The sequence below is a fragment of the Streptomyces luteolifulvus genome, assembly GCF_008806595.1.
In the GTDB taxonomy this organism is placed as follows: domain Bacteria; phylum Actinomycetota; class Actinomycetes; order Streptomycetales; family Streptomycetaceae; genus Streptomyces; species Streptomyces luteolifulvus.
The window spans coordinates 261,507-360,192 of sequence record NZ_VZRB01000005.1 but is presented as its reverse complement, the minus strand read 5'-3'; the positions used below and the strand labels follow the sequence as shown (position 1 = coordinate 360,192).

Here is a 98,686-nt window from a genome sequence, read left to right as displayed (position 1 = left end):
GCTGGTACCCGCACACCAACCAGGTCGGCCAGACCGGCAAGTCCGTCTCCCCGCAGCTGTACATCGCCTCCGGCATCTCCGGCGCGATCCAGCACCGGGCCGGCATGCAGACCTCCAAGGCCATCGTGGCCATCAACAAGGACCCCGAGGCCCCGATCTTCGACCTGGTCGACTACGGCATCGTCGGCGACCTCTTCGACGTCGTCCCCCAGCTCACCCAGGAGATCAACACCCGCAAGGGCTGACCACCCCACCGCAGTCCCAGGCCCCGTGACCGCACCAACGGTCACGGGGCCTCTGCTCGTCCCAGCGTGAGCGACGCCTGCACGGGCAGATGGTCGCTCGGGTACTGCCCGTCCCGCGAGAACGTGTTCACCCGCGTGCGGTGCGCCGTCACCCCGGGCGTGGCCAGGATCCAGTCGATGCGGTCGCCGTCGGGCACGAGCGGCCGGTAGCCGTGGAAGGTCCCGTACAGCGGACCGCGTTCGGCCGCGATGTCCCACGTGTCGACCAGGCCGGCGCCCAGAAGCGTGTCGTAGACCGGGTCGGCGTGTGCGTAGACGTTGAAGTCGCCGGCCAGCACGACCGGCAGCGAGGGGCCGAGGGCCCTGATCCGCTCGGCGATCAAGGTGGCGGCACGCGTGCGTGCGTACCGGCTCTTGTGGTCGAGGTGGGTGTTGAGGACGTGGAACTCCCGTCCCGCGCGCAGGCGATCGCTGAAGCGGACCCGGGTCACCAGACGGGGATACGCCGAGCCCCAGGTGTTGGAGCCGGGCACCTCGGGCGTGTCGGAGAGCCAGAACGTGGTGTGCTCCACCGCGGCGAGCCGGCGGGTGTCGTAGAAGACGGCCACCGACTCCTCGCTGTCGCCTCCGGGAGTGCCGACCCAGTCGAAGTGCGGGCCGAGGTCGGCCTCGATGTCGAGCAGTTGGAGGAGCTGGCCCTCCTGGGTGCCGATGACATGCGGCGCCGCCCCGCGCAGCAGCGTGCGCATCACCGGACGGCGGAGCGTCCAGCTGTTGGGCTCCTCGGTGCCGGCGACCCGGAGGTTGAACGTCATGACCTCCAGCGGGGGAGTGGACGCGGGCCTCCCGCGCGGAGGGCTCTCGTGCCGAGGGCTCTCCTGCGGAGGTCTCCCGTGCAGGGCGGCGGACGCCCCTACCGTCCCGAGCAGGGGAACGGCGACGGCGGCGGCCATCATGGTTCTCAGCCCCGCCCGCCTGGTGGGTCCCCCGCTGCTGCCGGTCATGTGTCCCCCTCCCCTTGTGAGCCAGGATGAAGGTGTGCACCGCTGTGCGGAAGCGGGTGTCGCCCTGTATGGGAGCACGCCGTGGACAGGGTGTTGACCCGCTGGAAGCTCCACGGATAGCTTCATTCAACGGATTGTTGATTCCGTAGAGCGGAAAACAGGAGGAAGTGGCATGGGCCAGGGACGGCAGGAGAAGGTGGCGACGAGCCTCGAGGGCGCCGTCAGCAAGGAGATCAGCGCCTCCCTCGCCCCGGTCGACGCCGAGCTGGAGCGCCGCTACCCCGGAGACCCCGGCACCCGCCAGCCCGTGCACACCGTCTACGTCCCCGGAGATGTCTTCGCGGCCGGCACCGTCCGCTCCTGGGGCGACCAGGCCCTCGCCGCCCTCGACGAACACGCCCCGGACGCCGCCTCCCTCGCCGCGGTCCTCGGCCTGTCCGCCGGACTCGCGGAGCCCGTCCACGACCGTGTGCGGGCCAAGCTGGAGCGCGAGCCGATCGAGGACCTGCGCGTCGACTTCGAGGACGGCTACGGCAACCGGCCCGATGCCGAGGAGGACGAGGCGGCTGCGCGCGCGGCCCGGCTGCTCGCCGCGGCGTACCGGAACGGGACGGCGACCCCGTACATGGGCATCCGGATGAAGTGCATGGAGGCGCCGGTACGCGACCGGGGCATCCGTACCCTCGACATCTTCCTCACCGGCCTCATGGAGGCCGGCGGGCTGCCCGCCGGGCTGGTCCTCACGTTGCCGAAGGTGACGTACGCCGAGCAGGTCACCGCCATGGTCCGGCTCCTGGAGGCGTTCGAGACGGCGCGCGGGCTCGAACCCGGCCGGATCGGCTTCGAGATCCAGATCGAGACCAGCCAGTCCATCCTGGCCACCGACGGCACCGCGACCGTCGCCCGTATGATCCAGGCCGCCGGGGGCCGGGCCACCGGGCTGCACTACGGCACCTTCGACTACAGCGCCTGTCTCGGGGTCTCCGCCGCCTACCAGGCCGGCGACCACCCGGCCGCCGACCATGCCAAGGCGATCATGCAGGTGGCGGCCGCGGGCACCGGCGTCCGTGTCTCGGACGGCTCCACCAATGTCCTGCCGGTCGGCCCGACCGAGCGGGTCCACGACGCCTGGCGGCTGCACTACGGTCTCACCCGGCGCGCCCTCGCCCGTGCCTACTACCAGGGCTGGGACATGCACCCCGGGCACCTCCCGACCCGCTATGCGGCCGTCTTCGCCTTCTACCGCGAAGGCCTCGAACAGGCCGCCGCCCGTCTCGCCCGCTACGCCGCCCGGGCCACCGGCGACGTGATGGACGAGCCCGCCACCGCCAAGGCCCTCGCCGGCTATCTGCTGCGCGGACTGGACTGCGGCGCCCTCGACATCGCCGAGGTGGCCCGGCTGACCGGCCTGACCCGGGCGGACCTGGAGGGCTTCGCGTCGCCGCGGCGTGCCGATCCGACCGTCTGAGCGCAGTGGCCGACGGCACGATACGGCGCCTATGGAAGCGACGGCGGCGCGCCGGTCCCCTGCACCGTCACGTACTCCTCCAGTCCGGAGGCCGTCACCAGCTTCTCCTCGGCGAACAGCCGGGTGCCCTGCTCGCACAGCCGCCGGTCGGCACGGGCCCGGGCGCAGAACTCCTCGGGCGTGACTCCGAACAGCCTCCTCAACCGGGCCGATCCCAGGAGGAGTTCGGTCAGCAGCCGCCGCTGGCCCGGGTGGGTGCGCGGCTCGCTGCCGCCGTTGTGCAGGACGCCTCGGCGATTGACGTACGCGTACACGCCCGGAAGCGTCACGCCGTCCGCCAGCTCGATCCGCACCTCGGGCGCGGGCAGCCACGCGCGCCGGAAATTGCCGAGGGGCAGCGGTACGCCCTCGCTCGCGTCGATCACGGCGAGCTGCTCGGCGTCCAGCCACAGCACGAACAGCTCCCGCACGTCCGCGGGCGCGTTGAACGGGGACGCGGACACGTACCCCAGGCGGCTCACATGGGCGGAGACGCCGATCCCGATGCCCGTCACCCGGGTTCTCACCATCGGCAATGGGGAGGCGATCCTGGACTCGGCCATCTTCTTGCGCAGTTGGGCGGGGCTGGCGTTGGAGCCGACCGCGAGGACCGGGGAGCGGTCGGTGTGCACCAGACGGTCCAGAGGCAGCAGCCGGTCCCCGTCCAGGAGCCCGGATTCCCGGGGCCAGGCTCCGGGGTAGAGCAGCGGATGGTCGCGCGGTGCCTCGGCCAGGCCCAGGGTTTCGAGGGTCCGCTCGGTCATGGGCCGCTCAATCCGCCGGGGGCAGTTCGCCCGAGCCGCGGCTGATCAGCCGGGTAGGCAGCTCGATCCGCTCCGGGTCGGACAGGGTGCCGTCCAACTGGCCGAAGAGCCGCTCGGCGGCGGTCCGGCCGAGGGCCGCCGCGTCCTGCGCGACCACGGTGACTCCCGGCTGGAGCAGATCGGCGAGCTCGATGTCGTCGAAGCCCACGAGGGCGACACGCCGGGACTGTTCGGCGAGGACGCGGATCACGGTGACCGTCACCCGGTTGTTGCCGGAGAACACGGCCGTGACGGGGGAGGGCCCGGAGAGCATCACCTCGGCCGCCCTGCGCACCCGCTCGGGATCGGTGGCGCCGAGCGACATCCAGGAGTCCTCGACAGCTATGCCCGCGTCCTCCATGGCGGCCCGGTAGCCGCGCAGCCGTTCGGCGGCCGTGTGGATACGGGGCATGTCACCGATGAAGCCGATCCGGCGGTGCCCGTGGGCGATGAGATGGGCAACCCCGTCGCGGGCGCCGCCGAAGTTGTCCGACAGCACGACATGGGCGTCGATCCGGCCGGCCGGACGGTCCACGAACACCGTCGCCACACCCGCTTTGAGCTCCGGTTCCAGATACCGGTGGTCGTCACCGGCCGGAATGACCACCAGTCCGTCCACCCGCCGCGCGCACAGGGCCAGCACCAGCTCCTGCTCGCGCTCCGGGTCCTCCGCGCTCGAGCCGTTGATCAGCAGGGCACCATGGGCGCGGGCCACTTCCTCCACCGCCCGGCTGAGCGGGCCGTAGAACGGGTCGGCGAGGTCCTCCAGGACGAGGCCGATGCTTGCGGTGCGGCCCTTGCGCAGTACTCGGGCGCTGTCGTTGCGGCGGAAGCCCAGCGCGTCGATGGCCTCCTGGACCCGGCGCTCCGTCTCCGGGGTGACGCCCGGCTCCCCGTTGACCACACGGGAGACCGTCTTGAGCCCGACCCCCGCGCGGGCCGCCACGTCCTTCATGGTCGGACGAGTGCCATAGCGGGTCCCGGCGAAACGGTCTGCGCGGCTGTGGGTCTCGGGCACGGTGCGGCGTCCTGTCCTGTCGTCGACGGGGGTGCGGCGGTCCATGATTTTGTATGAGGATGTGGCGTCGAGCATAGAGCCTGGACAACGTTGTCAGATGCGGGAGACACTGTCCACCGCAATCTCCGGCCCGCGTCCCCACCGCGACCGGCCGCCCGCTGTCCCGGCTGATGGGGAGATCCGACACTGATGCACACCGACCTCGTGGCCGCGCTCGACATCGGCGGTACCAAGATCGCCGGAGCCCTGGTCGACGGCCAGGGCCGGATCCTGGTCCGCACACAGCGCGCCACGCCCGCTCAGGAGGACGGCGAGACGGTGATGCGGGCGGTCGAGGCGGTCCTCGGCGAGCTGGCCGCCGGGCCGCTGTGGGGACGTGCCACAGCCCTCGGCATCGGCAGCGCCGGGCCGGTGGACGCCTCGGCGGGCACGGTGAGCCCGGTCAATGTGCCCGGCTGGCGCGACTACCCGCTCGTCCGGCGGGTCCGGGCCGTCACCGGAGGGCTGCCCGTGGAGCTGATCGGCGACGGTGTGGCCATCACGGCCGCCGAACACTGGCAGGGGGCGGCCCGCGGGCACGACAACGCGCTGTGCATGGTCGTCTCGACGGGCGTCGGTGGCGGTCTGGTCCTGAACGGCCGGCTGCACCCCGGCCCGACCGGCAACGCGGGCCATATCGGACACATCAGCGTCGATCTCGACGGCGACCCGTGTCCGTGCGGCGGGCGCGGCTGTGTGGAGCGCCTCGCGAGCGGTCCGAACATTGCCCGGCGCGCGATCGAGGCAGGCTGGCTGCCGGGCCCGGACGGCGACACCTCGGCCGAGGCGGTGGCCGCAGCGGCCCGCGCGGGCGATCCGGTGGCCGTGGCCTCCTTCGAACGCGCGGCCCAGGCCCTGGCCGCAGGTATCGCCGCCACCGCGAACCTCGTCGAGATCGACATCGCCGTCGTCGGCGGGGGAGTGGCCAAGGCGGGCGACGTGCTGTTCACCCCTCTGCACAAGGCCCTGGGCGACTACGCGACCCTGTCCTTCGTCCAGCGCCTGACGGTCACGCCGGCCCAGATGGGGACGGACGCGGGACTGGTGGGCGCAGCCGCCGCGGCGCTGGCCCGGCGGCCGGACGCGACGGCGGCCGGGGTCTGACGAACGGCACCGCGGCGGAGACCGGGCGCGCCTGAATGTCCGGCTTCCGTCGAGGATCCGGACGCGGCTCGGGTTCGTCGTCCTCCCGTCGGGCGGCGGCCCCGCCGTTCGCCCACGGGGCCGAGGGCCCCGGCTTCCGACCGGTCAGTGGGTCATCGGCTCAGCAGCCGATCCGGGCGTCCGCCCAGTCCGCGTGGTCCGGGAGCGCACCGCCGCACAGCACGACGATCGATCTGGAGAGCGGAACGGCGGTGATCCGCGTGACTCCCGGCGACCTGAGTAGTTGGACGGGGCATGAAGAAGCGCAGCATGCTCGCCATCGCCTCCCTCGCCACCGGTTTCGTCGTCGCGGCGATCACCCCGTCCCACTCCGCGGGGGACGACACGGGTGATCTCGACGTGGGTGAGACGGTCAGCACCGTCGACCACTCCGTCACCGCCGACGGCCTGGCCGTGGACGTGAGCGCCCTCGGGCAGAAGGGCTGACGGACACGGATGCGCGACCGTGGCGCCGGTGCCCCCGGGAGGGACGCCGGCGCCGCGGCGCGTGCGCCCTCAACTGGGGCTGGTTTCCGTGGCAGGGTGGAGCGGGCAAGCCACAGGGGGCCAACAGAAGAGGGGGAAACGTGACCGTCGTTTGGATCAACGGCGCGTTCGGTGCGGGGAAGACCGCCACCGCACGGGAACTGATCGACCTGATCCCGAACAGCACGCTCTTCGACCCCGAGGTCATCGGCGGAGCGCTGACGCACCTGCTGCCGCCCAAGCACCTCGCCGAGGTCGGCGATTTCCAGGACCTGCCGATCTGGCGCCGTCTCGTGATCGACACGGTGGCCGCGATGCTCACCGAGCTCGGCGGAACCCTCGTCGTCCCGATGACCCTCCTGCGCCAGGAGTACCGCGACGAGATCTTCGGCGGTCTCGCCGCACGCCGGATCACCGTCCGGCACATCCTGCTCGCCCCGGCCGAAACGATCCTGCGCGAGCGGATAGCCGGGCGGGAGGTCCCGCCGGCCCCCGACGGCGAGATACGGACACGGCAATGGTCGGACGACCACATCGAGCCGTACCGCCACGCCCTTGCCTCCTGGCTCACCGCCGACGCGCACCCGGTCGACAACAGCGTGCTCACCCCGTACGAGACCGCCGCACGCATCGCCGAGGCCGTCAGCGCCGGAGCCGTGGCCGTCTGCGACATCGTGCAGACCCCGGAGCCCACCGCGGAGACGGTCGCCGCCGGAGTGCTCCTGTTCGACGAGGAGGACCGGGTACTGCTCGTCGACCCCACCTACAAGGCCGGCTGGGAGTTCCCCGGCGGTGTCGTCGAGCCGGGCGAGGCGCCCGCGCGGGCCGGCATGCGCGAGGTCGCCGAGGAGACCGGGATCCGCCTGAACGACGTACCACGGCTTCTCGTCGTCGACTGGGAGGCACCCGCGCCTCCCGCGTTCGGGGGCCTGCGGCTCCTCTTCGACGGTGGCCGGCTCGACGCCGCCGAGGCGGGCCGGCTGCTGCTGCCGGGCCCCGAGCTGCGCGACTGGCGCTTCGCCGGCGAACAGGAGGCGGCACAGCTGCTCCCGCCGGTCCGCTACGAGCGGCTGCGCTGGGCACTGCGGGCGCGGGAGCGCGGTGCGGCGCTGTATCTGGAGGCGGGCGTCCCCGTCGGCTGAACGTCCGGGAGCCGGGCGCGCCGGTCGCCGCCCCCGCCGTAGGACCTTGGAAGGGACCCCCGTCGCACCACGGGGGTCCTCCCTGTCGGCGGAGCCGACCCGGCGGGCTCAGCCCCTCGCGTAGTTGCGCAGGAAGAGGGCCTCCGCCACCGACAGGCGCTCCAGCTCCTCGGGGGACACGCTCTCGTTCACCGCGTGGATCTGGGCCTCCGGCTCGCTCAGGCCGATGAGGAGGATCTCGGCGTGCGGGTAGAGGGCGGCAAGGGTGTTGCACAGCGGGATCGAGCCGCCCTGGCCGGCGTACTGCATCTCCTGGCCCGGGTAGGCCACCGCCATGGCCTCGGCCATCGCCGCGTACGCCGGGCTGGTCGTGTCCGCGCTGAACGGCTGCCCCTGGCCGGTCTGCTCGGTGCTCACCCGGGCGCCCCACGGGGTGTGCGCCTCCAGGTGGGCCTGCAGCAGCTTGGTCGCCTCCGCCGCGTCCACGCCCGGCGGCACCCGCAGGCTCACCAGCGCGCGGGCGCTCGCCTGCACGGAGGGGGTGGCGCCGACGACCGGCGGGCAGTCGATGCCCAGGACCGTGACCGCGGGGCGCGCCCAGATACGGTCGGCGATCGTGCCGGAGCCGATCAGCCCGACGCCGTCGAGCACCTTGGCGTCCGTGCGGAACTGCGCGTCGTCGTACTGCAGCCCCTCCCACCGGGTTTCGGGGGCGAGCCCGTCGACCGTCGTCGAGCCGTCCTCCGCGCGCAGCGAGTCCAGTACGCGGATCAGCGCGGCGAGCGCGTCGGGTGCCGCGCCACCGAACTGGCCCGAGTGCAGATTGCCTTCGAGCGTGTCGATCCGCACGCGGACGAGGGTCATGCCGCGCAGGGTGGAGGTGACCGTCGGCAGGCCGACGCGGAAGTTGCCCGCGTCGCCGATGACGATGGTGTCGGCCTCCAGGAGGCCGGGGTGCTCCTCGGCGTACCGCTCCAGGCCTCCGGTGCCCATCTCCTCCGAGCCCTCGGCGATCACCTTGATGTGGACCGGCACCCCGCCGTCGGCCTTCAGGGCGCGCAGCGCCAGCAGGTGCATGATCACGCCGCCCTTGCAGTCGGCGGCGCCGCGCCCGTACCAGCGGCCGTCGCGCTCGGTCAGCTCGAAGGGCGGCGAGGTCCAGGCGGCCTCGTCCAGCGGGGGCTGCACGTCGTAGTGGGCGTAGAGGAGGACGGTCTTCGCCCCCTCGGGGCCGGGCAGGTGGCCGTACACGGACTGCGTGCCGTCGGGGGTGTCGAGCAGGGCCACGTCCTCGAAGCCCTCGGCGCGCAGGGCGTCGGCGACCCACCCTGCGGCGCCCTCGCTCTCGCTCCTCGGGAACTGGTCGAAGTCCGCCACCGACTTGAAGGCCACCAGCTCGGCGAGCTCCGCCTTCGCCCGGGGCATCAGCGAGGCGACGGTCTCGGCGACCGGATGCGACGACATGGGCACGCTCCTTGTGGGTGCGACGTTGAACCTCTGCGTGCCTCAGATCCTCGCACAGCGGTCTGCGGCAGCCTCCGCCGTAGGATGCGGGGGACAGGGTGCGGCAGCGGCGTGATCGGGAGCAGCAGACCATCGTGAGCAGCGAGAACTCTTCGGCGGACGACGTGCAGCGGGTGTGGGACGTCGTCGTGGTGGGCGCGGGACCCGCGGGGGCCTCGGCCGCCTACGCGGCGGCGGTCGCGGGACGGCGCGTGCTGCTGCTGGAGAAGTCCGAGCTGCCCCGCTACAAGACCTGCGGCGGCGGCATCATCGGCCCCTCGCGTGACGCGCTCCCGCCCGGCTTCGAGCTGCCGCTCAGGGACCGGGTGCACGCGGTGACGTTCTCGAACAACGGCCGCTTCACCCGGACCCGCCGCTCCCGGCAGATGCTGTTCGGGCTGATCAACCGTCCCGAGTTCGACCAGCGGCTGGTCGAGCACGCGCAGAAGGCGGGCGCGGAGCTGCGTACGGGCCTCACCGTGACGCGGGTCGAGCAGCACGGCTCGGCCGTGCCGGACCGGCGCTCGGTCGCCGTCGTCCTGCAGAGCGGTGAGACACTGCTCGCCCGCGCGGTCGTGGGCGCCGACGGCAGCGCCGGCCGGATAGGAGCACATGTCGGGGTCAAGCTCGACCAGGTGGATCTCGGGCTGGAGGCGGAGATCCCGGTGCCGGAGACGGTCGCCGAGGACTGGAAGGGGCGGGTGCTCATCGACTGGGGCCCGATGCCCGGCAGCTACGGCTGGGTCTTCCCCAAGGGCGACACCCTCACCGTCGGCGTGATCTCGGCCCGCGGCGAAGGCGCCGCGACCAAGCGCTATCTGGAGGACTTCGTCGCCCGCCTGGGGCTCGCGGGCTTCGAACCCAGCATCTCCTCGGGTCACTTGACCCGCTGCCGGGCCGACGATTCGCCGCTGTCGCGCGGGCGGGTGCTGGTGTGCGGGGACGCGGCGGGGCTGCTGGAGCCGTGGACCCGCGAGGGCATCTCGTTCGCCCTGCGGTCGGGCCGGCTCGCGGGGGAGTGGGCGGTGCGCATCGCCGAGGCGCACGACGCCGTGGACACCCGGCGTCAGGCCCTCAACTACGCGTTCGCCGTCAAGGCGGGGCTCGGTGTCGAGATGAGCGTCGGGAAAAGTCTGCTGTCGGCGTTCGAGCGCCGTCCCGGCCTGTTCCACGCGGCCCTCACCGGCTTCCGCCCGGCCTGGAACGCGTTCCGGGACATTACGCGGGGCTCGACGTCGCTGGCCGAGATCGTCCGCACCCATCCGATGGCCCAGCGGGCCCTGCTCGCGATGGGGCCCCGGCCCGGTGCCCCGGCCGCCGGAGAGGTCAGCTCCTGACGGAGATCTCGAAGACCGGGTGGTCGGGGGCGATACGGCGCAGCTCCTCGTCGGAGGAGCCGGGACCGACCCCGTTGAAGAAGATCCCGACCTCCGCCTTCCAGCGCTTGAGGTAGGCGCGCAGCAGCGGAGCCTTGTCGTCGTCGGCGACCTCGGTGGCGGTGAAGACGTCGGTGTTCCCCCCGAGGCGCAGCTCGCCGCCGCCTGCCGCGCGCATGTTGTGCGTCCACTGGACGTGGCCGCGAGGAGCGACGAGGTACTGCCGGCCGTCCACGGTCAGCAGGTTCACGGGGGTGGTCCGCCACTCGCCGCTCTTGCGGCCGCGGACCGCGAGGACCCGTGAGCCCCAGATGCTGATGCCGCGGCGGGTCATCCAGGACACGGCGCGGTTGAAGACGTTGACGGTGAACCAGCCGGGCTTTTGCACGTGTGTCGACATGGGTGACCTCTGGTGTGTGGAGCGTCGCTCTCTTTTGTGAGCACTGCTCTCGCTCGGTGTCCAGTCTGCATCGGGTCGGCGATCCAATGCAAGAGCACTGCTCTCGAATGTGTTCGCCGCTCTTTGTTGTGTGCACTGCTCTGCATTCATGGGACACTGTCCTCCATGAGCAGCGCAGCACAGGGCGCCCGTGCCCGGGCCAGGATCGAGGTCACCGCGGCCATCAAGGACGAGGCACGCAGACAGCTCGCGGCGGAGGGTGCCGCGAAGCTCTCGCTGCGGGCCGTGGCCCGCGAACTCGGCATGGTCTCCTCCGCGCTGTACCGCTACTTCCCCAGCCGGGACGACCTGCTGACCGCTCTCATCATCGACGCCTACGACTCCCTCGGCGAGGCCGCCGAGGCGGCGCACGACGCCGTCGCCGACGCCGCGCCGGCGCGGCGCTGGTCCGCGGTGTGCGAGGCGGCCCGCGTGTGGGCACTCGGGCACCCGCACGAGTACGCGCTGATCTACGGTTCGCCGGTGCCCGGCTACAAAGCGCCGCAGACCACCATCCCGGCGGCCGCACGCGTGGGCCTCCTCCTCATCCGCATCGTGCGTGACGCCCATCAGGGGCAGGGCCTGACCGCGCCCCCGCTGCCCGCCGAGCTGCGGGCCGAGGCGGAGCGGATGACCACGGCCCTGGCGCCCGATCTCCCGCCCGAGGTCGTCGCCGCGCTCGTCGCCTCCTGGGCCGAGCTGTACGGGCTGATCGGGTTCGAGCTGTTCGGGCAGTTCCGCCGGGTGGTGGAGGACCGCGAGCCGTTCTTCCGGCACGCGGTGACCCGACTGGCCGGCGGGGTGGGCCTCGTCTAGACACCCGGACCCCGGTCGTCGTACTTCCCGGGGAGTACGTGTGATCACCACGCCCGGCTGACGCTCCGCGCGCCGTACGGCGTCTAGCGTGGCGGTCATGGACGAGCAGCGCGCGCACCGGGGCGGCCCGCCCCAGTGGCGGGGGCACGGACCCCCGTGGCTGAACCGCTGGGACGGTGAGGATCAGGGGCCCCGGTGGCCCTGGCGTTCCACCGTGCTGATCACCGCGTTCGTGCTCGTCGGCTCGAACTTCGCGGCTCATCAGCAGGAGGGCGAACGGGCCGCGCTCGACGTCTTCGCGCGCGTGCTGCTGATTGCGGGCTCCGCCCTGCTGCTGTGGCGCAGACGGCACCCGGTGCTTGTCCTGTTCGGCACGTCGGCGACCGCCATGGTCTACCTCGGCGCCGGATACGCGTACGGGCCGGTGTTCCTGACCGTCGCCGTGGCCTGCTTCGCCGCCGTGGTCACCGGGCACCGATGGGCCGCCTGGACGGCCCTCGGAATGCTCTGGGCCGGACATGTGCTGGTGGCCCACTGGCTGTACCGGTGGCTGCCCCCCTCCCACGACTCGTCCGTCTCCTGGACGCAGGAGATCGTGATCGCCACCTGGGTGGTGGCGATCGTGGCGCTGTCGGAACTGGCCCGGGCGAAGCGCGAGCAATGGGCCCGCGAGCGTGCCGAGCGCGCGCAGGCGGCCCGGCGGCGCGCGGACGAGGAGCGGCTGCGGATCGCCCGCGAGCTGCACGACGTCCTGGCACACAGCATCTCCGTCATCAACGTCCAGGCGGGCGTCGGTCTCGCCCTCCTCGACAGCGACCCGGAGCAGGCGCGCAAGGCGCTCACCACCATCAAGTCGGCGAGCAAGGAGGCGCTCGGCGAGGTGCGCCAGGTGCTCGACAGGCTCCGTACGCCCGGTGACGCGCCGCGCGCTCCGGCTCCCGGACTCGACCGGCTGCCCGAGCTGGTGGAGCAGGCGGCGAGCGCGGGACTCACGGTCGAGGTGGAGGGGGAGCCGCCCGACCTCCCGCCCGGCGCGGGCCTTGCGGCCTTCCGTATCGTCCAGGAGGCGCTCACCAATGTCGTACGGCACTCGGGATCGCGTCACGCGTGCGTGCACCTCGACCAGGTGGGCCGGACGCTGCGGCTGCGCATCGACGATGACGGTCCCGCGACCGGCGCCGACGCGGGCGGCAGCGGCAACGGCCTGGCCGGAATGCGGGAGCGGGCCGCCGCGCTGGGTGGCACGATCGAGGCGGGACCGCGCCCCGACGGCGGCTTCACCGTGCTCGCCGTACTGCCGTTGAAGGTCAAGGAGGACCGGTGATCCGCGTACTGCTCGCCGACGACCAGGCGCTGGTGCGGGCCGGTTTCCGGGCGCTGCTCGACGCCCAGCCGGACATCGAGGTGGCCGGGGAGGCCTCCGACGGCGAGGAGGCGCTGCGCGAGGTGCGCGAACTGCGCCCCGACGTCGTCCTGATGGACATCCGTATGCCCGTCCTCGACGGGCTCGCCGCGACCCGCCGTATCACCGGCGACACCGGCCTGAAGGATGTCAGGGTCGTCATGCTCACCACCTTCGAGCTCGACGAGTACGTCTTCGAGGCGATCCGCTCGGGTGCCTCCGGCTTCCTGGTCAAGGACACCGAACCGGACGAACTCCTGCGTGCCGTGAGGGCGGTGGTGGAGGGCAACGCCCTGCTCTCCCCGGGGGTGACCCGCCGGCTGATCGCCGAGTTCGCCGCCCGCTCCAAGGAACCGGCGGCCGAAGGCGCCCTCGCCGGGCTCACCGAACGCGAGCGGGAGGTGATGGCCCTGGTCGGCATCGGCCTGTCCAACGAGGAGATCGCCCGCCGCCTGGTCGTCAGCCCGCTCACGGCCAAGACCCACGTCAGCCGCACGATGGTGAAGCTCGGTGCCCGGGACCGCGCCCAACTGGTCGTGCTGGCCTACGAGTCGGGGCTGGTGCGACCGGGCTGGCTGGGCTGAGGGGACGGAGGGGCCCGGTGGAACCGGACCAGCACGCTGATCGTACGGGCGAGGAACAGGACGGGTGCGAGGATTTGGCCCGCACACAGCAGCAAGGGGCTCACGATGCCGGGCAGTTCGAACAGCAACGCCGGACCGGCCACGGCTCCGAAGAGGACGGCGGCCGCGAACGCGGCACTGCACAGCGCGTATCCGATCTCGACGGTGATCGCGTCCCGCTCGGCCTGACCGCGCCGTCCCCCGTAGCTCGTCACCGTGCGAGTCTCACAGCCGTGCGCCCGGCGGGGCAAGCAGCCCCCGCCGGGCGCACGCGTAGGAGGCGGTGTCCCCCTGGGCCCTGCCGTTACGGCGAGACCTCGTCGCGTACCGAGACGCGCTCCGCCTCCAGGGAGGTGGACCTGGCGACCACGACGGACCGCTGCGTACGGCGGGTGCGCAGTCCGGTGAGCGTGATCAACAGCCCGGCGACGGCGATGCCCGTCACCACCACGAGGCCGGGCCGGTAGCTGTCGAGGACTGCCTGTGGGGTGGCGTTCTCGGGGGCGCCCGCGGTCACCACCGCCGTGACGACGGCCAGGAAGATCGCGCCGCCGACCTGGACGGAGGTGTTGAGCAGACCGGAGACCATGCCCTGCTCGTGGTCCGCGACGCCGTTGGTGGCCTGGATGTTGAGCGACGGGAACACGAGGGCGCAGGCGGCGCCGATCAGCAGCATCGACGGCAGGATGACCGCGGCGTAGCCGGGATCGAGGCTGACGCGCAGGAACAGCGCGTACCCGACGACCATGAGGGCGAAGCCCACCGCGATCAGCCGCTCGGTACCGAACCGGTCGACGATCGAGCCGACCTTCGTCGAGGACACCGCCACCAGCGCGCCCGCGGGCAGGAAGGCGAGCGCCGTGTGCAGCGCCGACCAGCCGAGCAGCGACTGCATGTACAGCGTGACCAGGAACTGGAAGCCGACGTACGACCCGAAGAAGGCCATCGCGCCGAGCTGGGCCCGGACTTGGCTGCCGGAGCGCAGTACCCCGAGCCGGATGAGCGGCCCCGCCGAGCGACGCTCGACCAGGACGAACACCGTCACCAGCGCGGCGACGGCCAGGAAGGACAGCAGCGTACGGGCCGATCCCCAGCCGGCCTCCGGTGCCTGGACGACGGTGAAGACGAGCAGCAGCATCGAGGCGGTGCCGATGACGGCGCCGGGGATGTCGTATCCGTTGTGCCCCTTCTCGCGTTCGCTGCGCGGCAGCAGCTTCAGACCGGCCAGCAGCGCGAACAGGGCGATGGGCGCGGGAAGCAGCATGGTCAGGCGCCAACTGGCCTCGGTGAGCAGGCCGGACAGCACTAGGCCCATCGAGAACCCGGTGGCCGCGCAGGTGGTGTAGAGGGAGAGCGCGCGGTTGCGCAGCGGGCCCTCGGCGAAGGTCGTGGTGATGATCGACAGGCCGGCGGGCGCGGTGAAGGCCGCGCTCAGGCCCTTGACGAAGCGGCTGGCGATCAGCAGCGGACCCGAGTCGACGAGCCCGCCGAGCAGCGAGGCCAGGGCGAAGACGGCGAGGGCGCCCAGGAAGACCTGGCGTCGGCCGAGGAGGTCGGCGGTACGTCCGCCGAGGAGGAGCAGGCCGCCGTAGCCCAGGATGTAGCCGCTGACGATCCATTGCAGCGTCGAGGTGGACAGGCCGAGATCGGAGCCGATGGACGGCAGTGCGACGCCGACCATCGAGACGTCGAGCGCGTCCAGGAACATCGCGGCGCAGAGCACCAGCAGGGTGCCCCACAGCCGGGGAGTCCAGCGAACCGCCGAGGACGGGGCCGCGGGGGTGGTGAGCGGAGAGGTCATACCGAGGAGACTACATGCGCATGCATCAAATGCAAACGCATTTAATTCCAATGCAATTATTGTCTTTCTCTGCTACGGTGCGCGCATGGCGGCGAAGAAGGCCGAGCAGGCGCTCGTTGAGCAGTGGCGGGACATCCTGGCGCTGCACGCGCGCACGCAGTGCGAACTCGACCGCGCCCTGCATCAACACGGCCTGTGCGCCAGTGACTTCGAGGTCCTCGATGTCCTCGCCCAGGGCCGCGCGGCGGACGGCACCTGCTCGTACCGCGTCCAGGAGATCTCCGACCGGGTCCACCTCAGCCAGAGCGCGCTCTCACGGCTCGTCGCCCGTCTGGAGAAGGACGGCCTCGTCGAGCGCAGGCTGTGCCCGGAGGACCGGCGGGGTGTCCGCGTGGCGCTCACGGAGAAGGGGCGCGGGCTGCACGGCGAGGTGCTGCCCCTGCAGCGCGCGGTGCTGACCAGGATGCTGGCGGGCTGACGGCGCCCGCGCCGTCCCGTTCGGGCTCAGCTCCAGGTCACGGCGGACTTCTCCCGCCACAGCGCGGCGACGGACGCGTCACCGGTCACGCCCGGGAAGGGCGCCCGGTTCCACAGCGACAGGTACAACTGCGCGGCGGACCCGGCCACTTCGCAGTCGGCGGCGCCCGTTTCACCGCGCTCGGCGACCGGCGGCTCCAGCGACAGCCGTACGGTCCACACGGCGTCGCCGGTGTCCGTCGCCCGCACCCTCAGCACCCGGGGCTCGTCGCTGCGGACCCTGCTCCTGCGCCGGGCGTGGAAACCGCGCAGCAACTCGTCGATGCCGTCGGCCGCGAAGCCCGGGGCGATGTCACCGATGCCACCGCCGCGCGCGGACTCCGCGTCGACCCGGTGCACCGTCGTCTCGTGCGCCTGCCGTCGCGCCCAGAACGCCAGCGGCGACGGCGCGGGCAGGAAGTACCAGCACTGCACGTCGGGCGCGGCGGAGCGGAGAGTGTCGACGAGATGCCAGTGCCCCTCCCGGAACCAGGCCAGGAGTTCGGCTCCGTCGAGTTCGGGCTCGCCCCCGCCGGGGCGCGGGGAGGTGTGCCCCTCGGCCACGAACCCCGCCGCCCAGCGATGCACCATCCCGGTGTGCCGCAGCAGGTCCCGCACCTGCCAGTCCGGACAGGTCGGCACTTCGGCCCCGGTCCCTGCGGCCTCGGCGGCCAGGGCCAGCGACCGGCCCTCCCGGTCCAGGATCTCGATGAGCTCGGAGGTGTCCATGGGGGGAGTGTGCCGGATGGAGCCTGGTCAATGGGATGCCGGGCCGCCGATGTTCATGGAAGTGCTGCCAACTCTCCCGACAGAACCATCGATTGGCCATCGATTGGCATGGACCTGCTCATGATCAGCGGCTAGGATCGGCTGCGTCACATTGCTGAGAGCGCTCTCAGATATCGGCTGTTCCACCCCACCCAGTTGGAACGACGAAGGGCAATCTCCATGAGACGCACCAGATGCACACGCGTGGGCTTGGCCGCGCTGCTCATGCTCGGCTCCGTTGTCGCCGCGGGCACTGTGCCCGCCTCCGCCGACGACACCCCGCCGGCCGCGGCGCCCGCCTCCGACGGGCTTCTCTCGGCCATGCAGCGCGACCTCCGGCTGTCGAAGCAGGAGGCCGAGGCGAGGCTCGCCGCCGAACGGCGGGCCACGGCCGTGGAGCCCAAGGCCCGCCGTGCCGCCGGAGCATCCTTCGGCGGCTCCTGGTTCGACGCCTCCAGCGGCACGCTGAGCGTGGGCGTCACCCCGGACACGTCCGCCGCCGCCGTCCGGCAGATCCGGGCCATGGGCGTGACCGTCACCACCGTCGCGCACGGTGCTCGGGAGCTCGCCGCCACCCAGGCGCGGATCGACAAGCTCTCCGCGCCGTCCGGCGTCAGCAGCTGGCACGTCGACCCCAAGGCCGGCACGGTGGTCGTGAGCATCGTCAGCGGCAAGCAGCGTGACAACGATGTCCGGCAATTCGTCGCCCGCGCCCGCCGGGCGGGCCCCGTCACCGTGCAGCGGGTGCCCGCCGCACCGACCACCCTCGCCGCCGGAACCGTCGGCGGCGACCCCTACTACACCGGCAACGTCCGCTGCTCCATCGGCTTCTCCGTGTACGGCGGCTTCGTCACCGCCGGGCACTGCGGACGGGCCGGCGCCGGTGTCCGGGGCTGGGACGGCAGCTACATCGGCAACTTCCAGGGCTCGTCGTTCCCGGACAACGACTACGCCTGGGTCAACGTGGGCAGCGGCTGGTGGACGGTTCCGGTCGTGCTCGGCTGGGGCACCATCCCGGACCGGCTCGTGCGCGGCTCGGCCGCGGCGCCGGTCGGTACCTCCGTCTGCCGGTCGGGATCGACGACGCACTGGCACTGTGGCACGGTTCTCGCCAAGAACGAGACCGTCAACTACAGCCAGGGCGCGGTGCATCAGATGACCAAGACCAGCGTCTGCGCCGAACCCGGTGACTCGGGAGGCTCGTACATCAGCGGCGACCAGGCCCAGGGCGTCACCTCCGGCGGCTGGGGCAACTGCAGCAGCGGCGGCGAGACCTGGTTCCAGCCCGTCAACGAGATCCTCAACCGGTACGGCCTGACCCTCCACACCGCCTGATCCCCCGGCACACGAGTGTGGCCCGGCCGCTCGGCCGGGCCACACCCCTGTCACTGCGGCAGACCGGCCGGGTCGGTCGCCCACCGGGTGTTCGGCTGCTCGGCGAGCCGGAAGGCAAGGGTGCCTCCCGAGCGGATCAGACCGGCATCCGTCCAGGACTTCTCGTACGGCCGCCCGTCTGCAGCAGGGACGCGCTGCCCGGGGTCTGCGGAGCCAAGGGGCGTGGATACCGGGCTCATTGGTCGGGTTGTAGCGCAGCGGGTCGCCACCGAGGACCGACCAGGAGCCGTCCGCCTTGTGGAAGAAGCCGTCCAGCCGGGATGCGGCCACCTCCCGGCCGCCCATCGCTTCCGCCAGCCCCGGGACGTCCTGCGGCACCATCCAGGTGCAGGCGGCTGCTGGTGCACATGACGGACAGTCAGCGAGGCTAGGGGGGCGGCACGGAGGGAGGAAAGTGGCCTGCTCGTCCTCGCGGTGAACGGGGGCGTGAACCCGCGGGCCGAGTACGCGCTCGCCCGTGCGGTCGGCCCCGCCGCACGGGCCGGGTACCCGCTCGCCCACGCAGTCGGCCCCGCCGCGTCCGCATGTGGCGGACCTGCGCCTTGTGCGGGTGAACGACGCGGTGGAACGCTTCCTGTCCGTCGGGCGGACGGGAACAGGGGCGTGGACGGATGGAGCTGGAGCTTCGGCATCTGCGTGTGCTGTGCGCGATCGCCGATGCGGGGAGCGTGGGCCGGGCCGCGTCGGAGCTGGGGTACTCGCAGCCGGCCATGAGCACCCAACTCCGGCGGATCGAGCGCTACTTCGGTGAGTCGCTGTTCGACCGCGGGACGACGGGCGTGAGTCTGACGCCGTACGGCATCGAGGTCGTCGCCCAGGCGCGCGACGTCCTGGCCCGTGCCGCGGCGATCGGGTACCGTCCGGCCGCCGAAGCCGCACGAAGCCGTCGGACCCTGCGCCTGGCCGCGACCAACTCCCCTGTCCTGTCGGGCATGGTCTCCCGGATGCGTGCCCGGCTGCCGGACGTTTCCCTGTCGGTGAGCAGTGTGTACGCCTCCTCGCGGATCGTGGAACTCCTGGAGGAGGGCGCAGTCGACGCGGCCGTCGCCGCGGACTACCCGGGAATGGAGCTGAGGCACTCCGACGCGGTGGCCCATCGCGGGATCGTCACCGAGCCCACGTTCGTGGCCCTGCCGTCCCGCCATCGGCTCGGACACCGCACTCAGGTCCCGCTCGCCGGCCTGGCCGAGGACGCCTGGTTCCTGACGCCGGACGACGGGGCGGGCTGGCCCGGAGTCTTCTACGCCGCCTGTGAGGCGGCCGGGTTCTCGCCGGTCGCCGTGCATGAATTCCTCGGTGACCAGGCGCAGTTGCAGCGGATGATCGCCGACGGCCTCGGGGTCTCCGTCGTACAGCCGACGCTCCGGCCGATCCCGGATGTGGTGATCAGGCCCCTGATCGGTACGCCGCTGTGGTGCCGTTACGTACTGGCCTGGCGGCGTGACACGGTCGCCGCGGAGGTGGTGGAGACGCTGTTCCACTCCGCCGCGGCCGCGTATCGCCAACTCGTCGGGCAGTCACCGCACTTGAGGAAGTGGGCCGCGGGGACGTGGAGCGGGGCCGGGGCGTAGGCGACCTGTCCGGCTCGGCCGGGCCGTCCCCACGCATCCCCGCAGTTCCCGGTGTTATGGCTCGTTAGTGCAATGTGCTATGTCACACGCCATTGTTGGGCCGGGTCGGCGTTGAGATGGTGCCTCACACGCCTCAACTCCCCTATCGAGGCGCATCCATCCGTGGAGGAGTCCAGATGCGCTACCCCTTCGCGCTGCCCGGACGCGTGGCCGGTGCCCTCGCCGTCTGCGTCACCCTTGCCGGCCTGTTGTCGGCACCGGCGCTCGCGGCATCCCCCGCCCAGCGCGGCACCACCCCCATGACCGCGTCCCGGCACGCAACCCCACCCCCACCCCCGTCGCCGACCGGCTCGACCGTCGGTGCCGCCGAACGTCCCGCCGTACAGGGCCGACGGCTCACCGCGGCCCAGCTGCCTCCGTTGACGCCGGAACGCTCCCGGCCCCGACCCGACACGGGAACCGGAACGCAGGCCACCCCGAACGCGGCCTCCTGCACCCCGGCCGACTTCGCCGGCCGGACCGGCAGCGCTCTCGTCGCGTTCGTCAAAGCCTCGACCACGGGCTGTGTCAACACCCTGTTCGCCGTCGCCGGAACCGACGCCGGCGGCGTGTTCCGCCAGTCCCGGATGGTCACGGTGGCGAAGGCCTTCACGCAGGAGGCGCAGCGCTACCGGGGCGACAACGCGTCCGGGGTGTGGCAGCTCGTCCTGTTCCTGCGTGCCGGCTACTACGTCCAGTTCAACCACCCGGACGACGTCGGACCCTACGGTGCGCCCCTGGCCCGGGCCACCACACGCGGCCTGGACGCCTTCTTCGCCAACCGGCGCTCCAGGGACGTCACTTCGGCGAACGGTGACGTACTGGGCGAGGTCGTCATCCTCACCGACAGCGCCGACCAGCAGGCCCGCTATCTCAAGGTCTACCGGCGGATGCTCAACGGCTACGACAGCTCGTACGACGCCTTGCCCAGCATGCTCGCGGCCGTCAACGACGTCTACACCCCGCTCTGGCGCGGCAACTGGAACACGGACTACGTCGAGGCGGTCACCGCGGACCCGGGCGTGGTCCGGACCCTCCACAGGTTCGCGCTGCGGCACCTGGACCTGCTCGGGACCGACCGCGCGTATCTGGACTCCAACGCCGGGATGAACCTCGCCCGCTACGTCGAGCACCCGGCGCTGCGGGACACGGTCCGGCCCCTGGCCAGAGAACTGCTGAACGCATCGAAGATCACCGGCCCCGCGGCCGGACTGTGGGTCGCGGTGGCCACGCAGGCCGACTACTACGACCGCACCGGCTGTTCCTACTACGACATCTGCGGCCTGACTGACCGGCTGACCCGTGCGGCGCTGCCGATCACCCACGCCTGCGACGCGACCCGCACCATCCGGGCCCAGGCGCTCACCTCCGAGGACCTCGACGCCGTGTGCGCCAACCTGGCGGGTCAGGACCCGTACTTCGCCAACCTCGTCAAGGACGACGGACCCATACCCGGTCAGTATCTGTCGACCCTCCACCTGGTCGTCTTCGCCAGCCGTGCGGACTACCAGACCTACGCCGGGGCGATCTACGGCGTCAGCACCGACAACGGCGGCATCACCCTCATAGGAGACCCGGCCGATCCCGACAACCAGCCGCTTGCGCTCATGTACCAGAAGAGCACCGACAACGGTTTCACGGCCCGGATCTGGAACCTCAACCACGAGTACACGCACTACCTCGACGCCCGCTACGACATGAAGGGCGACTTCGCCCAGCAGACGTCGGTGCCGGACGTCTGGTGGATCGAGGGCGTGGCCGAGTACCTCTCCTACGGCTACCGCGGCCTCACCTACACCCAGGCGGTCGCGGAGGCGGGCAGGCACACCTACCGGCTGAGCACCCTGTTCCAGAACACCTATGACAACAGCGACGTGACCCGCACCTACCCCTGGGGCTATCTCGCGGTCCGCTACATGGTCGAGGAACACCCTGCCGACATCCACCGCATGCTCGACCGTTTCCGCGTCGGTGACTACGCGGGCGGATACGCCATCTACACATCCGAGATCGGAACCCGCTACGACGCCGACTTCGACCGGTGGCTGACGGAGTGCGCCGCCGGCGGGTGCTCCACACCCGGCCCGGCCGAACTCCGCAGGTCAGCGGCACACACCGTGAATCCGTAGTCGATTCCCCTCGCCGCCCGGTCCCGCCGTTGCGCGGGCCTGGGCGGCCGACCTTTCCCCCACACGAAACCGGCGTCGGCCGTGCTCACGCCGCCGCTTTCGCCTCCCATCGGAACGCCCACTCCGTGCGGGGCTCCACCGCGAGGCGGAAGACGCGTCGTACGGGCGGTGTGCACAGCAGGGTCACGACCGTGGTGGCGACGACGGTGACGGCGATCTCGCCGAGCGGCCGGTGGACCCAGGCAGGGTCGTACCAGCCCCAGTGGTTGGCGGCCTGGGCGACGAAGCCGTGGAGCAGATAGCCGTACAGCGTGCCCGCGCCCAGCGCGGTGAACCACACGCGTCGCCGGGGCACCCAGGCCAGGAAACAGACGACCAGGAGCAGCGAGCAGCCGAAGAGGACCAGCGTCATGACGGGCCCGTACCACTCGGGTGCGCCGAGGGCGCGGGCGCTTTCGCGGTGGTAGAACCATCCGGTGCTCATCCGGGGGACCGCCCAGTACGCCAGCCCGAGCGCGCAGGCCAGCACGGGCACGGCGAGGACACGCACCGCAGGGCGGCGGACCAGTTCGAAGTGGCTCGGTTTCAGGCACAGGCCCAGCACGAAGTACGGCAGGAACTGCAGGGTGCGCTGCAGGTCGAGGTCGTCGCCTATGGACGGGGTCAGGGTCGCCAGCATCGCGATGCCGAGTGCGAGCGGCAGTGGCCGGCGCACGCTGAGCCAGATCGGGGTGGTCAGCCGCCAGATGAACAGCGCCGCCAGGAACCACGTCAGGTACAGGGGTTCCAGCAGGGTGACGGGGCGGTCGGGGACCTGGTCGGTCCACCGGGTGTAGAAGGTGTACGCCGTCTCGAAGACGACGTACGGAATGACGAGCCCGGTCACCAGCCGTTTGATCCGTTCCGGGCCGGCGTCGAATCCGCGGGAGAAGTAGCCGGAGATCACGATGAACGCCGGCATGTGGAAGGCGTAGACGAACATGTAGAGCGCGGAGACGGCCCTGCTGCCGTCCCGCAGCGGTTCCCATGCATGGCCCGTCGCCACCAGCACGATGGCCAGGAACTTGGCGTTGTCGAAGAACGCGTCGCGCCGCACCTCCCCTCCCACCCTGCCGCCACCCGGGGACTGTGCGGGATCGGACGGTGGTCTGTGCGGACCGACGGCTGTGGGGTGAGTGTGCGACATCCTGCGCGCCTCACCGCCCGCGGCTGAGGTAAACCTGTGCTCGGTGCGCAATCCTTGACCCGTGGTCGGCGCTCCACGATGCTGTGTTGCGGCACATGAGATAAGTGCCGTAATGAGCAACATCAGACTCAGTTCTCGTATCAGCCGAGGAGTGGCCATGACGCACCAGGTCCGTGCTGTCGTCGCGCGGGGCAAGGGCGCCCCCGTCAGCCTGGAGACGATCATCGTGCCCGACCCCGGCCCGGGGGAGGCACTGGTGAAGATCGAGGCCTGTGGGGTCTGCCACACCGATCTGCACTACCGCGAGGGCGGGATCAACGACGACTTCCCCTTCCTGCTGGGCCACGAGGCCGCTGGGGTCGTGGAGTCGGTGGGGGAGGGCGTCACCGATGTCGCCCCGGGTGACTTCGTCATCCTGAACTGGCGTGCCGTGTGCGGACAGTGCCGCGCCTGCCAGCGTGGACGCCCCTGGTACTGCTTCAACACCCACAACGCCAAGCAGAAGATGACCTTGCTCGACGGCACCGAGCTGTCTCCGGCGCTGGGTATCGGCGCGTTCTCGGAGAAGACGCTGGTGGCGGCGGGGCAGTGCACGAAGGTCGACCGGGCCGCGTCGGCGGCCGCCGTGGGGCTGCTGGGCTGCGGAGTGATGGCGGGCATCGGCGCGGCGATCAACACGGGCAACGTCGGACGCGGTGACAGCGTCGCGGTCATCGGCTGCGGCGGCGTCGGGGACGCTGCGGTCGTCGGGGCGAACCTGGCGGGCGCGGCGAAGATCATCGCCGTGGACATCGACGACCGCAAGCTGGCCACCGCCCGGAAACTGGGGGCGACGCACGCCGTCAACTCGAAGAACACCGACGCGGTCGAGGCGATCCGCGAGCTGACCGGCGGCTTCGGCGCCGATGTCGTCATCGAGGCGGTGGGCCGCCCGGAGACGTACCAGCAGGCGTTCTACGCCCGTGACCTGGCCGGCACGGTGGTGCTGGTCGGCGTGCCGACGCCGGAGATGAAGCTCGAACTGCCGCTGCTCGACGTCTTCGGGCGCGGCGGCGCGCTGAAGTCCTCCTGGTACGGCGACTGTCTGCCCTCCCGGGACTTCCCGATGCTCGTCGACCTCTATCTTCAGGGCCGGCTCGACCTGGACGCCTTCGTGACCGAGACCATCGCCCTCGACGAGGTCGAGAAGGCCTTCGAGCGGATGCACGGCGGCGATGTGCTGCGCTCGGTGGTGGTGCTGTGATGGCCGGTGCGCGCATCGAGCACCTCGTCACCTCGGGGACCTTCTCGCTGGACGGCGGCACCTGGGACGTCGACAACAACGTGTGGATCATCGGTGACGACACCGAGGCCGTCGTCGTCGACGCCGCACACGACGCCGGGGCGATCGCCGATGCCCTCGGCGGCCGTACCCTGCGGGCCATCGTGTGCACCCATGCCCACAACGACCACATCGACGCCGCGCCCGAACTCGCGGCGCGGACCGGCGCCCCCGTTCTGCTCCACGGCGACGATCTGCCGCTGTGGAAGCAGACCCACCCCGACCGGGCGCCCGACGGCGAACTGGCCGACGGACAGGTCCTGACCGTGGCGGGCATCGAGCTGACCGTGTTGCACACTCCCGGCCATGCCCCCGGCGCGGTCTGTCTGTACGCGCCGGCCCTGACGGCCCTGTTCGGCGGGGACACGCTCTTCGCGGGCGGGCCGGGGGCGACGGGACGGTCGTACAGCGACTTCCCGACCATCGTCGGCTCCATCCGGGACCGGCTGCTGACGCTGCCGGGCGACACCGTGGTGCACACCGGGCACGGAGAGACGACCACGATCGCCACCGAGGCCCCGCACCTCCAGGAGTGGATCGACCGCGGCTTCTGACGCTCCGCCGCTCCCTGCACGCCCGCCTTCGGCTCGCGGTTCCCGTGAGCCGAAGCAGCGGGCTGCTGTTGTTCTATATGCACTCGGTTTTGAATGGTGCAACGCCATGCACGGCTCAGCCCGGCCTCTGGATGCCTTGACAAGGGTGTGGGGCCCCCGCAGACTGATGTTGCGCTTACCGCAATCCGTTTCGCTATACGCACCGAGGTGTCATGATGATTCCCGCGTGCCGTCTCGCGGATCTTCCGCGAGGCGAGGCCTTCCGGCTCGACATCGATCCGCCGGTCTCGGTGTTCCACACCGACGACGGCGAGGTCTTCGCCATCGACGACACCTGCACCCACCAAGACGCCTCGCTCGCCGACGGCTGGCTGGAGGGCTGCGAGGTGGAATGCCCGCTGCATGCCTCCAAGTTCGACCTGAGGACCGGCGCGGTCGACGCCCCGCCGGCCAGGCTCCCGGTCCGGACGCACGAGGTCGTCGTCGAGGACGGCATGATCTACGTCCGGGTGTCGACGGAAGCCCCCAACCTGCCGCCCTGTGTCGCCTCCCGGCTCGCCGGGGGTCCCGCGTGAGGACGGTGGCCGTGGTCGGTGCGTCGCTGGCCGGTCTGTCGGCGGCGCGCTCCCTGCGGAAGCAGGGGTACGACGGACGGCTGGTCGTGATCGGCGACGAGCCGCACCGCCCGTACGACAGGCCGCCGCTGTCCAAGGAGTTCCTGGCCGGAACCATCGGCGCAGCGGATCTCACGCTGGAGACCGACGACGAGGACCTTCGGGCCGAGTGGCTGCTCGGGGTCCGTGCCACCGGACTCGACAGCGCGGAGCGCGCCGTACGGCTCGCCGACGGACGGGCGGTGCGGGCCGACGGCATCGTCATCGCCACCGGCGCCGCCGCACGCACCCTGCCCGGTTCCGAAGGGCTGGCCGGAGTGCACGTCCTGCGCACCCTGGACGACGCCCTCGCCCTGCGGGACGCACTGGCCCGCGGCGGACGGCTCGTGGTGATCGGCGGCGGGTTCGTCGGCGCCGAGGTCGCCTCCACGGCGTACACCCTCGGCCTCGATGTGACCGTGGTCGAGGCGGCTCCGACGGCGCTTGCCGGACCACTCGGCGAGACCATGGGCCACATCGTCTCCGCGCTCCACGCGGACCACGGCGTACGGCTGTTGTGCGGCGTCGGCGTCAAGGGGCTCGGCGGGGAGCACCGGGTCGACGCCGTCCTGCTGGAGGACGGCCGCAGCATCCCCGCCGACATCGTCGTGGTGGGTGTGGGCGCACGCCCGTGCGTCGAGTGGCTGGAAGGGTCCGGCGTGGCGCTCGACAACGGCGTCAAGTGCGGCGCGGACGGCCGCACCAGCCTGGCCGGCGTGGTCGCGGTCGGCGACTGCGCCAACTGGTACGACCCCCGCGTGGGCGCCCACCGGCGGGTCGAGCACTGGACCGGTGCGCGCGAGCGCCCCGACGCGGCCGTTGCCGCACTGCTGGCGTGGGGCGCGGTGGAACCGGGTGTGCCCCGGCCCCCGTACTTCTGGTCGGACCAGTACGGCGTGAAGATCCAGTTCGCCGGCCACGCGGCCGGCGCCGACAGCGTGACGATCGAGGAAGGCGCCCCGGACGACCGCAACGTCCTGGCCGTCTACCGGCGTGCCGGTCGTCCGGTCGCCGTGCTCGGAATGAACCAGCCGCGGCTGTTCACCCGCTGGCGCAAGCAGCTCGCCGTCGCGACGTCTTGACACCGCCCCCTGGGCGTCCCATGCTGCGGTTGCCTATGGCACGCAGCGTTGCTCTATACACAACGCCGTACGGATTTCTTCCTCCCGGCGCGTGAATGACCCCTCCACGACGTTCCCCGAGGAGTGCACCGTGACCTCGACCAGCCTGCCGGACAGTCTGATCGCCACCCTCCCCGGCTCCTCCTACACGGATCCGGAGATCTTCGCCCAGGAGCAGGAGCGCATATTCGAGACCATGTGGTTCTGCGTCGCGCGCGCCGGCGAACTGGCGAAGCCCGGCGCCTTCCGCACCGTCGACGTGGGCCGCGAAAGCATCCTCGTCACCCGCTCACGTGACGATTCGATCCGTGCCTACTTCAATGTATGCCGGCACCGCGGCGCCAAGATCTGCATGGAGGAGACCGGTGAGGTCAAGCGGGCGTTCCAGTGCCCCTACCACGCCTGGACGTACGACCTGAACGGCAAGCTCGTCGCGGCGCCCAACCTCACCAAGATGCCCGATGTCGGCCGCACCGAGTACGGCCTGGTGAGCGTCGCCGTCCGCGAATGGCTCGGCTATGTCTGGGTCTGCCTGGCGGAGAACCCGCCCTCCTTCGAGGAGGACGTCATCGGCGAGATCGTGGGCCGCCTCGGGGATGTCGAGTCGATCGAGCGCTACGACATCGACAACCTCTCCGTCGGCAAGCGGATCGTCTACGACGTCAAGGCGAACTGGAAGCTCATCATCGAGAACTTCATGGAGTGCTACCACTGCGCCACGATCCACCCCGAACTCACCGAGGTGCTCCCGGAGTTCGCGGACGGCTACGCCGCGCAGTACTACGTCGGCCACGGCGCCGAGTTCGGCGACGAGGTCCAGGGCTTCACCGTCGACGGCTCCGAAGGCCTGGACCGCATCCCCGGAGTGTCCGAGGACCAGGACCGCCGCTACTACGCGATCACCGTCAGGCCGCAGGTCTTCATCAACCTCGTGCCCGACCATGTGATCTTCCACCGGATGTACCCGGTGGCCGTCGACCGCACGATCGTCGAGTGCGACTGGCTCTATCTCCCGCACGTCGTCGAGACCGGCAAGGACGTCAGCCGGTCCGTGGAGCTCTTCGACCGGGTCAACCGCCAGGACTTCGAGGCCTGCGAGCGCACACAGCCCGGGATGAGCTCCCGGATGTACGCCAAGGGCGGAGTGCTGGTGCCCAGCGAGCACCACATCGGCGCGTTCCACGACTGGGTGCACGAGCGTCTGGGCACCCGGCAGCCGCAGTAGCGGCTCGTCGTTCGCAGGGCCCGCTCAGCCCAGGTGGCCCATCCGGTGGCTGATCTCCTCCGCGCCCTTGAGCAGCACCGGAGCGAGCTCGTGCAGCCGCTCCTCGGTGAACCGGTACGAGGGCCCGGAGGCGCTGAGCGCCGCGATGACCTCTCCGTCCCGGTTGCGGATCGGCGCCGCCATGGCGTGCAGACCGATCTCCAGCTCCTCCAGGGTGTAGGCATAGCCGCGCTCGCGCGCCTCGGCGAGGTTCTTCTCCAGCTTCGCCTTGGCGGTGATGGTGTGCGCGGTGACCTTCTTCATCCCGGCCGTGGTCAGCAGCGCGGTGCGCTCCTTGGCGGGCAGATGGGCCAGCAGGATCTTGCCGCTGGAGGTGGCGTGCAGGGGGGTCAGCTGGCCGACCCAGTTGTGCGCGGTCACCGCTCCCGGGCCGCGTACCTGGTAGAGGTTGATCGCGTAGTGCTCCTGCATCACGGCGATGTTGACCGTCTCGCCGATGTCCTCGGCGAGGCGCTCGCAGACGGGACGGCCCTGCTGGGTGATGTCGATGCGTCCCGTGACCGCGCCGGCCAGGCGTACGATGCCGAAGCCGAGCCGGTACTTGCCGCGCTCGCCGGCCTGCTCCACCAGACCGCGCGCCTCCAGGGCGCCGAGCAGGCGGAACGCGGTGGACTTGTGAACATCGATCTCGGCGGCCACTTCGCTGACGCCGGCCTCACCGCGCTGCGCCAGGATCTCCAGGACGCTGATGGCGCGGTCGACCGACTGCACCCCGCCGGACGGTGAAGTGGATGTTTCGGTATCTGGACTGTAGTTGCTCACAGCGAAACTATACGCGCAGTAAACAACACCAAGGCAAGTAACGGAATCGGAACCGAGGCAACTCAAGTTGCGCGCAACGCAACCTAGTGCGTATAGCGCTACTCGTACTAGCATGCCTCGCGTATCTACGGCGCGAGCGAGACGAGGCACCATGGCTCCCCTGCACTACGACTTCGTCATCGTCGGCGGCGGATCGGCCGGCAGTGCACTGGCGAACAGGCTCTCCGCGGACCCGGCGAACCGGGTGCTGGTACTGGAGGCGGGCCGGTCCGACTACCCGTGGGACGTGTTCATCCACATGCCCGCGGCGCTGACGTATCCGATCGGCAGCAGGTTCTACGACTGGAAGTACGAGTCCGAGCCGGAACCCCACATGGGCGGCAGGCGCATCTATCACGCTCGCGGCAAGGTCCTGGGCGGCTCCAGCAGCATCAACGGCATGATCTTCCAGCGCGGCAACCCCATGGACTACGAACGCTGGGCGGCCGACCCCGGGATGGAGAGCTGGGACTACGCGCACTGTCTGCCGTACTTCCGGCGTATGGAGAACTGTCTCGCGGCCGATCCGGACGACGAGTTCCGCGGCCATGACGGCCCGCTCGTCCTCGAACGCGGTCCGGCCACCAATCCGCTGTTCACCGCCTTCCTCAAGGCCACCGAGGAGGCGGGCTACGCCCCGACCGACGACGTCAACGGCTACCGGCAGGAAGGTTTCGCCAAGTTCGACCGGAATGTCCATCGCGGACGCCGTCTCTCGGCCTCGAAGGCGTACCTCAAGCCCGCCATGAAGCGGCCCAACCTCACCGTCACGACCCGCGCCCTGGTCACCCGCGTCCTCTTCGAGGGCAAGCGCGCCGTGGGCGTCGAGTACCGGCGCGGCCGGGGCGCGCCCCAGCAGGTGCGCGCCGGGGAAGTCATCCTGTGCGGCGGCGCGATCAACTCCCCGCAGCTGCTGCAGCTCTCCGGCGTCGGCAACGCGGAAGAGCTGAGCGCGCTCGGCATCGACGTCGTCCACGACCTGCCGGGCGTCGGCGAGAACATGCAGGACCATCTGGAGGTCTACGTCCAGTACGCCTGCAAGCAGCCGGTCTCCATGCAGCCGTACATGGCGAAGTGGCGCGCCCCCTTCATCGGACTCCAGTGGCTGTTCCGCAAGGGCCCCGCCGCCACGAACCACTTCGAGGCCGGCGGCTTCGCCCGCAGCAACGAGGACGTGGACTACCCCAACCTGATGTTCCACTTCCTGCCGATCGCGGTCCGCTACGACGGCTCCTCGCCGTCCGGCGGCCACGGTTACCAGGTGCACGTCGGTCCCATGTACTCCGACGCCATCGGCTCGGTGAAGATCAAGAGCAAGGACCCGCGCGAACACCCCGCGCTGCGCTTCAACTACCTCTCCACCGAGCAGGACCGCCGCGAATGGGTGGAGGCGATCCGGGTGGCCCGCAGGCTCCTCAGCCAGTCCGCCCTCGCCCCGTACAACGACGGGGAGATCTCGCCCGGGCCCGAGGTGGAGACGGACGAGGAGATCCTCGCCTGGGTCGCCAAGGAGGGCGAGACCGCCCTGCACCCGTCCTGCACCTGCAAGATGGGCACCGACGAGATGTCCGTCGTCGACCCGGCCAGCATGCGGGTGCACGGCGTGGAGGGCCTGCGCGTCGTCGACGCGTCGGTGATGCCGTACGTCACCAACGGCAATATCTACGCACCCGTGATGATGGTCGCCGAGAAGGCCGCCGACCTGATCCTCGGCAAGGAGCCCCTGGCTCCGTCCAAGGCCGCGTACTACCGCCACCGCGGCGCCCAGAAGCAGGCGGGGTAACCCTTGGGTGCCGCAGGGTTGCGGGCACTGCTGGACAGCGTCCGCTACGAGGTGCTGCCCGCGAAGGCGACCGAGGACAAGGTGCTCGCCCATGTCCCGCGCGACGTCGTCGTCACCGTGACGGCGTCGCCGGTCAAGGGCCTGGAACCGACCCTCGACCTCACCACCCGGCTCGCGGCGCACGGCTACCGCGTCGTCCCTCACGTGCCCGCGCGGCTGCTGCGGGACGACGCACACCTGAAGGAGGTCGTCGACCGGCTCCGCGAGGCGGGTGTCGACGATGTCTTCGTCCCGGCGGGCGACGCCGACCCGCCGGCCGGGGCCTACGACGGGGCGCTGCCGGTGCTGCGCAGACTGAGCGAGCTGGGCGGGCCCTTCGCGCGCGTCGGCGTCACCGGCTACCCCGAGAGCCATCCGCTCATCCACGACGACATCACCATCCAGGCGATGTGGGACAAGCGCGAGCACGCCACGTACATCGTGAGCAACCTCTGTTTCGACGCGCGTGTGCTGGGGGAGTGGATCGCCCGGATACGGCGCCGGGACGTCACCCTGCTCGTCCATGTGGGCGTCGCCGGGCCCGTGCAGCGGGCGAAGCTGCTGGCGATGGCGGCGAAGATCGGGGTGGGGGAGTCGACGCGGTTCCTGACGCGGCACCCGTCGTGGTTCGTGCGGTTCGCCGCGCCAGGGGGCTATGCGCCCGAGAGGTTGCTGACCCGCGCCGAGGAGGCGCTCACTGCGCCTTCGGCGGGGGTGGCCGGGCTGCACCTGTTCACGTTCAACCAGATCGCGGAGACAGAGCGGTGGCGCCGTGCGCTGCTGGAGCGCCTCGGGGGCTGAGGTGCTGGGGGCTGCCGCCCCGGGCCCTCGCTGTCGGCCCTGAGCGGGCCTCGTCCCCGAACGCCGGACGGGCTGGATCGTCCCGTCCGGCGTTTCCTGTGCGGGGTCCGCTCAGCGGAAGACCACCGTGCGGTTGCCGTCCACCATCACCCGGCTCTCGCTGTGCCACTTCACCGCGTGCGCGAGGACCTGCGCCTCCACGTCCCGGCCGACCGTGACCAGCTCGCCGGGGTCGAGTGAATGGTCGACCCTGACCACGTCCTGCTCGATGATCTGGCCCTCGTCCAGGTCCGGCGTCACATAGTGCGCCGTCGCGCCGACGAGCTTCACCCCGCGGTCGTAGGCCTGCTCGTAGGGGCGTGCTCCCTTGAAGCTGGGCAGGAAGGAGTGGTGGATGTTGATGGCGCGGCCCTCGAGCTGCTTGCACAGGTCGTCGGAGAGGATCTGCATGTAGCGGGCCAGGACCACCAGGTCGATGTCCAGCTCGTGCATCAGCTCCAGCAGCCGTGCCTCCGCCTCGGCCTTGGTGTCCTTGGTCACCGGGATGTGGTGGAAGGGGATGCCGTAGGTGTCCGCCAGTCCCTCGAAGTCCGGGTGGTTGGAGACGATCGCCGGGATCTCGATGTTGAGGGCGCCGGTGCGCCTACGGAAGAGCAGGTCGTTCAGGCAGTGGCCGAACCGGGACACCATGATCAGCGTCCGGGTGGGGGTGGACGCGTCCCTGAGGGTCCAGGAGATGCGGTAGGCCTCCGCCACCGGACCGAACCGGTATCGCAGGGTTTCCAGATCGGCGTCCGGATCCGAGACGTCGAAGTGGACCCTCATGAAGAAACGGCCCTGGAGCCGGTCGTCGAACTGCTGGCTCTCCAGGATGTTGCCGGAGTTCCTGACGAGAAAGCCGCTCACCGCGTGGACCAGTCCGGCGCTGTCGGGACACGAGAGGGTGAGGACGTACTCACGGCCAGGTTGCGGTCGAGGGAACTTGGGGGACACGGCGGCCTCCGTCGGTGCACATTGCACAACTCAGTGAGCGATACGCAACATAGTTGGCCTGAAGGGGACCGTTGGTCAAGAGAGAAGGGCCACTGGGCCCCTTGCGAAATCGTCATCCGCCAACCCCTTGACGTCTGTCTGGACATTCGCCAGGGTGTTCCACCACAAGCAATTGAATGCACGATGCGCAACGCATTTCGGCTGAAGGGCTTGGCGCGTGGCAGACCTGTATGTGGACGGGACGTGGCGGGATCCGGTGGCCGGAGGCCGCCGGGAGATCCGCTGTCCCGCTGACGGCACGCTCGCGGCGACCGTGTCCGAAGGGACCCGTCCCGACACCGAGGCGGCGATCGCCGCGGCCCGCCGCGCCTTCGACGCGGGACCCTGGCCCCGCACCCCCGAGCGGGAGCGCGGCGCACTGCTCCTGCGCACCGCCGACATCGTCGAACGGGACGCCAAGGAGTTCGCCCGCGCGGAGTCGCTCGACACCGGCAAGCGGCTGGTGGAGAGCGAATACGACATTGCGGACGTCGTCTCCTGCTTCCGATACTACGGGGGCCTCGGCGGCACCGACGCCGGCCGTGTGATCGACACCGGCCGCGACGACGCCGTGAGCCGCGTGGTGTACGAGCCGATCGGCGTGTGCGGGCTGATCACCCCCTGGAACTACCCGCTGCTCCAGGCGTCCTGGAAGGTGGCACCCGCACTCCTCGCGGGCAACACGATCGTCCTCAAGCCCAGCGAGCTCACCCCCTCCACCTCGATCCTGCTGATGAGGGCCCTGGAGGAGGCCGGGCTCCCGGCCGGGGCCGCCAATCTCGTCCTGGGCAGCGGGCCGGAGGCGGGCGCACCGCTCTCCGAGGACCGCGCCGTCGACATGGTCTCCTTCACCGGAGGCCTGGAGACCGGCAGGCGGATCATGGCCACTGCCGCGGCGACCGTGAAGAAGGTCGCGCTGGAGCTGGGCGGCAAGAACCCCAATGTCGTCTTCGCCGACGCCGACTTCGAGACGGCCGTGGACTTCGCCCTCACGGCGGTCTTCCTGCACTCGGGACAGGTCTGCTCGGCGGGCACCCGGCTGATCGTCGAGGACTCGCTGCACGACCGCTTCGTGGAGGAGGTCGTCCGGCGCGCCCGGCAGATCCGCCTCGGCGGACCCTTCGACACCGAGGCGGAGACCGGAGCGCTGATCTCCGCCCAGCACCTGGAGAAGGTCGAGGCCTATGTCGCGTCCGGTCTCGCCGAGGGTGCCGTGCTGCGCTGCGGTGGTGAACGCCCCGCCGACCCGGCGCTGGCGGGCGGCCACTACTACCCGCCCACCGTGCTCGACGAGTGCCGGCAGGACATGCGGGTGGTGCACGAGGAGTCCTTCGGGCCCGTGCTCACCGTGGAGCGCTTCACCGACGAGGACGACGCCGTACGCATCGCCAACGACACCGAGTACGGGCTCGCCGGCGCCGTCTGGACGCAGGACGCGGGCAAGGCCCAGCGGGTCGCCCGGCGGCTGCGCCACGGCACGGTGTGGATCAACGACTACCACCCCTATGTGCCGCAGGCGGAGTGGGGTGGCTTCGGGCACTCGGGCGTGGGCCGGGAGCTGGGACCCACCGGCCTCGACGAGTACCGAGAGCCCAAGCACATCTGGCAGAACATCCAACCCCGGCCGCAGCACTGGTTCAGCGGCTGAACGCCGAGAAGAGGTCGATCGTGACCCAAACACAGACCGAGGTGCCGCAGCGGCGCGGCACCCCCCAGGACCCGGAGGGCACTCCGGTCATCTCCGTGCGCAATCTGTGGAAGGTGTTCGGGCCGAAGGCCGACCGGGTGCCGGGCTCGGAGGAGCTGTGCGGCCTCAGCCGGCGCGAGCTCATGGAGCGCACCGGATGCACCGCCGCCGTACGCGATGTGGACTTCGACGTCCGCAAGGGCGAGGTGTTCGTCGTGATGGGCCTGTCCGGCTCGGGCAAGTCCACCCTGGTGCGCTGTCTGACCCGGCTGATCGAACCGACCGCCGGTGAGATCGTCTTCGAGGGCGAGGACATCCGCAAGGCGGACGCGGCGCGCCTGCGCGACCTCAGGCGCAGCAAGTTCTCCATGGTCTTCCAGCACTTCGGGCTGCTGCCCCACCGCCGGGTCGTGGAGAACGTGGCCTTCGGTCTGGAGATCCGCGGCATGGGCAGGGCCGAGCGCACCCGGCGGGCCCTGGAGGTGGTCGAACTGGTCGGTCTGGCCGGTTACGAGAACTCCTACCCCGACCAGCTCTCCGGCGGTATGCAGCAGCGTGTGGGCCTCGCCCGGGCACTGGCGGGCGACCCGGACGTGCTCTTCTTCGACGAGCCGTTCTCCGCGCTGGACCCGCTGATCCGCCGCGACATGCAGAACGAGGTCATCCGGCTGCACCACGAGGTCGGCAAGACGATGGTGTTCATCACCCACGACCTCTCCGAGGCCCTCAAACTGGGCGACCGCATCCTGATCATGCGCGACGGCAAGACGGTCCAGTGCGGCACCGGCGACGAGCTGGTGGGCGCCCCGGCCGACGACTACGTGCGCGAATTCGTCAAGGACGTGCCGCGCGGCGACGTGCTCACCCTGCGCTGGATCATGCGCCCGCTGGAGGACGGCGACGCCCTCGACGGTCCCGAGCTGGGCCCGGACGTCGTCGTGCGGGAAGCGACCCGCGCCGTCCTCGCGGCCGACAAGCCGGTCAAGGTCGTCGAGGACGGCAAGCTGCTCGGCATCGTCGGTGACGAGGAGATCCTCGCGGTCGTCGCCGGGCAGGAAGGCGGCGCGTGATGGCCGTCGTCATGGAGAAACCCGGGACAACGGAAACGGCGGAACCGCCTGCTCCCGTCAAACGTGAGCGCAAGGTCGGCCGCGGCATGCTGGTCGCCGGGATCCTGGTCGGGTGGCTGGTCCTCTTCGCCGTACTGCGCGGGAAACAGACCCTCACCCTGGCGGCGGCCGATCTGACGGATCTGCACCGGTGGTTCAACGACGCCAACGACTCCATCGGCGCGAACCGCAACTCCAACCCGCTCTTCCTCTACTTCTTCAACGAGATCCGGCTGGTCATCGACAACCTGGTGACCTTCTTCCAGGGGCTGATCTCCCAGCCGGCGGCCGACCGGCCCCTTCCGCAGATCGGCTGGCTCGGCGTCGTCGGCATCGCCGGCTATGTCTCCTGGGCGGTCGGCAACTGGCGGGTGGCACTGCTGGCCGTGGCCGGGTTCACCTTCATGGGACTGCAGGGCCTGTGGCAGGAGAGCATGGACACCCTGGCGCTCACCGTCTCCGCGGTCCTGGTGGCGCTGCTGTTCGCGATCCCGCTGGGCGTGTGGGCGGGGCTGTCCGACCGGTTCAACCGGATCGTGACGCCCTTCCTGGACTTCATGCAGACGATGCCCACCTTCGTCTATCTCGCCCCGCTGACCCTGTTCTTCCTCATCGGCGGCGCGTCCGCCACGATCGCCACGGTGATCTACGCGGCTCCGCCGGCGATCCGTATCACCGCGCACGCCATCCGCTCCGTGCCCGAGACGACGGCCGAGGCGGCCGACTCGCTGGGCGCGACGCGCCGGCAGTCGCTGCTGAAGGTGCTGCTGCCGATGTCCAAGCGGACCGTGGTGATGGGCGTCAACCAGTCGATCATGGCCGCGCTGGCCATGGTGACCATCGCGGCCCTGATCGACGCGCCCGGACTGGGCAAGACAGTCGTCCAGGCCCTGCAGTCGCTGGATGTGGGTACGGCCTTCAATGCGGGCCTCGCCATCGTCATCATGGCGATCGTCCTCGACCGGGTCACCACCGCGGCCAGCGCACGCGAGGAGACGGCCCGCCGTTCCAGTGGCCGCTTCGTCGTTTGGCGCCGGCCGCTGCTCGCCGCGGGCGGCGTGGTCACGGCGGTCCTCGTCTATCTGTCGCACACCTATGTGTGGGCGGCGGAGTTCCCGGGCGAGGGCACTACCGGCAGCTCCATCGCGCGCGCCGCGGACACCGCCACCACCTGGGCGCAGGACCATCTGTCGGGCCTGACCAACGCCTTCCGCGACGGCATCACCAACGGTCTGCTGAACCCGTTCCAGGCGCTGCTCACCGACTCCCCGTGGTGGCTCGTCGGCGCGGTGCTGGTCGCACTCGGCACGGTGCTGGGCGGCCGGGGGGCCGGGGTCACGGCGGCCGTGTGCGTGGGCCTGCTGGTCGGCACCGGCATGTGGTCCGACTCCATGACGACGCTGGCCTCCACGCTCGTGGCCACGATCATGGTGATGCTGCTCGGCATCGGTTTCGGGGTGTGGATGGGGCGCAGCCTGCTGGTGGACCGCGTGCTGCGGCCCTCGCTGGACGCGGCGCAGGTCATGCCGCCGTTCGTCTATCTTGTGCCGTTCCTCGCCCTGTTCGGCGCGACACGCTTCACGGCCATCGTCGCCGCCGTCGTCTACGCGGCCCCGGTCGCCATCAAGATCATCGCGGACGGGGTGCGGAACGTGGCCGCGACCACCGTGGAGGCGGCCACCTCCACCGGGTGCAACACCTGGCAGATCATCACCAAGGTTCAACTGCCGATGGCACGCAGCGCTCTGACTCTCGCGACCAATCAGGGCCTGATCTACGTGCTGTCGATGGTTGTGGTGGGCGGCCTGGTAGGCGCGGGCGCCCTCGGCTACGACGTCGTGGCCGGATTCTCGCAGGGACAGCTGTACGGCAAGGGGCTGGCAGCGGGGCTGGCCATCGTACTGCTCGGAGTCATGTTCGACCGGATCACTCAGGCAGCGGCGCGACGCGCGAGCGCATAAGGAGCACTGACCATGGCAAGGCAAGCAAGACAGTGGAGAGTCGGCGCCGCCGGCGTGGCCGTCCTCGGACTCGCTCTGACCGCCTGCGGCGGAGCGAAGGTCGGCGAGGACTCCGCGGGATCGGGCTCGGGCGACTCCGCCTCGTGCGGCACGTTCAACCTCGCCGTCAACCCGTGGGTGGGCTACGAGGCGGACGCGGCGGTCGTCGCGCACGTCGCGGAGCACGACCTCGGCTGCAAGGTCACCAAGAAGGACCTGAAGGAAGAGATCGCCTGGCAGGGCTTCGGCACCGGCGAGGTCGACACGGTCCTGGAGAACTGGGGCCACGACGACCTGAAGAAGAAGTACATCACCCAGCAGAAGACCGCCGTGGAGGCCGGCCCCACCGGCAACAAGGGCCTCATCGGCTGGTACGTGCCGCCGTGGCTGGCCAAGGCCCACCCGGACATCACCGACTGGAAGAACCTCAACAAGTACGCCGCCAACTTCAAGACCTCCGAATCCGACGGCAAGGGCCAGCTCCTGGACGGCGACCCGTCCTACGTCACCAATGACGAGGCGCTGGTGAAGAACCTCAAGCTGAACTTCAAGGTGGTGTACGCGGGCAGCGAGACCGCCCTCATCCAGGCCTTCCGCAAGGCGGAGAAGAACAAGGAATGGGTGATCGGCTACTTCTACGAGCCGCAGTGGTTCCTCTCCGAGGTACCGCTCGTCAAGGTCAACCTGCCCGCGTACAAGGCGGGTTGTGACGCCGACGCGGCCAAGGTCGCCTGCGACTACCCCGTCTACGACCTCGACAAGATCGTCAGCGCGAAGTTCGCGAAGTCCGGGAGCCCGGCCTACAACCTGGTGAAGAACTTCAGCTGGACGAACGAGGACCAGAACGTCGTGGCCAAGTACATCGCGGTGGACAAGATGTCCCCCGAGGCGGCGGCGAAGAAGTGGGTGGACGCCAACCGCGCGAAGGTCGACGCCTGGATCAAGTAGCCCGGGTCGCAAGCGACGGTCGGACATGCCCGGCGGGCGGTGTGCACCTGTGTGCACCGCCCGCCGGGCATTGCCATGATTCGGGCTGTTTTCCGACGTCACGCACCCCTTGACACCCCCTCCCCGAGGCAGGCACATTGAGTTGCGCAACCTGAAGCATGTTGCGCAGAAAGCAACCGAACGGCTGGACTGGTTTTCAATCGGAGGTGCGGCGATGGCGGGACCCCGAGTGGTCATCATCGGAGCGGGCGTCGTGGGCGCGGCACTCGCGGACGAGATCTCCGCGCGCGGCTGGACCGAAGTGACCGTGGTCGACCAGGGCCCGCTCCCGGCCACCGGGGGATCCACCTCGCACGCCCCGGGCCTGGTCTTCCAGACGAACCCCTCCAAGACGATGACGGAGCTCGCCCGCTACACGGTCGAGAAGTTCTGCTCCCTCGACGTCGACGGCAAGCCCTGCTTCCTCCAGGTGGGCGGCCTCGAAGTGGCCACCACCCCCGAGCGCCTGACCGAACTGCACCGGCGCCACGGCTGGATCACCGCCTGGGGCATCGAGTCCCGGCTGCTGAGCCCCGAGGAGTGCGTCGAGCAGCACCCGCTGGTGAACCGGGACAAGGTCCTCGGCGGCCTCCTGGTACCCACGGACGGCCTCGCCAAGGCGGTCCTCGCGGTCGAGGCGCAGATCCGCCGCGCCACCGAGCGCGGTGTGCGCTTCCTCGCCCGCCACGAAGTCCTCGACGTGACGCAGGCAGAGGGCCGGGTCACCGGCGTCCTCACCGACCAGGGCGAGCTCCCCGCCGACATCGTCGTGTGCTGCGCCGGCATCTGGGGACCGAAGATCGCCCGCATGGCCGGCATGAACCTGCCGCTCACGCCGCTCGCCCACCAGCTCGCCTGGACCGGCCCGATCCCGGCGCTGGCCGGCCAGACCGAGGAGGCGGTGCGCCCCATCCTGCGCCACCAGGACGCCGACCTCTACTACCGCGACCGCTTCGACGGCCTGGGCATCGGCTCCTACGGCCACCGCCCGATGCCCGTCCGTGCGGACGACATCCTCGCCGTGGACGAGGCCGAACAGATGCCCTCGGTCCTGAAGTTCACCGAGGAGGACTTCGAGGACGCCTGGACCGAGACGCAGTCCCTGCTGCCCTCGACGAAGGAGGCCAAGGTCGAGGAGGGCATCAACGGCCTGTTCTCCTTCACCACCGACGGCTACCCGCTCCTCGGCGAGTCCCCGGACGTCAAGGGCTTCTGGGTCGCCGAGGCCGTCTGGGTCACCCACAGCGCCGGCGTGGGGCGCGCCGTCGCCGAATGGCTGGTCGACGGCTACTGCTCCTCCTTCGACCTGCACGAGTGCGACGTCAACCGCTTCGAGCCGCACCAGCTCTCCCCGGAGTACGTCCTGGCCCGCGACTGCCAGAACTTCGTCGAGGTCTACGACATCCTGCACCCGCTCCAGCCGTCGGGGGACCCCCGCCCGATCCGCACCAGCCCGTTCTACGCCCGCCAGCAGGAGGTGGGCGCCTTCTTCCTGGAGGCGAACGGATGGGAGCGCCCGCAGTGGTACGAGGCCAACGCCGCCCTCGTCACGGGCCGCAGCATCCCGACCCCCAACGACTGGGCGGCACGCTACTGGTCGCCGATCGTCGGCGCCGAGGCCCAGGTCACCCGGGAGACCGTCGCGATGTACGACATGACGGCCCTCAAGCGCCTGGAGGTGAGCGGCCCCGGTGCCGCCGGCTTCCTGGAGCGCCTGTGCACCGGAAAGGTCGCCAAGTCGGTCGGCTCCGTCACGTACACCCTGCTCCTCGACCACGACGGCGGCATCCGCAGCGACATCACCGTCGCCCGGCTGGCCCGCGACCTCTTCCAGGTCGGCGCCAACGGCAATCTCGACCTCGACTGGTTCACCCGGCACCTCCCGGCCGACGGCTCGGTCCAGGCACGCGACATCACGCCCGGCACCTGCTGCATCGGCCTGTGGGGTCCCCTGGCACGCAAGGTCCTCCAGCCCCTCACGGACGAGGACTTCTCGGGCGAGGGCCTGAAGTACTTCCGCGCCCGGCGCGCCCACATCGGCTCCGTCCCGGTCACAGCGATGCGTCTGAGTTACGTCGGTGAGCTCGGCTGGGAGCTGTACACCACCGCCGACCAGGGCCTCAAGCTGTGGGACACCCTCTGGCAGGCGGCCAGGCCGCTCGGCGGCATCGTCGCCGGCCGCGGCGCCTTCAACAGCCTCCGCCTGGAGAAGGGCTACCGCTCCTTCGGCACCGACATGACCTACGAGCACGACCCCTACGAGGCCGGAGTCGGCTTCGCCGTCAAGCTCGACAAGGACGACTTCATCGGCAAGGCGGCGGTGGAACGCCGCAAGGCCGACGTACGGCGCAGGCTCACCTGTCTCACGATCGACGATCCGCAGGCGGTCGTCATGGGCAAGGAACCGGTGTACGACGGCGACCGTGCCGTCGGCTACGTCACCAGCGCCGCCCACGGCTACACCATCGGCAAGGGCATCGCCTACGCCTGGCTCCCGGCGGGACTCGCCACCGCCGGCACCACGCTGCGCATCGGCTACTTCGACCGGCGCGTCGAGGCGGTCGTGGCCGAAGAGCCGTTGTTCGACCCGACGATGTCCCGTCTTCGTGGGTGAGTGGTCCGCAGGAGGTTCCGCGATGGGTCGTCGATCGGCTGCGGGTACGTCGTGGCTGATCGCGCAGTTCCCCGCGTCCCTTTGGGGCGCTCAACTCCAGCCCCGTTGGAAGGAGTACCGCCGGTGACCGCACAGCTGCTCGACGGCAAGGCGACTGCCGCCGACCTCCGCCGCGAACTCGCCGAACGCGTGGCCAAGCTGACCGCGAACAGCGGTCGCCCGCCGGGCCTCGGCACCGTCCTGGTCGGCGACGACCCCGGCAGCCATGCCTACGTCGCCGGCAAGCACCGCGACTGCGCACAGGTGGGCATCGCCTCCCTCCGCCGTGAACTGCCCGCGGACGCAAGCCGGCAGCAGGTCGAGGACGTCATCGACGAACTCAACGCCGACCCCGCCTGCACCGGCTACATCGTCCAGCTCCCGCTGCCGCGCCACCTGGACGGGGGCGCGGTCCTGGAACGCATGGACCCGGCCAAGGACGCCGACGGTCTGCACCCCGTCAACCTCGGCCGGCTCGCGCTCGGCGTCGAGGCCCCGCTGCCCTGCACCCCGCGCGGCATCGTCGAACTGCTCCGCCGGTACGAGGTGCCGCTCGCCGGAGCACGGGTGTGCGTCATCGGCCGGGGCGTCACGGTCGGCAGGCCCATCGGACTGCTGCTCACCCGCAGATCGGAGAACGCCACCGTGACCCTGTGCCACACCGGCACCAAGGGCCTGGCCTGGCACGTCCGCGAGGCGGAGATCGTCGTCGCGGCCGCCGGCTCGCCCGGGCTGATCACCAAGGACATGCTGCGCCCCGGCGCCGCGGTCCTGGACGTCGGTGTCACCCGCACCGAGCGGGGGTTGGTCGGCGATGTGCACCCGGAGGCCGCCACGGTCGCCGGACGGCTCGCGCCGATGCCCGGGGGCGTGGGCCCCATGACACGGGCCATGCTGCTCGCCAATGTCGTCGAGGCCGCCGAGAGGAACGCGAACGCCGTATGAACGCGCTGAACACCCCCCTGGCGGAGCTGGACCCCGAGGTCCACGCCGCCCTCCGGGCAGAGCTGCACCGCCAGCAGTCCACCCTCGAAATGATCGCCTCCGAGAACTTCGCGCCCTCCGCCGTGATGGAGGCCCAGGGGTCGGTCGCCACCAACAAGTACGCCGAGGGCTACCCCGGCCGCCGCTACTACGGCGGCTGCGAACACGTCGATGTCACCGAGCGCCTCGCCATCGAGCGCGTCAAGTCCCTCTTCGGCGCGGGCTTCGCCAACGTCCAGCCGCACTCGGGCGCCCAGGCCAACACGGCCGTCTTCTTCGCCTTGCTCCGGCCCGGCGACACGATCCTCGGCCTCGACCTCGCGCACGGCGGGCACCTCACCCACGGCATGCGCATCAACTACAGCGGCAAGATGCTCAACGTCGTGCCGTACCACGTGGCCGAGGCGGACCATCTCGTCGACATGGACGAGGTCGAACGGCTCGCCAAGGAACACCGCCCCAAGATGATCATCGCGGGCTGGTCGGCGTACCCCAGGCAGCTGGACTTCGCCGCCTTCCGCCGTATCGCCGACGAGGTGGGCGCCCTGCTGATGGTCGACATGGCGCACTTCGCGGGTCTGGTCGCGGCGGGGCTGCACCCGAGCCCGGTCCCGCACGCCCACGTGGTGACGACCACGACGCACAAGACGCTGGGCGGCCCGCGCGGAGGAGTCGTCCTCACCAACGACGCCGACCTCGCCAAGAAGATCAACTCTGCGGTCTTCCCCGGGATGCAGGGCGGCCCCCTGGAGCACGTGATCGCCGCGAAGGCGGTGTCGTTCAAGGTCGCCGCGTCACCGGAGTTCGCCGAGCGCCAGGCCCGCACGCTGGCCGGTTCCCGCATCCTCGCCGCACGCCTCACCCGCGCGGATGCGGCCGCTGCCGGGGTGAAGGTGCTGACCGGCGGCACGGACGTCCACCTCGTCGTGGTCGACCTGCGGGACTCCGAACTCGACGGCAGAAAGGCCGAGGACCTGCTCCACGAGATCGGCATCACGGTCAACCGCAACGCCGTCCCCTTCGACCCGCGCCCGCCCATGGTCACCTCGGGCCTGCGCATCGGCACCCCGGCACTGGCCACCCGCGGCTTCACCGAGGAGGACTTCACCGAGGTCGCCGACGTGATCGCGCTGGCGCTCCAGCCCGAGCCCGACATCGGCGCCCTCCGCGCCCGCACCGAGGCGCTGGCCGCCAAGCACCCGCTCTACCCGCACCTGTCAGCGGCAGAGGCAGAAGCCGGAGACGCCCGATGAGCCCCCACACGCCCGGCGCCGAACTCCCCGACCACCCCGACTGGCTGTGGCGCACGCCCGAGCCGAAGCGCTCGTACGACGTGATCGTCGTGGGCGGCGGTGGACACGGCCTGGCCACCGCCCACTACCTGGCGAAGAACCACGGCATCACCAAGGTCGCCGTGCTGGAGAAGGGCTGGCTGGCGGGCGGCAACATGGCCCGCAACACCACGATCATCCGCTCCAACTACCTGTGGGACGAGAGCGCCGGCATCTACGAGCACGCGCTCAAGCTCTGGGAGGGGCTGGCGGACGAGCTCGACTACCCGATCCTCTTCTCCCAGCGCGGCGTGCTCAACCTGGCCCACAGCCTCCAGGACGTCCGCGACAGCGTGCGCCGCGTGGAGGCGAACCGGCTCAATGGCGTGGACGCCGAATGGCTCGACGCCGAGCGGGTCAAAGAGGTCTGCCCGATCGTCAACATCTCGCCCGACGTGCGCTATCCGGTCCTCGGCGCCACCTACCAGCCGCGGGCCGGCATCGCCAAGCACGACTACGTCGCCTGGGGCCTGGCCCGCTCCGCCGACGCCGCCGGGATCGACATCATCCAGAACTGCGAGGTCACCGGCCTCGACATCGTCGGCGGCCGGATCGTCGGAGTGCAGACCACGCTCGGCCCGATCGCGGCCGGCAAGGTGGCCCTGTGCTCGGCAGGCCACACCTCGGTGCTGGCCGCCATGGCCGGCATCGAACTCCCGCTCCAGAGCCACCCGTTGCAGGCGCTCGTGTCGGAGCTGCTGGAGCCGGTGCACCCGACGGTCGTCATGTCCAACGCGGTCCATGTGTACGTCAGCCAGGCGCACAAGGGCGAGCTGGTCATGGGCGCGGGCATCGACGCGTACAACTCCTACACCCAGCGCGGCGCCTTCCACATCATCGAAGAACAGATGTCCGCGGCCCTGGAGCTCTTCCCGGTCTTCGCCCGCGCCCATGTGCTGCGCACCTGGGGCGGCATCGTCGACGTCAGCCCCGACGCCTCGCCGATCATCGGCCTCACCCCGGTCGACAACCTCTACCTCAACTGCGGCTGGGGCACAGGAGGTTTCAAGGCCACCCCCGGCGTCGGCTGGGTCTACGCCCACACCATCGCCCACGACACGCCCCACCCCCTCAACGCCCCCTTCTCGCTCGACCGTTTCACCACCGGCGCGCTCGTCGACGAGCACGGCGCGGCCGCGGTGGCCCACTAGGGAGCCGAACGATGCTGCTCATCCCCTGCCCGTGGTGCGGGCCCCGCGACGAGGCCGAGTTCCACTACGGCGGCCAGGCACACGTGCCGTATCCCGAGGACCCGGCGGCCCTCACCGACGAGGAGTGGGCCCGGTACCTCTTCTTCCGCGCCAACCCGAAGGGCCCGTTCGCCGAACGCTGGAGCCACGCGGCGGGGTGCCGCCGCTGGTTCAACGCCGTGCGGGACACGGCGACCAACGAGATCCTTGCCGTCTACAAGGCGGGGGAGTCATACCCGGCCACCCTTGAGCCGAGGCAGGCATCACCAGCCCGTCCGGCGTTTGAGGACGAGGCCGTTCAGCCCGAAGGGGGGTCTGGGGGCGCAGCCCCCATCGGGGTCGAAGGGGCGGAGTCCCTTCAGGACGGGACGGGTAGGGGCGGCGGGGGCGAGACTCGTACGTTCCGCACCCCCACCGGCGGCCGAATAGACCGCGACACCGCCTTCACCTTCACCTTCGACGGCGTCGAATACCAGGGCCACCGAGGTGACACCCTCGCCTCCGCCCTCCTCGCCAACGGCGTCATCGCGGCAGCGACCAGCATCAAACGAGGCCGCCCCCGCGGCATCTTCTCCGCCGGCGTCGAAGAGCCGAACGCCGTCGTCCAGATCGAGGCCCCCTTCCCGGAGCCGATGCTGCCCGCCACGACCGTGGAGCTGTACGACGGCCTGGTCGCGAGCAGCCTCCCCGGCCAGGGCCGCCTCGCCACCGAGCCCGACCCCGCCCGCTACGACGCCGTACACGCCCACTGCGACCTGCTGATCGTCGGCGCCGGCCCGGCCGGCCTCGCGGCCGCGGCGGCGGCGGCGCACAGCGGCGCCCGCGTCATCCTCGCCGACGACCAGCCGGAGCCGGGCGGCAGCCTGCTCGGCACCGGCGAGCACCTCGACTGGGTGGAGACGACCGGCGCACAGCTCGACGCCGCCGCCGAGGTCCGCGTACTGCGCCGCACCACCGTCTTCGGGTACTACGACGACAACCACCTCCTCGCCGTCGAGCGCCGCACCAACCACCTCGGCGCCGGGGCCCCGGAGAACGTCTCCCGTGAACGCGTCTGGCGCATCCGCGCCCGTCGCGTCGTCCTCGCCACCGGCGCCCACGAGCGCTCGCTCGCCTTCGCGGACAACGATCGCCCCGGGGTGATGCTGGCCGCCGCCGCCCGGGCCTACGTCAACCGCCACGGAGTACTGCCCGGCCGTCACGCCGTCGTCTTCACCACCAACGACAGTGCCTACGCGGCGGCGCTGGATCTCACCGCGGCGGGCGTGGACGTCACGGCGATCGTCGACACCCGCCCGGAGCCGGGGGAGTGGGCGGAGCGCGCCCGGGCCGCCGGTGTCGAGGTGCTGTCCGGCCACGCCGTCACCGGCACGGAGGGCGACGCGCGACTGACCTCCGTGAGCGTGGCCCCGTACGGAGAGTCCGCGGGGCAGCGGGAGTTCGCCGCCGACCTGCTTCTGGTCTCCGGCGGCTGGAACCCGGTGGCGCACCTGTTCAGCCAGGCGGGCGGCACGCTGCGCCACGACGACGCGCTCGGCTCGTTCGTCCCCGACACCTGCCGTCAGGCGGTCGAGGTCGCGGGCAGCGCGAACGGCACGCCGGACCTCGGCGCGGTCCTCGCGCAGGGCGCGGCAGCCGGCGCTCGCGCGGTCGAGGCCGAGGGCTTCACCTGCGAGGCGCCCCGCCTCCCGCACGTGGCGGCCCAGCCGCAGACGCCGCCCATGCAGGTCTTCACCGTCCCCGGCCGGGAAGGCGCTCCGCGTTTCGTCGACCTCCAACGCGACGTCACCGTCGACGACCTGGCCCGGGCGACCGGCGCCGGACTGCGCTCGGTGGAGCACACCAAGCGCTACACCACGGCCGGCACCGCCAACGACCAGGGCAAGACCTCGGGCGTCCTGGCCAGCGGCGTCGTCGCCGAACTGCTCGGCGTGGACATCTCGGTGCTCGGCACCACCACGTTCCGGCCGCCGTACACTCCCGTCTCCTTCGCCGCCCTCGCGGGCCGTGACCGCGGCGCGCTGCACGACCCGATCCGGGTGACCGCCCTGCACGAGTGGCATGTCGGGCACGGCGCCCTGTTCGAGAACGTCGGCCAGTGGAAGCGGCCCTGGTACTACCCGCGGGACGGCGAGGACATGGAGGCCGCGGTGCTGCGCGAGTGCGCCGCCGCCCGCGACAGCGTCGCCTTCATGGACGCCTCCACCCTCGGCAAGATCGACGTGCAGGGTCCGGACGCCGGCGTCTTCCTGGACCTGCTCTACACCAACATGATGAGCACCCTGAAGGTCGGCATGATCCGCTACGGCGTGATGTGCCGCCCGGACGGCATGGTCTTCGACGACGGCACGGTCATCCGCCTCGCCGAGGACCGCTTCCTGGTCACCACGACCACGGGCAACGCGGCCGCCGTACTGGACTGGATGGAGGAGTGGCTGCAGACCGAGTGGCCCGAGTTGCGCGTGCACTGCACCTCGGTCACCGAGCAGTGGGCCACCGTCGCCCTGGTCGGCCCGCGCTCCCGCGAGGTCCTCGGCTCGCTCGCTCCCCAACTCGCCGTGAGCAACGAGGACTTCCCGTTCATGGCATGGCGCGGGACGACCGTCGCGGGCATCGGGGCGAGGGTGTGCCGGATCAGCTTCTCCGGCGAACTGGCCTACGAGATCAATGTGTCCCCCTGGGAGGCCCTCGCCCTGTGGGAGGCGCTGTACGCGGCAGGTGCCCCCTACGGCATCACGCCGTACGGCACCGAGACCATGCACGTCCTGCGCGCGGAGAAGGGCTACCCGATCATCGGCCAGGACACCGACGGCACCGTCACCCCGCAGGACCTCGGCATGAGCTGGGCCGTGTCGAAGAAGAAGCCCGACTTCATCGGCAAGCGCTCCTACGCCCGCGCCGACACCGTCCGCCCCGACCGCAAGCACCTGGTGGGCCTGCTGCCCGAGGACCCGGGCACGTTCCTCCCCGAGGGCACCCACCTGGTCGCCGACAGCGTGCTGCCCGCCCCGCCCGTCCCGACGCTCGGCCATGTCACCTCCAGCTACCGCAGCGCCGCCCTCGGCCGGACCTTCGCGCTCGCCCTGATCAAGGGCGGCCGGGACCGTATCGGCGAGCGGCTGTACGCCCCCGTGGGCGACCGGCTGGTCCCGGTGACCGTCGCAAGCCCCGTCCTCTACGACCCCGAGGGAGCACGCCGCGATGGCTGACACCGCCCTGACCGCCCCGCCCCGCAGCCCCCTCTCGCAGGCCGCCGGCCGCCTGGCCGCCGCGACGCGTGCCTCCGGGGGCGCGGTCCGGCTGGCCGAACTCCGCTTCCTGGCCCAACTCAACGTCCGCCTCGACGCCAAGGGTGCGGCGGCGGACGCCGTCGGGCTCGCGCTGGACCTGCAACTGCCCCTCGAACCCAACACCGTCGTACACGGCGGTGAGCTGACCGCGCTGTGGCTCGGCCCGGACGAATGGCTGCTGGTGGGCCGGCCCGGCACGCAGCGGGAACTGGAGAGCCGCATCCGGGAAGCCGCCGGCAACGAGCCCGTCTCCGTCACCGACGTCTCCGCGCAGCGCACCACTCTCCTCGTCACGGGGTCACGGGCCCGCGACCTGCTGGCCCACGGGTGTGCGCTGGATCTGCATCCGCGCGCCTTCGGAGCCGGACGCTGCGCCCAGACGACCCTGGCCCGCACCCAGGTCGTGCTGGTGGCCCGGGACGAACCCAGGGCCGGATTCTGGGTGCTGGTCCGTTCGTCCTTCGCGGGCTATCTGACGGACTGGCTGCTGGACGCGGCGACGGAATACCTCTGAACGGCTCACTCGGTGCCGCGCAGGGCGGTCCAGGTGCCGTGGTCCACGATGCCGTCGGTTTCCAGCCCCTTCGCGTTCTGGAAGCTGCGCACCGCGGACTCCGTCCCGGGACCGAACTCCCCGTCCGGGTCCGTGCTGCCCGCGTCGTAGCCGCGTTCCGTCAGGATGCACTGGAGTTGAAGCACGCGTCTGCCGCTGTCGCCCTGGCTTGTGCGTCCGTTGCCGGAGTAGTACGTGCAGTCGGAGATCCAGGGCGGGGCCGAGGGCCCGGTGGGCGAGCTGTCGTCGGTCGGGGGCGACTGGGCGGGGGTGCCGGTCTCGAGGACGGGAGGGGACGAGGCGCCTCGACGGCCGGAGTGGGCGTCGGCGGATCGGGAGACCTCGGGAGGTGAGAGGGCGCCGTCGGTGCTTGCGGCGCCGTCGGCGCTCTTGCCCGACAGGGTCGACGCATCCGAGGCCCCGGGCGCCGGCGACGGGGCCGCATCGCCCGGCACGGCGCGGCCGGTTGCAGGACGGGGGCCGGGGGAGGAGGCGGATGCGGGGGCGTGCTGACGGGTGAGCACGAAGACCCCGGCGGCCACCGCGCATAAGGTGACGCCCGTGGTGACGGCCAGCACCGGCTTTCTGCGGGACCGGCTCAACGACTCGGGGGGAAGCGCTGGTACGGCCCTCACCGGCTCGGGCGGAAGAGGTCGTACGGCCTTGGGCCTGTCGTCCGGCGGTCGTAAGCGAGCCGCCGGCGTGACGGGGAGGCGGCTCAGCATCTCGTAGGCCCGCTGCCTGGCCAGCACCCTGCCGCCGAGTGGCTCGGGCCAGCCGGACGCCGTGGCGCGGTCCGCGGCCGCGTCGATCAGGTCCTGCGGGGCGGGCCGCCGCTCCGGCTCCTTGGCCAGACAGGCGGACAGCAGTGAGCCGAGTTCCGTGTCCTTCGCCGAGATCCGGCCGATCAGCTCCGGATCCGGCTCCTCGAAGGCGACCCGGTGCATGACGTCGACCCCGGTGCCGTCGCCGAACGGAGCATGCCCGGTGGTCGCGTAGATGAGGGTCCCGGCCAGCGAGAACACGTCCGACGCGGGGTCGCACCGGCCCGTCCGCAGATGCTCCGGCGACATGTAGGCGGGCGTTCCGACGCGGTTGCCCGTGCCGGTGAGCGCGCTGGAGTCGACGGCCAGCGAAAGGCCGAAGTCGATCACATAGGTGCCCCGGACGGACAGCAGCACATTGGACGGCTTCAGATCCCGGTGCACGATCCCCGCGGCGGCGAGGTCGGCGAGCGCCCGGCCCAGATCTCCCACCAGCCGCCAGATCGCGACGGTCCCCAGGCCGCCGTCCTCGCGCACGGCATCGGCCAGATCCAGCCCCGGCAGGTACTCGGTGGCCATCCACAGGAGGTCGTCGTCGAAGCCGGTGCCGCGCAGTTCCGGCATGTGCCGTGTGCGGACCCGGGCGTGCACCGACGCCTCCCGCTCGAACCGGCGCCGGAAACCGGGGTCGTCCGCGTACTCGGGCCTGATCACCTTCACCGCGACCAGACCGGGGCCGGCGTCCGCGGGCCGTGCGAGATAGACGCGCCCCATGCCGCCGCTGCCGAGCAGCGCCAGCGGCACATAGGGGCCGATGCGGCCCGGGTCGCGGGGGCCCAGAGGTGCGGCACCGGTCTGCCGCAGAACGGCAGCCTCGTTTCTCGCCGGGTCCGGTGGCACCGGCCGCTGTTGTGTCACGGATCCCCCGAAGTGATTTTCTACGTACGCCAGTTCGCCACCAAGGGAAGACGAGGCTAACTCAGCCTCGGCGTGCGGTCACCGTTTCCCCCACTTCCGCCATGCGGTTCGCCCGGGTTGGCTTGTTCCCGCGCTTCGGCGCCCCCTCGGAACCGGCCCCGCGCGTCAGGCACGCCCGTGTGCCTCCTGCGAGCGCCGTGCCAGAGCGTCGATCATCACCGCGGCGAACAGCACCCCGCCCGTGATCATGAACTGGAGAGCGGCGGGGGTGTCCGTGATCGCCATGCCCGAGGCGATCGACTGGATGACCAGCATGCCGAGCACCGCGGACCATGTGGTGCCGCGTCCTCCGAACAGGCTGGTGCCCCCGATGACGGCCGCCGCGATGGCGTTCAGAAGCAGCACGCCCGAGCCCGAGTTCTGGCTCACCGAGGTGATGCGCGAGGCCAGGAACAGACCGCCGATCGCCGCCATGGTGCCCGAGACCGCGAGCACCGCGGTCTGCACCCGCGTCACACTGAGGCTGGCCCGGCGGGCCGCCTCCACACCGCCGCCGAGTGCGTAGACCTGCCGCCCGTAGTGGGTGCGCCGGAGCACGACGTCGAGGCCCGCCACCACGACCAGGAAGATCAGCAGGGCGAGCGGCAGACCCTGGAAACTGTTGAGCACATACGCCGTCGAGAACGCGATCACCGCCGCCACCGCCGTGCGCACCGCGATGCCCCGCAGCGAGCGGTGCGGCATCCCGACGGCCTTGCGGCGCCGCCGGTCCTGATGGGCCACGAGGAAGACCAAGGCCGTGGCGACGGCCGCCAGGCCGTAGGCGGCGGCGTCGTTGGTGAAGTAATGGCTCGTCAGCTTGGCCACGAGGCCGTTCTCGTCGAGGTTGATGGTGCCGCTGGTCCCGAGGATGTAGAGCATGATGCCGTTCCAGGTGAGCAGCCCCGCGAGAGTGATGACGAACGCCGGTACGCGGCTCTTGGCGAAGGAATAGCCCTGCACGGTTCCCGCCGCGGTACCCGCGAGCACGGCGACGACGAGGGCAAACCATTCCGGCATCCCGTTGTTCACGTTCAGAACGGCGAACACGGCCGCCGCGAGGCCGCTGATCGAGCCGACCGACAGGTCGAGCTCACCGAGCAGCAGCACGAAGACGATGCCGACCGCGATCAGGCCCGTGCCGACGATGTCCACGCTGAGATTGGACAGATTCCTGGGGGAGAGGAAGTTGTCGTTGAGGGACTGGAAGATGATCCAGACGGTGGCGAGGACGAGAACGACGGGGAGCCAGCCGAGTTCGCCCGCGCTCAGCTTGCGCCGGAAGACGACGACCCAGCCCTCCACGGCGTCGAGGACGGCCCGCCGCGGGTCCGACCGGTCGGCCTCGGCGGCGGGTTCGGTCCACGAGCCGTCCGCCGCCCCGCGCATCTCTTTCACCACCCTGCCTCCCGGTGGGCCGGCCGGCGCGGCACATTCTCGGTGGCGCCGGTGATGGAGGAGATGATCTGTTCCTGGGACGCGGTGTTCACGTCGAAGAAGCCGTTGTTGCGGCCGAGCCGCAGGACGGCGGCCCGGTCCGCGAGCGCTTTGACGTCGCCCATGTTGTGGCTGATGAGCAGCACGCCCAGACCGCGGTCGCGCAGCTCGTCGACGAGATCCAGGACCTCGGTGGTCTGCTCGAACCCCAGGGCCGCGGTCGGTTCGTCGAGGAGGAGGACCCGCGGCTCGCCGAGCAGGGAGCGGGCGATGGCGACCGTCTGCCGCTGGCCGCTGGACAGGGAGACGACGGGGCCGCGCAGATCGGGGATGCTCCGCGTCAGGCGTTCCAGCAGATGTCTGGTGCGGCGCTCCATCTCCACCTCGTCGAGGAACCCGTATCTGAGGATCTCCCGGCCGAGGAACACATTGCCGACGACGTCGAGGTTCCCGCACAGCGCCAGGTCCTGGTAGACGGTGGCGATACCGAGGTTCCGCGCGTCATGGGGGCGCCTGATGTGGACCGTGCGGCCCTCCCACTCGATGACGCCCCTCTCCGCGGGGGCCACCCCCGAGATCACCTTGACCAGGGTGGACTTGCCGGCCCCGTTGTCTCCCAGCAGAGCGACGACCTGACCGGCGTGGATCTCCAGCTCGATGTTCTTGAGGACCTCGACGACACCGAAGCGCTTGCACACCCCGCGCAGCGCCAGCAAGGGGGGAGCCGCCACGGCAACCATCTCCTTCCCGGGGACCGCAACCGGCCTGTCAGGTCAGCCCGGCCCTCTCGCAGGCGGCCCCGAGCCGCGGGATGCAGATCTGCTCGATCGTGTACACGCCGTCCTTCACCAAGGTGTCCTGGATGTTGTCGACGGTCACGGCCACGGGGGTGAGCATGACGGCCGGAACCGTTCTGCCGCTGTGGGTCTCCACCTTGTCCTTGGCGATACCGCCGAGGCCCTGGTTGCGGGCCGCGGCCACGGCCATCGCGGCGCCGGCCGCGGCCTCGGGGGCGAAGGGCTTGTAGACGGTCATGTACTGATCGCCGCCGACGATGCGCTGCAGGGCCCCCAGTTCGGCGTCCTGCCCGGTGACCGGGGGCAGCGGGCTGACCTTGTTCGCCTTGAGGGCGGCGATGCTGCCGGCGGCAAGGCCGTCGTTGGCGGCGTAGACCCCTTGGATGTTGTCGACGCCGAGGGCGGAGATGGCGCCGGTCATGTTCGTGTGCGCGGCCTCCGTCCGCCACTGGAGGGTGTCGTACGCCTTGCCGATCTTCACTCGGCCGTTGAGCACGGACAGCGCGCCCTCTTTGAACAACGCCGTGTTGGGGTCGCTGGGATCGCCGTTCATCATGACGATCTGCCGGCCCGCCGCCCCCTGTCCCATGGCCTTCAGCAGTGCCCTGCCCTGGAGCCTGCCGACCTCCTCGCCGTCGAAGGAGGCGTAACCCGAGATCGGGCCTTCGGAGAGACGGTCGTAGGAGATGACCGGAATGCCGGCCTGATCGGCCTTCCTGACCGCGGCGGCGAGCGATCTGCCGTCCACGGGCACCAGCAGGATGGCATCGACACCCTTGGTGATCATCGAATCCACCTGCTCCTGCTGAATGGCCACGTCGTTCTTCGCGTTGGCGTTCTCGATCGTGCAGTCGGGGCAGAGTTCCTTGATCTTCTGCTGGAGCAGAGGTCTGTCCTGTGTCTCCCAGCGAGCCGTCGTGGCATCCGGCAGCAGCACGCCGATCTTCGGAGAGCTCCCCCCGGCGGAGTCGTTTCCGGCGTCCGACCCGCAGGCCGCGAGAGCGACGGCCGTCGAGACCGCGGCCGTGGCGACGGCCGCGTCCCGTATGCAGGCCTTCATGGAAGAGCCTCCTGTCCTTCACCTCGCGGGGCGAGGGGGCGCTCACGGTGACGAAACGGCACGCTTCCATCGCGGCGTCAACGGTTCGTGCCACGTGGCCACGCCGGCACCCGGGACCCGGCGGACACCGGCCCCTGAGCTCATACGCGGCTGTGGTGGTCGCGGGGCATCGCCGCCCGCCCCGGCGGGGTGGGACCTCGGTCCGACCGGCCCGGCACCGGCGGCTCTGTCATGCAACGGGCCGCCCGGAAGTGGCAGGACGACGACCACGTCGTCAGTGTGACACCGGCTGCGCCGATCTGCGAACGAAAGGGTCCCCGCCGTCCCGCCCGGCACGGCCAGTGGATCTGTCGGGTTGACCCGTGTATGCGATTCTGGTGTGTGAGTGCCCCTATCTCAACCTGTCGGTACCTGCGGCATGGACGGGAGGTAGGTAGCGGACATGCCTCACGACGGCCGTGCCCGGGCCGAGGTCCCGGAACTTCGGGCGCCCGGCGCCGACGCGGCAGGCACCGGTTCACCGCCTCCACTGCCGGAGGCGACCGCCGGCGACCGGGCCCTGACGTTCGCCGGAGCGGCGCTGGCAGCGGTCTATGTGCCCGTTGCCGGGAACGAGGAGCTCCGGCTGGCGGAATCCTCCGGCTGCGCCCCCGCGGGGTTCGGGCTGCCGGAGCGTCTGCCGCTGTCCGGTGCCTCGGCCGCGGCGCACGCCCTGCGCACCGACCGGCCCCTGTGGCTGGACTCCGCGGCACTCGCCTCCTACGCCGACGGCGGACCGACGCCGCGGGCGGACGCCTCGCTCGGCGCGCTCCCCCTCGGGGCGGAGGGCGGCCGGCTGGGCTGCCTCGTCGTCGTGGGAACCTCCGCGGACGGCTTCGAGGCCGGGCAACGGCGCTTCCTGGAACGGTACGCCGACGCGGTCGCCGGAATGTTGCGGGGCGGGACCGCTCCTGCCGCGCCGGCCTCCCTGCTCGGTGCCGCCCTGCGGAGCATGAACGTCGGCTCCTTCGTCCTGGAGCCGGACACCGGTCTTATCCAGGCGGACGAGACGCTGCTCGAACTGGTCGGCATCGCCCCGGACGAGTTCGACGGCAAGGCGGACAGCCTGCTCGCGCACACCCTCCCGGAGGACATGCACGCGCTGATGTCGGTCCTGGAGCCGTCCACCCAGGCGTCCGTCCGACGCGAGCTGGAGTTCCGGGTCCGCACTCCCACGGGGGAGATGCGCTGGCTGAGCCTGAGCTGCCAGGTGCTGGAACGCACCGACGACCGGCCGGAACAGGTACGGGGGCTGGTGACCGCGACCTCGGTGCTGCGCTGGGGCGCCGACGACGTCTCCAGGATCCAGTGGCTGACCGCCGCACTCGACGACGCCACGACCGTCCGTGACGTCAGCCGGGTGGTGGTCACCGCGCTGCGTGAGCCGCTGGGCGCCGACCGCGTGGCCCTCGCCGAGCTGCAGGACGACCGGCTCATGGTCACCGTGCTCGATCCGCCGCAGCCCGCCGCCTGGCCGGAGGTGTGGCGTTCCGAGTGGCGTTCGGAATGGCCCGACGCCCCGGTCAGCGCCCTGCCCACCCTTCAGCTGGCCCTGCGGGACGGGCGGATGGACCTGTGGCCCGCCGGCTCGGCCCTGGAATCCGGACTGGCGGGCATCGGCACCGGAGGCCTTGCCGTCCTGCCGCTCCCCGCCAAGGGCCGGGTCGCCGGTGTGTGCCTGGTCGGCTGGGACGAGCCGCACACGTTCGCGCCCGAGGAGCGGTCCCTGCTGACGGCCACCGCCGCACTTGTGGGGGAAGCCCTCAAGCGGGCGCACGCGCACGACGCCGAGCAGGAACTCGCGACGATGCTGCAGCGGAGTCTGCTGCCCCGGCGGCTGCCCCAACTGCCGGGCGGGACGGCCGTCGCCCGCTATCTGCCGGCCAGGCGGGGGCTGCAGGTGGGCGGGGACTGGTACGACGTCATCGCCCTCTCCGAGGACCGGGTGGCGCTGGTCATCGGTGACGTTCAGGGGCACAGCGCCGCAGCCGCCACGATCATGGGCCAGATGCGTACCGCGGTCCGGGCCTACGCGGTCGAGGGCCACCCGCCCGACGTGGTCGTGTCCCACGCCAACCGGCTCCTCGTGGGCATGGAGACCGACCTGTTCGCCACCTGCTGCTACGCCGAACTGGACATGGAGGAGGGCAACGTCCTGTTCGTCCGGGCCGGGCACCTCGCACCGCTGGTACGGCACCCCGACGGCCGTACCGAGGAAGTGGAGGTCGAGGGCGGGCCGCCGCTCGGCATCCTCGCGGAGGCGGAGTTCCCGATGACCGCCCTCGCCCTGGCCCCCGGCACGGTGCTCGCCCTGGTCACCGATGGTCTGGTCGAGGCCGCCGACCTGCCCCTGGACGACGGGATGGAGCGGACCCGCCTGGCGCTCGACGCGGCCGATCCCTCGGACCCGGGACGGATGGCCGACGCGCTCCTCGGTGAGATCGGCCGGCGGGAGGACGACGTGGCGCTGCTGCTGCTGCGCTACGACGGCATGAAGACCCGTCCGATACGCGCCGGTTGGGAGGTGTGGCGGCTGCCCGACGCCGTCATGCACGCCCGCCGTTTCACCGCGCGCACCCTGCGCCGTTGGAAGGTCGAGGACGTGGCCGACGCGGTGCTGCTGGTCGTGTCCGAACTGGTCACCAACGCCCTGGTGCACACCCAGGGTCCGGTGCGCGTCGACCTGATGCTCCGCGGGGACCGGGTCCGTGTCTCCGTGGGCGACACCTCGCCGCGCGCCCCCGCCAAGCCGGTGATCGTGGACTGGGAGTCGACCGGGGGCCGTGGTCTGCTGCTGGTCGAGGCGATGTCCGACTCCTTCGGATCGGTGCCGGTGGCCGGCGGCAAGCAGGTGTGGAGCGAGATCGTCGTCCCGCCGCGCGAGCCGGCCGCCGTCGGCACGGGGGCGGCGGCCGGAACGGACCGAGCGGGGCTGCCATGAGGACCCAGAGGCCCCCGAGGGCGCGGGGACGATACGTCGTCGCGGCGCTCGTCGCGGGGCTCATGACGACGTCCCTGGCCGCCTGCGGAGGAGACGACCACGTCGGCACGGACAGCTTCTCCGTGGGCCTGCTGCTCCCGAGCCGGGCGGTCCCCCGCTGGGAGCACTCCGACAAGCCGCTGATCGAGAAGGGGATCAAGGAGCGGTGTCCCGACTGCACCATGGAGTACGCCAACGCCGAGAACGACGCGGCACGGCAGCGGCAGCAGATCACCTCCATGATCACCAAAGGGGTGAGCGTCCTCATCCTCGACGCCGCCGACACCAGGGCTCTGCGCTCCTCGGTCCAGGAGGCGCGGCGGGAGGGTGTCCCGGTCGTCGCCTACGACCGGCTCGCCGAGGGCCCGGTCTCGGGCTACGTCAGCTTCGACGGCGGGGAGGTCGGCAGACTGCAGGGCGAGGCGCTCCTGAACGCCCTGGGCAACGACGCGGACCGCAAGGACGTCGTCATGATGAACGGCGATCCGACCAGCCCCAACGCGGCCTGGTACCGCAAGGGCTCGCTGTCCGTCATCGCCGGCAACGTGAAGATCGGCAGGGCGTACGACACCCTGGGCTGGAGCACGGACAACGCCCACGCCAACATGTCCGCCGCCATTGCCGCCCTGGGCCCGGACCGGATCGGCGGCGTCCTGGCGGCCAACGACTCGATCGCCGCCGGCGTCATCGCGGCCCTCAAGAGCGCGGGTGTCCGGAAGCTTCCTCCCGTCACCGGCCAGGACGCCGATCTCGACGCCGTGCGGCGCATCATCAAGGGCGAGCAGCTCATGACCGTGTACAAGCCGTTCGCCGCGGAAGCCGCCGCGGTCGCCGAGATGGCCGTCGCCCTGGGGCGCGGGGAGAGCCTCGACGGCATCGCCACGACGACGACCGACAGCGCCACCACCAAGGACATCCCCTCCGTCCTGCTCATCCCGAAGGCGGTGAGCGTCGCGAACATCGAGCAGACACTCGTCGAGGACGGCGTGTACACCGTCGATCAGCTCTGCCCACCGGATCTGCAGCCTGCCTGCGACACGGCCGGTCTCACCGACTGACCGGGACCCGAGGCCGGTGTCCCGGCAGCCACTCGGCGAGCGCGTCGATCAGGCGGTCCAGGGCGGGTTCGCCGGCGGAGCGGTCGGTGACGACCGTACGGCCGTCGAAGCGCAGGGTGTACTGGAACATGTCGGCCGCACCCATGTCCCTCGTGACGTCGGGGACGTCGGCCAGCGCCGGATCTGCGAGCAGCGTGCGCAGCTCATCGAACCGGGCCGCACTGGCGCGGCGCACGACGGATTCCCCCTTGTCACTGGTGCGGACGGAGCCGTCACCCCGGAGGGTCACCTGCTGGTGGACGCCTGCGAGGCCGCCGCTGACGGTCATCGTCACGAGCTTCTGTTCCGGCCCGGTGGCGGGTGCCGGCGACGAGCCGACGGGGGCCGACGGGGACAGGGAGGGGGACCGCGGGGGCGTGGGCGAGGCGGAGGACGCCGTCACAGAACTGACCGCCGTACCGGCCGTATCCGCCGGCTCCCCCGGACTCCCGCCGGACCCGGAGGCGCAGCCGGCCAGCCCCGTCACACCGGCCGCGAACACCATCGCCGCCGAAGCGGCCGTACCCCTGCTCAGCACGCTGCCCCCGCCCGTCGATCGCCTCAACTGAAGGGTGAGTATCACGGAATCGCATGTTCCGCACGGCGCTGCCTACGATGGATGGGACAGTCGATCTCGGGACCTTCGTCGAAGGAGGGCCGTGATGACAGGCGACGGTGAGCTCAGACTGCATCTGCGGCGCATCCTGCGCGCGCCCCGCCCGGTCGTGTTCGGCGCGCTGACCGAACCGCACGAACTCACCAAGTGGTGGGGGCCCGACGGGTTCGTCATCCCGGGTGTGGAGAGCGACCTGCGCCCCGGCGGTCGCTATCGCATCGCGATGCAGCCTCCCGAAGGCGCTCTGTTCCATCTCGTGGGCGAGTTCATCGACATCGACCCACCGGAGCGCCTCTCCTACACCTTCCGCTGGGAGGAACCCGACCCCGAGGACCGGGAGACCGTGGTGACCCTGACCCTGCGCGACATCGACGGCATCTCGTCCGAACTGCTCCTGGACCAGGGTGAGTTCGCCACGGACCGGCGCCTGGCACTCCATGACGAGGGCTGGACCCAGAGCCTCGACAAGCTGGAGAAGCTCCTGTCCTGAGGGCGGCACCGAGACGCCCGGCCGACGCGGGCTCAGGCCTGGTAGGCCACAAGGGCCATCATCCCCGCCTCGCCGTGGTAGGCGTTGTGGCAGTGCAGCATCCACTGGCCGGGGTTGTCCGCGTCGAAGACCACGGACACCTTCCGCTTGGGCAGCACGATGGTGGTGTCCTTGCGGGGGCCGCCGCTGCCGAGCTGGTAGGTGTGGCCGTGCAGATGCATCGGGTGCCACATGCCGGTGGGGTTGACGAAGTCGAGGCGGACCCGCTCGCCCTCCCCGACCAGCAGCGCGTTCGCGGTCGGACGGGCCATGTCGAACCGCCTGCGGTTGATGCTCCATTCGTAGGTGCCCATCCTGCCGGTCAGCTCTACGCGGTGGACCCTGTCGGCCTTCCTCGCCTCCAGCCGTACGTCGTCGGCCGCCCGCAGCTGCGCGGCGGTCACGATCATGCCGTCGAGTTCCCTCGGCCGTACGGTCGCCCGAGGCGCGCGGCCCGAGCCGGTGCGCACGAGCGCCAGGCCGCTCGCGCCCTTGCCCTCGGCGTGGGCGACGAGCGGGAAGACGCCGTCGCCGAGGGTGACCAGGACGTCGTACCGCTCACCCATACCGATCAGCAGCGCGTCGACCTGCCGGTGCTCGACGGGGAAGCCGTCGGTGTGCGTGATGGTCATCCTGTGGTCGCCGAGTGCCACCCGGTAGGCGGTGTCGCCGCCCGCATTGATGATCCGCAGGCGGACGCGGCTGCCCGGTCTGCCGGTGTAGACGTGCGGGGCGTCCGGCACTCTCCCGTTGACCAGGTGGTACGGGTACTTCACGTCTCCCCCGTCACCGCCGAGCCGGTCGCTCCTCGCGTCCATGAGCGTGAACTGCATCGCCATGCCGTGACCGGGGGAGGCCCCGGAGGACGAGGACGGCGAAGCCGCCGTCCTGCCCGGGCCGGCGCCGCTCGTGGTCATTCCGCCCATGCCGTGACTGAGTTCGGCGAAGGCCTGGTCGGGCGTGCCGGTCACTCCGTCCAGCCAGTCGTCGAGGACGACGACCCACTCGTCGTCGTACGACAGCGGCTCCCTGGGGTCCTCCACGATCAGCGGGGCGCACAGGGCACGGTCGAGCTGGACGCCGACATGCGGGTGGAAGAAGTACGTGCCGGGCGCGTCGGCGATGAACCGGTAGGTGAAGTCGGACCCCGGCCGCACCGGGGACTGGGTGACCGGCGGCACCCCGTCCATGTCGCTGCGCAGCGCGATGCCGTGCCAGTGGAGGGAGGTGGTGGCTCCGCCGGGCAGCCGGTTGGACAGCCTCGCGGCGAGGGTGTCGCCGACCGAGATCCGGATCTCCTGGTCGGCGGGCCGGCTCCCGAAGGCCCAGGACCTGGCCAGGGTGCCGCCGCCCAGGTCGAGGGTGCGGGCGGCGGCGGTCAGCCTGACGTGGTGCACCCTGCCCGTGCTGCCGCGCTTCCGCTCGGTGCGGGCGACGCTGGAACCGGACGGGCTGAGCAGGGACGGGCTGCCGGAGATGCCGTCGGCGCAGGCGGCGAGCAAGCCGGTGCCAGTCGCGCCCAGTCCGGCGAGCAGCACGGAGCGACGGTTGATGCTGTTCACGAAGCAGGTCCTCTTCTCGATACGCGATGGGCGTTTATACGAATGCCTCAGACGTGACCGAAAGCTGCCTGCGTTACGCCGACGGGATGGCCGGGCGGATGAGAATTGCCGTACAGGTGGTGCAACCGTATGGCCTCCCCGGATGTCACCCCTTGTGACATCACTGTCCCCTTCACATGCACAGGAAAAATCGGGGGATGCCATGCACCACCATCCGCGCCGTACGGCCGTAGCCGCAGCCGTCCTTCTCACCGCTGCCGCGGGCGCCGCGATTCCCGCCTCAGCCGCCACCCCGTCCGGGACATCCGGGCAGGCACCCAGCACCGCGCTGATCGTCAACGCCCGATGGGGCGGACACTGCTCCTTCGACCGTCTTGTCATCGACGTCCGGGGCACCATGCCCCCCGTCACCGTGCAGCGGGTCAAGGAACTGCGTTACGACGGCTCCGGGAAGAAGGTCCCGCTCGCCGGGAAGCACTTCCTGGAGATCAAGTTCTCTCCCGCCGCAGCACACAACCAAGCAGGCAAGCCGGTCTACAAGGGACCCCGGCTGCTGAAGATCTATCTGCCCCAGCTCAAGGGCATCGCCCTGACCGGGGACTTCGAGGGCGTGGTCACCTTCGGAGCCGCGTTCCGGAACAAGCCCGTCTACAACACCTTCAAGTTGCACAGCCCCGAGCGCTTCGTCCTCGACGTCAAGCACGCCAACCGCTGCGGCTGACCGCGACGGCACAGCACCGTACGCAACCCACCGGACGACGAGTCGGCCCGCTGTACAGCCGACCGGTCGTCCCTGGGGCGGGAAGGCACTCGAGGAGGTAGAACGGACTACGTCACTCGGGAAGGCAGGGAACACATGCCCGCCAGGAACCTCTCCGCCAACCGCGCCGCCCTCGGCCACCGCGTCGGTTACGCCCTGCGCCACCCCGACCGGGTGCCGCGCCATCTGGCCCGGGCGGCCCGGGACATGTGGCTGCGCCGCCGTCACCCGGACCACGTCTCCTACTACCGTGCCGTGATGCGCTCCGACACCCGCGCCGACCCGGACGCCGCGGTCGGCAGCCACAGCCGGGAGCGCTGGCTGGCGCTGGGCGCGATGCAGTTCGACTACCTGCTCGCCCACGGGCTGCGTCCCGAGCACCGCATGCTGGAGATAGGGTGCGGCAACCTGCGGGCGGGCTGGCGGTTCATCCGGTACCTGGAGCCCGGGCACTACCACGGCATCGACATCTCACCCGACATCCTCATCGCCGCACAGGACACCGTCGTGGAGATGGGCCTTCAGCAGCGGCTTCCCACCCTGACCCCGGTGCGTGACCTGACCTTGCGGTTCCTGCCCGACGCCCACTTCGACGTGGTCCACGCCCACAGCGTCTTCTCCCACTCGCCGCTCCCCGTCATAGAGGAATGCCTGGCCCATGTGGGGCGGGTGCTCGCACCGGACGGCTGGTTCGACTTCACCTTCGACCGCACCGAGGGCGAGGAGCACCAGGTCCTGAGGGAGGACTTCTACTACCGCACCGAGACTTTGGTGGCGCTGGCCGCGAAGCACGGTCTGCGGGCCCGTTTCATGGACGACTGGGAGAAACTCCCGCACGGTCAGTCCAAGATCCGTGTCACCCAAGGGTGATCCGTGTCACCCATGGATGACCCCTGTCACCGCATGGATGACCTGCCGCCCCGCCTCCGGGACCGTCCGCCGGTCACGGACGGTCCCGAAGATGCAGCACCGGCTGTCCCGGTCCGGTCCGTCAGAGGATGGTGCGCGTGAGCCACCGGTGCAGGGTGGCGTGCACCGCGTCCGGGAGTTCGCTCAGGCGGTCGATGGCCTCACGGTCGCCCGGCATGGGAGCGATGCCCGCAGTCGTCAGCGCGGCGTTGAGTTCCAGACGGTGCACGTCACGGGGGTCGAGAGCGAGATTCAGGCGCTGCGCGGGGTGGGGCGGCGGCAGCAGGAAGCCGTCGTTCGCCCAGGCGGGCCGGGGGTCGGGCATCGTGGTGGAGTGGGTCATGAACAGACTCCTCTCGTACGGGTTGTGTGAGGGGACTCGGCGGTGCGGGCCACCGGTTCCGCACGTACGGAGGGACCACCCATATGCAGCAGCCGGAACCGGGAGGCCCCGGCCGCATCTCCTCGTCACCCATGTCGACGCACAATGGGCCTTTATAGTGAAAGGGATTTTCCCTCTCGGAGTGGTTGATGTCCCGTATGCGCCCGGCGGACGACGGCGACGAGCTGCTGACCAGACTGGGGTCGCTGACGGCCCAGGCGCGGGAGCGCGCAGAGCTGCAGCGCTCTCAGGTCGAGCTCGCCATCGCCCTGCAGCGGGGCATGCTTCCCTCCGACATGCCGACCGCCCCCGGATTCCATCTGGCCTTCCAGTACGCGCCGGCCTGCCACGGCCTCAACGTGGGCGGCGACTGGTACGACGCCTTCATGATGCCGGACGGCCGCATCGGGCTGTCCATCGGTGATGTCCAGGGCCACAACATCGAGGCGGCCGCGTTCATGGGACAGGTCCGCGTCGGACTGCGCGCGCTGGCCTCCGTGACGAGCGAGCCGGGCGAACTCCTCGCCCGGACCAACGACCTCCTCCTGTCGCTCGGCAGTGACCTCTTCGCCACCTGCACTTTTATGCGGCTCGACCCGTCGAACGGGGTGCTGGAGAGCGCTCGGGCAGGACACATACCCTGCGTCTGGGCCACGGCGGACGGAAAGTCGGGCATCGCCGAGGACGAAGTGGGACCACCGCTCGGTGTCGAACCGGGCCTGGAGTACCCGGTGACCCGCTACCGCCTCACCACCGGCGGGGTGTTCGTCCTGCTCACCGACGGTGTGGTGGAGGGGCCCCTCATGAATCTGGACGAGGGGCTCGACCAGGTGGTGCGGCTCGCCGGGATAGCCGCAGTCGCGGGCATGAAGCCGGCCTCGCTGGCCGCCGCCGTGATCAAGGGCGCGGAGCGCGTGGGGCACGAGGACGACGCGGCCGTACTGGTCGTCGGCTACGACGAGCCCGACGTCCAGCCGTAGAACGACGAGGCCGAGGCTCAGCCGTAGAACGACGAGGCCGAGGCTCAGCCGGGACCGACGAGCCCGGGGTTCGGCTGTAGAACGGTGCGCCAGGCCTCTCGCCTGGCCGATGCGGCGGTGTCGGTGTCTGATGGCTGCTGTGGTGGGTACCGAGGATCTGCGGCGGACGGCGGTCTACACCCTCCAGACCCTGGCTGTCGCCGGCTGCTACTACGCGGCCGGGCGGCTGGGACTGCTGCGGCAGCTCGTGGTCGAGGGCGCCGTTTTCACGCCCATCTGGCCACCCACCGGCGTCGCGCTCACCAGTCTGCTGATCCTCGGGTTGCGCTGCTGGCCCGGCATCTCCCTCGGTGTCCTCCTCGTCATCCTGTCCATCACCACCGACCTCCAGCCCTCCGTGATCGGCACCGTGGCGGGCAACACCGCGGCTCCCGTCTTCGCGTACCTCATGCTGCGCAAGGTCGGCTTCCGTACCGACCTCAGCCGACTGCGCGACGGAGCCGCACTCGTGTTCCTGGGGGCTCTGCTCGCCATGCTCATCAGCGCGACCGTCGGTGTCGGCCTGCTCGTCGTCACGGACGAACTCGCCGCGGACAGCTTCTGGCCCGTCTGGCTGGCGTGGTGGGTGGGTGACGTGATGGGGGTCCTGATCGTCACCCCGGTCCTGCTCCTGCTGTACGGGGCGCGCCGGCCCCTGCCCCTGACCCGCTGGAGGGAGGCCGGGGCGCTGTTCGTCACGGCCTGCGTCGTCGTGCCCTTGGCCACGTACAGCACGGTCAGCCTGCTGTTCCTCGTCTATCCCCTGCTGATCTTTGCGGCTCTGCGCTTCCAGCTCGTGGGCAGCATGCTGTGCGCGCTCCTCGCCTCCGTCATGGCCACCGTCGCGGCGACGGACGGGGCCGGCCCGTTCGACGGGCTGAACCGTGTGGAGGTGATGATCAAGCTCCAGGCCTTCAACGGGACCATGGCCCTGACCGCCCTTCTGCTGTCCGCGGTGATCATCGAGCAGCGCAATACCCGGCGCTCGGTGGAGCAGGCGTGCATGGAGCTGGTCGAGGTGCTGGGACATCTCACGGCGGGCGACACACGCCAGAGCAGGCCGCCGCCCCCCGGAGACTGAGGCCGGCCCGGCCAGGGCCCGGTGCGGCGAGTGGGGTCCCCCTGCTCGAAGAGCTTGGGGGAAGCGTGCAGGGCGTCACGTGCTCGGTTCGGAGGACGTGAGCGTCGCCTCTGTCGCGAGGTAGGCCTCCAGGGCCGTCGGGGGCATGGGGCGGCAGTAGTAGAAGCCCTGGCCCAGCGGACAGCCGAGAGCGCGGAGCCGGTCCGCCTGTTCCGGGGTCTCGATGCCCTCCGCGACGACGTCGAGGCCGAGCGCGTATCCGAGGTTGAGGATGGCCTCGATCAGGCCGGCGTCCACCTCGGCGGAGCCCCCGAGCGCGAAGCTCTGGTCGATCTTGACGATGTCCACCGGGAGGTCGCGCAGATGGGCCAGCGAGGAGTAGCCGGTGCCGAAGTCGTCGATGGAGATGCGCACGCCCAGGTCACGCAGGGTGCGGATGCGGTCGGCCGCGCTCTCGGCATCGGCGACGAGGATGCTCTCGGTGATCTCCAGGACGAGCGAGGTGGCGGGGAAGCCGGTCTCCTCAAGGATCTGCCGTACGGTCCCGGGGAACCGGTGGTCCATGAGCTGCCGGCCGGAGATGTTGACGGCGACGCTGAGGTCCCCGAGCCGGGGATGGACCTCGTGCCAGCGCCGTCCCTGGCGGCAAGCCTCGCGCAGTGCCCAGGCCCCGATGGGAATGATCAGGCCCGTCTTCTCCGCGACGGGGACGAACAGCTCCGGCGGCCGCTCCGCGTGCCCCTGCTGCTGCCAGCGCAACAGGGCCTCGACGCCGATGACCTCGGCGGTGGTCAGGTCGACGATCGGCTGGTAGTGCAGCGCGAGTTCATTGCGGGTGATGGCGTACCGCAGGTCCTGGGCGATACGGGAGTGATCCCTCTGCGCCAGGCTCATGGCGGACTCGAACAGAACCGAACGATTGCGGCCCCGGTCCTTGGCCACATACAGGGCGATGTCCGCGTCGCGCAGCACCTCGTTGACGGTGGCCGCTTCGGTGATCTCGACGACGCCGATGCTGGCGGTGACGAACACGCTGCGATGGCCGGACAGCACGAACGGATCCCTGAACCGCTCCAGAAACCGTTGGGCGTACCTGTCCGCGGGCATGCCCTCCAGGTCCTGCGTCAGGACGGCGAACTCGTCCCCGCCCATGCGGGCGACGGTGTCGCTCCGCCGTGCCGCGCCGAGGAGCCGGTGCCCGGCGGTGATGAGGAGTTCGTCCCCGACGGGATGACCGAGGCTGTCGTTGATGTCCTTGAAGTGATCCAGGTCGATCACCAGCAGCGCGGTCTCCCCGCTCCCCGTATCACGGCCGAGGGCGTGTTCCAGCCGCTCGGAGAACAGCGCCCGGTTGGCGAGACCGGTCAGCGCGTCGTGGAACGCCTGGTGGGCGAGCTGCCGCTGCAGCGACGCCTGCGCGCGCAGGGCGTCCTCCGCGGCGCGGGCGCGCGCCTCGGCCTCGTCCGCCTGGGCCTCGGCGAACCGGGCGAGCAGCCAGATGCGCAGCACCAGCAGCAGCGTCAGGGCAGCGACGATGGCGGAGATGACGACGGCCTGCGCGGGCTGGTCGTGGACGCTGTCGACCGCGATCACGAGCAGCGGCCCCATCAGGGCCAGCAGGATCAGCACCGCCATGCGGGAGCGCGGAAGCCGCTTCTGGCTGCGTGGCTCCAGCCGTGTCGTCGCGGTCATGGACGGGTGCAGGGCCGCCGCGCTCAGGAAAGCGTACGAGGCGGCCCACAGGACGTCCGACAGATCCGCGGCGACCGGAGAGCCGGTGGCGGCCAGCGTCGAGTAGTACAGGGCGTCCGCGGCGAGCGTGGCGGCCACCCAGAGCGTGAACAGCGCGAGCGAGGCGGAGCGCACCCCCGTGCTGAGCAGCAGGCGCGCGGCCATGCACAGCAGCACCAGGTCGGCCAGCGGATAGGCCAGCGACACCGCGAGCGGGAGTGCGGACAGATGGCTGCGCAGATAGGGCATGACGACGAACACCCAGGTCAGCGTGGACGCTCCCAGAGTGATGATCCCGGCGTCCAGCAGCGGTGCCCAGCGCATACCGCCCGCCGAGAGCCTTCCTAGAGCGGCCAGGCCCACGGCGAAGACGCAGTACCCGGTCAGATAGAGCACGTCGGCGGCGGACGGGAAGGGCACCATCGTTCCCGCGACCTGGTAGGAGCCGAAGATCCAGTCTCCCGCGGCGAACAGGGCGACCCCGACGGCGAACAGGTACCAGGGCCCGGCCGGGCGTGGACGGTTCCAGCGGATGCCCGCCAGGATGGCGAGAACCGCAGCCGCCGACAGCATCGGGGAGAACAGATTGCGGACCGGGGCGGTGAGGAGGAGGTAGGCGACGCCTTCCAGCGCACCGGCGACCAGAAACCACCACCACGCGTTCCTGCGGACGACTCCTCCGACGCCTCGTGCCTCCTCCATGTGTCCTCCCGGGCACGGCACGGGCCGGGGACGAAGCGTCCGCGACACGACGCGCTGTCAGGTCGTGGTTCGGGCGGCCCGGTTCAGCGCTTGCTCCTTCCAGCGAAGAACGGCCCAGGGAAGATCGCAACCCGGCTGCCGTGCGGCACACGGGCAACAGGCGCCCCGGCACCGCACCCGAAGGCGATCCCTTCGGACAAGACAGTGATGCGACCTTTGGCCGGGCTCCTCACTTGTTCGATCGAGCGCGGCGCCATGGCCGATCCTCACTGTCAGTTGTCGAAGTAGCGGCCGTCGCCGAGATCGTCGATGAGTCCGGGGTGGGTCGGCCGCCAGCCCAGCAGCTCGCAGGTCAGGGTGCTCGACGCCGGCATGTCGCGTCCGAGAAGGCCGGCCAGGAAGCCGAAGTGGGCGCCGGCGTCCTCGGCAGGGACAGGGGTCACCGGCACCTTCAGCCGGCGGCCGATGACGTCGGCGATCGCGCGGATGGGCACGCCCTCTTCGGCGACGCCGTGCAGCACGGACCCCGCCGGGGTCTTCTCCACCGCCAGACGGAACAGCCGCGCGGCATCGAGCCGGTGCACCGCGGTCCAGCGAGGGGACCCGTCGCCGAGGTAGCCGGAGACGCCCCTCCGGCGGGCGATGTCGACGAGTTGTCCGACGAGGCCGCATTTGCGGTCGTCGTGGACCGCCGGCGCGAGCCGCACGACGGACGAGCGCACGCCGCGCTCCGCGAGAGCGAGCGCTGCCCGCGCGCCGATGTTCCGGGGGCTCGGCGAGGCGAAGGACGCGTCCTGCTCACTTCCCACAGGTCCGCCGGAGGCGATGACCAGCGGCCGACCCGAGCCGTCAAGGGCCTCGCCGAAGGCCTCGACGGCCCGCAGTTCGGCGTGCGCCGCGGCCTCGTGCTGTGTGAAGTCGTGGTCGAACGCCAGGTGGACAACTCCTTCGGACTCGGCGGCACCGGCCCGCAGGCTGCTCAGGTCCTCCAGCGTGCCGCGGCGCACCTGTGCGCCGGCGGCGGTCAGAGCGGCCGCCGAAGCGTCCGAGCGGGCCAGTCCGACGACCTGGTGTCCGGCGGCGATGAGCTCGGGCACGAGAGCGGAACCGATGAACCCGGACGCGCCGGTGACGAACACACGCATGACGGAGCACTCCTTGGACGGAAGGGATCGAATACCGGCCCGTGGGGCCCTGGAACGGCGCCCGGCCGGCGAACCCACTCTGCGGCGGCTGCGCACGCCGGGTCCAATGAATGTTCCGCAAGGAGCGATGCACTCGGTGTATCGCTCCTTGCCGCGTCGGTTGCCCGGGCAGTGTCAGGTCGTGCCGGGGCTACGCTGGACCGGTGCCCGACTCTCCTCCGCCTCCCGCAGCCTTCGACCTGCGGTTGGTGTGGTGCTTCACCGTCGTGGCCGAGCACCGGCATTTCGGCCGGGCGGCCGTTGCCCTGCACACCACCCAGCCGTCACTGAGCCGGCAGATCCACCGCCTCGAACGGCAACTGGGCGCCCGCCTGTTCGAGCGCACGCCCCAGGGCAACCACCTCACGGAGGCCGGCGAGGTCTTCCTGCCGCTCGCCACGGAACTGCTGCGCGCCGCCGACCAGGCCGCGGGGCGCACCCGGGCCGCGGCCCGGCCCGGCCGGATCACTGTCGGCTACACGGCAGGCATCATCGTCACTCCGGTCGTGCGCGAACTGCGCCACCGGCACCCGGATGAGGAGGTACGAACCCTGCATCTGGCCTGGGACGAGCCGCGCCCGGCGCTGCTCGACCACCGTGTCGACGCCGTGGTCGCCCGACTGCCGTTCCCGGCGGACGGCCTGGAGGTGACGGCCCTCTACGACGAGCCGCGCGTGCTGGTGGTGTCGCGCGATCACCGGCTGGCCGGCAAGGAATCGGTCACCCTCGACGACATCGCCGACGAACCCCTGCCCAGGGTGCGGGGCGCCGACCCGCTCCTGAGCGACTTCTGGCGCATCGACCCGCGGCCCGACGGACGCCCGGCCCCTGAGGGCCCGCTGATCGACGCCGTGGAGGACAAGTTCGAACTCATCGCCGCCGGCCAGGCCGTGGCCATCACCGCCGAGGTCCACACCCACACCCTGCGCCCCGACCTCACCACGGTCCCCCTTGACGGCGTCGAGCCCAGCCAAGTCGCCCTGGCGACCCGCGCCCACGACCCCAACATCCTCGTGACAGCCTTCCGGACGTACGCCCGAGCCCACCTCGCGGGGTGACCGCACCGGCGACTCCACCGTCAGGAGGACGCGGACCGCCGGGCCAGGAGTTTGCCGCATTCCCACAGGGCGAGGAGGACCAGCGCGGACAACAGCGCCCAGCCGAACTGCCGCAGGTTGATCTCCGTCGTGCCGAGGATGCGGCGGAAGGCGTCCATCTGGGTCACCAGCACCGCGAGCACGATCTGTCCCAGCGCCACCCAGTTCATCTGCTTGCTGTCGAACGTCGCCGGTGTCAGCACCGAGTCCGTCTCACTGCGGCACTCGAACGCGGCCACCACCAGACAGAGCGCGAACGCCGTGAACGCTGTCGAGTTGCCGATGGCGGCGCTGCCGTACCACGACTCACCCAGTTTGATCAGGCCGAGCAGGATGACCGTGATGGCCAGCCCGGCCAGTCCGACCGTCACCAGCACGGGCCGTGTGAGCACCGACTCCCCGCGCGGACGCGGGCGGCGTTGCATGAGTCCGGCGCTCTCGCGGTCGAAGCCGAGCGCGAAGCCGAACGAGGCGTTGACGACGAAGTGGATCCACAGGACCTGCGGGGGAGTGAAGGGTTCGCCGGCCGCGATGTTGAACAAGGTGGCGCCGAGGAAGGTCAGCACGAAGTTGACGAGCAGGAGGAGCACGAACCGGATGTACTTGGTGAGGTTGTCGTAGATCTTCCGGCCCTGTTCGACGGCATAGACGATCGTGGCGAAGTTGTCGTCGGAGAGGATCATGCGCCCGGCGTTCTTCGCCACATCGGTGCCACTGCCCATGGCGATGCCGATGTCGGCGGCCTTGATGGCCGGCGCGTCGTTGACGCCGTCGCCGGTCATCGCCACCACATGGCCCTGCTTCTTGAGCAGGTCGGCCAGCAGCACCTTGTGCTCCGGCGCGACCCGCCCGACGACGCCGATGTCGCGCGTGCTGGTGGCGGACAGCATCTCGGAGAAGGCCACCTGGTAGTCGTCCCAGCGGCGGCGTTCGCGGACGTCGGCCGCCGAGAACTTCCAGTTCTTCTCCGGCAGGTCGATCCGCTTCATGAAGCGGATGCGCTGCTCCTCCTTGGAGAGGTTCAGGAAGACCTTCACGATCCTGAATCCGTTGTCGGTCAGGTAGCGCTCCCAGTTGTTGATCTCCCGGTAGCGGCGGTCCCAGATCGTCTCCGTCCGTACGCTGTCCGGCAGTCTCTGCCGGTCGAGGGCCTCGGAATGGACCCGTACGACGAGGACCTCCTCGTAGTGCGAGCGGTTGAAGATCGCGATGTCCCCGCGTGCGGGCAGCCGTTGGGCGTAACGCCACAGGTAGTCGTGGTCGAGTTCCTCGGCGGAGGGCACTTTGAAGCTGCTGACCTTCACCCCTTGCGGGTTCACCCCGCTCATCACATGACGGATCGTCCCGTCCTTGCCGCCCGCGTCGAGGGCCTGGAGGCAGAGCAGCACGCCGTAGGTGTCCTGGGCGGCCAGTCGTTCCTGGTACTCGGCGAGCAGTTCCACGCCGACGCCGAGCAGCGCGGCGCTGTCCTTCTTCTTGAGGTTGGCCTTGTAACGGGGGCTGAAGTCCCTGCCCAGGTCCACAGCGGAGCCCGGCTTCACGCGCAGCGGCTCGATGAGTCGTGCGATGCGTTCGGCCCTGCTGGGTGCCATGGCCAACCCTTCTCTCCGGTCACGGTGGCGCCGAGGAGGCGTGGCGGGCGGCGGCGTCGAGCACCGCCCGGGCCCGGCGCTCGACCAGAATCGGGACGAAAGCCCGTACTCTCGCCTGCCGAAACGCGTCGTGGGCTTCCCCGACCGTCGCTTCGACGGTCGCCGCGTCCACCGAGTCGTAGGCGGCGACGAGGCGACTCACCACGTCGCGGACGGCGTCGTGTTCGTCCCGTCGGCCCGGTGGGTCGTCGTCGGCGGTGTTCACTGTGTCTGGGGCTTGGCCCGTGTGCATGCCTGTCCACCTCCAGACCTCGAAACCCCGGAGCAGCTCGTCGCGCGAGAGCGAGTGCGCCAAGCACATTCTCCGACCGACTGTTCAAGATCGCTTCCGGGACGGTCCGGGTCGGTCGGGCACTCCCCGGCCGCACCCCGTGCCGTCACCAGCCGCGCGCCGCCTCGAGCAGATGGTCGCGGACCAGTGGCACGTGCGGGTTGCCCGAGGAGCCGGGGCGCTGGACCAGGAAGGCCGTGTTGATGGGCGGGTCGTCCGGCTCGTGCAGGAGGACCAGCTCGCCCGAGGCCAGCTCGACGGTGCACAGATAGCGGGGGAGCACCGTGAAACCCGCGCCTCCGACGACCGCGGCCTTGACCGCGTTCAGGTCGGGCATGGTGACCGCGGGATGGCAGGTCAGCCGCTTGCCGAAGACATGACGCCAGTAGCGGCGGAGTATGGGCAGGTCCTCGGCGTAGGCGACCAGGGGAACGCCGTGCAGTGCGGCGGGCCCGTCGGTCGCGATCCGTGCCGGGCCGCCCAACCGCTCCGCCCGGACGGGGTCCGTGACCAGCACGAACTCCTCGTCTCCCAGAGGTACGGAGGCCAGGGTGCGGCCGCGCGGCCGGAAGGTCGCGATCACCAGGTCGTGGCGGCCGGCGCGCAGGTCGTCCAGGAGCGGTTCGGTCAGGCCGGGGGTGACCCGCAGCCGTACGCCCCTGTCCACCAGGGGCGCGATACCGGGCAGGACGGAGCGTGTGAGCAGTTCGGCCGGGCCGGCGAGATGCACCGGCTCCGCCGGGTGGTCCTCGGCGGGTCCGCCCGGTCCCGTCACGGTGGCGAGCGCGTCCAGGGGCTGTACGATCCGCGCGGCGAGTTCGTCCGCGTAGGGCGCGGGATCGACGCCGCGCGCCAGGCGCTGGAACAGCTCCCGGTCCAGCTGCCGCTCCAGAGCGCGGATCTGCGTCGTGACGGTGGGCTGGGACAGACCGAGCACCCGGGCGGCGGCCGTGAAGGAGCCGGTGCGGTACACGGCCAGGAAGGTGCGCAGCAGGTTCAGGTCCAGCGCTGCCGCACCGCCACCGGCCCGGATCTCCGACCCCTCCCTCAAGACATTGGCATCCGTATTTCTCATATGCGCAAGCCTATTGGATTCCAATGGCTGCCCGGGCTTACGGTCGACCGGAAACCGTCCGCAGGGCCCGGCCGCGGGCCCGCAAGCCTCGGGAGAGCACCCCGTATGTCGAAGATCCTTTTCGTGCTGACCGGCGTCGACCACTGGACGCTGGCCGACGGCACCCGGCACCCCAGCGGCTTCTGGGCCGAGGAGGCCGTCGCCCCGTACGAGGCCTTCCGCGCCGCCGGTCACGAGGTCGTCGTGGCCACCCCGGGCGGAGTCGTACCTACCGTCGACAAGGGCAGCCTCGCGGCCGAGGCCAACGGCGGCCAGGAGAACGCCGACCGCGTCGCGGCCGTCCTCGCCGGCATGGCCGAACTTCGGAACCCGGTCCGGCTGGAGGACGTGAACCTCGACGACTACGCCGCCGTCTTCTACCCCGGGGGCCACGGCCCGATGGAGGACCTGGCGGTCGACGCCGCATCCGGGAAGCTGCTCACCCTCACCCTGGAGAGCGGCAGGCCGCTCGGTGTGGTCTGCCACGGCCCGGCCGCGCTGCTCGCCGCGACCGGGGCCGACGGCACCAACGCCTTCGCCGGCTACCGGGTGGCCGCGTTCACCAACGCCGAGGAAACCCTGGGCGGTCTGGCCGAGAAGGCCAAGTGGCTCCTTGAGGACCGGCTGACCGAGGCGGGGGTCGACGTCCAGGTCGGTGAGCCGTGGGTGCCCAACGTCGTGGTCGACCGCAACCTCGTCACCGGCCAGAACCCGGCCTCCTCCGCCCCGCTCGCCGCCGAGCTGCTGAAGAAGCTGGGCTGAACCACGGCGCCGGCCGGTTCGACGAGGCCGGTCAGCCGAGGGCGCGGTCCAGGTTGAAGGCCGCGCTGATCAGGGCGAGGTGGGTGAACGCCTGCGGGAAGTTGCCCTGTTGCTCTCCGGTGTGGCTGATCTCCTCGGCGTACAGGCCGAGATGGTTGGCGTACGTGAGCATCTTCTCGAAGGCCAGCCGGGCCTCGTCGACCCGGCCGGCGTGGACCATGGCCTCGACGTACCAGAACGAGCAGATGGAGAAGGTGCCCTCGTCGCCGCGCAGCCCGTCGGGGCTCGCTCCCGGGTCGTAGCGGTAGACCAGTGAGTCGGACACCAGGTCCTGGGTGAGGGCATCGAGGGTGGACAGCCACTTGGGGTCGGTGGGCGCGATGAACTTCGTCAACGGCATCATGAGGACGGCCGCGTCCAGTACGTCGTCGTCCTCGTGCTGGACGAAGGCGCCCCGGGACTCGGACCAGCCGCGATGCATGATCCGCCGGTAGATGGTGTCGCGGGACTGGCGCCAGCGGGGCAGATCCGCGGGCAGGCCGCGCCGGTTGGCCGTGCGGATGGCGCGCTCGATCGCCACCCAGCACATCAGACGCGAGTACAGGAAGTTCTTGCGGCCGCCCCGGGTCTCCCAGATGCCCTCGTCGGGCTGGTCCCAGTGGTCGCACACCCAGTCCACCAGCGCGCAGACGTCGTCCCACTGGTCGCTGGAGATGGGCTTGGCCCACTTGTCGTAGAGATAGACGGAGTCGATGAGCGCGCCGTAGATGTCCAGCTGGAGCTGGTCGGCGGCGGCGTTGCCGATGCGGACCGGCGCGGAGCCCTGGTGGCCCTCCAGGTGGGCGATTTCACGCTCGGGCAGGTCGGTGCGCCCGTCGATGCCGTACATGATCTGCAGCGGGCCGGAGGGGCTGCCGTCGCCCGGAGTGATGTGCCGGGTCACGAAGTCCATGAACGCCTCCGCCTCGCCGGTGAAGCCCAGCCGCAGCAGCGCGTAGACGCAGAAGGCCGCGTCCCGCACCCACACATAGCGGTAGTCCCAGTTGCGCTCGCCGCCGAGCTGCTCGGGCAGGCTCGTCGTCGGCGCGGCCACGATGGCGCCGGTGGGGGCGTAGGTGAGCAGCTTCAGCGTCAGTGCCGAGCGGTGCACATGCTCCCGCCAGCGGCCGCGGTACTTCGAGGCGGACAGCCAGCGCCGCCAGTAGGCCACCGTGGTGGCGAACTGCGCCGCGGCCTCGGTCCTCGCGCACCCGCGCGGCGACACCTCGTCCCCGACCCGGTCCAGCGCGAACACCGCCTCCTCGCCCTCGGAGAGCTTGAACTCGGCCTGGGCGTCCGGGCCGTCGGTCTCGAGCGGGACGGTGGCGGTCAGTGCGAGCGTCAGCTCGGCGGACTCGAAGACCGCGACGTCGCCGGTCATCCGGACCGTGTGCGGGCGGGCGCCGTAGTCGAACCGGGGCGCGACGCGGGTGCGGAACGGGATGGAGCCGCGCACGCACAGCACACGCCGGATCAGCCGGTGGCGTTCGGCCTCGGCCGAGGTGCCGTCGACCGGCATGAAGTCCTGCACCTCGCCGACGCCGTCCTCGGTGAAGAAGCGGGTGATCAGAACGTTGGTGTCGGGGAAGTAGAACTGCTTGGTCTTCGCCGGGACGGTCGCCGTGAGCTCGAAGCGGCCGCCGCGCTCCGCGTCCAGGATCGAGGCGAACACGCTCGGGGCGTCGAAGGCTCCGCAGCAGTACCAGTCGATCGTGCCGTTGGTCCCGACCAGGGCCACACTGCGCAGATCACCGATCAGGCCGTGCTCGGCGATCGGCAGATAGCCCCCGGGCTCCCTCGGTGTTCCGCTCATCGCAGCCTCCCTGGCCCGATTCGCCCCCGATGTCAGCGTAGGCGGATTCGGGGGCGAGCGGGCTCGGACCGGGTTCAGCGTCCACGTCGCCCAGAACCGCGCGTGCGCACAGGTGCCGGTCGATCGTCGCATCGGCCCTCTGCCAGCCCGTGCGGACAGCCCGGGCCGAACCGGCGGGCGCGGGCTCAGACGGTGATGACGCCGATCCCCGCCTCCTCGAACCCGCGGACCGTGTCCGGTGTCGCCGCGGTGTCCGTGACCAGCGTGTTCACCGTCTCGGAGGCGCAGATCCGGGCGAACGCCCGCTGCCCCAGCTTGCTGGAGTCGGCGGCGACGACCACCCGCTCCGCGCGCTCGCACATCAGCCGGTTGATCGCGGCCTCCGCCTCGTCGTGCGCGGCGGCGCCGTGGGTGACGTCGAAGGCGACGACGCCCAGTACCGCCGTGTCGAGGGTGATCTGGCCGAGCACTCCGTCCGCGAGCGGTCCGATGAGCTCGTACGACTGCTGGCGGGCCACCCCACCCGTCACCACGATCTTGAACTGGGGACGTACGGCCAGCTCGTTGGCGATGTTGAGCGCGTTGGTGACGACGGTCAGCGCCGGCGAGCCGGACGCCAGGTCGCCGCGCACGGCCAGGGCCCGCGCCACCTCGGTCGTGGTCGTGCCGCCGGTCAGTCCGACCGCCTCGCCGGGGGCGATCAGATCGGCGACCGCCTTGGCGATGCGCTGCTTCTCGGACGCGTGCCGGGCCGTCTTGTAGCGCAGCGGCAGCTCGTACGACACGCCGTGCACGACGGCGCCGCCCCTGGTGCGCACGAGCATCTGCTGCTGGGCGAGCTGGTCGAAGTCGCGCCGGATCGTCGCGGCCGAGACCTCCAGCTCGACGGCCGCCTCCTCGACGTCCAGCCGGCCACGCTCGACGAGCAGTTCCAGCAGGGCCTTCCAGCGGGCGTCGCGCGACATCCGCATCCTCCGTCTCTCGATCTCCCGGCGACCTTAGCGCACCCGACCCTTGTGAGTTGTGTGCTTGATTATGCTTGAAAGACCGCTATATCGTGCAGAAAAATGCATCCATCCCACTCCAGGGGAGGGGTTCGGCATGACTCATGTCGAGGACGAACTGACCAGCCAGCCCGAGTGCTGGACACGCGCCGCGTCGGAGGCGGCCGGTCACCGTGAGGCGCTGCCGTCGCCGGGTGAGCGGGTCGCGATCGTCGGCTGCGGCACCTCGTACTTCATGGCGCAGTCCGCCGCGGCACTGCGCGAGGGATGCGGGCAGGGCGAGACGGACGCCTTCGCCGCCTCGGAGTTCCCCCACGGCCGTCCGTACGACCGGGTCATCGCCCTCACCCGCTCCGGCACCACCACCGAAGTGCTGGAACTGCTCGGGCAGTTGAAGGGTCGCGCGCGGACCACCGCCGTCACGGCCGACCCCGCGACGCCCGTCAAGGCAGCCGCCGACGACGTCGTCGTGCTCGACTTCGCGGACGAACGGTCCGTGGTGCAGACCCGTTTCGCGACCTCCGCGCTGACGCTGCTCCGCGCCCACCTGGGCCTGCACACCGACGCCGTGGTCGCCGACGCCCGTACCGCGCTCGCCGCCGACCTGCCCCAAGGGCTCGTAGGCTGTACGCAGTTCACGTTCCTCGGCCGCGGCTGGACCGTGGGCCTGGCCAACGAGGCGGCGCTGAAGGTGCGCGAGGCCTCACTCTCCTGGACCGAGGCCTACCCGGCGATGGAGTACCGGCACGGTCCCATCAGCATCACCACCCGGGGCACCGCCACCTGGATGCTCGGCGAGGCGCCGGAGGGCCTGGCCGGACAGGTGCGCGCCACCGGCGGCTCGTGGGTCTTCGGCGGGCTCGACCCGCTCGCCGAACTGGTCCGCGCCCAGCGCCTCGCCGTGGCCGTCGCCGCCGCCCGCGGTCTCGACCCGGACCGTCCGCGCCATCTCACCCGCTCGGTGATCCTCGCCCCCTGAGAGCCTCGACCCCCGGAAGGGACAGCCGTGCCCCTCGTGACCACCGGTGAACTCGTCACCCGTGCCGCCGCGGCGCGTTCCGCCGTCGCCGCCTTCAACATCATCACCCTGGAACACATCGAGGCCGTCGTCGCCGGTGCCGAAGCAGCGGGTGCCCCCGTCGTCCTCCAAGTCAGCCAGAACGCCGTCAAGTTCCGCCACGGACGGATGCTGCCGCTCGCCCGCGCGGCCGTGGCGGCGGCCGAACAGGCCGCCGTCCCGGTCGCGTTGCACCTCGACCATGTGCAGAGCGACGTCCTGCTGCGGCAGACAGCGGACGCCGGGTTCAGCTCCGTGATGTACGACGCCTCACGACTACCGTACGCGGAGAACCTCGCCGCGACCCGGAACGCCGCCGACTGGGCGCACGCCCAAGGACTGTGGATCGAGGCCGAGTTGGGTCAGGTGGGCGGCAAGCACGGCCGGCCGCCGCTCGACGCCCACGCCTCCGGAGCCCGCACCGACCCCGCCGAGGCCCGGGCCTTCGTCGCGGACTCCGGGGTGGACGCCCTCGCCGTCGCCATCGGCAGCAGCCACGCCATGACCACCCGCACCGCCACCCTCGACCACGGCCTGCTCGAACGGCTCGCCGCGGCACTGGACGTACCGCTTGTCCTGCACGGCTCCTCCGGAGTGCCGGACGGCGAACTGGTCGCGGCCGTCGCGGGCGGCATCACCAAGGTGAACTTCGGCACCGCCCTCAACATCGCCCTGACCGGCGCCGTCCGGGAGTTCCTCACCGCCCGCCCCGAGGCGGTCGACCCGCGCCTGTATCTGAGCGCGGGACGGGAGGCGATGGTGGGGGCGGTCACCGGGATCATCCGGACCCTCGCCCGGCCCGCGCCCTGATCACCTCTTGACGGCCTTCAGCACCACGAACTTCGGGTCGCTCGCCACCAGCCGGCTGTTGCCGAACAGCCGGCGCAGCTTCACGTGGTAGCCGAGGTGCCGGTTGCCGATCACCCACAGCTCGCCCCCGGGCCGCAGCACCCGCTTCGCCCCGGTGAACATCCGCCACGCCGTCGTGTCGGTCGTCGCCTGGTGCGAGTGGAACGGCGGATTGCTGAGCACGAGGTCGACGCTGCCGGCCGGAACCCCGGCCAGCCCGTCCCCGACCCGGAACTCGGCGTGACCGGGCACGCCGTTCGCCTTGTACGTCGCCTCCGCCGAGGCCACGGCCTGGAACGACTCGTCGACGAACAGCACCTCGCAGTCGGGGTCGGCGACCGCCATCGCCGTACCGACGACCCCGTTGCCGCAGCCCAGGTCCACCACGCGCCGGAACCCCCCGCCGGCCGGCAGATGCCCCAGGAAGAACCGGGTGCCGATGTCGAGGCGGTCCGCGCAGAACACGCCCGCGTGGTTGACGACGGTGCGCCCCGAGACCGGGCCGATGCCGTCCGGCAGCGTGTAGCTGTACGGCCATGGGCCCGCAGCCCGCTCCAGGGCGGGGTCCGGGGTGCAGAAGATCAGCCGGGCCTTCTTCTCGGCGAGCGACGTGCGGGTCGGCCCGAGGATCCGCTCGAACAGCTGGAGCGTCGAGGTGTGGATCTCCTTCACCATCCCGGTGCCGACGACGACCGTGCCCTCATGGACCGCGGGCGCCAGCCGCAGCAGCTGGTCCTCGAGGAGCGCCAGGCTCTTCGGCACCCTGACCAGCAGGACGTCGACCCGCGCGGGCGGAGGGTCCTGGGTGGTGAGCAGCTGCACCGCACCGGTCTCGACTCCGGCCCGCGCCAGGTTCGCCCTCGTCGCCTCCTGCGTGAGGAACGAGTCGGTGATCTGCACCGGCCGGTGCTCCGCCAGCGCACAGGCCAGGGCGCCCCAGCGGTCCCCGACGACCACGACCGTGCCGGACAGGGGGACCTTCTCGTCGGCCAGGTGCCTGAGCAGATACGCGTCGGACGCGTCCCAGGCACGCAGCCGGTCACGCGGGTCCTCGGGGAAGCGGGTCAGTGCGAGCTCGCCCCAGGGCGTCGTCATACGGTCGTTCATCGTGCGTCAAGGCTAGGGCCTGTCCGGCGGATCATGCTCCTCCACCTTGCAGCTGCACGCACCACACCCCGCCCACCTGCGCCGATCGGGCTCCGTTTGCCTCCCCGCGACCTGATCCGCCGGACAGGTCCCGACCGAGCCGCAGCTCAGGACCGGTCGGGCAGGATGGGAAGCATGGACGCCGAGCTGTTCCCCAGGAGGCGCACCCAGATCGCGCCGGGGGCGGTGCATCTGCCGGACTGGCTGGACGCCGTACGGCAGCGGGAGCTGCTGGACGCGTGCCGGGAGTGGGCCCGCCCGCCGGCCGGACTGCGCACGGTCCGCACACCCGGCGGCGGCACGATGACCGCCCGCCAGGTCTGTCTGGGCCGGCACTGGTACCCGTACGCCTACGCCCGCACCGTCGTCGACGGCGACGGCGCACCCGTGAAACCCTTCCCCCGGTGGCTCGGCGCCCTGGCCGAGCAGGCGGTCACCGATGCGCTCGGGGCCGCGACACCCCCGTACGACACCGCACTGATCAATTTCTACGACGGTGACGCCCACATGGGCATGCACCGCGACAGCGACGAGAAGTCCGACGCCCCGGTGGTGTCCCTGAGCCTTGGCGACACCTGCGTCTTCCGCTTCGGCAACACGCAGACGCGCACCCGGCCGTACACCGACATCGAGCTGCGCAGCGGAGATCTGTTCGTGTTCGGGGGAGCCTCCCGGCTCGCCCACCACGGGGTGCCGCGGGTGCATCCGGGCACCGCACCGGCCGAGTTGGGGCTGACCGGGCGGCTGAACATCACGCTGCGCGTCAGCGGTCTGTAGACCGTGGCGGCGGACGACGGAACTGCGGATCATGGGAGACTCGCCATCATGAGCGGCACGGCGGACCCCCGGCCGACGGGGGAAGGGACCACCTCGAGGACGCGGCTGGACCGGGGGCGCGGCGCGCTCGGACCCGCGTTGGAGCTCGTGCACACCGGACGTGCGCCGACCCGCGCCGTGCTCACCGCCGAGCTCGGGGTGACACGGGCCACGGCCGGCGCGGTGGCCGCCGAACTGGAGGCGCTCGGACTGATCCGGGTGGACGCCCGGCCGGGCGCGGCCGCCGGTTCGCAGGGCCGGCCCTCGCACCGGCTGGCGGTCGCCGAGGACGGCCCCGTCGTGCTCGCCGCGCAGGTGCACGCCGACGGGTTCCGGGCCGCGCTGGTCGGTCTGGGCGGCCGGATCGTCGCCACCGCACCCGGCTGCGAGACCGTCGACGAGGACCCGTCGAAGGTCCTCGGCTCCGTCGTGGAGGCGGGCGCCGATCTGCTGCGGTCGACCGGGCGGCGCTGCGTGGGCGCCGGGCTCGCCGTGCCGTCCGCCGTCGCCGAACCCGACGGACTGGCCCTGAACCCGCTGCACCTGGCCTGGCCGGTGGGCGCCCCCGTGCGGCGCACCTTCGCGGAGTGCGTCCGTGCGGCCGGGATCACCGGACCGGCGTTCGCCGCCAACGATGTCAACCTGGCCGCGCTCGCCGAGCACCGGCACGGCGCCGGCCGCGGTGCCCGGGACCTGCTGTGCGTGGCCACCGGGCACCGGGGTGTCGGCGGTGCGCTGGTCCTCGACGGGCGCCTGCACACGGGCAGTTCGGGCCTGGCCCTCGAAGTCGGCCACCTCACCGTCAATCCCGAGGGCCGCCCCTGCCACTGCGGCGGCCGCGGCTGCCTCGATGTCGAGGCCGACCCGCTGGCGCTGCTGACGACGGCCGGACGCGACCCGGGCCCCGAGATGTCGCTGCTGAAGCAGGCCAACGACCTCATCCACCACCACTACGACGACCCTGCCGTCCGCATGGCCGCCGAGGCCCTGATCGACCGGCTCGGCCTCGGACTCGCCGGTCTGGTGAACATCCTTAACCCCGACCGCATCATCCTCGGCGGACTGCACCGCACCCTCCTGGAGGCCGACCCGGACCGTCTGCGCGCGGTCGTCGCCGACCGCAGCCTGTGGGGGCAGAGCGGCGGCGTCCCCATCCTGGCGTGCACCCTCGACCACAACAGCCTCGTCGGGGCAGCCGAGTTGGCGTGGCAGCCGGTGCTCGACGACCCGCTGGGGGCGCTGTCCGGTGACTGAACGGCCGTCCGGGACCGGGGACGTCGACCTGCTGGAGGCCGAACGGCTCCGTCTCGTCGAGGTTGCCGCACCACCGGTGTCGCCCGAGGAGCGCGCGGCGATGAACCGGGCGTGGGACGAGGCGGTCGAGGCCAACCCGAGCCTCTTCGACGGACCCGTGGCGGTCTGTGCAGGGCTGGACCGGGAAGGGCCGGGCGATCTGCTCGTCTCCTGGTCCCGGACGACCTACCGGCACTTCGCCCTGCGCCGGGTGCCGGGCGCCACCCCCCTGCGCTCCCTCTTCGTGAGCGTGGTGCAGCCCGCCGACGACGGACGGGTGCTGGTCGGGCGGATGTCGTCGTCCACCGCCGCCCCCGGCCGCTGGCAGCTGCCCGGCGGATCCGTCGAACCGCCCGTCGGCCACGAGCCCCTCGACGAGGCCGCGCTGCGCCGTCATGCCGCCGTGGAACTGGCCGAGGAGACGGGCCTCGACACACCGCCCGAAGAGCTCACCCTGTGTCTGGTCACGCACGCGGAGAGCGGACAGGTGGGCATCCACTACCTCGCCCCGAGCAGGCCTGCCTCCGTGGTGCGTGAACGGTTCGCGGCGCTGGCGGCCACGGAGACGGCCCTGGGACGCGACCCGGAGTTCGACCGGATCGTCCTGATCGGCTCCCCGGCCGAGCTGACGGGCCTCGCCGGTCCGCACGTGGCCTACCTGGAACCCGTCGTCAGCCGGCACACGACCGCCTGAGCGCCCCGAGTAGGCTCGGAGCATGCGGATCTCCGTCTCCTCCGACATGGACGAACCCATGGCCCGCTCCCTCGTCGCCGAGCTGAGGGACCGCGGCCACGAGGTGGCCACGCACGGGGCGCTGAACCCCGGCGACGACCCCCGATGGGCCGTCTGCTCGGAGACCGCGGCCCGTGAGGTCGCCGCCGGTACGGCGGACCAGGCGGTCGTGTGCTGCTGGACCGGCACGGGCGCCTCGATCGCCGCGAACAAGGTGCCGGGCGTACGCGCGGCCCTGTGCACGGACGCGTACACGGCGGACGGCGCCCGGCGCTGGAACGACGCCAATGTGCTGGCCCTCAGCCTGCGGCTGACGTCCGAACCGCTGCTGAAGGAGATCCTCGACGCCTGGTTCGCCGCCGAGGCCGGCGAGGACACCGAGGACCGGGAGAACGTGGCCCACGTGGAACGCCTGGACCTCGGCAGAAACGCCTCCTAGCCACCGCCCGTCAGCCGCGCCGCGGTCTGGCGACCAACTCGCCGCCGCAGTTGGGGCAGACATCGCGCATCGACGCGCTGCACGGCACGCAGAAGGTGCACTCGTACGAGCAGATGCGGGCCGGGGCATCGGGCGGCAGCGCCGCCGTCCTGCAGCGCTCACAGTGGTCGCGCATCTCCAGCGCCATGCTGTCGTCCTCTCCTCGGGCCGGGCCCCTCGCCCGTCACACCTCGATCCTCCGCTCGCCCGCGGCGACCGAAAGCCTTCGCCGGGTCAAAGATCGACACGATCGGGCCACGGCTCCCGCCGACGCCCGCACCTCGCGGGAGCAGCCGACGGGAGCCCACGTACTCCCCGGGAGGTACACGCACTGCCGCTGACCGTACGACGACCCGGACCCCTCCTCCGCGCGAGTCTCGTGACATCACCCGCACACCGAACGACCTGGGAGATGACCCGAGATGCAGACCCTGGCGCACTGGGACGGCGGCCCCGGCCCGTGGATCCTGTTCTTCCCGCTGATCTGGGCGGCCGTCGTCATCGGAGTCCTGACCGTCCTGCGCCGCACGGTCTGGCGCGGCCGCGGCGGACCGTGGCGCGCGGCGGCCGGTCCCCGTCCGTCCGGCGACTCGCCCCTCGCCGTGCTGGCGCGCCGCTTCGCCTCCGGCGAGATCGACGAGGACGAGTACTGGCGCCGGCTGTCCGTCCTGGACGAGCAGTTCGGCCGTACCGTCGGCAAGGGCGGTGCGGTATGACGACCACGACCGACGTACGGACGGCCGCCCGGGTCGTCGACGCCGTGAAGGTGTACGGAACCGGCGGCACCGCCGTACGGGCCCTCGACGGAGTGAGCGTCGACTTCCCGGCCGGCCGCTTCACCGCGATCATGGGGCCCTCGGGTTCCGGCAAGTCCACCCTGATGCACTGCGCGGCCGGCCTCGACACGCTCACCTCGGGCACCGCGTCGGCTTCGTGTTCCAGGCGTACAACCTGGTGCCGACGCTGACCGTCGCGGAGAACATCACGCTGCCCCTCGACCTCGCGGGGAGCACAGGGGACCCGGAGTGGATCGACGCGCTCGTCGACGTCGTGGGGCTGCGCGACCGGCTCCACCACCGGCCCGCCGAACTCTCCGGCGGCCAGCAGCAACGCGTCGCCGTGGCGCGGGCGTTCGCCGGCCGGCCGGACGTCGTCTTCGCCGACGAACCGACCGGCAACCTCGACTCCCGCTCGGGCGGAGAGGTCCTCGCACTCCTCGGCCGGGCCGTGCGGCAGACGAACCGCACGGTCGTCATGGTCACCCATGACCCGGTCGCCGCCGCCCACGCCGACGAGGTCGTCTTCCTCGCCGACGGCCGGCTCGTCGACCGCATGACCTCCCCGACCGCCGACACGGTCCTGGACCGCATGAAAGCCTTCGAGGTGCCCTCATGACCGCCTCCGTACGCCTGAGCGCGTCCTGCCTGCGGGCCCACAAGCGGCGCTTCGCCGGGACCTTCCTCGCGGCGTTCCTCGGAGTCGCGTTCCTCGCCGGGACCCTCGTGATGGGCGACACGCTGCGCGCCAGTTTCGACACCATGTTCGGCGCCGCGACCAGCGGCACGGACGCCGTCGTCCGCAGCGCCGACGCCATCACCGCACCCGGCGAGAGCCAGGGCGTACGGCAGCCGGTCGACACGGACCTGGCCGGCACCGTCCGGCGGGTCCCGGGCGTCGCCGCCGCCGAGCCCGACATCCAGGGCGCGGGCCAACTGGTCGCAGCCGACGGCAAACCCATCGGCGGTCAGGGCCCGCCCACCCTCGCCGGCAACTGGATCACCGACCCGAAACTGAACGCCTACCGCCTCGCCGAGGGCCGCGCCCCGCTGAAGTCCGGCGAGGTCGTCGTCAACCGCGGTGCCGCGAAGAAGGGCGATCTGAAGATCGGCGACACGACGACCCTGCGCACACCCGACCCCGTCAAGGTGACGATCATGGGCCTCGCAACCTTCGGCGGCGAGGACGGGATGGCGCAGGTGACCTTCACCGGCATGACCCGGGCGGACGCGGAGAAGTACCTGACCGCCCGCGCGGGCCAGGCGGCGAGCATCCGAGTCCGCGCCGGGCCGGGCGTCGGCCAGCAGGAACTGGTCGACCGGCTGACTCCGGTGCTGCCCAAGGGGGTCGAGGCCATCACCGGTCAGGAGTCGGCCCAGGAGAACACCGACATGATCTCCAGCCAGTTCCTGACCCTCTTCACCACTTTCCTGCTGGTGTTCTCCGGCATCGCCCTGCTGGTCGCGACCTTCTCCATCCACAACACCTTCGCGATCGTCGTGGCCCAGCGCACCCGTGAGAACGCCCTGTTGCGCGCGCTCGGCGCCTCCCGCCGCCAGGTCACCGCCTTCACCCTCGTCGAGGCGGGCGCCGTCGCTGTCACCGCGTCGGTGGCCGGCCTGGCAGGCGGCATCGGCATCGCGGCCGGGCTGCAGGCACTGTTCCCTGCGATCGGATTCCCGTTCCCCGAGGGCGACTTGGTGATCAGCGGTCTGTCCATGCTGCTGCCGTCGGCGGTCGGCGTCGTGGTCTGTCTGGGCTCCGCGCTGCTGCCCGCCGTACGCGCCGGCCGCACCGCCCCGCTCGCCGCCCTGCGCGAGACGGCCGTCGACCAGTCCGGCGCCTCCCGCCTGCGCGCGGTCACCGGCATGGGACTGGCCGCCCTCGCGGTCGCCGTGACGCTCACCGGCGTTGTGGTGTCACCGTCCCTGTGGCTGGCGGGACTCGGCGCCGTGCTCGCCCTCGCCTCGTTCGTGGTCCTCGGTCCGGTCGCCTCCTCCACGGCCGTACGGATCCTCGGCGGCCCCCTCGACAGGCTGCGCGGCGTCACCGGCGGGCTCGCCCGGCGCAACGCCCTGCGCAGCCCGAAGCGGACGGCCGCCACCGCCGGCGCCCTGATGATCGGCGTGGCCGTGGTCTCGCTGTTCACCGTGTTCGGCGCCTCCCTGAAGGCGACCATGGACCAGACCGTGTCACGGTCCTTCGCGGGCGACGTCGCGGTGAGCACCCCCTCCTTCGGCGCGGGCGGCAGCGGACTGAGCCCCCGGCTCGCCGCGGCGGTCCAGCAGCTGCCGCAGGTCGACACCGCCGTCGGCCTCGGCCGCGGAGTCGCCGAAGTCGACGGCAGGGGACGGGCGCTGACCGTCACCGATCCGGTCGCGCTGGAGCGCACCTTCGACCTCGGCGAGGTCCGGGGTTCCCTGAGCGCCCTCGGCACCGACGGCCTCGCCCTCACCGAGAAGGAGGCGGACAGGCTGGGCCTGACGACGGGTGACACGACCCGGCTCGCCTTCACCGACGGCCGGCGGGAGGCCTTCACCGTCCGTGCCGTATACGACCGGTCCGAACTCGCCGGCGACTACGTCATCACCCGCGCCGCCTGGGCCCCGCATCGCACCCAGGACTCCGACACCCTCCTCGCCGTGTCCTTCGAGGACGGCGTCGGCACCGACGAGGGCAAGGCCGCGGTGCAGAAGGTTGCGGCGCGATACGGCAATCCGGAGGTGCAGACCCGGGACGAGTACGCGCAGTCCTCGGCCGCCGGCATCGACATGATGCTGACCCTCGTCTACGCCCTGCTCGCCCTCGCCGTGCTCATCGCCCTGCTCGGCATCGCCAACACGCTGACGCTGGCGATCCACGAACGCACCCGGGAACTGGGCCTGCTCAGGGCCGTCGGACAGACCCGGTCCCAGCTGCGGGCCATGGTCCGCTGGGAGTCGGTCCTGGTAGCCGCCTTCGGCACGGTCGGCGGGCTCGGCCTCGGCGCCTTCCTCGGCTGGGTGCTGGTCGAGGCCTCCGACGGGGCGAGCGACAGCGTCTTCGCCTTCGCGATGCCACCCCTCCAGCTCACCGTGGTGGCGCTGGTGGGCCTGACCGCAGGAGCCCTGGCGGGCCTGCGCCCCGCTCGACGCGCGGCACGCCTGGACGTACTGAGGGCAGTCGCCACAGAGTGACCCAGGCCAGCAGGAAGGCCACCAAAGCCAACGGCAGGGGCCCACCAACATCAGCTGGTCCGACGCGCCGGCCGGGAGTGAGGCGCCCCCCGAAGGCGAACGACCCGTTCAAGCAGCAACGACCCGTTCAGCCAGCCACGGTGAACCGGGCCGGAGTCCCCTCAGGCCTCCGCAGATCCACCGCATGCTCGACTTCCGCAAACCGCCGTACCGGCTTGTCCGCCACCGTGCGCCGTGGTGGCCGCGTGGCCGCCGCCCGCACGGCGGAGGGCGTCGGCAGCGTGAACCAGACGACCTTGCCGGCCTCGCCGTCCGGCCGTACGCCCCAGCTCTCGCTGACCGCCGCGACCATCGCGAGCCCGCGCCCGCCGGTGGAGAGCGAGTCGTCGTCTTCTCCGGCGCTCGCGCCGTCCACGACCGGCAGACGCGGGTCGTGGTCGCGTACCGACACCATGAGGCGGTCGAGCAGCAGCTCGATCTCCACGGTGCACGTCTTGTCGGGCTGGGCATGCCGGTGGACGTTGGTCAACAGCTCCGTCACACCGAGCGCGGCCCGGTCGATCAGAGGATCCAGATGCCAGTAGCGCAACTGCGCCGATACGATTCTGCGGACCTGGCCGATCCGCGACGGCAGGGCTTGGAGCTCCACCGCGCAGTGCCTGCTTGGGTGACTGATCACGGCTGCGACTCCCCGACTGAAGAGGTCCGGAAGAACACGGAGTACGGATCCAGCAGGATGCTTGCGAAAGACGGCCGCCTGCTGTCGTGCCCGGCGAGCTGGTTCGCAGCGTAATCGCCGGTAAACCCAGAGTGACGTGAGAACAGCGTGACGCAAGGGTTAAAACCCCGCAACTCGTTGGTCAGCCACCGCGCCCGGCCGCCCGGCGTACGGCCTCGATGAACCGGCGTGCCGTGGGCGGGCCCGGCTCGCCCGGAGCCGGGTCGTGATCGCCGAGGGTGAGCAGGTAGCGCGTGCCGTTGAGGTCCGCCAGGGCCTGGTCGTCGGCGGCGAACCACGGCCTGGAGGCACGGACCGTCTGCACCGGCGCGCTGTCGATCTCCCTGCCGTAGCTGGTGAGCAACTCCAGCCTGCCGCCGCTGATCCGGACCTGCCCGGCCCGGGTGAGCGAACGCAGCCGTTTCCCGATCCGCACGCCCGTGGCCGTGAACTCCGGCTCCGCCATGCCACCCCGCCCCCTTGTGCTGCGCGTCGGTGTACTGGACCTTCGTCCCGTCGCGAAGTCTGCCCGCGGACGTGGTCGAGCACCAGTACGCCCGCTCACCCGGCGACGTCGGCCGGAGCATTCGCGCGAATGCGCCCCCATGGCCGCGCACCCCTTGACCCAGGGTGGTCTTTGAGACGCTCAAAGGCGTGTTTATGCAGGTGAGAAGCGTGCGGATGCTGTCTATGATCGGTGCGTCGGCCGCCCCCGCGCGCCGTCGGCGCGAAGCATAAGGAGCCCGCCGTGAGTACCCCTCAACAGATCCGGACCGGCGCCACCCTCGACGTCGACCACAGTGACGCCGCCTACCGCCGCTGGCTGAAAGAGGCCGTCCGCAAGGTCCAGGCCGACGCCAACCGCTCGGCGGACACGCATCTGCTGCGCTTCCCGCTGCCGGAGAAGTGGGGCATCGACCTCTATCTGAAGGACGAGTCGACCCATCCGACGGGCAGCCTCAAGCACCGGCTCGCCCGCTCCCTGTTCCTCTACGGTCTGTGCAACGGCTGGATCCGGCCGGGCCGTCCGGTGATCGAGGCGTCCAGCGGCTCCACCGCCGTGTCCGAGGCGTACTTCGCGAAGCTGATCGGCGTGCCCTTCATCGCCGTCATGCCGCGTACGACCAGCGCCGAGAAGTGCCGTCTCATCGAGTTCCACGGCGGGCAGTGCCACTTCGTGGACGACCCGCGCACCATGTACGAGGCCTCCGCCGCCCTCGCGACGGACACCGGCGGCCACTACATGGACCAGTTCACCTACGCCGAACGTGCCACGGACTGGCGCGGCAACAACAACATCGCCGAATCCATCTTCCGGCAACTGGAGTTGGAGCGGTTTCCGGAGCCGGCGTGGATCGTCGCCACGGCCGGTACCGGCGGCACCTCGGCGACCATCGCGCGCTACGTCCACTACACGCAGCACGACACCCGGATCTGTGTCGCCGATCCGGAGAACTCCTGCTTCTTCGAGGGCTGGACCACCGGTGATCCGGACGTCACGTGCGACTGCGGATCGCGTATCGAGGGCATCGGCCGGCCGCGTATGGAACCGAGCTTCGTGCCCGGGGCCGTCGACCGCATGATGAAGGTGCCGGACGCGGCCAGCGTCGCCGCGGTGCGGGCGCTGGAGCAGGCGATCGGGCGCAAGGCGGGCGGTTCCACGGGCACCGGGCTGTGGAGCGCGCTGAAGATCGTCGCGGAGATGGTGGCCGAGGGGCGCCAGGGGAGCGTGGTGACGCTGCTGTGCGACCCGGGGGACCGGTATCTCGACAAGTACTACTCGGACGCCTGGCTCGCCGAGCAGGGTCTGGACGTTGCCCCGTACACGGCGGCGATCGAGACGCTGCTCGAGACGGGGATCTGGCCCGACTGAGTCAGCGTGCGGCCAGCCGCCGGTCCAGCGTCGTCACCGCGTCCCGGAATGCCAGGCCGAGGCCTGCGCGCGCGAGCCGGAGGGCGAGCCGCAGCGGCGGCGTCCCATCGGCCGCGAAGGTCCACTGAACCCGTGTGCCGGTGCCCGCCGCGGTGAGCCGCCACTCCTCGACGAGCGCACGCAGGCCCGGCGCGTTGGTCACGTCCACGCGGTAGGCGTAGACCTCCGGTGATGTCGCCACGAGGACGCTCTCCTCGAACCGGGTGCCGCCCCTGAGACGGATCTCGCGCCGGGCACCGTCGTCGACGGGCCGGGCGAGCGTCACCGCCGAGAACCACCCGGCCCAGCCGGCCACGTCCTCGGCGAGCGCGTGGAAGACGGCCCCAGGGGGTGCGGAGATCTCCCGGGCGAAGACGAGACGTACGGGAGCGGTCTCGACGAACTCGATTCCCACCGGACGCAGTCGGCGAGCCATGGACGAAACTCCCTCGAGGCATCCCGGCGGGAGGCGGCAGGCCGGGCAGGACGGGCAGAACGGGCGCGGCGGCGCAGCGCCCCGCGTCCCGTCACCCTAGCTGACGGTCAGTCAGCTGTCTGCGTCCTGGTCCTCATCGGGCTCGCCCGCCACCACGAGCCGCAGATGCTCGGCGATCTCCGCGCGCACCCCGGCCGGCAGCCCGGCATCCGTCACCAGCGTGTCGACCTGCTCCAGCGCCGCGAACGAACTCAGGCCCACCGTCCCCCACTTGGTGTGGTCGGCGACCACCACGACCCGCCGAGCCGACTGCACGAGGCGCCGGTTGGTCTCGGCCTCCGCCAGGTTCGGCGTCGACAGACCGGCCTCGGCCGATATCCCGTGCACCCCGAGAAACAGCACATCGAAGTGGAGCGCCGCGATCGCCTGGTCGGCCACCGGGCCCACCAGCGAGTCGGACGGGGTGCGCACCCCGCCGGTCAGTACGACGGTGGCCGCCCCCTGGCGCGGGCCCGAGGTGCGCTGGGCCGCGTGGAAGACGTCGGCCACCCGCACCGAGTTGGTGACGACGGTGAGGTCGGGCACGTCGAGGAGGTGGTGGGCCAGCGCGTAGGTCGTCGTACCGCCCGAGAGGGCGATTGCGCTGCCCGGCGCGACCAGCTCGGCCGCTGCCCGGGCGATGTCCTCCTTGGCCGTCAGCTCCAGCCCCGATTTGGCCTCGAAGCCCGGCTCGTGCGTGCTCGCCTCGACCACCGGAACCGCGCCGCCGTGCACCTTCTCCAGGACGCCCTGCCGGGCGAGAGCGTCGAGATCGCGCCGGACCGTCATGTCCGACACACCGAGCTTGCGGGTCAGCTCGTTCACACGGACGCCGCCACGGCGCCGGACCTCGTCCAGGATCAGGGCGCGCCGCTGCTCCGCGAGGAGGTTCTGATTCTCACTCACGTACGCTCCGGTCCTTTCGCCTCAAACCGTCCGGCACTCCTGCGCACCCGCTCCGACAAGGACATTCTTCCTCGCCCCGGTGTGCGGGCGTCCCATCCTCGCACGGCAGGGTACGCGGTGCGTCACCGAGTGTCCCGACGCGCGCATGCCACCAGGACATCTTCCGTTTCCCTCGTGTCACACGGATCGGGGAGATTCCGTGACGAGAGGTGTGCGGCACCGCTCCAGCGGAGATCCTTTGGCCGCACGAACAGATGCCGACGGAGCGTCACGGGGGATGTGCGAACAGTGGAACGTGCGCGGGAAGAGGCCTCGGCGGGCGGACCGGACACCGCCGCGCAGCCGCAGGAAGCCGGAGCCGCCCTGGAACTCCTGGTCCACGGAGTGGGCGGCACCACGCCGGAGAAGATGCTCGACGATCCGCGCACCGTGCGGATCACCGGCGACGACACCGCGGCCGTCTTCCGGCGCGCCGACGACGTCGACGCGGAGTCCACGCCGGACGGCCGCCGCGGCGGACCGGTGCCCGAGGCGTACGTCTGGTGCAATCTGACCTCCGGCAACGGCGCCCGGGCGCTGTGGCTGCTCTTACTGCCGTTCATGGTGGTCAACCTGGCCCACTGGATGCGTCCCACCGCGCGCGGCCGGGGGCGGACGGTCCGGCTGTACGGACTGCTGGTGCGGCTCGCGGGACTGACCCTGACCGTGCTGCTCGTCGCCGCGGCCTGCGAGGTCGCCCTCGATCTGACCGCCTGGCAGTGCGCGGGCACGCGCGCGTGCGCCGAGCGGCACTCCTGGCTGGGCTTCCTGTCGCCGGAGCTCTCGGACGACGGCTGGTGGAGCCGCCCCGGCCGCCGTCTCGCCCTCGCCGCCCTGGTGCCGGCCGCGCTCACCGGCCTGCTGTGGTACCTCTCCCACCGCACCTGGAGCGCGTACGAGTCCCAGCAGCCGCTCTCCCGCCGGCCCGAGCCCGACGAGGAGAGCGGCCGCACCGCCCTGGGCAGGCCCGGCTTCTGGTACGGGCGCCGTCTGGTCGCCCGGCTGCGTGCCGCCCACACCGCCGCCGGTCTGCTCACGGTCGCCGGCGCCGTCGGCTCGGCGGCGGCCCGCTTCGACCGCGTCCCCGGCGGTCCCGCGCTGCTCGACGCACTCGGCCGGCTCCTTCAGGCGGCGCTCGTCGCCGGCGTGGCCGTCGTGGTGTGGGTGGTCTGCCGCCGCGGCCGCAGCGAGAACCGCCTCGACCAGGAGCTCGACCGCCATGTCGTACGGCGGCTGCCGCTCGCCGCCGTCCTCCTGCTGCTGCTCACCCTGGTGTACGCGGGCTGGGAGCGCCCGGGGTGGCAATCGGCGGGACGGCTGCCGGGCGACATGACCTTCGGCGGCATCGCCCTGGTCCAGGGGCTGCTCGTGATCGCCCTCGCCGTGGCCGCCCACCTGCTCCACCGCACCCGCCCCGACACCCGTGCCGCGATGCACGGTCTCGGCGGGCCCGCGGTGGCGATGCTGGCCTGCGCACTGGGCGGGGTGATGTCCGGCGGGGTGTCGCAGCGGGTGTCCGACTGGCTGGACGGCTCCGGGGCCTCCCTCGCCGGCCCGCCGGTCCTGCTGACCTGGCAGGCGTCCGTGATCCCGCCGCTGCTCGTCGTGCTGCTGGTGCTCTGCGGCGAGCTGGGACGGCGCACCTGGGTCCTGTCCCGCACCGAGCGGGCCGCGGTGGAACGCGGCCACCCGGAAGAGCCCGAGGACACCCGTCGCACCCGCCGTATCGCAAGGACCCGTGCGATGGCCACCCTCACCGACCGTGGTCCCCTCGTCGTCGCCGTCACCTCCACCACCACCCTGCTGCTGGGCGCCGGAGCGCTCGTGGGCGCCCTGACCACCGAACGGGCACCCGCTCAGGCCGCCCGGCACGCGCCCGCCTTCGTCCACGGCGCCGCCGAGACCGCGCAGGCGCTGGGCTCCTGGCTGATCGGACTCGGCTTCGTCCTGTTCGTCACCTGGGGCCGGCGCGCGTACAAGGACGCGTCCGCGCGGCGCACCATCGGCATCCTGTGGGACGTCGGCACCTTCTGGCCGCGCGCCGCCCATCCCTTCGCACCGCCCTGCTACGCCGAACGGGCGGTGCCCGACCTGACCTGGCGGATGGCGGCCTGGACGCGGGCCACCGGCGGACGGCTCGTCATCTCCGGGCACTCGCAGGGCAGCGTGCTGGCCGCCGCGGCGGCCTGGCAGCTGACCCCGTCGGTCCGCAAGCGGGTCGCGCTGCTGACGTACGGCTCCCCGCTGGAGCGTCTCTACGGCCGCTGGTTCCCGGCCCACTTCGGCCCCGCGGCCCTCAGCTCCCTGCACCACGAGGTCGACTGCTGGCGCAACCTGTACCGCCTCACCGACCCGATCGGCGGCCCCGTCCGCCTGCCCGGCGCGTGCGGCCCCGAGGTGGACCACGAACCCCTCGAGGACCCGCTGGCGTACGGCCGCACACAGCGGCATCCGCTGCCCGCACCGATCCTCGGCCACTCCGCCTACCAGGCGGACCCCGCGTTCGCCCGGGAGAGGGAACGGCTGCTGGCCAGGCTGCGGCCCGCCGTGCCGGGGCCGCGCCACCGGGTCTCTCCCGGCGCGGACATCGCGTCTCCCGGCGCGGACCCGGAGGACGAGGCTCAGGGCGAGTCGGGCAGGTCCTCCGCGTAGAGCAGCGTCAGATCGTCCGTGCTCGGTTCCTCGAACTGGGCGACCCGGCCCGCGTGGCGTTCGACCATCGCCTCGAAGGTCTGGCGGGCGGTGCGGCCGTTGCCGAACGCCGGGCCCTTGGGCATCGCGGTGAAGTACTTCAGCAGGGCCTCCGTGGCGCCCGGCGCCAGCCGGTACTCGTGCTCCTCGGCCTGCTGCTCCACGATCCGCAGCAGTTCCTCCGGGCGGTAGTCGCTGAACGTGATGGTCCGTGAGAAACGGGACGCCACACCCGGGTTGATGGAGAGGAACCGCTCCATCTCCGCGGTGTAGCCCGCGACGATCACCACGACCGCGTCCCGGTGGTCCTCCATCAGCTTCACGAGCGTGTCGATGGCCTCCTTGCCGAAGTCGCGGCCGGAGTCCTCGGGCGAGAGCGCGTACGCCTCGTCGATGAACAGCACACCGCCGCGCGCCCGGTCGAAGGCCTCCTGGGTGCGGATCGCCGTGGAGCCGATGTGCTCGCCGACCAGGTCGACGCGGGACACCTCGACGAGATGGCCCTTCTCCAGCACCCCGAGCGAGGCGAGGATCTCGCCGTACAGCCGCGCGACCGTCGTCTTGCCGGTGCCGGGGGAGCCGGTGAAGACCAGATGGCGCTTGACCGAGGCCGCCTTGAGGCCGGCCTGCTGCCGGCGCCGCCCCACCTCGATCATGTCGGTCAGCGCCCGCACCTCGCGCTTGACGCTGTCCAGGCCCACCAGCGCGTCCAGTTCACCGAGGACGTCCTTCGAGGTGCGCGCCGGCTTCTCCGGCTCGACGGCCGTGACGAGCGGCTCCTGCTCGGTGGTGCGCTGCCCGGGGATCGCCCCGAGCAGACCGGGGGACTGGGACGTCGTCTGCACCGCCGTCTCGCGCGCCGTCGGCGGGCGCAGGCTCCCGCTCTCGTCGCTCGTGCACTCCTCGACCACGGGACCGGCACCGGACGCGCCGTCCGGGCCGCCCTCCGCGAACTCGTAGCCGCCGCGCGCGCATCGCTCCGTACGGCACTTTCTCAGCGTCGAGCGGCAGCCGTCGAGCACATGGAAGCCGTACCCGCCGCTGCCCGTCACCCGGCAGCCCAGGAAGCTGCCGCGGCCGCCGGCCGAGACATAGAAGCCCGCCTCGGCGGGACCGTCGACCGTGCAGCGCTCGATCGTCGGGTCCGCACCCTTGGTGACGATCACTCCGGTCTGTGTCCCGGTCAGGGTGCAGTTGTTGAGGGTGCCGCCGCTGCCGTGGTCGCGGAACCAGGCGCCCGTCGCCGCGTCCCGGATGCGGCAGTCGTCGAGCTGCGCCGTGGCGCCGTCGCTCACCGACACCGCCGTGTTGCGCACCTGGGAGAGATCGCTGTCGACGACGTCCGCGCGCGAGCCGCGGTCCAGGACGAACAGGGCGTCCGGCACGTCGTGCACCCGGCAGGAGTCGAGGACCGCGGTCGCGCCGTCACTGACCCAGACGGCGGGGTAGTCGCCGGTGCTGTCGAAGATCTCGCACTGGTTGGCGTCCACGCGCGTGCCGGGATCCCACACCGACAGCCCGTTGCGCCCGAACTGACGCACAGTCGTCCTGGTCAGGGTGAGTACCGAACGCGACCGCAGGTCGACCGCGTTCTCCGGGATGTCGTGGATACGGCAGTCGGCGAGCGTGAGGACCGCGTCCGTGTCCAGGGTGACGCCGTCGGCGGTGGTGCGGTGCACATCGCAGTCGGTGAGATGGGCGGTGGCCCGGCCGGTGACCTGGACGCCGCTGCCGCGGACCTCGTAGACCTCGCAACCCACCGCTTCCAGCGAGGAGTTCTCACCGGTCGCCGTCAGCCCCGCGCCCGAGGTGTGGTGGATGCGGCAGCGCTCCAGGCGCGGGTGCGCGCCGCCGCGCACCGCGACGCCCGACTGGCCCGCCGCGACGACCTCGCACTCCTCGAACACCCCGCTCCCGCCGTCGAGTACGGCGATGCCGATGCCGGCCGGATTGTCGACGGTGCAGCGCCGGACGGTCGGCCGGGCGCCGCCGCGCACCTCGATCCCGGCCGCGGAGCGCGTGACGACCCGCACGTCCAGGAGTTCCGGCGTGCCCTCCTCGACCAGCAGGGCCGGAGCGGCAGCGTCCTGGGCCTCCACATGCAGGTCCTGGACCGTCGCCGAGGCACGCACGGTCAGCGGCACTCCGTCGGCGGGCGCGATGCGCACGGAGCCGGGGGAGTTCTCGGGGCCGCGCAGGGTCACCGCCCGCTGGACGACGAGGTTCTCCCGGTACGTGCCCGGGGCGACGGTGAGGACGTCACCGTCCGCCGCGGCCTCCAGGGCGGCGGCGAGCGACGAGTACTCCCCTGTGCGGCGGCGCCACCGCGATGTGCCGGTGTGCGTCACCTGGACCGTGCCCTGTGCCATGGCGTTGCTGTGCCCCCAGCTCGTGGTACGCGGGTTGATGCCGAAGGGGTTCGGCCGGTCCACGGTAGCGTGCGCGCGGACCATGGGTTGACCAGAGCCGGAAGGCCGTCAACTGCCGGTGCCGGTCCTGCCCCAGTCCGGGCCCGCCCGGTCCCAGGCCTGGTCCCAACGGGCGTAGCGGCGACGGACCATGCGCCACACGAGCAGCCGTCTGCCGCCCTCGACGAGGCCCGCGGCCAGCAACGCCGTACCCAGTCCGGCGAGGACGGCATGGGTCGTCGCGGTCGCGGGGTCCATCGGCGGGGCCACCACACCGCCGTGCCGGTCCGTCCATAGCGTGAAGTGGTCGCCGGCGTGCGGGGTCTTGAGGTCCGCCATCACCGAGCCGTGCCGCTCGGTGCCGTCCGGTGCGGTCCAGCCGGCGAGGACACGGCTGCGCACGTCCCGCCCCGAGGCGCTGTCGGGCTCGGCCTCCAGCGGGTTTCGGTTCAGCGCTCGGATCACGGTGGCCGTCACCTGCCGGCGGGACTGGTGCTGCTCCTGGACGGAACGCTGCAGGGCGTCCTCGGAGACGGCGCCGACGAGGGAGCCGGCCACGGGTGCGACGACCAGGATCAGCAGCAGGGCCGTCAGAGCGACCCAGGCCTCGGCCAGATCGGTCGTACGGCGCAGCGGATTGTGCCGCCAGCGCCAGAGTCCCCTGATCGCCCGCACCGACCCGCACCCCCTTCCCGCTCCGTGATTCCCCCGCGGAACCGTCCACGCGCGAGCCCGGTCAAGTCGGAGTGACCTCGCCTGACCGGGACCCTGCCGAACTTCTCACCGAATCCCAACGCGCGTGCCCCGGGCGGGGTTCCCGGCCCGGCCCTGCGGGGGTTCCTTATCAGCCGAGGATCCTGACCGGATCGCCGACCCGGACCGTGCCCGTGGTCTGCGGGACGAGGTTCTGCCCGAAGACCAGCTTGCCGTCGAAGCGGCGGTGGAGTCCCAGCGTCCGCAGGGGCTCCTTGCCGCGCTCGGCGGTGGCCTGGTCGGTGGTGGTCACGACGCACCGCCCGCACATCTTCGCGACGCGGAAGGTCACTTCTCCGACGGCGATGCGCGACCAGTCGTCCTCCGCCCAGGCATCGGTGCCGGAGACGACCAGGTTCGGCCGGAAACGGTTCATGGGCAGCGGGCCCTCGGCCGCATGATCGCCCTGCGCGATCAGGGAGTTGAGCGAGTCCAGCGAGGCCACTGTGGTGAGCAGCAGCGGGAAGCCGTCGGCGAAGGAGACCGTCTCGCCGGGCAGCGCGCAGTCCGGATCGACGGGCCGGCGGGTGGCGGGGTCGTCCATGTGCACAAGGCGCACGGCGGCTCCGAGGTATGCGCTGCACCAGGTGTGCGCGGCGGTGCCCTCGGCGGCCACGCCCTCGACCTTGTCGCCGAAGACGTCCACCGGCACAGTGCCGGCCGGCCGGGGAACCGGCACGTCGAGCGGGTCCCTGCCGGGGGCGGACAGACGAAGGCCGCCGCCGGGCAGAAGCTCGGCGGCGGCCAGCGCCAGGCGCGGTTGCTGGCGTTGCGTGACGACCTTTCCCCCGTCGTCGATCAGCACCCAGCGTCGGTCTCCGGCCAGCCCCCAGGGCTCCACGACGGCCTCCGGGAGCGCCAGGCCCCGGAATGCCTTGACCGGATGGACGTGGATCGACTGCAGCTGCTCATTCCCCATGGGGCCATCGTGCCAGGCGGCGCCGACAGCCCGGGGAACGGATCAGTAGCCGCGGTACTGCTGGTTGTTGTACGGGTCCTGATAGGGCGCCGGAGCGGGCCGGGGAGCCGCGGGGCGCATCGCCTCGTAGCCCGTGCCGGGAGCCGGCTGGCGGGGCTGCTGCATCTGCGGGCCGGGGTATCCGCGCGGTGCGGCGGCCTGCTGGGGGATGTACGCGGCCGGCGCCTGCTGCAGCGGAGCGACGTGCTGCATCTGCGGGTAGCCGTAGGAGGGCTGGGACGGGGCCGCCGGGAGGGCGGGAAGCGCCGACGGCAGCGCGGGCAGATAGCTGCCCGGCATGTCGTACTGCGCGGGGACCCGGATCGGGGCGATCTGCGGGGTGCCCCGCTCGGCCACGAGCGAGTCGTAGATCGGTGTGTCCGGGAAGGAGGCGGAGTAGTAGCCGCCGCCATAAGTGGAGCGGGGGGAGGTCATGGCACATAAGGTAAGCCCACGATGTGCTGGTTGGGGAGACCGATAAGAGGGTTGTTTTTCGTGTCTGCAGTGATGTGGGATCCCCAATGCGAGCGAACTTGGCAAAAAGGGGCGCCGAACGGTGTGAGGAGCGTGTAAAAGCCCAGGTTCCCGGTCGTTACCGCCGGTTGACCTCCCGTCTCTCCGCGGCTCGCCCCCAGTCCATCGGTGCTTGTGATGGGACTTCCGTGTCCCTGGGAATAGGTTGGCCGGGTAAGAAACGAAGGACTGCCGGCGCGCGGTACGGCCCGGTGACACGCGATGGGGGCGGACATGTCAATGCCGAAAGGATCCAATGCTCCGGTGCCGACGACGGCGCTGCGGGTCGAATTGGGCTGGCGCTCCGGACCGGGCGTGCCCGACGCGGACGCCTCGGCGCTGCTGCTGGTCGGGGGGAAGGTCCGCTCCGACGGTGACTTCGTGTTCTACAACCAGCCGGTGCACGCCTCCGGTTCGGTCCGGCACGAGGGCAAACGGGCCGAGGGAGACCGGGTCACCGACACCCTTCTCGTCGACCTCGCGCGCGTGGAGCCCGCGATCGAGAACGTGGTCCTCGCCGCCTCCGCGGACGGCGGTACGTTCGCACAGATCCCGGAGCTGTACATCGAGGTCCGGGACGCCGCCGGGGGAACCGTGGCGGCGCGTTTCGACAGCGTCGGCGCCACGGTGGAAACGGCCTTCGTGCTCGGCGAGTTCTACCGCCGCCAGGGTGCCTGGAAGTTCCGGGCCGTGGGCCAGGGCTACGGCAGCGGTCTGGAAGGGCTGGCCACGGACTACGGCATCACCGTGGACGAACCGCAGCACACCGCACCCACCGCGGCACCCGCGCCGCCGCCCGCCCCTCCCGTCACGGTGCAGCCGCCGCCTGCACCACCGGTGACCACGCCTGCGCCGCCGCCGGCCCCGCCGGGGACCATGCCGCCACCTGTGGCGCCTCCCGTGACCATGCCCCCGCCCGTCGCGCCCCCGCCCCCGCCGGCGGCCCCCGCGGCCCCGGTCCGGCTGACCAAGGTGACGCTCACCAAGGCGGCGCCCTCCGTCTCGCTGACCAAGCAGGGAGGCACCTCGGGCGCCCTGCGCGTGAACCTCAACTGGGAGGTGCGCAAGCAGTTCTCGGGGTGGGGCAGCAAGCGGGGCCGCGCCGTCGCCATGCACGCGGACCTCGACCTCGACCTGTGCGCCCTGTACGAGCTCGCCGACGGCCGCAAGGGGGTCGTGCAGGCACTCGGCAACGCCTTCGGGGCGCTGCACCAGCCGCCGTACATCCATCTCGACGGCGACGACCGCACCGGAGCCGTATCGAGCGGCGAGAACCTCACCGTCAACCTCGACCACCAGCACGACTTCCGGCGCATCCTCGTCTTCGTGACCATCTACCAGGGCGCGCGTTCCTTCGCCGACCTGCACGCCGCGGTCACGCTCCAGCCGCAGCACGGCGCCGCGGTCGACTTCTCGCTCGACGAGTGCACGGTCCCCTCGACCGTCTGTGCCCTCGCCCTGATCACCAACACCGGCCGCGACCTGGTCGTCCAGCGGGAGGCGCG

Annotated in this window: 87 protein-coding genes and 3 pseudogenes (1 of these 90 running past the window's edge); 52 read left to right on the top strand and 38 right to left on the bottom strand. The window is 71.3% G+C overall.

What is annotated here, in order from left to right; translation table 11 throughout:
- On the top strand, window positions 1–245 hold a 245-nt coding region (locus F7R91_RS10445; RefSeq protein ID WP_150946846.1), incomplete at its 5' end, for an electron transfer flavoprotein subunit alpha/FixB family protein.
- Window positions 246–286: 41 nt separating this feature from the next.
- Here F7R91_RS10445 and F7R91_RS10440 read toward each other — a convergent pair.
- Window positions 287–1,249: an endonuclease/exonuclease/phosphatase family protein gene (locus F7R91_RS10440; protein ID WP_150946844.1), complete on the bottom strand. Its 963-nt coding sequence runs from the start codon at window positions 1,247–1,249 to the stop codon at window positions 287–289.
- 172 nt (window positions 1,250–1,421) lie between these two features.
- Here F7R91_RS10440 and F7R91_RS10435 point away from each other — a divergent pair, with 172 nt between their 5' ends.
- Window positions 1,422–2,717: a DUF6986 family protein gene (locus tag F7R91_RS10435; protein ID WP_150946842.1), complete on the top strand. Its 1,296-nt coding sequence runs from the start codon at window positions 1,422–1,424 to the stop codon at window positions 2,715–2,717.
- A gap of 29 nt (window positions 2,718–2,746) precedes the next feature.
- On the opposite strand, the gene F7R91_RS10430 is transcribed toward F7R91_RS10435, so the two are convergent.
- Window positions 2,747–3,520 (bottom strand): hypothetical protein, encoded by a 774-nt coding sequence (locus F7R91_RS10430; RefSeq protein ID WP_191971424.1) that lies wholly within the window; start codon window positions 3,518–3,520, stop codon window positions 2,747–2,749.
- 7 nt (window positions 3,521–3,527) lie between these two features.
- Window positions 3,528–4,577: a LacI family DNA-binding transcriptional regulator gene (locus F7R91_RS10425; protein ID WP_150946901.1), complete on the bottom strand. Its 1,050-nt coding sequence runs from the start codon at window positions 4,575–4,577 to the stop codon at window positions 3,528–3,530.
- A gap of 189 nt (window positions 4,578–4,766) precedes the next feature.
- Between F7R91_RS10425 and F7R91_RS10420 the strand changes: the two genes are divergently transcribed.
- The 3 genes from F7R91_RS10420 to F7R91_RS10410 all read left to right on the top strand — a co-directional run bounded on the left by F7R91_RS10420 (window position 4,767) and on the right by F7R91_RS10410 (window position 7,387).
- The gene (locus F7R91_RS10420; protein ID WP_150946838.1) at window positions 4,767–5,720 is read left to right on the top strand and encodes an ROK family protein; all 954 of its coding nucleotides are present in this window, start codon (window positions 4,767–4,769) and stop codon (window positions 5,718–5,720) included.
- Between the two features lie 294 nt (window positions 5,721–6,014).
- Window positions 6,015–6,206, top strand: a complete 192-nt coding sequence (locus F7R91_RS10415; protein ID WP_150946836.1) for a hypothetical protein — start codon at window positions 6,015–6,017, stop codon at window positions 6,204–6,206.
- Between the two features lie 140 nt (window positions 6,207–6,346).
- Window positions 6,347–7,387 carry an NUDIX hydrolase gene (locus tag F7R91_RS10410; RefSeq protein WP_150946834.1) on the top strand — a complete coding sequence of 347 codons (1,041 nt, stop codon included), beginning with the start codon at window positions 6,347–6,349 and terminating at the stop codon, window positions 7,385–7,387.
- Between the two features lie 108 nt (window positions 7,388–7,495).
- On the opposite strand, the gene F7R91_RS10405 is transcribed toward F7R91_RS10410, so the two are convergent.
- Entirely contained in the window at window positions 7,496–8,851 is a 1,356-nt protein-coding gene (locus F7R91_RS10405; protein ID WP_150946832.1) for a dipeptidase, read from the bottom strand.
- Window positions 8,852–8,985: 134 nt separating this feature from the next.
- Between F7R91_RS10405 and F7R91_RS10400 the strand changes: the two genes are divergently transcribed.
- The gene (locus F7R91_RS10400) at window positions 8,986–10,227 is read left to right on the top strand and encodes a geranylgeranyl reductase family protein (RefSeq protein WP_150946830.1); all 1,242 of its coding nucleotides are present in this window, start codon (window positions 8,986–8,988) and stop codon (window positions 10,225–10,227) included.
- On the opposite strand, the gene F7R91_RS10395 is transcribed toward F7R91_RS10400, so the two are convergent.
- Window positions 10,217–10,666, bottom strand: a complete 450-nt coding sequence (locus F7R91_RS10395) for a nitroreductase family deazaflavin-dependent oxidoreductase (protein WP_150946828.1) — start codon at window positions 10,664–10,666, stop codon at window positions 10,217–10,219. The two genes, F7R91_RS10400 and F7R91_RS10395, sit on opposite strands and share 11 nt — an antisense overlap.
- Before the next feature lie 165 nt (window positions 10,667–10,831).
- Between F7R91_RS10395 and F7R91_RS10390 the strand changes: the two genes are divergently transcribed.
- The 3 genes from F7R91_RS10390 (at window position 10,832) to F7R91_RS10380 (ending at window position 13,507) form a co-directional block, all read left to right on the top strand.
- On the top strand, window positions 10,832–11,521 hold the full coding sequence (locus F7R91_RS10390; RefSeq protein ID WP_150946826.1) for a TetR/AcrR family transcriptional regulator: 690 nt from the start codon (window positions 10,832–10,834) through the stop codon (window positions 11,519–11,521).
- Between the two features lie 97 nt (window positions 11,522–11,618).
- Window positions 11,619–12,845 carry a sensor histidine kinase gene (locus F7R91_RS10385; RefSeq protein ID WP_150946824.1) on the top strand — a complete coding sequence of 409 codons (1,227 nt, stop codon included), beginning with the start codon at window positions 11,619–11,621 and terminating at the stop codon, window positions 12,843–12,845.
- Window positions 12,842–13,507, top strand: a complete 666-nt coding sequence (locus F7R91_RS10380) for a response regulator (protein ID WP_150946822.1) — start codon at window positions 12,842–12,844, stop codon at window positions 13,505–13,507. The genes F7R91_RS10385 and F7R91_RS10380 overlap by 4 nt, the downstream gene beginning before the upstream one ends.
- Here the strand turns inward: F7R91_RS10380 and F7R91_RS10375 are convergent.
- Together F7R91_RS10375 and F7R91_RS10370 are read right to left on the bottom strand one after the other, a co-directional pair.
- Complete coding sequence (locus F7R91_RS10375; protein WP_150946820.1) at window positions 13,468–13,761, bottom strand: DUF6332 family protein; 294 nt, start codon at window positions 13,759–13,761, stop codon at window positions 13,468–13,470. The genes F7R91_RS10380 and F7R91_RS10375 overlap by 40 nt on opposite strands.
- 89 nt (window positions 13,762–13,850) lie before the next feature.
- A complete protein-coding gene (locus F7R91_RS10370) occupies window positions 13,851–15,347 on the bottom strand; it encodes an MFS transporter (RefSeq protein WP_150946818.1) in 1,497 nt (498 codons plus the stop codon).
- An 85-nt stretch (window positions 15,348–15,432) separates the two neighbouring features.
- Between F7R91_RS10370 and F7R91_RS10365 the strand changes: the two genes are divergently transcribed.
- Window positions 15,433–15,825, top strand: coding sequence for a MarR family winged helix-turn-helix transcriptional regulator (locus tag F7R91_RS10365; RefSeq protein ID WP_150946816.1), 393 nt, complete (start codon window positions 15,433–15,435; stop codon window positions 15,823–15,825).
- A 26-nt stretch (window positions 15,826–15,851) separates the two neighbouring features.
- Here F7R91_RS10365 and F7R91_RS10360 read toward each other — a convergent pair whose 3' ends face one another.
- Entirely contained in the window at window positions 15,852–16,592 is a 741-nt protein-coding gene (locus tag F7R91_RS10360) for a maleylpyruvate isomerase family mycothiol-dependent enzyme (protein WP_150946814.1), read from the bottom strand.
- Window positions 16,593–16,811: 219 nt separating this feature from the next.
- Here F7R91_RS10360 and F7R91_RS10355 point away from each other — a divergent pair, with 219 nt between their 5' ends.
- On the top strand, window positions 16,812–17,966 hold the full coding sequence (locus F7R91_RS10355) for a S1 family peptidase (RefSeq protein ID WP_150946812.1): 1,155 nt from the start codon (window positions 16,812–16,814) through the stop codon (window positions 17,964–17,966).
- A 50-nt stretch (window positions 17,967–18,016) separates the two neighbouring features.
- Here the strand turns inward: F7R91_RS10355 and F7R91_RS42615 are convergent, their stop codons facing one another.
- Window positions 18,017–18,205: a hypothetical protein gene (locus F7R91_RS42615; protein ID WP_225320593.1), complete on the bottom strand. Its 189-nt coding sequence runs from the start codon at window positions 18,203–18,205 to the stop codon at window positions 18,017–18,019.
- 31 nt (window positions 18,206–18,236) lie between these two features.
- Window positions 18,237–18,311, bottom strand: a pseudogene (locus F7R91_RS43685) (hypothetical protein); the annotation flags it as partial.
- A 326-nt stretch (window positions 18,312–18,637) separates the two neighbouring features.
- On the opposite strand from F7R91_RS43685, the gene F7R91_RS10345 reads away from it, so the two are divergent.
- Together F7R91_RS10345 and F7R91_RS10340 are read left to right on the top strand one after the other, a co-directional pair.
- Complete coding sequence (locus F7R91_RS10345) at window positions 18,638–19,597, top strand: LysR family transcriptional regulator (protein ID WP_150946810.1); 960 nt, start codon at window positions 18,638–18,640, stop codon at window positions 19,595–19,597.
- A gap of 176 nt (window positions 19,598–19,773) precedes the next feature.
- Entirely contained in the window at window positions 19,774–21,765 is a 1,992-nt protein-coding gene (locus tag F7R91_RS10340; RefSeq protein WP_150946808.1) for a collagenase, read from the top strand.
- An 85-nt stretch (window positions 21,766–21,850) separates the two neighbouring features.
- Here the strand turns inward: F7R91_RS10340 and F7R91_RS10335 are convergent, their stop codons facing one another.
- Window positions 21,851–22,951 (bottom strand): acyltransferase family protein, encoded by a 1,101-nt coding sequence (locus F7R91_RS10335; RefSeq protein ID WP_150946806.1) that lies wholly within the window; start codon window positions 22,949–22,951, stop codon window positions 21,851–21,853.
- 157 nt (window positions 22,952–23,108) lie between these two features.
- Between F7R91_RS10335 and F7R91_RS10330 the strand changes: the two genes are divergently transcribed.
- The 5 genes from F7R91_RS10330 (at window position 23,109) to F7R91_RS10310 (ending at window position 27,825) form a co-directional block, all read left to right on the top strand.
- Window positions 23,109–24,194, top strand: a complete 1,086-nt coding sequence (locus F7R91_RS10330; protein ID WP_150946804.1) for an S-(hydroxymethyl)mycothiol dehydrogenase — start codon at window positions 23,109–23,111, stop codon at window positions 24,192–24,194.
- A complete protein-coding gene (locus F7R91_RS10325) occupies window positions 24,194–24,826 on the top strand; it encodes an MBL fold metallo-hydrolase (RefSeq protein ID WP_150946802.1) in 633 nt (210 codons plus the stop codon). The genes F7R91_RS10330 and F7R91_RS10325 overlap by 1 nt, the downstream gene beginning before the upstream one ends.
- A 212-nt stretch (window positions 24,827–25,038) precedes the next feature.
- Window positions 25,039–25,401, top strand: coding sequence for a bifunctional 3-phenylpropionate/cinnamic acid dioxygenase ferredoxin subunit (locus F7R91_RS10320; protein ID WP_150946800.1), 363 nt, complete (start codon window positions 25,039–25,041; stop codon window positions 25,399–25,401).
- Entirely contained in the window at window positions 25,398–26,561 is a 1,164-nt protein-coding gene (locus F7R91_RS10315; protein WP_191971423.1) for an NAD(P)/FAD-dependent oxidoreductase, read from the top strand. The genes F7R91_RS10320 and F7R91_RS10315 overlap by 4 nt, the downstream gene beginning before the upstream one ends.
- A gap of 130 nt (window positions 26,562–26,691) precedes the next feature.
- A complete protein-coding gene (locus tag F7R91_RS10310) occupies window positions 26,692–27,825 on the top strand; it encodes an aromatic ring-hydroxylating oxygenase subunit alpha (protein ID WP_150946798.1) in 1,134 nt (377 codons plus the stop codon).
- 24 nt (window positions 27,826–27,849) lie between these two features.
- Here F7R91_RS10310 and F7R91_RS10305 read toward each other — a convergent pair whose 3' ends face one another.
- A complete protein-coding gene (locus tag F7R91_RS10305; protein WP_150946896.1) occupies window positions 27,850–28,596 on the bottom strand; it encodes an IclR family transcriptional regulator in 747 nt (248 codons plus the stop codon).
- Between the two features lie 202 nt (window positions 28,597–28,798).
- Between F7R91_RS10305 and betA the strand changes: the two genes are divergently transcribed.
- Together betA and F7R91_RS10295 are read left to right on the top strand one after the other, a co-directional pair.
- Window positions 28,799–30,469, top strand: coding sequence for a choline dehydrogenase (gene betA, locus F7R91_RS10300; protein ID WP_150946796.1), 1,671 nt, complete (start codon window positions 28,799–28,801; stop codon window positions 30,467–30,469).
- Window positions 30,470–30,472: 3 nt separating this feature from the next.
- The gene (locus F7R91_RS10295) at window positions 30,473–31,309 is read left to right on the top strand and encodes a methylenetetrahydrofolate reductase (protein ID WP_150946794.1); all 837 of its coding nucleotides are present in this window, start codon (window positions 30,473–30,475) and stop codon (window positions 31,307–31,309) included.
- A gap of 111 nt (window positions 31,310–31,420) precedes the next feature.
- Here the strand turns inward: F7R91_RS10295 and purU are convergent, their stop codons facing one another.
- Window positions 31,421–32,302, bottom strand: a complete 882-nt coding sequence (gene purU / locus F7R91_RS10290; protein WP_150946792.1) for a formyltetrahydrofolate deformylase — start codon at window positions 32,300–32,302, stop codon at window positions 31,421–31,423.
- Window positions 32,303–32,519: 217 nt separating this feature from the next.
- Here purU and F7R91_RS10285 point away from each other — a divergent pair, with 217 nt between their 5' ends.
- The 10 genes from F7R91_RS10285 to F7R91_RS10240 all read left to right on the top strand — a co-directional run bounded on the left by F7R91_RS10285 (window position 32,520) and on the right by F7R91_RS10240 (window position 48,086).
- Complete coding sequence (locus tag F7R91_RS10285) at window positions 32,520–33,989, top strand: aldehyde dehydrogenase family protein (protein ID WP_150946790.1); 1,470 nt, start codon at window positions 32,520–32,522, stop codon at window positions 33,987–33,989.
- Window positions 33,990–34,009: 20 nt separating this feature from the next.
- Window positions 34,010–35,098: a quaternary amine ABC transporter ATP-binding protein gene (locus tag F7R91_RS10280; RefSeq protein ID WP_150946788.1), complete on the top strand. Its 1,089-nt coding sequence runs from the start codon at window positions 34,010–34,012 to the stop codon at window positions 35,096–35,098.
- Window positions 35,098–37,098 (top strand): ABC transporter permease, encoded by a 2,001-nt coding sequence (locus F7R91_RS10275; RefSeq protein ID WP_150946786.1) that lies wholly within the window; start codon window positions 35,098–35,100, stop codon window positions 37,096–37,098. Before F7R91_RS10280 ends, F7R91_RS10275 begins: the two co-directional genes overlap by 1 nt.
- A 12-nt stretch (window positions 37,099–37,110) precedes the next feature.
- Window positions 37,111–38,085 (top strand): ABC transporter substrate-binding protein, encoded by a 975-nt coding sequence (locus F7R91_RS10270; protein WP_150946784.1) that lies wholly within the window; start codon window positions 37,111–37,113, stop codon window positions 38,083–38,085.
- A 214-nt stretch (window positions 38,086–38,299) separates the two neighbouring features.
- Window positions 38,300–40,738, top strand: a complete 2,439-nt coding sequence (locus F7R91_RS10265; RefSeq protein ID WP_150946782.1) for a GcvT family protein — start codon at window positions 38,300–38,302, stop codon at window positions 40,736–40,738.
- Window positions 40,739–40,861: 123 nt separating this feature from the next.
- Window positions 40,862–41,722 (top strand): bifunctional methylenetetrahydrofolate dehydrogenase/methenyltetrahydrofolate cyclohydrolase, encoded by an 861-nt coding sequence (locus F7R91_RS10260; RefSeq protein WP_150946780.1) that lies wholly within the window; start codon window positions 40,862–40,864, stop codon window positions 41,720–41,722.
- Complete coding sequence (gene glyA / locus F7R91_RS10255) at window positions 41,719–43,014, top strand: serine hydroxymethyltransferase (protein ID WP_150946778.1); 1,296 nt, start codon at window positions 41,719–41,721, stop codon at window positions 43,012–43,014. Before F7R91_RS10260 ends, glyA begins: the two co-directional genes overlap by 4 nt.
- Window positions 43,011–44,243 (top strand): sarcosine oxidase subunit beta family protein, encoded by a 1,233-nt coding sequence (locus tag F7R91_RS10250; RefSeq protein WP_150946776.1) that lies wholly within the window; start codon window positions 43,011–43,013, stop codon window positions 44,241–44,243. Before glyA ends, F7R91_RS10250 begins: the two co-directional genes overlap by 4 nt.
- A gap of 11 nt (window positions 44,244–44,254) precedes the next feature.
- Window positions 44,255–47,491 carry a sarcosine oxidase subunit alpha family protein gene (locus tag F7R91_RS10245; RefSeq protein ID WP_150946774.1) on the top strand — a complete coding sequence of 1,079 codons (3,237 nt, stop codon included), beginning with the start codon at window positions 44,255–44,257 and terminating at the stop codon, window positions 47,489–47,491.
- Complete coding sequence (locus F7R91_RS10240; RefSeq protein ID WP_150946772.1) at window positions 47,484–48,086, top strand: sarcosine oxidase subunit gamma; 603 nt, start codon at window positions 47,484–47,486, stop codon at window positions 48,084–48,086. Before F7R91_RS10245 ends, F7R91_RS10240 begins: the two co-directional genes overlap by 8 nt.
- Window positions 48,087–48,091: 5 nt before the next feature.
- On the opposite strand, the gene F7R91_RS10235 is transcribed toward F7R91_RS10240, so the two are convergent.
- The 4 genes from F7R91_RS10235 to F7R91_RS10220 all read right to left on the bottom strand — a co-directional run bounded on the left by F7R91_RS10235 (window position 48,092) and on the right by F7R91_RS10220 (window position 53,140).
- Entirely contained in the window at window positions 48,092–49,807 is a 1,716-nt protein-coding gene (locus tag F7R91_RS10235) for a serine/threonine-protein kinase (protein WP_150946771.1), read from the bottom strand.
- Between the two features lie 165 nt (window positions 49,808–49,972).
- Window positions 49,973–51,235 carry a sugar ABC transporter permease gene (locus F7R91_RS10230; protein WP_150946894.1) on the bottom strand — a complete coding sequence of 421 codons (1,263 nt, stop codon included), beginning with the start codon at window positions 51,233–51,235 and terminating at the stop codon, window positions 49,973–49,975.
- Window positions 51,236–51,240: 5 nt separating this feature from the next.
- Window positions 51,241–52,023 carry an ATP-binding cassette domain-containing protein gene (locus F7R91_RS10225; protein WP_150946769.1) on the bottom strand — a complete coding sequence of 261 codons (783 nt, stop codon included), beginning with the start codon at window positions 52,021–52,023 and terminating at the stop codon, window positions 51,241–51,243.
- Between the two features lie 28 nt (window positions 52,024–52,051).
- On the bottom strand, window positions 52,052–53,140 hold the full coding sequence (locus tag F7R91_RS10220) for a sugar ABC transporter substrate-binding protein (protein WP_150946767.1): 1,089 nt from the start codon (window positions 53,138–53,140) through the stop codon (window positions 52,052–52,054).
- Between the two features lie 442 nt (window positions 53,141–53,582).
- Between F7R91_RS10220 and F7R91_RS10215 the strand changes: the two genes are divergently transcribed.
- Both F7R91_RS10215 and F7R91_RS10210 read left to right on the top strand, forming a co-directional pair.
- Window positions 53,583–56,120, top strand: coding sequence for a SpoIIE family protein phosphatase (locus F7R91_RS10215; protein ID WP_150946765.1), 2,538 nt, complete (start codon window positions 53,583–53,585; stop codon window positions 56,118–56,120).
- The gene (locus F7R91_RS10210) at window positions 56,117–57,217 is read left to right on the top strand and encodes a sugar ABC transporter substrate-binding protein (RefSeq protein WP_150946763.1); all 1,101 of its coding nucleotides are present in this window, start codon (window positions 56,117–56,119) and stop codon (window positions 57,215–57,217) included. The genes F7R91_RS10215 and F7R91_RS10210 overlap by 4 nt, the downstream gene beginning before the upstream one ends.
- On the opposite strand, the gene F7R91_RS42605 is transcribed toward F7R91_RS10210, so the two are convergent.
- The gene (locus tag F7R91_RS42605; RefSeq protein WP_225320591.1) at window positions 57,207–57,545 is read right to left on the bottom strand and encodes a hypothetical protein; all 339 of its coding nucleotides are present in this window, start codon (window positions 57,543–57,545) and stop codon (window positions 57,207–57,209) included. The two genes, F7R91_RS10210 and F7R91_RS42605, sit on opposite strands and share 11 nt — an antisense overlap.
- 88 nt (window positions 57,546–57,633) lie before the next feature.
- Here F7R91_RS42605 and F7R91_RS42600 point away from each other — a divergent pair, with 88 nt between their 5' ends.
- Together F7R91_RS42600 and F7R91_RS10200 are read left to right on the top strand one after the other, a co-directional pair.
- Window positions 57,634–57,825 (top strand): hypothetical protein, encoded by a 192-nt coding sequence (locus tag F7R91_RS42600; RefSeq protein ID WP_225320590.1) that lies wholly within the window; start codon window positions 57,634–57,636, stop codon window positions 57,823–57,825.
- Window positions 57,826–57,918: 93 nt separating this feature from the next.
- The gene (locus tag F7R91_RS10200; RefSeq protein ID WP_202425728.1) at window positions 57,919–58,362 is read left to right on the top strand and encodes an SRPBCC family protein; all 444 of its coding nucleotides are present in this window, start codon (window positions 57,919–57,921) and stop codon (window positions 58,360–58,362) included.
- 32 nt (window positions 58,363–58,394) lie between these two features.
- Here the strand turns inward: F7R91_RS10200 and F7R91_RS10195 are convergent, their stop codons facing one another.
- Window positions 58,395–59,963, bottom strand: coding sequence for a multicopper oxidase family protein (locus F7R91_RS10195; RefSeq protein WP_150946759.1), 1,569 nt, complete (start codon window positions 59,961–59,963; stop codon window positions 58,395–58,397).
- A 202-nt stretch (window positions 59,964–60,165) separates the two neighbouring features.
- On the opposite strand from F7R91_RS10195, the gene F7R91_RS10190 reads away from it, so the two are divergent.
- Both F7R91_RS10190 and F7R91_RS10185 read left to right on the top strand, forming a co-directional pair.
- Window positions 60,166–60,684 (top strand): AMIN-like domain-containing (lipo)protein, encoded by a 519-nt coding sequence (locus F7R91_RS10190; protein ID WP_150946758.1) that lies wholly within the window; start codon window positions 60,166–60,168, stop codon window positions 60,682–60,684.
- 135 nt (window positions 60,685–60,819) lie between these two features.
- Window positions 60,820–61,593 (top strand): class I SAM-dependent methyltransferase, encoded by a 774-nt coding sequence (locus F7R91_RS10185; RefSeq protein ID WP_150946756.1) that lies wholly within the window; start codon window positions 60,820–60,822, stop codon window positions 61,591–61,593.
- 121 nt (window positions 61,594–61,714) lie between these two features.
- Here the strand turns inward: F7R91_RS10185 and F7R91_RS10180 are convergent, their stop codons facing one another.
- Window positions 61,715–61,975: a hypothetical protein gene (locus tag F7R91_RS10180; RefSeq protein WP_150946754.1), complete on the bottom strand. Its 261-nt coding sequence runs from the start codon at window positions 61,973–61,975 to the stop codon at window positions 61,715–61,717.
- 188 nt (window positions 61,976–62,163) lie between these two features.
- On the opposite strand from F7R91_RS10180, the gene F7R91_RS10175 reads away from it, so the two are divergent.
- Both F7R91_RS10175 and F7R91_RS10170 read left to right on the top strand, forming a co-directional pair.
- Window positions 62,164–62,994: a PP2C family protein-serine/threonine phosphatase gene (locus F7R91_RS10175; RefSeq protein WP_150946752.1), complete on the top strand. Its 831-nt coding sequence runs from the start codon at window positions 62,164–62,166 to the stop codon at window positions 62,992–62,994.
- 130 nt (window positions 62,995–63,124) lie between these two features.
- Window positions 63,125–64,114, top strand: a complete 990-nt coding sequence (locus F7R91_RS10170) for an MASE1 domain-containing protein (RefSeq protein ID WP_191971422.1) — start codon at window positions 63,125–63,127, stop codon at window positions 64,112–64,114.
- A 75-nt stretch (window positions 64,115–64,189) separates the two neighbouring features.
- Here F7R91_RS10170 and F7R91_RS10165 read toward each other — a convergent pair whose 3' ends face one another.
- Both F7R91_RS10165 and F7R91_RS10160 read right to left on the bottom strand, forming a co-directional pair.
- A complete protein-coding gene (locus F7R91_RS10165) occupies window positions 64,190–66,547 on the bottom strand; it encodes a putative bifunctional diguanylate cyclase/phosphodiesterase (protein WP_150946750.1) in 2,358 nt (785 codons plus the stop codon).
- A gap of 272 nt (window positions 66,548–66,819) precedes the next feature.
- Window positions 66,820–67,692: an SDR family oxidoreductase gene (locus tag F7R91_RS10160; protein ID WP_150946749.1), complete on the bottom strand. Its 873-nt coding sequence runs from the start codon at window positions 67,690–67,692 to the stop codon at window positions 66,820–66,822.
- Window positions 67,693–67,895: 203 nt separating this feature from the next.
- On the opposite strand from F7R91_RS10160, the gene F7R91_RS10155 reads away from it, so the two are divergent.
- Window positions 67,896–68,789 (top strand): LysR family transcriptional regulator, encoded by an 894-nt coding sequence (locus tag F7R91_RS10155; RefSeq protein WP_225320589.1) that lies wholly within the window; start codon window positions 67,896–67,898, stop codon window positions 68,787–68,789.
- A 20-nt stretch (window positions 68,790–68,809) separates the two neighbouring features.
- Here the strand turns inward: F7R91_RS10155 and F7R91_RS43680 are convergent, their stop codons facing one another.
- The 4 genes and pseudogenes from F7R91_RS43680 to F7R91_RS10140 all read right to left on the bottom strand — a co-directional run bounded on the left by F7R91_RS43680 (window position 68,810) and on the right by F7R91_RS10140 (window position 71,826).
- Window positions 68,810–69,715 (bottom strand): HAD-IC family P-type ATPase, encoded by a 906-nt coding sequence (locus F7R91_RS43680; RefSeq protein ID WP_269144744.1) that lies wholly within the window; start codon window positions 69,713–69,715, stop codon window positions 68,810–68,812.
- Window positions 69,704–70,420: pseudogene (locus F7R91_RS43675) on the bottom strand (PPK2 family polyphosphate kinase); the annotation flags it as partial. The gene F7R91_RS43680 and the pseudogene F7R91_RS43675, both read right to left, overlap by 12 nt.
- 19 nt (window positions 70,421–70,439) lie before the next feature.
- Window positions 70,440–70,712: a three-helix bundle dimerization domain-containing protein gene (locus F7R91_RS10145; RefSeq protein ID WP_150946743.1), complete on the bottom strand. Its 273-nt coding sequence runs from the start codon at window positions 70,710–70,712 to the stop codon at window positions 70,440–70,442.
- Window positions 70,713–70,857: 145 nt separating this feature from the next.
- On the bottom strand, window positions 70,858–71,826 hold the full coding sequence (locus tag F7R91_RS10140; protein ID WP_150946741.1) for a LysR family transcriptional regulator: 969 nt from the start codon (window positions 71,824–71,826) through the stop codon (window positions 70,858–70,860).
- 105 nt (window positions 71,827–71,931) lie between these two features.
- Between F7R91_RS10140 and F7R91_RS10135 the strand changes: the two genes are divergently transcribed.
- A complete protein-coding gene (locus tag F7R91_RS10135) occupies window positions 71,932–72,627 on the top strand; it encodes a type 1 glutamine amidotransferase domain-containing protein (protein WP_150946740.1) in 696 nt (231 codons plus the stop codon).
- Window positions 72,628–72,658: 31 nt separating this feature from the next.
- On the opposite strand, the gene F7R91_RS10130 is transcribed toward F7R91_RS10135, so the two are convergent.
- Both F7R91_RS10130 and F7R91_RS10125 read right to left on the bottom strand, forming a co-directional pair.
- Window positions 72,659–74,479, bottom strand: coding sequence for a glycoside hydrolase family 15 protein (locus F7R91_RS10130; RefSeq protein ID WP_150946738.1), 1,821 nt, complete (start codon window positions 74,477–74,479; stop codon window positions 72,659–72,661).
- A 185-nt stretch (window positions 74,480–74,664) separates the two neighbouring features.
- Window positions 74,665–75,444 (bottom strand): DeoR/GlpR family DNA-binding transcription regulator, encoded by a 780-nt coding sequence (locus F7R91_RS10125; RefSeq protein ID WP_150946736.1) that lies wholly within the window; start codon window positions 75,442–75,444, stop codon window positions 74,665–74,667.
- 136 nt (window positions 75,445–75,580) lie between these two features.
- Here F7R91_RS10125 and F7R91_RS10120 point away from each other — a divergent pair, with 136 nt between their 5' ends.
- Window positions 75,581–76,462 (top strand): SIS domain-containing protein, encoded by an 882-nt coding sequence (locus F7R91_RS10120; protein WP_150946734.1) that lies wholly within the window; start codon window positions 75,581–75,583, stop codon window positions 76,460–76,462.
- Window positions 76,463–76,489: 27 nt separating this feature from the next.
- Window positions 76,490–77,350: a ketose-bisphosphate aldolase gene (locus F7R91_RS10115; RefSeq protein WP_150946732.1), complete on the top strand. Its 861-nt coding sequence runs from the start codon at window positions 76,490–76,492 to the stop codon at window positions 77,348–77,350.
- Here F7R91_RS10115 and F7R91_RS10110 read toward each other — a convergent pair whose 3' ends face one another.
- Window positions 77,351–78,484, bottom strand: a complete 1,134-nt coding sequence (locus tag F7R91_RS10110) for a methyltransferase (RefSeq protein WP_150946888.1) — start codon at window positions 78,482–78,484, stop codon at window positions 77,351–77,353.
- A gap of 186 nt (window positions 78,485–78,670) precedes the next feature.
- Here F7R91_RS10110 and F7R91_RS10105 point away from each other — a divergent pair, with 186 nt between their 5' ends.
- The 4 genes from F7R91_RS10105 to F7R91_RS10090 are packed head-to-tail and all read left to right on the top strand — an operon-like array spanning window position 78,671 to window position 81,816.
- On the top strand, window positions 78,671–79,312 hold the full coding sequence (locus F7R91_RS10105; RefSeq protein ID WP_150946730.1) for an alpha-ketoglutarate-dependent dioxygenase AlkB family protein: 642 nt from the start codon (window positions 78,671–78,673) through the stop codon (window positions 79,310–79,312).
- A 48-nt stretch (window positions 79,313–79,360) separates the two neighbouring features.
- Window positions 79,361–80,605 (top strand): ROK family protein, encoded by a 1,245-nt coding sequence (locus F7R91_RS10100; RefSeq protein WP_150946728.1) that lies wholly within the window; start codon window positions 79,361–79,363, stop codon window positions 80,603–80,605.
- Window positions 80,598–81,338 carry an NUDIX domain-containing protein gene (locus F7R91_RS10095; RefSeq protein ID WP_225320588.1) on the top strand — a complete coding sequence of 247 codons (741 nt, stop codon included), beginning with the start codon at window positions 80,598–80,600 and terminating at the stop codon, window positions 81,336–81,338. The genes F7R91_RS10100 and F7R91_RS10095 overlap by 8 nt, the downstream gene beginning before the upstream one ends.
- Before the next feature lie 22 nt (window positions 81,339–81,360).
- The gene (locus F7R91_RS10090; protein WP_150946726.1) at window positions 81,361–81,816 is read left to right on the top strand and encodes an RpiB/LacA/LacB family sugar-phosphate isomerase; all 456 of its coding nucleotides are present in this window, start codon (window positions 81,361–81,363) and stop codon (window positions 81,814–81,816) included.
- Between the two features lie 10 nt (window positions 81,817–81,826).
- Here F7R91_RS10090 and F7R91_RS10085 read toward each other — a convergent pair whose 3' ends face one another.
- The gene (locus F7R91_RS10085; protein ID WP_150946724.1) at window positions 81,827–82,003 is read right to left on the bottom strand and encodes a DUF1272 domain-containing protein; all 177 of its coding nucleotides are present in this window, start codon (window positions 82,001–82,003) and stop codon (window positions 81,827–81,829) included.
- A gap of 274 nt (window positions 82,004–82,277) precedes the next feature.
- On the opposite strand from F7R91_RS10085, the gene F7R91_RS10080 reads away from it, so the two are divergent.
- The 3 genes and pseudogenes from F7R91_RS10080 (at window position 82,278) to F7R91_RS10070 (ending at window position 85,808) form a co-directional block, all read left to right on the top strand.
- Complete coding sequence (locus tag F7R91_RS10080; RefSeq protein ID WP_150946722.1) at window positions 82,278–82,571, top strand: SHOCT domain-containing protein; 294 nt, start codon at window positions 82,278–82,280, stop codon at window positions 82,569–82,571.
- Window positions 82,568–83,250: pseudogene (locus F7R91_RS10075) on the top strand (ABC transporter ATP-binding protein). Before F7R91_RS10080 ends, F7R91_RS10075 begins: the two are co-directional and overlap by 4 nt.
- Window positions 83,247–85,808, top strand: a complete 2,562-nt coding sequence (locus F7R91_RS10070; RefSeq protein WP_150946720.1) for an ABC transporter permease — start codon at window positions 83,247–83,249, stop codon at window positions 85,806–85,808. The pseudogene F7R91_RS10075 and the gene F7R91_RS10070 overlap by 4 nt, the downstream one beginning before the upstream one ends.
- Window positions 85,809–85,935: 127 nt before the next feature.
- Here F7R91_RS10070 and F7R91_RS10065 read toward each other — a convergent pair whose 3' ends face one another.
- Both F7R91_RS10065 and F7R91_RS10060 read right to left on the bottom strand, forming a co-directional pair.
- A complete protein-coding gene (locus tag F7R91_RS10065) occupies window positions 85,936–86,487 on the bottom strand; it encodes an ATP-binding protein (RefSeq protein WP_150946718.1) in 552 nt (183 codons plus the stop codon).
- A gap of 181 nt (window positions 86,488–86,668) precedes the next feature.
- On the bottom strand, window positions 86,669–86,992 hold the full coding sequence (locus F7R91_RS10060; RefSeq protein ID WP_150946717.1) for a hypothetical protein: 324 nt from the start codon (window positions 86,990–86,992) through the stop codon (window positions 86,669–86,671).
- A 282-nt stretch (window positions 86,993–87,274) separates the two neighbouring features.
- Here F7R91_RS10060 and cds1 point away from each other — a divergent pair, with 282 nt between their 5' ends.
- On the top strand, window positions 87,275–88,399 hold the full coding sequence (gene cds1, locus F7R91_RS10055) for an L-cysteine desulfhydrase Cds1 (protein WP_150946715.1): 1,125 nt from the start codon (window positions 87,275–87,277) through the stop codon (window positions 88,397–88,399).
- 1 nt (window position 88,400) lies between these two features.
- On the opposite strand, the gene F7R91_RS10050 is transcribed toward cds1, so the two are convergent.
- Window positions 88,401–88,874: an SRPBCC family protein gene (locus F7R91_RS10050; protein WP_150946713.1), complete on the bottom strand. Its 474-nt coding sequence runs from the start codon at window positions 88,872–88,874 to the stop codon at window positions 88,401–88,403.
- 111 nt (window positions 88,875–88,985) lie between these two features.
- Window positions 88,986–89,819 carry a DeoR/GlpR family DNA-binding transcription regulator gene (locus F7R91_RS10045; protein WP_150946711.1) on the bottom strand — a complete coding sequence of 278 codons (834 nt, stop codon included), beginning with the start codon at window positions 89,817–89,819 and terminating at the stop codon, window positions 88,986–88,988.
- 288 nt (window positions 89,820–90,107) lie between these two features.
- On the opposite strand from F7R91_RS10045, the gene F7R91_RS10040 reads away from it, so the two are divergent.
- Window positions 90,108–92,510 (top strand): hypothetical protein, encoded by a 2,403-nt coding sequence (locus F7R91_RS10040; protein ID WP_150946709.1) that lies wholly within the window; start codon window positions 90,108–90,110, stop codon window positions 92,508–92,510.
- On the opposite strand, the gene F7R91_RS10035 is transcribed toward F7R91_RS10040, so the two are convergent.
- From F7R91_RS10035 to F7R91_RS10020, 4 genes are all read right to left on the bottom strand, one after another.
- Window positions 92,480–94,918 (bottom strand): right-handed parallel beta-helix repeat-containing protein, encoded by a 2,439-nt coding sequence (locus F7R91_RS10035; RefSeq protein ID WP_191971428.1) that lies wholly within the window; start codon window positions 94,916–94,918, stop codon window positions 92,480–92,482. The two genes, F7R91_RS10040 and F7R91_RS10035, sit on opposite strands and share 31 nt — an antisense overlap.
- A 108-nt stretch (window positions 94,919–95,026) precedes the next feature.
- A complete protein-coding gene (locus F7R91_RS10030) occupies window positions 95,027–95,632 on the bottom strand; it encodes an Rv1733c family protein (protein ID WP_150946707.1) in 606 nt (201 codons plus the stop codon).
- Between the two features lie 169 nt (window positions 95,633–95,801).
- A complete protein-coding gene (locus F7R91_RS10025) occupies window positions 95,802–96,629 on the bottom strand; it encodes an MOSC domain-containing protein (protein ID WP_150946706.1) in 828 nt (275 codons plus the stop codon).
- A 42-nt stretch (window positions 96,630–96,671) separates the two neighbouring features.
- The gene (locus F7R91_RS10020) at window positions 96,672–97,103 is read right to left on the bottom strand and encodes a DUF6643 family protein (RefSeq protein ID WP_150946704.1); all 432 of its coding nucleotides are present in this window, start codon (window positions 97,101–97,103) and stop codon (window positions 96,672–96,674) included.
- A 318-nt stretch (window positions 97,104–97,421) separates the two neighbouring features.
- Here F7R91_RS10020 and F7R91_RS10015 point away from each other — a divergent pair, with 318 nt between their 5' ends.
- On the top strand, window positions 97,422–98,686 hold the 5' portion of the coding sequence (locus F7R91_RS10015) for a TerD family protein (protein WP_150946702.1). 91 nt of this gene lie beyond the right edge of the window; the window shows 1,265 of its 1,356 coding nt (coding positions 1–1,265); it begins with the start codon at window positions 97,422–97,424; its stop codon lies beyond the right edge, outside the window.

What these genes read in the sequence shown, in the direction of transcription:
- F7R91_RS10105 (WP_150946730.1), top strand. Translation starts at nt 78,671, where the DNA reads ATGGACGCCGAGCTGTTCCCCAGGAGGCGCACCCAGATCGCGCCGGGG.
- F7R91_RS10050 (WP_150946713.1), bottom strand. Translation starts at nt 88,874, where the DNA reads ATGGCTCGCCGACTGCGTCCGGTGGGAATCGAGTTCGTCGAGACCGCT.
- F7R91_RS10060 (WP_150946717.1), bottom strand. Translation starts at nt 86,992, where the DNA reads ATGGCGGAGCCGGAGTTCACGGCCACGGGCGTGCGGATCGGGAAACGG.
- F7R91_RS10335 (WP_150946806.1), bottom strand. Translation starts at nt 22,951, where the DNA reads ATGTCGCACACTCACCCCACAGCCGTCGGTCCGCACAGACCACCGTCC.
- F7R91_RS10210 (WP_150946763.1), top strand. Translation starts at nt 56,117, where the DNA reads ATGAGGACCCAGAGGCCCCCGAGGGCGCGGGGACGATACGTCGTCGCG.
- F7R91_RS42615 (WP_225320593.1), bottom strand. Translation starts at nt 18,205, where the DNA reads ATGAGCCCGGTATCCACGCCCCTTGGCTCCGCAGACCCCGGGCAGCGC.
- F7R91_RS10365 (WP_150946816.1), top strand. Translation starts at nt 15,433, where the DNA reads ATGGCGGCGAAGAAGGCCGAGCAGGCGCTCGTTGAGCAGTGGCGGGAC.
- F7R91_RS10090 (WP_150946726.1), top strand. Translation starts at nt 81,361, where the DNA reads ATGCGGATCTCCGTCTCCTCCGACATGGACGAACCCATGGCCCGCTCC.
- F7R91_RS10165 (WP_150946750.1), bottom strand. Translation starts at nt 66,547, where the DNA reads ATGGAGGAGGCACGAGGCGTCGGAGGAGTCGTCCGCAGGAACGCGTGG.
- F7R91_RS10140 (WP_150946741.1), bottom strand. Translation starts at nt 71,826, where the DNA reads ATGAGAAATACGGATGCCAATGTCTTGAGGGAGGGGTCGGAGATCCGG.
- F7R91_RS10230 (WP_150946894.1), bottom strand. Translation starts at nt 51,235, where the DNA reads ATGCGCGGGGCGGCGGACGGCTCGTGGACCGAACCCGCCGCCGAGGCC.
- F7R91_RS10370 (WP_150946818.1), bottom strand. Translation starts at nt 15,347, where the DNA reads ATGACCTCTCCGCTCACCACCCCCGCGGCCCCGTCCTCGGCGGTTCGC.
- F7R91_RS10250 (WP_150946776.1), top strand. Translation starts at nt 43,011, where the DNA reads ATGAGCCCCCACACGCCCGGCGCCGAACTCCCCGACCACCCCGACTGG.
- F7R91_RS10225 (WP_150946769.1), bottom strand. Translation starts at nt 52,023, where the DNA reads ATGGTTGCCGTGGCGGCTCCCCCCTTGCTGGCGCTGCGCGGGGTGTGC.
- F7R91_RS10080 (WP_150946722.1), top strand. Translation starts at nt 82,278, where the DNA reads ATGCAGACCCTGGCGCACTGGGACGGCGGCCCCGGCCCGTGGATCCTG.
- F7R91_RS10035 (WP_191971428.1), bottom strand. Translation starts at nt 94,918, where the DNA reads ATGGCACAGGGCACGGTCCAGGTGACGCACACCGGCACATCGCGGTGG.
- F7R91_RS10130 (WP_150946738.1), bottom strand. Translation starts at nt 74,479, where the DNA reads ATGAGCGGAACACCGAGGGAGCCCGGGGGCTATCTGCCGATCGCCGAG.
- betA (WP_150946796.1), top strand. Translation starts at nt 28,799, where the DNA reads ATGGCTCCCCTGCACTACGACTTCGTCATCGTCGGCGGCGGATCGGCC.
- F7R91_RS10220 (WP_150946767.1), bottom strand. Translation starts at nt 53,140, where the DNA reads ATGAAGGCCTGCATACGGGACGCGGCCGTCGCCACGGCCGCGGTCTCG.
- F7R91_RS10265 (WP_150946782.1), top strand. Translation starts at nt 38,300, where the DNA reads ATGGCGGGACCCCGAGTGGTCATCATCGGAGCGGGCGTCGTGGGCGCG.
- F7R91_RS10020 (WP_150946704.1), bottom strand. Translation starts at nt 97,103, where the DNA reads ATGACCTCCCCCCGCTCCACTTATGGCGGCGGCTACTACTCCGCCTCC.
- F7R91_RS10170 (WP_191971422.1), top strand. Translation starts at nt 63,125, where the DNA reads ATGGCTGCTGTGGTGGGTACCGAGGATCTGCGGCGGACGGCGGTCTAC.
- F7R91_RS10395 (WP_150946828.1), bottom strand. Translation starts at nt 10,666, where the DNA reads ATGTCGACACACGTGCAAAAGCCCGGCTGGTTCACCGTCAACGTCTTC.
- F7R91_RS10160 (WP_150946749.1), bottom strand. Translation starts at nt 67,692, where the DNA reads ATGCGTGTGTTCGTCACCGGCGCGTCCGGGTTCATCGGTTCCGCTCTC.
- F7R91_RS10245 (WP_150946774.1), top strand. Translation starts at nt 44,255, where the DNA reads ATGCTGCTCATCCCCTGCCCGTGGTGCGGGCCCCGCGACGAGGCCGAG.
- F7R91_RS10275 (WP_150946786.1), top strand. Translation starts at nt 35,098, where the DNA reads ATGGCCGTCGTCATGGAGAAACCCGGGACAACGGAAACGGCGGAACCG.
- F7R91_RS10215 (WP_150946765.1), top strand. Translation starts at nt 53,583, where the DNA reads ATGCCTCACGACGGCCGTGCCCGGGCCGAGGTCCCGGAACTTCGGGCG.
- F7R91_RS10145 (WP_150946743.1), bottom strand. Translation starts at nt 70,712, where the DNA reads ATGCACACGGGCCAAGCCCCAGACACAGTGAACACCGCCGACGACGAC.
- F7R91_RS10390 (WP_150946826.1), top strand. Translation starts at nt 10,832, where the DNA reads ATGAGCAGCGCAGCACAGGGCGCCCGTGCCCGGGCCAGGATCGAGGTC.
- F7R91_RS10385 (WP_150946824.1), top strand. Translation starts at nt 11,619, where the DNA reads ATGGACGAGCAGCGCGCGCACCGGGGCGGCCCGCCCCAGTGGCGGGGG.
- F7R91_RS10135 (WP_150946740.1), top strand. Translation starts at nt 71,932, where the DNA reads ATGTCGAAGATCCTTTTCGTGCTGACCGGCGTCGACCACTGGACGCTG.
- F7R91_RS10110 (WP_150946888.1), bottom strand. Translation starts at nt 78,484, where the DNA reads ATGACGACGCCCTGGGGCGAGCTCGCACTGACCCGCTTCCCCGAGGAC.
- F7R91_RS10330 (WP_150946804.1), top strand. Translation starts at nt 23,109, where the DNA reads ATGACGCACCAGGTCCGTGCTGTCGTCGCGCGGGGCAAGGGCGCCCCC.
- glyA (WP_150946778.1), top strand. Translation starts at nt 41,719, where the DNA reads ATGAACGCGCTGAACACCCCCCTGGCGGAGCTGGACCCCGAGGTCCAC.
- F7R91_RS10175 (WP_150946752.1), top strand. Translation starts at nt 62,164, where the DNA reads ATGTCCCGTATGCGCCCGGCGGACGACGGCGACGAGCTGCTGACCAGA.
- F7R91_RS10120 (WP_150946734.1), top strand. Translation starts at nt 75,581, where the DNA reads ATGACTCATGTCGAGGACGAACTGACCAGCCAGCCCGAGTGCTGGACA.
- F7R91_RS10420 (WP_150946838.1), top strand. Translation starts at nt 4,767, where the DNA reads ATGCACACCGACCTCGTGGCCGCGCTCGACATCGGCGGTACCAAGATC.
- F7R91_RS10180 (WP_150946754.1), bottom strand. Translation starts at nt 61,975, where the DNA reads ATGACCCACTCCACCACGATGCCCGACCCCCGGCCCGCCTGGGCGAAC.
- F7R91_RS10360 (WP_150946814.1), bottom strand. Translation starts at nt 16,592, where the DNA reads ATGGACACCTCCGAGCTCATCGAGATCCTGGACCGGGAGGGCCGGTCG.
- F7R91_RS10430 (WP_191971424.1), bottom strand. Translation starts at nt 3,520, where the DNA reads ATGACCGAGCGGACCCTCGAAACCCTGGGCCTGGCCGAGGCACCGCGC.
- F7R91_RS10340 (WP_150946808.1), top strand. Translation starts at nt 19,774, where the DNA reads ATGCGCTACCCCTTCGCGCTGCCCGGACGCGTGGCCGGTGCCCTCGCC.
- F7R91_RS42605 (WP_225320591.1), bottom strand. Translation starts at nt 57,545, where the DNA reads ATGACCGTCAGCGGCGGCCTCGCAGGCGTCCACCAGCAGGTGACCCTC.
- F7R91_RS10185 (WP_150946756.1), top strand. Translation starts at nt 60,820, where the DNA reads ATGCCCGCCAGGAACCTCTCCGCCAACCGCGCCGCCCTCGGCCACCGC.
- F7R91_RS10440 (WP_150946844.1), bottom strand. Translation starts at nt 1,249, where the DNA reads ATGACCGGCAGCAGCGGGGGACCCACCAGGCGGGCGGGGCTGAGAACC.
- F7R91_RS10345 (WP_150946810.1), top strand. Translation starts at nt 18,638, where the DNA reads ATGGAGCTGGAGCTTCGGCATCTGCGTGTGCTGTGCGCGATCGCCGAT.
- F7R91_RS10240 (WP_150946772.1), top strand. Translation starts at nt 47,484, where the DNA reads ATGGCTGACACCGCCCTGACCGCCCCGCCCCGCAGCCCCCTCTCGCAG.
- F7R91_RS10405 (WP_150946832.1), bottom strand. Translation starts at nt 8,851, where the DNA reads ATGTCGTCGCATCCGGTCGCCGAGACCGTCGCCTCGCTGATGCCCCGG.
- F7R91_RS10355 (WP_150946812.1), top strand. Translation starts at nt 16,812, where the DNA reads ATGAGACGCACCAGATGCACACGCGTGGGCTTGGCCGCGCTGCTCATG.
- F7R91_RS10125 (WP_150946736.1), bottom strand. Translation starts at nt 75,444, where the DNA reads ATGTCGCGCGACGCCCGCTGGAAGGCCCTGCTGGAACTGCTCGTCGAG.
- F7R91_RS10085 (WP_150946724.1), bottom strand. Translation starts at nt 82,003, where the DNA reads ATGGCGCTGGAGATGCGCGACCACTGTGAGCGCTGCAGGACGGCGGCG.
- F7R91_RS10100 (WP_150946728.1), top strand. Translation starts at nt 79,361, where the DNA reads ATGAGCGGCACGGCGGACCCCCGGCCGACGGGGGAAGGGACCACCTCG.
- F7R91_RS10200 (WP_202425728.1), top strand. Translation starts at nt 57,919, where the DNA reads ATGACAGGCGACGGTGAGCTCAGACTGCATCTGCGGCGCATCCTGCGC.
- F7R91_RS10415 (WP_150946836.1), top strand. Translation starts at nt 6,015, where the DNA reads ATGAAGAAGCGCAGCATGCTCGCCATCGCCTCCCTCGCCACCGGTTTC.
- F7R91_RS10190 (WP_150946758.1), top strand. Translation starts at nt 60,166, where the DNA reads ATGCACCACCATCCGCGCCGTACGGCCGTAGCCGCAGCCGTCCTTCTC.
- F7R91_RS10320 (WP_150946800.1), top strand. Translation starts at nt 25,039, where the DNA reads ATGATGATTCCCGCGTGCCGTCTCGCGGATCTTCCGCGAGGCGAGGCC.
- F7R91_RS10435 (WP_150946842.1), top strand. Translation starts at nt 1,422, where the DNA reads ATGGGCCAGGGACGGCAGGAGAAGGTGGCGACGAGCCTCGAGGGCGCC.
- F7R91_RS10070 (WP_150946720.1), top strand. Translation starts at nt 83,247, where the DNA reads ATGACCGCCTCCGTACGCCTGAGCGCGTCCTGCCTGCGGGCCCACAAG.
- F7R91_RS10025 (WP_150946706.1), bottom strand. Translation starts at nt 96,629, where the DNA reads ATGGGGAATGAGCAGCTGCAGTCGATCCACGTCCATCCGGTCAAGGCA.
- F7R91_RS10325 (WP_150946802.1), top strand. Translation starts at nt 24,194, where the DNA reads ATGGCCGGTGCGCGCATCGAGCACCTCGTCACCTCGGGGACCTTCTCG.
- F7R91_RS10270 (WP_150946784.1), top strand. Translation starts at nt 37,111, where the DNA reads ATGGCAAGGCAAGCAAGACAGTGGAGAGTCGGCGCCGCCGGCGTGGCC.